Below are 113,303 nucleotides of genomic sequence, written 5' to 3' on the forward strand. Positions count from 1 at the left end.
CCAGCCAACCGGACCAGCAGTCCCAGGTGTGGCTGCGCCTGGACGTCGAGGAGATGACCCCCCGGGTGGTCACCGCGGACGGGCCAGACTCGATCACCATCTCCGGCAAGGTGGTCAACATCGGCGACCGGCCGATCGAGGACATCGAGCTGCGCCTGGAACGCGGCCAGCCGCTGACCAGCGAGGACGATGTCCGCCAGGCGCTGCGCGAACCGACCGACGCGGAGTTCGTCCAGCCGAACTTCACGCCCGTCACCGACCGCCTGGAACGCGGCGAGTCCAAGCCGTTCGCGCTGACCGTGCCCCTGCGCGGCACCGGCCCGACGTCGCTGCGGATCACCGAGCCGGGCATCTACCCGATCCTGGCCAACATCAACGGCGTCCCCGACTTCGGCGGACGCGCCCGGCTGGCCGCGCTGAGCACCCTGCTGCCGGTGCTCGCGATGCCCGGCGGCCAGGCGCCGACCCCGCCCGCGAACCCCGCCAAGCTGACCCTGCTGTGGCCGTTGGCCGACCGGCCGCGCGTCGTCACGGCGAGCCCGCTCGTGCTCACCGACGACGAGCTGGCCGGTTCGCTGACCATGGGTGGGCGCCTGTACGGCCTGCTCATGGCCTACGAGTCGGCGCTGAACGGCCCGCTGGGCACGGGCGTGTGCCTGGCCGTCGAACCCGACCTGCTGCGCACGGTCGAGGCGATGACCGGTGGCTACCAGGTGCGCGGCCAGGGCGAGGGCAAGGGCAAGAGCGCGGCCGACCTGTGGCTCAACCGGTTGCGCCTGCTGGTCGCCGGCCGGTGCGTGATCGCGCTGCCGGACGCGGACGCCGACGTCGTCGCGCTGTCCCGGGCCGAGCTGACCGGCCTGGTCGACCTGTCCCTCGCCGGTGCCGAGGTGGTCCGCCAGGTCCTCTCCGTGCAGCCGACGCAGGGCCTGGCCTGGCCCGAGGACGGCGTGCTCGACCAGCCGACGATGGCGAACCTGACCGCCCGGGGCGTCACGTCCCTGGTGCTGGACCAGTCGGCGGTCGCGGGCACGCCGGGCACGGGGCCGGTCCGGTTCGACGCGCCGGAGGGCAAGCCGGTCACCGCGGTGCGCATCGACGGCATGGTGTCCGACGCGTTGCGCGGCGCGGCGACGACGCGGCCGGTCGCGGGCGTGACCACGCCGAACGAGACCCGTCCCGTGTCGGTGCAGAACGCGCTGGCCGCGCTCGCGTTCCGGACCGGGTTCCAGAACACCGGGCAGCACGTGGTCGTCGCGCCGCCGCGCCGGTGGAACGCGCCGACCGGCGAGGTCGACACGTTGCTGCGCACGACGAACTCGCTGGTCGCGGGCGGATTCGCGACGCCGTTCGGGTTGGAGGCGCTGCTGGCGGCACCGCCGGAGCACACGGCCGCGTTGAGCTACCCGGTCGAGTCGGGCGCCCGCGAGGTGCCGCCGGCCGTCACCGCCGCGGTCTCCGACTCGTGGCTGCGGTTGCACCACCTGTCGGAGTCGATGAGCCAACCGGACGCGGCGTCCGCCGAGCCGGGCGACCTGGTCGACCCCGTGCGGCTGACGCTGCTGCGCGCGGTGTCGGGTGCGTGGCGCGGCGACGAGGACGGGGCGCGCGCCGCGCTGGCGGTGGGCCGTGAGCAGATCGCCGGGTTGCAGGGCCTGGTCACGGTGACCGAGCCGAACAGCCCGATCCTGCTCGGCTCCGGCGACAGCCCCATCCCGCTGTCCATCAAGAACCGGCTCGACGTGCGGATCACGGTGCGGATCGTGATCGAGGACACGCCGGGCATCCTGGCCAAGGACCTGACCGACATCGAGCTGCCCGCGCGTGGCGACCGCCTGGTGCGGGTACCGGTGGAGGTGCAGCGGTCCGGGCGGTTCCCGGTGCACGTCCGCCTGGTCACCACGAGTGGCGTGGAGCTGGGGGAGCGGGCCCGGTTGGAGGTGTCGTCTTCGGCGTACGGGACGATCACCGTCGTCATCACGGCCCTGGCGGGCGCCGCGCTGGTGCTGCTGTCGGCCCGGCGCATCTACCGTCGGGTGCGTGCCGCGCGGGCCGCGAGCGCGCAGGTGCCGAACGACGCGAGTGGGGTCACGCCGCCGGAGAGGTCGAGCACGAGTTGAGCGGAACAACCACGGTGACGCAGGAGCAGCAGCAGGGCCCGTCGCTGGCGCGCGCCAGCGGCTCGATGGCCGTCGCCACGATCGTCAGCCGCGCCTCCGGGCTGCTGTCCAAGCTGCTGCTGCTCGCGATCATCGGCATCGGTGCGGTCAACGACTCCTACCAGGTCGCCACGACGCTGCCGACGATGATCAACGAGCTGCTGCTCGGCGGTGTGCTGACCAGCGTGGCGATCCCGCTGCTGGTGCGCGCCGAGAAGGAGGACGGCGACGGCGGCGAGTCGTACGCCCAGTGGATGATCACCATGTCGGCCGTGCTCCTCGGTGTCGGCACGGTCATCGCGATCGCGTGCGCGCCGCTGCTGACCGCCCTGTTCATCGACTCGTCGGAAGCCGAGCCGGAACTGGTCACCGCGTTCGCGTACCTGGTGCTGCCGGGCATCGTGTTCTACGGGCTGTCCGCGCTGATCAGCGCGATCCTCAACACCCGGCACGTGTTCGGCCTGCCCACGTGGGCGCCGGTGCTGAACAACGTCGTGGTGATCGTCACGCTGGGCGTGTACTGGCTGATGCCGGGCCAGATCTCGATCGACCCGGTCGAGATGGGCCAGCCCAAGCTGCTCGTCCTCGGCCTCGGCACGATGCTCGGCGTGGCGGTGCAGGCGTCCGTGCTGATCCCCGCGCTGCGCCGGACCGGGTTCCGGTTCCGCTGGCGGTGGGGCTGGGACCGGCGGCTGTCGGAGTTCGGCGGCCTGGCGTTCTGGGTGCTGCTGTACGTGGCGCTCGGTTTCGTCAGCATGGTCGTGCTGACCAGGGTCGCGACGCACGACCGCGGCGCGATCACGGTCTACAACATGCAGTGGCTGATCGCGCAGGTGCCTTACGGGGTGCTCGGCGTGTCGCTGCTGACCGCGCTGATGCCGAAGATGAGCCGTGCGGCGGCGGCGCACGACACCGACGCGCTGGTCGGCGACCTGGCGTTCGGCAACCGGATGTCGTCGATCCTGCTGATGCCGTTCAGCGCGCTGATGACGGTCGGCGGGGTGTCGATCGGCCTGGCGGTGTTCTCGCTCGGCGCGTCCGGCGTCGAGGGCGGCGAGGCGATCGGCACGGCGCTGGCGCTGTCCGCGTTCGGGCTGGTGCCGTACGCGATCACGTTGCTGCAGCTGAGGGTCTTCTACGCGTTGAAGGACGCCCGGACGCCGACGCTCATCCAGGCGATCATCGTGGTGGTGCGGATCGGGCTGCTGTACGGGTTCCTGGCCGTCTCGCCGCCGGACAAGCTGGCCGTGGGTGTGTCCATCGCGATGTCGCTGAGCTTCGTGGTCGGCGCCCTGGTGGGGCAGCTGTGGCTGCGGCTGCGGCTCGGCCGGCTGCGCACCGGTTACACAGCGTGGACGATCTGCCTCACGGTCGTGGCGTCCGCGATCGCGTTCGGGGCAGCGACCGGGCTCGCGTGGCTCGCCGTCGAGGTGCTCGGGATCGAGTCCCCCGTGGTGGGTGCCTGGGTCGAAGTGGTGATCCAGACGCTCGTCGGGCTGCCGCTGAGCTTCCTGCTGCTGGCCCTGTTCCGGGTACCCGAAGTAAAGCCCGCGATCGCCAAGATCAGTCGTTTGGTGGGGCGCCGATGACACCTGTGACACGACGCGGTCACGTACCCTCGGCCCCGTGAGCGGCGGTCCGATCCACAACACCTCGCTGGTGCCCGGCGGGGTGATCGGCGACGGCCGGTACCGGCTGCTGGCCCGGTCCGGTGTGGACCGCCGGTGCGACGCGCACCTCTGGCGGGCCAGGGACGGCCAGCTCAACCGGGACGTGGCGCTGACCGTGCTGGTGGGCGACCCGGCCGACCACGCCGCCGCGGCCCGGGCCAAGCGGACCGCCGAACGGGCGATGCACGCCGCGAGCTTCACCCACCCGGGCGTCTCCCGGGTGATCGACGTGTTGACCCCCGGTGCGGGGATCAGGCTCGACGAGGGCATCCTCGGTGTGATCGTGGCCGAGTGGACCCAGGGCACCGACCTGCTGGACCTGGTCGCCGAGGGCCCGCTGCCCGCAGGCGCGGCGACGCGGCTGCTGGAACCGCTGGGCGCGGCGATCGAGGGCGCGCACCACGCCGGGCTGGTGCTCGGCGCGGACCACCCGCAGCGCATCCGGGTGACGGCGGACGGCAGGCTGCGGCTGGCGTTCCCCGGACCGCGGCCGGATGCGATCGCCCGTGACGACGTCAAGGGCCTCGGCGCGATCCTGTACCTGCTGCTGACCGGGAAGTGGGCGCTGCCGAACGGCCCGGACGGCGTGCCCGCCGCGCCGACCGGACCGGACGGCTCGGTGCTCGCGCCGAGCGCGCTGCACCCCTACGTGCCGCACGAGCTGTCGTCGGTCGCCGTGCGCAGCCTGGAGGACACGAGCGTCGGCGGCATCCGCACCAGCGCGGCGATCCTGCAGGTGCTCGACCAGATCGCCCAGTCCGAGGCGCAGACCGCGCTGATCCAGCCGGTCCAGGACGACGCGGCGGACGACGGCGCGGTGTGGACCACGCAGCGCCCGGTCCGCGACAAGGACCACAAGCGGAAGCTGATGATCAGCGTGGCGGTGCTCGCGGTGGCGACGCTGGCCGTGATCGCCTGGCTCGGCGCGCAGATCGTGAGCTTCTTCAGCGACGAGCCGTCCGGCGGCGGCGGGCCGACGGTGGTTATCGGCCAGTCCACCGCGCCGGGGCAGAGCGGCCAGCCCGCGCCGCCCGCGCCCCAGCCCGCCGGTCCCGTGCAGCCCGCGTCCGTGGGCGTGTACGACGTGACCAACCAGCCCGACAACGCCAACCGGGCCAACCGGGCGGTGGACGGCAACCCGACCACGGTGTGGCAGACCGAGAACTACTTCCAGCCGTTCCCGGCGCTCAAGCCGGGGATCGGGTTGATGGCGGGCTTCGCCGAGCCGGTGAAGCTGTCGTCGGTGACGATCACGTCGCCCAGCGAGGGCACGGTGGTGGAGATCCGCGTGGCGGGTGCGCCCGGCGCTCCGCTGCAGGAGACGAAGGTCATCGCGACGGCGACCCTGTCGGCCGGGCAGACCCAGATCCAGCTGACCGACCACGAGCCGACCCAGCACCTGCTGGTGTGGATCACCAAGCTCTCGGGCGGCGGCAAGAACAACCGCTCCGAGGTCGCGGAACTGGTCTACACCCGCGCGCAGTAGCGCTCAGGTGCCGGGCGTGATGTCGTCCGAGTGACGGAACGCACGACACTCGCCCGTGCGGGTGAACGGAGCAGGATCGCCGGTACCCGGGTGCAGTAGCCCAGGTCACCGGAGTGGGGTTGTCGGTGCCCGATAGGCTCCCCGCGTGACCGCCGCAGCCAGCTCGGACGCAGACCTCATCACGGCGCACGCCGCGGGTGACCCGCACGCCTTCTCCGAGCTCGTGCGCAGGCACCGGGATCGCATGTGGGCCGTCGCGCTGCGCACGTTGCGCGACCCCGAAGAGGCCGCGGACGCGCTGCAGGAGGCGTTCATCTCGGCCTTCCGCGCGGCGGCGAGCTTCCGGGCCGAGTCCCAGGTCACGACCTGGTTGCACCGAATAGTCGTCAACGCCTGCCTCGACCGGATGCGCAGGCGACAAACCAGGCCGACCGTGCCGCTCCCCGAGGCGGGCCCCGGTGAACCGGTGGCGCCCAGGGACGCGATGGCCGAGCGCGAGACCCGCCTGGTGGTCCAGGCCGCCCTCAACGAGCTGCCCGAGGAGCAGCGCGCCCCGATCGTGCTGGTGGACGTGGAGGGCTACTCCGTCGCCGAGACGGCCCAACTGCTGGGCATCGCGGAGGGCACCGTGAAGTCGAGGTGCGCCCGCGGGCGGGCCAAGCTCGCCAAAGTTCTGGGACACCTCCGGAACCAGAGTGCAGATGCGAACGTCCCAGTGAACGATGTGCAGGTGCAACAGGGACGTCAGTTGGAGGAACGATGACCGGCAATGCGCGGCGTTCAGGGCCGCCGTGGTCCGTCGACCTGCTGGCTGATCTGCACGCGGGGGCTCTGGACCCGCGGACCGAGGCGGAGCTGAGGCCGCTGGTCGAGAACGACCCCGAGGCCCGCGAGATCCTCGCCGCCCTCGACGCGACGCTCGACGACCTGCACAACCTCCCGCCGATCCCCATGCCGCGCCACGTGGCCGAGCGGATCGACGCGGCCCTCGCCGAAGAGGCGCGGCCCACCGCACCGGTGATCGACTTCGCGCAGGCCAAGGCACGCCGCGCCAAGCGCCTCGGCTGGGGCGCGGGGCTGCTCGCCGCGGCGGCCGTGGCCGTCGGCGTCGCCGTGGTCGCGATCCCGCGGGACAACACCGCGGGTGACGGCGGTATCGCGCAGCAGGACACGACCACGAACACGCCGGTCACCGGCAGCGCCGTGCCGCCGGGCAGCGCCGACCTGCCCGCCGTGCGCGGCGAGAACTTCGGGCCGGTGTTCGGCGACGTGCTCAAGGCGCAGAACTACGGACCGCTGGAGAACCAGGAGCAGCTGGCCGACTGCCTGCGCGGTGCGAACATCACGGCGGGCAAGCCGCTCGGGGTCAGCCCCATCACGCTGGACGACAAGCCGGCCGTGATGGCGATCCTGCCCGCGGGTACCCCCGGCGCGTACCGGATCGTGGTGGTCGACCCCCAGACCTGCGGGCCCGACAACCCCGAGGGCGTCCTGGCGAACAGCACGATCGAGCCGTAGTCGGGCCGGGTAGCCCAACTCACCTCGACCGTGCGGAATTACCGCACCCTACGATCCGTTGTGCGAAGTGCCGGGCCTGGTGTGATCCAGGTCCGTCAAGCGACTAACGGAGGTCGAGGGTGTCGGACGTTCGGAACCTGATCGTCGTGGGATCGGGGCCCGCCGGGTACACCGCGGCGGTCTACGCGGCGCGTGCCCAGCTCGAACCGCTGGTGTTCGAGGGCTCGCAGTACGGCGGCGCCCTGATGACCACGACCGAAGTCGAGAACTACCCGGGTTTCCGCGACGGCATCATGGGCCCCGACCTCATGGAGCAGATGCGGGAGCAGGCCAAGCGGTTCGGCGGCGAGCTTCGCGCCGAGGACGTCGAGGAGCTGGAGCTCGACGGCCCGGTGAAGTACGTCACCGCGAACGGCAAGCGGTACGCCGCCCGCGCGGTCATCCTCGCGATGGGCGCGGCGGCGCGCTACCTGCACGTCCCCGGTGAGCAGGAGCTGCTCGGCCGCGGCGTGTCGTCCTGCGCCACGTGCGACGGCTTCTTCTTCCGCGACCAGGACATCGCGGTGATCGGCGGCGGCGACTCGGCGATGGAGGAGGCGACGTTCCTCACCAAGTTCGCCCGGTCCGTCACGATCATCCACCGCCGCGAGGAGTTCCGCGCCTCCAAGATCATGCTGGAGCGCGCGCGGACCAACGAGAAGATCAAGTGGCTGCTGAACGCCGAGGTCGTCGAGGTGCTGGGCCAGGACGCGGGCACGGTGTCCGGGGTGAAGACCCGCGACACCCGCACGGGTGAGGTCACCGAGCACCCGTTCACCGGCTTCTTCGTCGCCATCGGCCACGACCCGCGCAGCGGGCTGGTCAAGGGCCAGGTCGAGCTGGACGGCGAGGGTTACGTCCAGGTCGTCGGCCGCACGACTCACACGAACGTGGACGGTGTGTTCGCCGCGGGCGACCTCGTCGACCACACCTACCGCCAGGCGATCACCGCCGCCGGGTCCGGCTGCGCCGCCGCGATCGACGCCGAGCGCTGGCTGGCCGAACACGGGACCACGGAGGCCGCCGTCACCGCCGAGCACGTGGGCGGTGGCTACAGCGAGCCCGTCTCCACCAGCTGAACCCACCTTTTTCCGAGGGAGTAAAACGACATGGCAGGCACCCCCGTGGTCACGTCCGCTAAGACGTTCGTCGATGACGTCCTGACCAGCGAGAAGCCCGTACTGGTCGACTTCTGGGCGACCTGGTGCGGCCCGTGCAAGATGGTCTCGCCGGTGCTCGAGGAGATCGCCGCCGAGCACCCCGACAAGATCACCGTCGCGAAGCTCGACATCGACGCCAACCCGTCGATCGCGCGGGACTACCAGATCATGTCGGTGCCGACCATGATCCTGTTCCAGGGCGGCAAGCCGGTCAAGCAGATCGTCGGCGCCAAGCCCAAGGCCGCGCTGCTCAAGGACCTCTCCGACATCCTCTGAGCGCAACCGACCGGGTGACCCGTCCGTCTCTACGGAAGACGGACGGGTCACTCGTTTGTGGCCCGTGACCACTCGCAGTAGCCCCGTCCGTGGCATCGGCGCGAGCAAGGCACAATAGGGCGTCAAGTTCGCGTCGACGGATGTCGGCGCCTTAGTGAGCGAGGGGTGCATGCTGCTACTCCGCCGCGGGGATTTCGGTCCGGACGTCGCCGAGGTCAGGGCAACGCTGACGAAGCTCGGTCTGCTGTCCGATCCGCAGCCGTCCCAGGTGTTCGACCTGCCGGTCGAGCACGCGGTGCGCGCTTTCCAGCAGCAGCGGGGTCTCATCACCGACGGCGTCGTCGGCCCCGCCACCTACCGCGCGCTGCGCGACGCCACGTACCGACTCGGTGACCGGCCGCTGGCGTTCCTCATGGCGCAGCCGGTGACCGGTGACGACGTGTTCGCGTTGCAGGAGCGCCTGCTGGAGCTGGGTTACGACGCCGGACGTGCCAACGGCGAGTTCGGTCAGCAGACCGAGCAGGCGTTGCGGAGCTTCCAGCGCGACTACGGCCTGATCGTCGACGGCATGTGCGGCCCCGACACGGTCCGGGCGCTGCGCCAGCTGCAGCCCAAGGTGCGCGGCGGCCGGCCGGTGTTCCTGCGCGAGCAGGAGCGGGTGCGGCGGGCGGGCCCCAGGCTGTCCGGCAAGCGGATCATCATCGACCCGGGTCACGGCGGCGAGGACCGCGGTGTCGTGGTCGACGGCGTGTCCGAGGCCGACGTCATGCTCGACCTGGCCAGGCTGCTCGAGGGCAAGATGGCCGCCACCGGGATGGAAGCCCTGCTCACCCGCGGGCCCAACCACAACCCGGACGAGGGTGAACGGGCGCGGTTCGCCAACGAGGCGGGCGCCGACCTGATCCTGTCCCTGCACGCCGACCGCAACGCCTCGCCCTTGGCGTCCGGGGTGGCGACGTTCCACTTCGGGACGGGCAACGGCACGTCGTCCACGGTCGGCGAGGCGCTGGCCGGGTTCATCCAGCGCGAGATCGTCGCGCGGACCGGCCTGCTCGACTGCCGCACGCACCCGAAGACGTGGGACATGCTCCGGATGACCCGCTGCACGGCGGTCCGGGTGGAGGTCGGCTACCTGACCAACGCGGGCGACCGGCAGCGGCTGGCGAACCCGTCGTTCCGCGACGTGGTGGCCGAGGGCATCCTGGTCGCGGTGAAGCGCCTGTACCTGCTGGGCAAGGACGACCAGCCGACCGGCACGTTCACCATGGACGACCTGCTGCGGCACGAGGTGGCCACCGGCAAGCTCCGCTGACCCAGCCCGAGGTCACCGCTGGTGGGCGGATCTGGTGCCGCCCCGACCCGGACAAGCGCGTCGTGTGGGTCGTGTCGGCGAGCACGGGTCACCCGAAGGCCACCGAACAGGCCGCCTACCAGCCCGTCAGCACGTCCAGCACCTCGGCGACGGCGTCCTCGTCGTCCGGGCGGTTCTGGGCGCGCAGGTCCAGCATCAGGTCGGTCAGCTCGTCCACCAGCTGCTCGGCCGGAACGCCTTCGGCCTGCCACCCGTCGAGCAGTGTGCGAATCTTCACGAAGTCCCGCGAGCCCTCGATGATCGCGAGTACCTTGCGCTGGATCTCCACCCCCACGTCCACGAGTCGATCTTATTGGCCGGCGCCCGCCGGTGAGGAGCACGATGGAGTTCTACCGCCTCGAACCCGAGGTAGCCGGCGCGCTGGAAGAGGGGACCGTGATCGACGCCGCGGCCCACCCGCCGCGCATCGAAGCGGTGCACTACGAGATCACCGACTGGGCGGGTGACGACCTGATCGAGGCGTTCCCGGTCTACCTGGTCACCGACGACCTGGCGGACACGCTGGTCGACAGCGGCTTGGACGCCTTCCGCATCCGCCGGGCCACGGTGACCCTCTCCGACGACGCCCAGGAGATGCTGGAGGGCAAGGAGCTGCCCACCTTCCACTGGCTCGAGGTGACCGGCCAGGCCGGGGTGGACGACCTCGGCGTCACCGACCAAGGGCAGCTCGTGGTCAGCGAGCAGGCGCTCGACCTGCTGCAGGGCGGCAAGCTGGAGAACTGCGAGATCGACCGCTTCTAGCGGGCGGGCATCGACCACGGGATGCCCGGCAGCACGCGCCCGGTCTCCAGCAGCGACTTCAGGTTCGACAGCACCGCCGCCCAGCCCGACGCCGCGGCCGCGCGGTCCGCCTCGTCGGCCAGCCCGGTGTGCGTCACGGTCAGCCGCACGATCCGGCCGTACTCCTCGATGCGGAACGTCACGGTGGACGTCACCTCGGGCGTCGCCGGGTCGGCCCACGTCGTCACCAGGCGGCGCGGCGGGTCGACCTCGACGACCTCGCCCACCACGTCGTCCACGCCGGACCCGTCCGCGCGCCGGTGCACCCAGCCCGAACCCGCCTGCCAGTCCGAGACGTTGTGGTGGCCCCAGTACCGCGCCGTCACGTCGGCGTCGGTCAAGGCCTGCCACACCCGTTCGGGTGTGCTCTCGATGTACGTCACGTACACGAACTCCGGCTTCACCGGATCCTCCGCTCGTCGTTTCACGTCGCTGAGCAGCCGCAACCGCGGCCTCTCGAACTTGTCGATCCACCGCTCCTGCACCTCGTGCAGCGGCACCGGGTTGAGGTAGTGCAACTTCTCCCGGCCGCGACGCACGGTGCTGACCAGGTTCGCCGCCTCCAGCACGGCCAGGTGCTGGGTGACGGACTGCCTGGCCATGCCCAGCCGGGCGCACAGCTCGCCGAGGGTCTGGCCGTTCTCCTCGTGCAGCCGGTCCAGCAGGTAGCGGCGGGTCTCGTCGGCCAGGGCTTTGAACACCTTGTCCACACGGCACGTTATGCAGCCAATTACCTGCATGTCAACCCAGCCCGATGAAACCCCAGCTCAGGGGCACATCACACAGGCTTGAAACTCGGCTCAGCCGCCGCCGTCGACACCGAAACGGAGCTCAGCAGCCGCTCCAACGCCGCCTCGACGTCTTCCTTCCACGACGACGCGCTGCGCAGCTCCAACCGCAACCGCGGCCAACGGGGGTGGGGGCGGACCGTCTTGAAGCCCACCTGCAGCAGGAAGTCGGCCGGCGTGACGCAACCGGGCCCGTCGACGTCCGGCCGGTTGTCGCCGAACGCCTCGATCGCCTTCACGCCACGACGCGTGAGGTCCTTGGCCACCGTCTGCACCAGCACCCGCCCGAGACCGCCACCGCGAAACTCCGGCAACACCTCGAGCCCGGTCATCAGCACCGCGTCGGGGCTGGCAGGCGAGGTGGGGAACGCCAACGACCTCGGTACGGCCGCGGGAGGCGCATAGAACACCGAACCGGCGGGAATCCCGTCCAGGTAGATGATCCGACCGCAGGAACCCCACTCCAACAGCACGCTGGAGACCCAGGCCTCCTTCTCGAACTCGGTGTCCCCGAACTCCTCGGCCTGCTCCTTCAGGTGCGGCGCGAGCTCCCAGAACACACACGTCCGACTGTGCTTGGAGAGGTGCTCCAGGTTGTCCAAGGTGACGCCCACGACACGACGCGACACCCGGACCTCCAAGCCCCCGAACACATCCCCTCACGAGGATAGGCGGATGTGACCCCCGCCCGGAAGGCAGATGCCCCGAACGGGACGGCCGTTACACTCGGGTGGGAACGAACCCGCCGGTCACGCCCACCTACGGAGTATCCCGTGAACCTACCCGGACAGCCTCCCAAGCAGGGAGCCAGAAGCCTCGATCCCCACCTGCGCCGATACGCGGCACGGACGGCGGGCATGACGGCATCGGAGATCCGGGCGCTCTTCGCGGTGGCGAGCAGGCCTGAGGTGGTGTCCCTGGCGGGCGGGATGCCACACCTGGCAGCACTGCCGCTGGACTCCCTCAGCGCGGAGGTGGCCGACGTCATCGCCACGGAAGGCCTGGTCGCGCTCCAGTACGGCAGCGCGCACGGCGTTCCCGAGCTGCGTGAGCAGATCTGCGACGTGATGGCGCTGGAAGGCATCAACGGCCACCCGGACGACGTCGTGGTGACCGTCGGCTCCCAGATGGGCCTGGACATGGTCACCCGGATCTTCTGCGACCCGGGTGACGTCGTGCTGGCCGAAGGCCCGTCGTACGTCGGCGCCCTCGGTTCCTTCTCCGCTTACCAGGCCCAGGTCGTCCACGTGGGCATGGACGCGGACGGCCTCATGCCGGACGCCCTGCGCGAAGCCATCGCCGCGGTGGAGCGCTCCGGCCGCCGCATCAAGTTCCTCTACACGATCCCGAACTTCCACAACCCGGCCGGCGTCACCCTGGCCGTGCAGCGCCGCGCCGAGATCCTCGAGACCTGCCGCACGCACGGCATCCTCGTGGTGGAGGACAACCCGTACGGCCTCCTGGGCTTCGACGGCGTCACCTACCCGGCGCTGCGGTCGACCGACCCGGACAACGTCGTCTACCTGGGCTCTTTCTCCAAGACCTTCGCCGCCGGCCTCCGCGTCGGCTGGGTCCTGGCCCCGCACGCCGTCCGCGAGAAGCTCGTCCTGGCGGCCGAGTCGGCGACCCTGTGCCCGCCGACCCTGAACCAGCTGATCGTGTCGCGCTACCTGACGACGCACGACTGGAAGGGCCAGATCAAGACCTACCGCGAGGCCTACCGCGAACGCCGTGACGCGGCGATCTCGGCCCTGGAACAGCACATGCCGCTTGGTTCCACGTGGAACAAGCCGAACGGCGGCTTCTACGTCTGGGTGACCGTTCCCGAAGGCATCGACACGAAGGCCATGCTGCCCCGCGCCATCACCCAACGCGTGGCGTACGCGTCGGGTACCGGCTTCTACGCAGACGGCCTGGGCAGCCGCCAGCTCCGCATCTCGTACTGCTACCCCACACCGGAACGCATCCGCGAGGGCGTGCGACGGCTGGCGAACGTCATCAAGGACGAGATCGAGCTGCACGAGACCTTCGGCCCCACCGTGGGCCGTGCCGTCTCCGGCCCGCACAGCCCATCGCCCGACACCGCTTGATCAGGAGTAGACGTTGTCCAACCGCTGGGTCGCAGTCCTGTCCGGGGGCCTTTCGCACGAGCGGGAGGTGTCCTTGCGATCCGGTCGCAGGCTGTCCGCCGCACTGCGGTCGGTCGGCCTGGTCGTGGAGGAGTGGGACGCCGACGGCAACCTGCTCACCCGACTGAAGGAACATCGCCCTGACGCCGTCGTGGTCGCCCTCCACGGCGGCGAGGGCGAGAACGGTTCCGTGCAGACCATCCTGGAACTGATGGACGTCCCGTTCGTGGGCACGGACTCCCAAGCCTGCCGCCGGGCGTGGGACAAGCCGACCGCCAAGGCCGAACTGGCCCGAGCCGGCCTCGCCACCCCCGAGTGGGCAGTACTCCCGCACGCCACGTTCCGCGAACTGGGCGCCCAACCGGTCCTCGACGCCATGGTCGACCGCCTGGGCCTCCCACTGATGCTCAAGCCGGACCAGGGCGGCTCGGCCCTCGGCGCCCACGTGGTCCGGGACGCCGCCGAACTCCCCGCCGCCATGGTCGGCTGCCTCGCCTACGGGAACACGGTCCTGGCGGAACGCTTCGTCGAAGGCGTCGAAGTGGCCGTCGCGGTCGTCGACGGCCCGGACGGCCCCCACGCCCTGCCCCCGGTCGAGATCGTCCCGGAGAACGGCGTCTACGACTACACCGCCCGCTACACCGCCGGCCTGACCGACTTCCACGCCCCGGCCCGCCTCGACGAGAAGGCCGCACAGGCAGTCGGCGAACTAGCCGTCTCCGCCCACCGCCTCCTCGGTCTGCGCGACGTCTCCCGCACCGACGCCATCGTCGCCCCGGACGGCACCGTCAACTTCCTCGAAGTCAACGTCTCACCCGGCCTCACCGAAACCTCGCTCCTCCCGATGGCAGTCGAAGCCGCCGGCGAGTCCCTCGGCAACATCTACGCCAACCTCATCGAGCGCGCCGTAAACCGTTAAACCCTCTCACCAGTCAACCACGGCCCGTGTCCATCAGGACACGGGCCGTATTCATCACCGTGACATAAGGCCCGTGGGTGATCCCTTGCACCCAAAACGAATCCCTTTTGTCCGTTTCAGACCCGACTTCGAACCAACACCCAACGAAGCCAATCTGCACCACACCTGCACCACACCTGCACCACTTCGGACCCACATCGGACCCGGAACCAACCCACCGAGGCCCGATTTGACATGGGTTCGGGTGCTTTAGGCTGGTCGAAGCCGGCAGGCCTGGCGGGACGCTCTTCCCCGCCGGGCCTGCCGGCTTTGGCCTGCCTGGAGTGCCCGTAAGGGCCCCATGTCAAATCGAGCCGGACTTAACCACCGAGCCGAACTCACCACCGAGCCGAACTCACCCCTGGGACCTCGGCACCCCCGCCTCCGGCGACATGAGCTGAATAATCCGCTCAAGATCATCGACGGACCCGAACTCCACCACGATCCGCCCCTTCCGCTGCCCCAACTCGACCTTCACCCGCGTATCGAAGTTGTCCGACAACCGCTCCGCCAACTCCTGCAACCCAGGCGCCTGCATCGGCTTCCGCCGCACCGCCTTCGCCTTCGCCGGCTCCGCCCCCTTGGCCAGCGTCACCGCTTCCTCGGTCGCCCGGACCGACATCCCCTCGGCGACGATCCGGGCCGCCAGCTCCTCCTGCACACCCGGATCCTCGACCCCCAGCAACGCCCGCGCGTGCCCGGCCGACAGCACCCCGGCCGCGACCCGTCGCTGCACCGGCAGCGGCAGCTTCAACAACCGGATCGTGTTCGTCACCACCGGCCGGCTGCGCCCGATCCGGTCGGCCAGCTCCTCGTGCGTCACGCCGAACTCCTCCAGCAGCTGCTGGTAGGCGGACGCTTCTTCCAACGGGTTGAGCTGCACGCGATGGATGTTCTCCAGCAGCGCGTCACGCAGCATGACGTCGTCAGCGGTCTGCCGGACGATCGCCGGGATCGTCTTCAACCCCGCCAGCTGGGTCGCCCGCCACCGCCGCTCGCCCATGACGAGCTCGTAGGTGCCTTCCGCGACCTCGCGCACCACGATCGGCTGCATCAGCCCGAACTCGCGGATCGAGTGCTCCAGCTCCCGCAGCGCCTCTTCGTCGAACACCTGCCGCGGCTGCTTCGGGTTCGTCCGGATCGAGTTGACCGGCAGCTCCTGGTACACCGCGCCGGCCACCTCCCCGGTCGGTGCGGCGGACGAGGGCGCAGGGGCGGACGTCCCGTTGGCCGACCCGTTGGAACCCGCCCGGGCCGACGAGGGTGCCGCCGGTGTGCCGGGCGGAGGGCCGCTCGGGATCAGGGCCGCGAGCCCGCGACCGAGGCCACCCTTGCGCTGTTCCGTCATGCCGACCCCATCTCCGCGCCGAACTCGGCGATCTCCCGTGCCGCGTCGAGGTAGCTCATCGCGCCCCGTGAGCCGGGATCGTAGGTGAGCACCGTCTGACCGAATCCTGGTGCCTCGGAGACCTTCACGCTGCGCGGGATCACCGTTTTGAGGACCGTGTCGCCGAAGTGGCCGCGCACCTCGCTGGTCACCTGGTCGGCCAGCTTCGTGCGGCCGTCGTACATCGTCAGCAGGATGGTGGACACGTTCAGCGTCGGGTTCAGGTGCGCCTGCACCAGCTCGATGTTGCGCAGCAGCTGCCCCAACCCCTCCAGCGCGTAGTACTCGCACTGGATCGGGATGAGCACTTCCTGCGCCGCGACCATCGCGTTGACGGTCAGCAGGCCGAGCGAGGGCGGGCAGTCGATGAACACGTAGTCCGGCTTGATCGAGTCCAGCGCCTCGGGGCTCAGCGCCTCCTTGAGCCTCGACTCACGGGCGACCATCGACACCAACTCGATCTCCGCGCCCGCCAGGTCGATCGTGGCCGGCACGCAGTACAGGTTGGGGGACTGGTTGCTGACCTGAGCCGCTTCCGCCACCGACAGCTCACCGATCAGCACCTCGTACACCGACGGCGTGCCGGAGCGGTGCTCGACGGCCAGCGCCGTGCTCGCGTTGCCCTGCGGGTCGAGGTCGATGACGAGCACCTTGAGCCCGTGGATGGCGAGCGCGGCGGCCAGGTTCACCGTGCTCGTGGTCTTGCCGACGCCGCCCTTCTGGTTGGCGACCACCATGACCCGGCGACGGTCCGGGCGGGGGAGTTGGAGGGAGTCGGGGTGCAGGACGCGGGTGGCGCGTGCCGCTTCTTCCGCGATGGGGGTCCACACGGTGCTGTCTCCTGCCGGTTCCACGTTGTTTGCCAGGGTCGGGTCTGATGCCGGACGCAGCACTTCGCCCGCGCCCACCACACCTTCGGGCTCGGTTTCACGTGAAACACCGGCCGCTTGGAACACCGGTTGCAGGGGGTCGGGGTACACGTTCACCGAACCTTCCTTCTGCGACGCGCGCCTTCACGGCGGCTCGCCTGCTCATCGCGCTCCACGAGCACGACCGTCGTCGGCAGTTCGAGTACTTCGCCACCGCAGGTGATGACGCGCGGTCGGATCCCTCCGGCCCGGCGCACCGCCTCGGCGTCGCGTTCCAGTTCCTCCGCGGCGCTCTCGCCCTTGAGAGCGACCAGACGTCCACCGGGACGGAGCAGCGGCAGGCACCACCGCGTCAGCCGTTCCAACGGGGCCACCGCACGGGCCGTCACGACGTCGCTGTCGGACAACTGCTCCCGCACCGGTGGCTCCTCGGCCCGGCCGCGCAGCACCGTGACCTTCAGCCCGAGCGCGTCGACGCACTCGGTCAGCCACGCCACCCGACGTGCCATCGGCTCCAGGAGCGTCAACTCCAGGTCCGGGCGCGCGATCGCCAGGGGGATCCCCGGCAGTCCCGCGCCCGAACCGACGTCCACGACTCGCGAGCCCTCGGGGAGCAGCTCCGCCACGACCGCCGAGTTGAGGATGTGGCGATCCCAGAGCCGGTCGACCTCTCGCGGACCGATGAGGCCGCGTTCGACGCCGTGCTCGGTGAGCAGTGCCGTGAAGGCGACCGCCTTGTCGTAGTGGTCACCGAAGACCTTCTTCGCGCGGTCTTCCACCTCTGCGGCCATGTCTCCGTCCGGGACGTTTCACGTGAAACCACACCAGACGCCGGCGGCAGCCGGGTGTGGGCGATGGGTTGGGCGTCTCGCAAAGGAGGCGGTGAGCCCCACGAGATGTGCCGGTCCCCACTATGACGGATCACCCCGGCGACACGCCAAATCGGAGTCGCGTTTCACGTGAAACTTTCAATCCGACCGTCCTTCGGGAGCACTCGGAGGAGTTCCAGCGCGTAGTCGACCGACTCGACGTGGTCCAGCGCCGGTACTTCCTCAAGCGGGAACCACGCCGCCTGGTCCGTGCTCCCACCCACCTCGAACGTCAACTCGCCACCGACGACGTGCGCCTCGTACATGATCCGGAGGCGGTGGTAGTCCATCTCGACGCCGTCGCGCACCATCGGCCCGTGGACGTTCTGGATGCCGAGCAGCCGGTCGACCTCCGCCCGGTAGCCGGTCTCCTCGAACACCTCGCGGACCACCGCGTCGTACGGGTCTTCACCGTGGTCGAGCCCACCGCCGGGCAGGATCCACATCGGCCGGTCCGGACCGAGCCAGCGGGAGAGCAGCAACCGGCCGTCTTCGATGATCACGGCGTAGGCGGCGACACGGAGGTTCCGGATGATCCCAGTCATGCCGCGACCGTTTCACGTGAAACACGACAAGGGGAAGGGATTGGGATGTACGCGATCAGACCAGGGGTGCTGAGCACGATGGGGCACCCGTACAGCCTGGAGCACATCGCCGAACTGGGAGCGGCCGGCGTCGACACGATCGTGTGCGCCCTGACCGAAACCGAACTCGCCGAGCTCGACCTGACCGACGCACCGGAGGCGGCCCGTGATGCGGGCATCACGTTCCACTGGGTGCCGATCCCGGACTTCGGCGTCCCCGCCACCATCCCGGAACTGGACGACGCGCTGGCCGAGATGCGGGCGGGCCGCCACGTCCTGGTGCACTGCTGGGGCGGCATCGGCCGCTCGTCCCTCCTCGCCGGCGCACTGCTGGTGCTGGATGGCGCGTCACCGGAAGCCGCGTGGCAGGCCATCGCCGAGGCACGCGGCCGGGACGTCCCGGAAACCGACGAACAACGCGCGTGGCTGACCACCTTCGCCCAGGCCCGGTTCTGGGACGCCCACGCGGCGACGTTCGACGAGGACGCCGACCACGGGCTGCGCGACCCCGCCGTCCGCCGAGCGTGGGCCGACCTGCTCCTCCCGCTGCTCCCACCGACCCCTGCGACCGTGGTCGACCTCGGGTGCGGCACCGGCAGCCTCACCGCGTTGCTGGCCGAGGCCGGCCACCACGCCCGCGGCCTCGACCTCTCGGAACGGATGCTCGCGGCGGCACGGGCCAAAGCACCGGGCATCGACTTCCGCCAAGGCGACGCGTCGAACCCGCCGTACCAACCGGGCTCGTTCGACGTGGTCCTCGTCCGGCACGTGCTGTGGGCGCTGCCCGACCCGGCCACCGCCCTCGCCCGGTGGCGCGCCCTGCTCAAGCCGAACGGGCGCCTGATCCTGATCGAGGGCCGCTGGTCGACCGGCGCCGGGCTCACCGCGGCCGAGTGCCTGGCGGTGCTGGGGGAGGGGCATGTCCACCCGCTCGCCGACCCGGCCCTCTGGGGGCGCGCCACCACCGACGAGCGCTACCTGATCGTGTCGGCCTGACCCGACCCCCGCACGCAGAACGGCCCCGGTCCCACCAGGGGCCGGGGCCGTTCCGGGCAAGTCCGCTCAGGGCTTCGGCAGCACCACCACGCGGCGCTGCGGCTCCTCGCCCTCGCTCTCGCTGTGCACGCCCGCCACGGCGGCGACGGCGTCGTGCACGACCTTCCGCTCGAACGGCGTCATCGGGTGCAGCCGCACCTTCTCGCCCGTCGCCACCACCTTCTCGGCCGTCGTCCGGCCGAGGTCGGCGAGCTCGGCACGCCGTCCGGCGCGCCACCCGGCGATGTCCAGCATGAGGCGGCTCCGCACGCCCGTCTCCTGCTGCACCGCGAGCCGGGTCAGCTCCTGCAACGACTCCAGGACCGTGCCGCGGGGACCGACCAGCTTCTCCAGGTCGTCACCGCCGTCGATGCTCACGATCGCCCGACCCGCCTCGACGTCGAGGTCGATGTCGCCGTCGTAGTCGAGCAGGTCCAACAGTCGCTCGAGGTAGTCCCCGGCGATGTCGCCCTCCTGGACGAGCAGGTCCTCCGAACTCCCCGACCGCGCCGGCGGAACCTCGTCGGCTTCCGGTGCGTCCACGTCGGCCGCCTGCAACGTCTCCGACACGATGTCTCCTCTCCAGGGTCAACGACGCTTCTTGTTGCCCTGCTTCTTGCTTGGGGATCGGTCTGGGCTCAGACCGGGAACCTCGGTGGACGGCTTCGCGGTCTCGGTGGACCCGCTCCCGTCCGGTGCCGCCTCGGCGTCGGTGGCGGGCGTGGTGCCCGCGGGCTTGCGCGGCGGCTGGGGCTTCTGGCCGGGCTTCGGCTTGGTCACCGGTTTGGCACCCGGCTTCGGCGCGAGCGCCGTGCGCTGCGCGGTCGCCTCGACCTTCTTCGCCTCTTCCTCGCGGTCGATGCGGTGGTACACGACGTACTGCTGACCCAGCGTCCACGCGTTGTTGCTCAGCCAGTAGAGCAGGATCGCGATGGGGAAGAACAGGCCACCGACGAGCACGCCGATCGGGAAGATGTAGAGCGTCAGCTTGTTCATGATCGCGGTCTGCGGGTTGTCCGCCGCGGCCTGCGTCTGCCGGGCCACCGAGTGGCGCGCGGTGAAGTGCGTCGCGATCGAGGCGATGATCATCAACGGGATCGAGACCAGCAGCACCGCGTTGCGGCTGGTGGCGAACTGCTCCAGCTCGTTGGCGGGCATCGTGATGAACGTCGACAGGTTCGCGCCGAACAGCTTCGCGTTGACGAACGACTCGACGCCCTGGGCGTCGAAGAAGTAGACCTCGCCCCAGCCGGGCCGGAACGAGCGCAGCACGTGGAACAGGCCGATGAACACCGGGATCTGCACCAGCATCGGCAGGCAGCCGCCCAGCGGGTTGACGCCGTGCTCCGACTGGAGCTTCTGCATCTCCTGCGCCTGGCGCTGCTTGTCGTTCGCGTACTTCTTCTTGATCTTCTGCAGCTCGGGCGCGAACTCCTGCATCTTGCGCATCGAGCGGACCTGGCCGACGAACGGCTTGAACAGGATCGCGCGCAGGGTGAAGACGAGGAACACCACGGCCAGGGCCCACGCGAACCCGCTCGACTCGCCGAAGATGTGGCCGAACACCCAGTGCCAACACCACAGGATGAAGGACACCGGGTAGTAGATGAAGTTGAGCACTAGCTACTCCTCGGCAGGAAGGTCGGGGACCGCGTTTCGCCTCGGCGGAACCGGGTCCAGGCCACCAGGGTGCCAGGGTCCGCAGCGGCCCAGCCGGCGCAGGGTCAGCCAGGAACCGCGCAGCGCACCGTGGACGGTCAACGCTTCCACCGCGTACGCGCTGCAACTCGGGTGGAAACGGCAGGTCGGGGGCAGCGCCGGCGAGATGAACTTCCGGTAGAAGCGCACGGGCAGCAGCAGGACCCGAACGACGGGGTTCACCTGGACGGTCGTCATCGCAGCACCTTGTGCAGCGCCGCGTCGAGGTCTCGGCCGAGCTCGGCGCTGTCCGCATCGGCTGACGGTGCCAACGCGCGCACGACCAGCGAAGTTCCGGACGGCAACATGTCGAGGCGGTCCCGCACCAGGTGCCGGAGCCTGCGGCTGACCCGGTGGCGCACCACGGAGTTGCCCACGGCCTTGCTCACGACGAAGCCCACCTTGGACGGGTCCAAGGTGGGCTGCGCCGAGGTGCGTTCCCCAGCCGAGGCGCCGTGGGATGCCGCCGAGGTGCGTTGCTCCGCCGAGGCGCCATCGGATGCCGCCGACGTCAGGACGTGCACCACCAGCCGGGACCGGCCGGCCCGGCGGCCTCGGCGGACCACCAGGCCGAAGTCCTGGCTGCGGGTCAGCCGGTTGGCCGCGGGTAGCACGGCGCTGCGGCGATCAGGCGGACAGCTGCTTGCGGCCCTTGCCACGGCGCGCGGCCAGGATGGCGCGACCGGCGCGGGTGCGCATGCGCAGCCGGAACCCGTGCGTCTTGGCACGGCGGCGGTTGTTGGGCTGGAAGGTGCGCTTACCCTTGCTCACGGTCGGACTCCCGGTGCTTAACTGCCAAGCAGGTCTGTGGTTGTCCCCAGCGAACAAGCCTTAGGCGCGCGAAAAGCACCCCACGCAAGCGGGAGACGGTTACGAGGGTACGCAGCCCCGGGGGCGCGGTCCAAATCGGGGTCGCACCCGGGCACGGCGGACGGCGTTCGGCGCACGGAAAGTGCTTGCGCGGCCGTACGCCTTGTGGCAGGGCCCGCACCTTGTTAGCGTGCTGCCTTCGCGGGTGGATGCGCGTCGACGCCGGCCGGTCCCACGAGGGACGACAGCCGCCGCCACGCCGGCCGCAGGTGCTCGGGAGCAACGGGGGGATCCGCTGCGCTCCGGGCCGCGTTCGTGCACAGTTGTGGATAACTCTGTGGATGCCTCTATTCTCCGTGTCCACGTCGTGGAAGTTCCCCCGGGGACTGACCGCGGAGCCGTCACCGAGGGGAGGGGAGCGCGGAGGTGTCCGACCACCAGGCCGATCTGGGTCTCGTGTGGGAGCAGGTCGTGCAGGAGCTCGCTGCCAGCACGTTGTCTCCCCAGCAGCGCGCTTGGATGCGCGTGACCCGACCCATCGGGCTGCTCGACGGGACCGCGCTGCTCGCCGCGCCGAGCGACTTCGCCAAGGAAGCCATCGAGCGCGCGCTGCGCGAGCCCATCACCGCCGCGTTGTCCCGTCGACTGGGCCGTGCCGTCTCGCTGGCCGTGAAGGTCGACTCGCCCGATCCCGTGACGGCGCCGATCCCGGTGCCCGTGCCGGGACCGCTCCCCGGACCGCCGCCCGGTGTGGTGTCGGTGAACGGCGGCCTGGCCGTCGAGGCCGAGACCGAGGGCGACACGGAGGGCGAAGGCGAGGAGGTCGACGAGGAGGGCGAAGCGCTCGCCGCCGTCACCGAGATCTGGCCCACGTTCAGCGGTGGTCACGCCGCGCCGAGCGGCACGCCGTACACCCGGCCTGCCAACCCCGCGTCCTCGCAGACCAGGCTGAACGAGAAGTACAACTTCGACACCTTCGTCATCGGCGCCTCCAACCGCTTCGCGCACGCCGCCGCGGTGGCCGTCGCCGAAGCGCCCGCCCGCGCGTACAACCCCCTGTTCATCTGGGGTGAGTCCGGGCTCGGCAAGACGCACCTGCTGCACGCCGTGGGGCACTACGCGCAGCGGCTGTTCCCCGGGATGCGCGTGCGGTACGTGTCGACCGAGGAGTTCACCAACGACTTCATCAACTCCCTGCGTGACGACCGGAAGGTCGCGTTCCAGCGCCGGTACCGGGACATCGACGTGCTGCTGGTCGACGACATCCAGTTCCTGGAGGGCAAGGAAGGCACGCAGGAGGAGTTCTTCCACACGTTCAACACGCTGCACAACGCGAACAAGCAGATCGTGGTGTCCTCCGACCGGCCGCCCAAGCGGCTGGAGACGCTGGAGGACCGGCTGCGGACGCGGTTCGAGTGGGGCCTGATCACCGACATCCAGCCGCCCGAGCTGGAGACCCGGATCGCGATCCTGCGCAAGAAGGCCGCCCAGGACCGGCTCGCCGCGCCCGCCGAGGTGCTGGAGTTCATCGCGGCGCGGATCGAGCGGAACATCCGCGAGCTCGAGGGCGCCCTGATCCGGGTGACGGCGTTCGCCTCGCTGAACCGGCAGCCGGTCGACGTCCAGCTGGCGGAGATAGTGCTGCGGGACCTCATCCCGGACTCGCACGCGCCGGAGATCACCGCGCCGACGATCATGGCCGTGACGGCGGAGTTCTTCAGCGTGTCGATCGACGACCTGTGCGGCCCCGGCAAGACCAAGGTGCTGGCGCAGGCGAGGCAGATCTCGATGTACCTGTGCCGGGAGCTGACGGACCTGTCGCTGCCGAAGATCGGCCAGACCTTCGGCGGCCGTGACCACACGACGGTCATGCACGCGGACAAGAAGATCCGCAAGGAGATGGCCGAACGCCGCCGGGTGTACGAGCAGGTGCAGGAACTGACGTCGCGCATCAAGCAGCGCGCCCGCCACACCCCCTGACCCGCAAACGCTTGCACCCCGGGAACCTGCACACCATCGGGTGATGGTCCACCCGCGACCTTGAACGCGCTCGCACCCACACCGGACCCGCGCGCACCTGACACCTGACATCCACGCAAATCCCATGCCTGTCACCCGCCCAGCTCGCGGGCCTGGCAGGCATGCACCCAACCCCAGCCACGCTCAGCCGGGCCGAGGCTCAACCGGGTCCGCCCCTCCGCCCCACCCGCCCCCGCTGCCGCTGCCGCTGCGGATTCCACCGAGCCCAACGCTCCCCGGCCGAGCCGGGTCCGGCCCACCAACCCAGCCCCCTCGCGATCCGGCCGGACTTCGAGTCGGTCGATCGAGCCCAGCGGTCGACCCGGCTCAGCTCGGCCCGACCCGGCTCAGCTCGGCCCGACCCGGCTCAGCTCGGCCCGATCCCGCTCGGCTCGGCTCGATCCCGGTCGGCACAACCCGACCCGGCACGACCCGGCCTGGCTCGGCCGGCACAGGTTCGCCGGCACAGGTTCGGTCGGGTCGGGGGTCGGGTCGAAGCCAGCCCGTCTGTCCGGTCGGTCCGGTCGGCCAGGTGGGTCCGTCGGGTCCGGTCGGTCGACCGATCATCGGTGGAGTCGGATCGAGCCGAGCCGGTCCGGTGGCGGTCGGGTCGGCCGGGTCGGAACTCGCTGTCCCTCGCACCCGGGTGCCGCCGTCGCACCCGGGTGCGGCCCGCACCGCACCCGGGTGCCGTCCGGATCCACCGCCGGCACCCGGGTGCGCGCCCGCCACCGACCACCGAACGACGCCTCGCAGGGGTGAATCCCCGGGCGTGCGGGCCTGGACCAGCGGTCCACCGGCAAGAGTGACCCACGCCCCACCGGGGAGCGTTCGGAGTGCCTTTCCGGTGCGGTGCAAGGGCTCCGCCGCCGTTCCGCCGCTGGTGAACGCCGGGCTACGAGTTGTCCACAGCCCCAGAAAAGTCGCCCACGTGGGACAGCGACCTCCGACCATCACCCTGTGCAGCACCCGGGTACAACTCGGCCCACACCCGGGGATTAACCCGGGGACAACTCGCCCTGCCTGTGGACCGAACGGACGAGCCCGGTAGTTCTCCCCGGGGGTGGCGAGTTGTCCCCGGGTGACACCCCGTGCCTGTCCACACCTCCAAGCGGGCGACACGCTGCAGGAACCGGGGTTGTCCACACAATCCACAGCCCTTACTGCTGTTGCTGTTGTCTTCCCTTGAAGAGAAGAACAAAAGAAAAACAGGCGGTGGTCGAGCCCCGGGGACGAGCGCTCGGCGGGCGCCTCGCCCCGGGGCGGCCCCGAGGTGACGAAGTCGGCCCCGACGCTCTACGGTGGGGAGCCTCCGCGCCGAGGGTCGGAAGATCCGGCGAGGGCCGCGGCTCCCCAACCCCCACCGCAACGCATGCTGTTGTTGGTCATGCCGACTTGAGGAAGGACGCCTCATGAAGATCCGCGTCGAGCGCGACGGCCTGGCCGACGCCGTCGCCTGGGTCGCCCGCAGCCTGCCGTCCAGGCCGCCTGTCGCGGTGCTCGGCGGAATCCTGCTCGACGCCGGGGCGGAGGACGGCTCCGGCGAGGCGCTGACCGTCTCCGGGTTCGACTACGAGGTGTCCGCCCAGTGCGGCGTCCCGGCCACGATCGCCGACGGCGGCAAGGCGCTCGTCAGCGGACGGTTGCTGGCCGACATCACCAAGGCGCTGCCGAACCACCCGGTCGAGATCGCGGTCGACGGCTCCCGGATGACGATCTCCTGCGGCAGTGCCCGGTTCAGCCTGCCGACCATGCCGGTCGAGGACTACCCGCAGCTGCCGTCCATGCCGCAGCTCGCCGGTGAACTGCCGGGTGAGCTCTTCGCCGAGGCCGTGACCCAGGTCGCCGTCGCGGCGGGCAAGGACGACACGCTCCCGATGCTGACCGGCGTCCGGCTGGAGATCGGCGAGGGCAAGGTGACCCTGGTGGCCACCGACCGCTTCCGGCTCGCCATGCGCGAGTTCCCGTGGGAGCCCAACGAGTCCCTCGGCGAGGTCGCCGTGCTCGTCCCGGCCAAGACCCTCAACGACTCGGCGAAGACGCTCGGCGCGTCCGGCGCGAGGGTCGAGCTGTCCCTCGCCGCGAACGACGGCCTGCTCGGCCTGTCCGGCACGGGCCGCCGCACGACCACCCGCCTGCTCGACGCCGACTTCCCCAAGTACCGCCAGCTGCTGCCCACCGAGCACTCGGCCGCCGCGATCATCGAGGTCGACGCGCTGGTGCAGGCGATCAAGCGCGTGTCCCTGGTCGCCGAACGCGGCACGCAGGTCCGGCTTGAGTTCGTGGACAACGGCCTGCGCCTGTCCGCGGGCGGCGACGACGAGGGCAGCGCCGAGGAAGAGCTGCCGGTCGAGTACACCGGCGACCCGGTGACCATCGCGTTCAACCCGACCTACCTGCTGGAGGGCCTGCAGGCCGTCCGCACGCCGCGGGCGCACTTGTCCTTCACCACACCCAGTCGGCCCGCATTGCTCAAGCCGGTGGACGAGGATGGGAACGTGGCGCCGGGCTACCTCTACCTGCTGATGCCCGTGCGCCTGCCCGGCTGATCGACCACGCCATCCACAGACGCTAGGGAAGAGGGAACGACCGTGCAGCTCGGACTCGTCGGCCTCGGCAAGATGGGCTTCAACATGCGCGAGCGGATCCGCCGCGCGGGGCACGAGGTGGTCGGCTACGACCGCAACCCCGAAGTCTCCGACGCCGACTCGCTCGCCGACATGGTCGGCAAGCTCGCCGCACCGCGCCTGGTGTGGGTGATGGTGCCCGCCGGTGACATCACCCGGCAGACGATCGCCGACCTCGGCGAGCTGCTGGAGCCGGGCGACCTGGTCATCGACGGCGGCAACTCGCGCTTCACCGACGACGAGATCAACGCCAAGGCGTTGGGCGACAAGGGCGTTGGGTACCTGGACGCCGGCGTGTCCGGTGGCGTGTGGGGCCTGGAGAACGGCTACGGGCTCATGGTCGGCGGCGACGCCGAGCACGTCGAGCGCGCCATGCCGATCTTCGACGCGCTGCGCCCGGAGGGTCCGCGCGAGGAGGGCTTCGCGCACGCGGGCTCCATCGGCGCGGGCCACTTCGCCAAGATGGTGCACAACGGCATCGAGTACGGCCTGATGCAGGCCTACGCCGAGGGCTTCGAGCTGCTCGAGGCGTCGAAGCTGGTGCAGGACGTGCCCGGCACGATCAAGGCCTGGCAGCGCGGCACGGTGGTCCGCTCCTGGCTGCTGGACCTGCTGGTCCGCGCGCTGGAGTCGGACCCGGAGCTGGACGACCTGCGCGGTCACGTCGAGGACTCCGGCGAGGGCCGGTGGACCGTCGAGGAGGCGATCAAGCACGCGGTGCCCGCGCCGGTGATCTCCGCCGCGCTGTTCGCCCGGTTCGCGTCCCGGCAGGAGGACTCGCCCGCGATGCGCGCGGTCGCCGCGCTGCGCAACCAGTTCGGCGGGCACGCCGTGCAGGCCGCGGGTCCTTCGTCCGGTTCCGGCTCCACCCAGAGCTGACCCGTTGTACGTCCGGCACCTGCAAGTCACCGACTTCAGGTCGTGGGAGCACGCGGACCTGGCGTTCGAGCCGGGCGTGAGCGTGCTGGTCGGGCGCAACGGCCAGGGCAAGACGAACCTGGTCGAGGCGCTGGGGTACGTGGCCACCCTCGGTTCGCACCGGGTGGCCACGGACGCGCCGCTGATCCGGCACGGCGCGCAGCGCGCGGTGGTCCGCACGGCGGTGGTCAACGAGGGGCGCGAGCTGCTGGTCGAGCTGGAGATCACGGCGGGCAAGGCGAACCGGGCGCGGATCAACCGCGGCCCGGTTCCCCGCCCGCGCGACGTGCTGGGCATCCTGCGCACGGTGCTGTTCGCGCCGGAGGACCTGGCGCTGGTGCGCGGCGACCCCGGTGAGCGCCGTCGGTTCCTGGACGAGCTGCTGACGACGCGCGCTCCCCGTTACGCGGGGGTGCGCAGCGACTACGAACGCGTGCTCAAGCAGCGTGGCGCGTTGCTCAAGAGCGTGCGTGCGACGCGCAACGCCGACATCAGCACGCTGGACGTGTGGGACGGGCACCTGGCCCGGCACGGCGCCGAGCTGCTGGCCGCGCGGCTGGACCTGGTCGCCGACATCGCGCCGCACGTGGCCCAGGCGTACGCGGAGGTGGCACCGGAGTCGCGGCCCGCGCGGATCGCGTACCGGTCGAGCCTGGGTGAGGCGTTCCCCGGTCCGATTGCCGGCGCCGCCGGCGGTGGGTCGCACGACCGCGACATGCTGGAGGACGCGCTGCTCGCCGAGCTGCACCGCGTCCGCCCGCAGGAGGTCGAACGGGGCGTGTGCCTGGTCGGGCCGCACCGCGACGACCTCGACCTGGCGCTCGGCGACCTGCCCGCGAAGGGCTACGCCAGTCACGGAGAGTCATGGTCCTTCGCGTTGGCCCTGCGGCTCGGCGGGTACGAGCTGCTGCGTGTCGAAGGCGCCGAACCGGTGCTCGTGCTGGACGATGTGTTCGCCGAACTGGACCGCGGCAGGCGACGCCAGTTGGCGAAGGTGGCCGCCGGCGCGGAGCAGGTGCTGATCACGGCGGCGGTCGCGGAGGACGTGCCCGAGGAGCTGGACGGGTTGCGGTTCGACGTTCGCCACGGGGAGGTGCGCCGTGTCTGAGGAACTGCCCCGAACGGGTGTGAGCGGACACACATCTGGGGACAACCCTGTGGATGGTGTGGATAACTCACCGCCCGAACCGGACATATCCACAGCCGGCGTCACACCGGAGGGTGGTTTGCGGGGTTCGGACCTCGCCCGTGCCGCTTTGGAGGCCGCCCGTGCGTCGGCCAAGGAACGCGGTGTGCGCGGTGCGCGCAAGGGCGGGACGGCCGCCGCCGGTCGGCGTCGGCGTCGCCGCTGGTCGGGTCCCGGCCCGGACGACCGCGACCCGCAGCCGCTCGGCAGGCTCGCCTCCAGGCTCGCCGCCGACCGCGGTTGGGCCGAGCGGTTGGCCGGTGGCCAGGTGTTCGCCCGGTGGCCGAAACTGGTCGGCGAGGACGTGGCCGAGCACGCGCAGCCGGTAGCGTTGAGTGACGGCGAGCTGACCGTCCAGGCCGACTCGACGGCGTGGGCGACGCAGCTGCGGCTGCTGCAGCGGGACCTGCTCAAGCGGATCGCGGCGGGCGTCGGCCAGGGCGTCGTGCAGAAGTTGAAGGTGCAGGGTCCGGCGGCGCCGAGCTGGCGCTACGGCCCCAGGCACGTTCCCGGTCGCGGACCACGTGACACCTACGGGTGACGTGCGTCAGGGCCGCAGCGGCGATCCTGTGGCGCGGTGAGCGCTCACCAGTCGATTTTGACCCCGTGAACAGCGGTCGGCACCCATCTGCGTTCACTTCGGGCCGCCTGTGAGCAAACCAGGGGTGTCCTAAGTGCGTTTCTGTCGGTCTCCCCCGGTAGAATCGAGGGGTAGCGCAACCCAGCGTCGCCCGGCGACGGTCCCAGTCGCGTGAAGTCCGAGGAGACACCAGGCCCGTGGCAGCCAAGAAGAATGAGTACAACGCGTCCTCGATCACCGTCCTGGAGGGCCTGGAAGCGGTCCGCAAGCGGCCAGGCATGTACATCGGTTCCACCGGCGAGCGCGGTCTGCACCACCTGATCCAGGAGGTCGTGGACAACTCGGTCGACGAGGCCATGGCCGGCTACGCGACGGTGGTGGACGTGACGCTGCTGGCCAACGGCGGCGTGCGGGTCATCGACGACGGCCGCGGCATCCCGGTCGGCATGCACCCGGTCGAGAAGCGGCCCACGCTGGAAGTGGTGCTGACCAAGCTGCACGCGGGCGGCAAGTTCGACAGCGACTCCTACGCGGTGTCCGGCGGCCTGCACGGCGTCGGCATCTCCGTGGTGAACGCGCTGTCGACCGCCGTCGACGTCGAGGTCAAGACCGAGGGTTTCACGTGGAACCAGCGGTTCGAGAACACCAAGCCCGCGCACGACCTGACCAAGGGCGAGCCGACCGACGAGACCGGCACGTCGATCACCTTCTGGGCCGACGCGCAGATCTTCGAGACCACCGAGTACAACATCGAGACCATCTCCCGCCGCCTGCAGGAGATGGCGTTCCTCAACAAGGGCCTCACGATCATCCTGCGCGACGAGCGCGTGCAGGACGCCGACGCGGAGGCCGACGCCTCGGGCCACGTCGCGGCCGTGCGCGAGCGCACGTTCCACTACCCCGGTGGCCTGGAGGACTTCGTCCGCCACATCAACCACACCCGCGAGGCCGTGCACCAGAAGGTCGTCTCGTTCGAGGCCAAGGGCGAGGACCTCGAGGTCGAGGTGGCGATGCAGTGGAACACCGGCTACACGCCGTCGGTGTACACGTTCGCCAACACCATCAACACGCACGAGGGTGGCACGCACGAGGAAGGCTTCCGCGCCGCGCTGACCCGCGTGGTCAACGAGTACGCGCGCGACAAGAAGCTGCTCAAGGAGAAGGACTCCAACCTCACCGGCGACGACATCCGCGAGGGCCTGGCCGCGATCGTCTCGGTCAAGCTCAAGGAGCCCCAGTTCGAGGGCCAGACGAAGACCAAGCTGGGCAACAGCGAGGCCAAGTCGTTCGTGCAGAAGTCCACCAACGAGCACCTGGCCGACTGGTTCGAGCGTCACCCGAACGAGGCCAAGACGATCGTCACCAAGGCGGTGTCGTCGGCGCAGGCCCGCATCGCCGCCCGCAAGGCCCGCGAGCTGGTGCGCCGCAAGGGCGCCCTCGACATCGGCGGCCTGCCCGGCAAGCTCAAGGACTGCCGCTCCACCAACCCGGAGGAGTGCGAGATCTACGTCGTGGAGGGCGACTCCGCGGGCGGCTCGGCCAAGGAAGGCCGCGACTCCATGTTCCAGGCGATCCTGCCGATCCGCGGCAAGATCATCAACGTGGAGAAGGCGCGCATCGACCGCGTGCTGAAGAACAACGAGGTCCAGGCCCTGATCACGGCGTTCGGCACGGGCATCCACGAGGACTTCGACCTCGCGAAGCTGCGCTACCACAAGATCGTGCTGATGGCCGACGCCGACGTGGACGGCCAGCACATCCGCACCCTGCTGCTGACCCTGCTGTTCCGCTTCATGCGGCCGCTGATCGAGCACGGCCACGTGTACCTCGCGAACCCGCCGCTGTACAAGATCAAGTGGCAGCGCGCCGAACCGGAGTACGCCTACTCCGACCGCGAGCGGGACGGCATCATCCAGGCCGGCCTGGCCGCGGGCAAGAAGATCGGCAAGGACGACAACATCCAGCGCTACAAGGGCCTCGGCGAGATGAACTCCGCCGAGCTGTGGGAGACGACGATGGACCCGGCCAACCGGGTCCTGACCCAGGTGACCATGGACGACGCCGCGACGGCCGACGAGCTGTTCAGCGTGCTGATGGGCGAGGACGTGGAAGCCCGCCGCGCGTTCATCACCCGCAACGCCAAGGGCGTGCGGTTCCTCGACGTCTGATCCCGTCCCCGGCCCTGTTCTAAGGAAGTAGAACCTTGAGCGAGACGACGCTGCCCCCGGCCGGTGGAGACCGCACCGAGCCGCGCGACATCCAGCAGGAGATGCAGAACTCGTACATCGACTACGCCATGAGCGTGATCGTGGGACGAGCGCTGCCCGACGTGCGCGACGGCCTGAAGCCCGTGCACGTCCGCGTGCTGTACTCGATGTTCGACTCGGGCTTCCGCCCCGAGCGCAGCTACAACAAGTGCGCCCGCGTGGTCGGCGACGTGATGGGCAACTACCACCCGCACGGCGACTCGGCGATCTACGACGCCCTGGTCCGCCTCGCCCAGCCGTGGGCCATGCGCTACCCGCTGATCGACGGCCAGGGCAACTTCGGCTCCCAGGGCAACGATCCGGCAGCCGCCATGCGTTACTGCGTGTCACCAGACAGTCGCATTCGGTTGGCAGACGGCTCGACGCCGCGCATCGGCGACATCGTGCCGGACGCCAAGCCGAACAGCGACAACCCGATCGACCTCAAGGTGCTCGACCGCAACGGCAACCCGGTGCGCGCCGACATGCTGTTCCACTCCGGCGAGCACCCCACGCTGAAGCTGCGCACCAAGAACGGCTACGAGCTGACCGGCACGCACAACCACCCGGTCCTGTGCCTGGTGAACGTGCTCGGCGTGCCGACCCTGCTGTGGAAGCTGCTGGAGGAGATCCAGCCGGGCGACCGCGTGGTCCTCCAGCGCACGCCGCAGGAGAACGGCGACCTGCCCGAGATCGGGCAGTACTCGGCGGCGATCCTCGCGGGCGCGTTCGTCAGCGAGGGCTTCGTCTCGGAGAACCGAGCCGGGTTCAACAACATCGACGCCGAGTACTTCCAGCGCGTGGTCGAGGCGTACGACGACGCGGTCGGCGGTCCGCGCTACGTCTACTCCCGCACCATCAAGTCCGGGTCCGTGCTGCACGAGCTCGACGTGCAGGACCTGACGCAGCTCCGCGAGACCATGCTCGGCGAGATGGTGGGGCAGCGCAGTGCCGCCAAGCGCGTGCCGGGCTTCGTCTGGGCCTCGGGCGAGGTGGTCAAGCGGGCGTTCCTGTCGTCGCTGTTCACCGGTGACGGCTCGGCCTCGGCGCTGCCGCGCAACTCCGTGCAGGTCTCGTACTCCACCCGCAGCGCGCAACTGGCCCGTGAGGTGCAGCAGCTGCTCCTGGAGTTCGGCGTGGTCAGCACGCTGGTGAACTACGAGAACGGCGAGATCAAGGTCGTCATCTCCAACCGGCGTGACGCCCGCCTGTTCGCCCGCAACGTCGGCTTCCTGGGCACGAAGCAGGACAAGCTGAACGCGATCCTGGACGCCGTCCCGCTGGCGAGCAGGGCGATGAGCAGCGACCACGTGCCGTTCGTCGGCGACTACATCCGGGCGCACGGCGCGACCCGCTGGACCGAGCGCGACTGGCTGCGCAGGCACAACGTCGACCGCGTCGAGCGGTGGGAGCGGGACTACGACGAGATCGCCGCGCGGATCACCGACCGCGAGGTGCTGAACGTGGTCGAGCCGCTGGTCGACGGGCGGTTCTACTACGCGCCGGTCGAGTCGGTCACCGACGCGGGTGTGCGGCCGGTGTTCAGCCTGCGGGTCGACACCGAGGACCACGCGTTCATCACAGACGGCTTCGTCAGCCACAACACGGAGTGCCGGCTCACGCCGTTGGCCATGCAGATGCTGGCCGACATCGAGGAAGACACGGTCGACTTCCGGGACAACTACGACGGCCGGATCCAGGAGCCGACGGTCCTGCCGTCGCGGGTGCCGAACCTGCTCATCAACGGCAGTTCGGGCATCGCGGTCGGCATGGCGACGAACATCCCGCCGCACAACCTGCGCGAGGTCGCCGAGGGCGTGGTGTGGGCGTTGGACAACCCGGACGCGCCCGAGGAAGAGACCCTCGAAGCGATGATCCAGCGCATCAAGGGCCCGGACTTCCCGACGTACGGGCAGATCCTGGGCACCTCGGGCATCGAGGACGCGTACCGCACCGGGCGCGGCTCGGTGAAGATGCGCGCGGTCGTGGAGATCGACGAGGACGCCAAGGGCCGCACGATCCTGGTCGTCACCGAGCTGCCCTACCAGGTGAACCCGGACAACCTGGTGGAGAACATCGCCACCCTGGTCCGCGACCAGAAGCTCACCGGCATCGCGAACATCGCCGACGAGTCCAACCGCCGCTCGGGCATGCGCATCGTGGTCACGCTCAAGCGCGACGCGGTGGCCAAGGTCGTGCTGAACAACCTCTACAAGCACACCCAGCTGCAGTACTCGTTCGGCGTGAACATGCTGTCGCTGGTCGACGGCGTGCCGCGCACGTTGCGCCTGGACCAGATGGTCCGGCACTACGTGAAGCACCAGATCGAGGTCATCGTCCGGCGCACGCGCTACCGGCTGCGCAAGGCCGAGGAACGCGCCCACGTGCTGCGCGGCCTGGTCAAGGCGCTCGACCAGCTCGACGAGGTGATCGCGCTGATCCGCCGGTCGGACACGCCCGAGGTGGCGCGCACCGGCCTGATGGAGCTGCTCGACGTCGACGAGATCCAGGCCAACGCGATCCTGGAGATGCAGCTGCGCCGCTTGGCGGCCCTGGAGCGGCAGAAGATCGTCGACCAGTTGGCCGAGATCGAGCTGGAGATCGCCGACTACAAGGACATCCTCGACAAGCCGGAGCGGCAGCGCGCGATCGTGCGCGAAGAGCTGATGGCGATCGTGGACAAGCACGGTGACGACCGGCGCACCCGGATCGTGCCGTTCGACGGCGACGTGTCGATGGAAGACCTGATCGCGGTCGAGGACGTCGTCGTCACGATCACTCGGACGGGTTACGCGAAGCGCACGAAGACCGACCTGTACCGCTCGCAGAAGCGCGGCGGCAAGGGCGTGCAGGGCGCCCAGCTCAAGCAGGACGACATCGTGCAGCACTTCTTCGTGTGCTCCACGCACGACTGGATCCTGTTCTTCACCAACAAGGGCCGGGTGTACCGGGCGAAGGCCTACGAGCTGCCCGAGGCCAACCGCAACGCGCGCGGCCAGCACGTGGCGAACCTCCTGGCGTTCCAGCCGGAGGAGGAGATCGCCCAGGTCATCCAGATCAAGAACTACGACGTCGCGCCGTACCTGGTGCTGGCCACCAAGAAGGGCCTGGTCAAGAAGTCGAAGCTGTCGGACTTCGACTCGAACCGGGCGGGCGGCCTGATCGGCATCAACCTGCGTGACGACGACGAGCTGGTCGGCGCGGTGATGTGCTCGGCGACCGACGACCTGCTGCTGGTGTCGGCGGACGGCCAGTCCATCCGGTTCCACGCGAGCGACGAGGCGCTGCGGCCGATGGGCCGGGCCACGTCCGGTGTGCTGGGCATGCGCTTCAACACCGGTGACGAGCTGTTGTCGATGGGCGTCGTCCAAGAGGGTCTGTTTGTTTTGGTGGCCACCGACGGTGGGTACGCCAAGCGCACGCCGATCGAGGACTACCCCGTCCAGGGTCGCGGTGGCAAGGGTGTGCTCACCATCCAGCACGACCGCAGGCGTGGGAGGCTGGTCGGCGCGCTCATCGTCGACGTCGACGACGAGCTGTACGCGATCACCTCCTCGGGCGGGGTCATCAGGACCAGCGCCAAGGAGGTGCGCAAGGCAGGGCGGCAGACGAAGGGTGTCCGGTTGATGAACCTGGGCGAAGGGACCACCCTGATCGCGGTGGCACGCAACGCCGATGAGCCGGCGGACGTCACCACTGGTGACGGCGGTCCGATCGTCGACTCCGCCGACGAGAGCCCGTCCGGCACCGCCGAGGGCGGCCCCGTCGTCGGTACCGCCGACGACGACCAGGCCGAGCCTGCCAACTAGCGCGAACGAGAGGTTGAGGGACTGCTCGTGACTCCACCCGAGAAGCCAGAGGACAAGACCGCGGTGATCACCCGGCCCGGTGCCGGGTCGACACCGGCGGCCGGTGCCGCGCCCACCGGCGCCGAGAAGCCGGCGGTCGACGCCTCGGGGGCGTCCGAGCAGCCCGAGACGCCCGCGGCCGGTGCGACGTCGGCCACCGCGGCGTCGACCGGTGCCGCGCCGACCGACGCCAAGACCGAGAAGGTCGACCGGTCGGCCTTGGAGCACGACGAGGCCGCGGGGCCTCCGCCGTGGCAGCGGGTGACGACCGAAACGCAGTACGCCGAGGCGCAGCAGGTCGGTCCCGCCGACCTGATCGCCGTGCAGGAGCACCAGGCGGTCGAGGCGTCGCAGCCCGCGTACCCGGCCAGCGACCCGGACACGGTGGCGGTGGCCAGGCCCGTGGTGTCGGGCTCGGCCGCGCCGGGTTCGGCGCGCACGCAGGTGAACCTGGGCGGCCCGAACGGTCGTCCGGCCGCGTCGGCGCCCTCGGCCCGTCGTCCGGGGCGCGGTCCGCGGCGGGCGAGCCTGCAGGTGAAGCGGGTCGACCCGTGGTCGGTGCTCAAGCTGGCCCTGGTGCTGAGCGTGGCGCTGTTCTTCGTGTGGCTGGTGGCGGTCGGCGTGCTGTACGGCGTGCTGAACGGCATGGGCGTCTGGGACAAGATCAACAACACCGCGAGCGACCTGCTCCAGGGCAACGAGCCCAACGGCGACCCGCTGATCAGCGCCGGTCGCGTGTTCGGCGTGGCGGCGATCGTGGGCGCGGTGAACATCGTGCTGTTCACCGCTCTGGCGACCGTGGGCTCGTTCGTCTACAACGTCTCCGCTGATCTTGCCGGGGGTCTGGAAGTGACCTTGTCCGAGCGGGAGTGATCTACGACCACCCGATTTGGGGCCACGACGGACGGTGCTGTAGTCTTGCCGTCGTTGCCCCAAGGGCCTATAGCTCAGACGGTTAGAGCGCTTCGCTGATAACGAAGAGGTCGGAGGTTCGAGTCCTCCTAGGCCCACCGGAAGTTCACAGGTGTTGCAGAGGGGAATCGCCGTGAAGAAGATCATCGCACTTGTCGCAGTCGCCGGTGCGGTTCTGTTCTTCGTCAAGCGCAGCCGCTCGGCCAAGGCCGACGCGGACCTGTGGCGCGAGGCCACTGCTCCCACCGACTGACCCGCGAGGGCGGTTCGTCTGCCGCCCCCGTACGGGGACGTAGCTCAATTGGCAGAGCACCGCCTTTGCAAGGCGGGGGTTAGGGGTTCGATTCCCCTCGTCTCCACTCGCTTCTGGGCGAGGTGTGCCGACGGATAGCGTCGGCCACCTCGCTCTTTGTGTTTATGTGGGAGTGCAACCCCCCACGCCCCGTCCGGCGGGCTTCGCCCCCGGACCCCCCATCAGAGCCGCCGGCCGCGCGTGGTGTCCGGTTCGTCTGGATCGTGGGAGGGGCGCGAAAGTTTCGGGTTTGGTGTTTACTGGGTGTGGCCGCTGGGTCATCCCATGAGTGGTTTGTCCCCGTGGTGCTTTCGCGGATAGGCGATAAGTGAGGGCCCGCACCCAATGCCGCTGGGTGCGGGCCCTCGTCTTGCCCGCTGCTATGCGCTGACGAGCGCCTGTTCCTGCTTGCGTGCGGCGATCACCTTGTCCACGGCCCAAGCGCCGGGGCCGGTGAACGCCAACAGCAGGAACACCCACGCGTACACCGCGGCCAGCTCGCCCTTGTTCTGGATGGGCAGGAGCCCGGCGTGCTGGTGGACGACGAAGTACGCGTAGGCCATCGCACCGGATGAGATCAGCGCGGCGATCCGGGTGCCGAGGCCGATGACGATCATCGCGCCACCGACGAACTCGATCAGTCCGGCCGGGCCGGACGGCCAGTCGGTGATCGACACGGCACCCTTGGAGCCCAGCACGCCGAACAGCTTCTGCGCGCCGTGGCACATGAACAACACGCCGACGACGACCCGGAACACAGCGATGGCGTGGTCTCGACCGCGGTCAAAGATGTTCATCTTGACTCTGTCCTCACATTGCAGGGGCGGCCGGCAGGGTAAGGACACCGTAATGTGGTTTACGTTGTGTGCCTAGGTGGTCACCATGTCGATTGGCTGTCCGCCATCTGATTGACTGGCGGCCCTATGAACCGTGTGCTGCTCACCGCCCTGCCCTCCCTGCTGGTCATCGGTGCGCTGGCGTCCTGTGCCACCGCCGAACCCACCTCGGCGCCCAACGCCGCGACCACCACCAGCGCAGTGGCGAAGACGACGACGACCACGCCCGCCGGGCCGCCGCCCCCGCCGGAGCCCTCGGCCGAAGGCCAGTGCCCCTACCTGGCCTCTTCGGTCGTGCAGGAGGCGAACGGGCAGCTGGTGAGGAAGGTGCGGCTTTCCGCAGACCAGCCCAACCCGGCTTGTTTCTTCTACGCCAACGGCACGGACGTGCAGCTGTCCGTGTGGGTGTTCCAGGGCGAGCAGGCGACCGCGAAGGCGGTGGTGGACCGGGCCGCGCCGGTCGCCGACTCCAGTCCCGCGTCGGCGCCCGCCGGGTGGAACGGCGGCTCGCTCACCACGGACACGGGTGCGGTCTACGCGGTGGCCAAGGACGGCAACGCGGTGGTCGTGACCAGCAACCAGAAGCAGACGATCAAGGCCCGCCGGGTCGCCGAGACCGTGGTCGGCAACCTGGGGCTGTGAGCGGGCACGACTTCGCGCCCGTCCCGTGGCGGGGCGGGCGCGAAGCGCTCTTGCCGGTCAGCTGCGGCTGTGCTGGTCGGAGACCTGGCCGTTGCGGGCCGCGTGCGGGCGCACGGACTCGGGGGTGGCGCCGGTGGTGGTGTCGGACGTGACCTCGACGTCCTCTTCCTCCAGGCGCACCTCCTGCGGCCGCTTGGTCAGCGCGAGGTAGCCCGCCACCGCGGCGGCGGCGAACACGCCCAGCACCCACGGCCAGCGGCGGCGTTTCGGGTGCTTGGCCGCGGCCATCTCCTTGCGCGCCTGCTCAGCGGCCTTGCGCACGTCCTTCGCGCGCACCTTGGCCTCCTTGCGCGCCCGCTCGGCGGCCTTGACCATGTCCTTGCGGACGACCTTGGCCTTCTTCGCGAGCTGCTTGCGACCGCGCCGGGTGGACTTCTCGTAGGCCTCGGCCTTCTCCACCAGCGCACCCGCCTTGTCGGCGACGACACCGCGGACGTAGTCCTTGGTCACACCGCGCTCGGCGAGCTTGCCCTCGGCGCGCTGCGCGAGCTGAACAGCCGCGTCCGCGCCCACGTGACCTGCGCGGACAGCGTTGCGGCGAACAGTCCGCACCGCCTTGCCGACCGACTCCCCGGCCCGGGTCATGGCGTCTACCTCATCCATATCGCGCTCCAGAAGCTGTCGGTCAGTCACGTTCCAGGCAATACCCATCGTGCCCCTTCCCCAACCACCCCGCCCGGTGATGGCACGATGGGTGCGTGGCAGACAGCAACGAATCGTTCGTCGGGACCAAGGTGACGGCGACCCTGCACACCTCGCAGGGCGACATCCGCATCAACCTCTTCCCCGACCACGCCCCCAAGACGGTGGCCAACTTCGTCGGCCTGGCCGAAGGCACGAAGAGCTACACCGAGCCGAACGCGAAGGGCGAGTCGTCCGGTCCGTTCTACGACGGCGCGATCTTCCACCGGGTGATCTCCGGTTTCATGCTCCAGGGCGGTGACCCCACGGGCACCGGCCGCGGTGGCCCGGGCTACAAGTTCGCCGACGAGTTCCACCCGGAGCTGCAGTTCAACAAGCCCTACCTGCTGGCGATGGCGAACGCCGGGCCCAACAGCAACGGCTCGCAGTTCTTCATCACGGTCGCGCCGACCACGTGGCTGAACTTCAAGCACACCATCTTCGGCGAGGTCGCGGACCAGGACTCGCGCAACGTGGTGGACGCGATCGGCGCCACGGCGACCGGCGCCGGCGACCGCCCGGTCACCGACGTGGTGATCGAGAAGGTTTCGGTGGAGCGCGGCTGAGTGGCCGACTCGCCGATCTCCCCGCCGCCCGGTGAGCCGGTCGGGGCGCGACCAGACCTGCCGGTCTGCGTCCGCCACCCCGATCGGGCCACCGGGCTGCGGTGCGTCCGCTGCGACCGGCCGGCGTGCCCGGAGTGCCTGCGCGAGGCCTCCGTCGGCTACCAGTGCGTCGACTGCGTGAACGAGGGCCGGGCCACGGTGCGCCGGCCGCGCACGTTCGTCGGCGCGGAGTTCTCGCAGCGCATGGTGGTCACGCCGGTGCTGATCGTGGTGAACGTGGTGCTGTTCGCGATCACCGCGGCCCTCGCGGGCAGCGTGGCGGCCAACCAGCGGTCGGCGCTGTTCCTCGACCTCGTCATGTACACGCCGGCGGTCGCCTGGGACGGCGAGTGGTGGCGGCTGGTGACGTCGGGGTTCCTGCACTTCGGGCCCCTGCACCTGGCGTTGAACATGATCGCGCTGTACGTGCTGGGCCGTGACCTCGAACCGGTGTTCGGCAAGCTGCGGTTCTCCGCGGTGTACGGGGTGTCGTTGCTCGGCGGCGGTGTCGCGGTGTACCTGTTCGGCGGCATCGACACGATCGTCGCCGGCGCTTCGGGCGCGGTGTACGGGCTGATGGGCGCGATGCTGGTGGCCGTGCTGCGGCTCAAGCTCAACCCGGGTCCGGCGCTGGGCGTGATCGGGTTGAACGTCGTGCTCAGCTTCACCTTGCCGGGCATCTCGCTGCTCGGGCACATCGGCGGGCTGGTGATCGGCGCGCTGCTGACGGCCGGGCTGGTCTACGCGCCGGCCGCGAAGCGGAACAACTGGCAGGCCGTGGCCGTGGTGGGCGCGGTCGCGGTGCTGGTGGTGCTGGCGATCGTGCGGACTGGGCAGCTGGTCTGACCGCCGGTGGCCGGGTGATCGCCTACCCGGGTGACACCGGGCCGAGTCGCCGGTCGTCGACTTCTGCTCAGGGCCGCAGGGCGTGCAGCACGTCCGCCACGTCGCGCGGGTCCGTGCCCAGGTCGAGCGGGGTGAAGACGAACAGCTGCTCGTCTTCGCCGCGCTGCCAGTCGAGTTCCAGCGTGGCGGTTTCCCGGCCGAGCCTGCGGGTGCGGGCCAGGCGCACCTTCACCTCGTGCCACGGCAGCAGGCGGGCGCCGCTCAAGGTGCGCACGGTGAGCCCTGAGTCGTCCACCAGCAGCCTAGGGCGGACGAAGGTGCCGTAGGCGCCCAGCGCGAGCTGGATCAGCGTGGCGAGGCCGAGGAAGACCCGGCTGACCGGGTCCGAACTGAGGAACGTGACCAGCAGGAACACGGCGGCCAAGCCCCAGGCGAGACCGACGAGGCCGGGCTGGGGCGACCAGGTGCGCGGTGGGTTCACGCCTTCGAGTCTGCCGCACTTGTGGACAACTGGGGCCTCCGACCGGGGCTTGTGCAATTTGGCGCAAAGTTGTCCACAGGAGTTGTCCCCATTGGGGATGACTTACATCTGTGTGCTTCGGTGACCGTCCGGTGAACCAGGTGAACTACCGGGTAACGCGGAACGGCCCGGACGTGGAGCACGTCCGGGCCGTCGGCCACTTGGCGTAGCGCGTGGTCAGCGCCATTTCATGGTCATCAGCAAGCCGACGATCATCAGGGCGAATCCGATGCCGAAGTTCCAGGACCCGAGGTCCATCATGACCGGGACCTTCTCGCCCGCGATGTAGTTGACCACCAGCCACGCCAGCCCCAACAGCATCATGCCGAGCATCACGGCGACGTAGACGGGGTGCGACGGCCCCGCTGCCTTGACCTTCACCGGGGTGCGGCGATCGGCAGGCGCCGTGTAGACGGCCTTCTTGCGGACCTTGGACTTGGGCATGCTGTCCTCGCCTGACGGGTGGATAGGCCTCCAGTGGCGCGAGTTCACGTCCACTGCTGGATGAACACGTTAACGTAACCGAGCAGGTCCCTGAAGCACCGTGTAGTCCTGGAACGTTCGGCTTGGGAGGTTTTCCGGTGAGCTACGACCCGCCCCCGCCGCAAGGCGGCCCGCCGGGCCGACCGCCACGACCCAGGCCACAGCCGCCCCACGTCACCGGCGAACCACCGCTCCCCGGCCACCGCCCACCCACGCCACCGGGTGGTTTTACCAGGCCACCGACCCCGCCGGGCGGTGTCGACCGCCCGGTCGCACCGTACCGGCCGCCCACGCCCCCCGGTGGTTTCGACCGCCCGCCGACGCCTCCGGGCGGCTTCGACCAGCCAGTCGGCCGTCCCGGCGACCTCGACCGGCCCGCGACACCCGCCGGAGGTTTCAGCCGTCCGGGCGAGTCCCGCCCGATCCCCGCCGAGCCGCCCGCGACCGGCCGCCGTGCCCGCCGCGACGACCTGGCGCCACCGGTCGAGCCGCCGCCCACCGGCCGCCGTGCCCGCAGGGACGAGGCCGAGCCGGCGGCACCCGTCGAGGCCCCGCCTTCAGGCCGTCGTGCGCGCCGTGACGACCTGCCTGTCGCGCCCGTGCACGGCGAGTTGCCCCAGGACGAGCCGGTTGCGGGGCGTCGTGCGCGTCGCGATGACGTCCCGGTCGAGCCGGTGTTCGGCGAGCTGCCCGGGGTCGAGCCGCCCGTGGGGCGTCGGGCGCGCCGTGGCGACGTGCCTGTCGAGCCCGTGTACGGCGAGCTGCCCCGGGAGGATCCGCCCGCCGGCCGCCGCGCCCGTCGCGACGACGTGCCGGTCGAACCGGTGTACGGCGAGCTGCCGCCGGCGGAACCACCGGCCGCCGGGCGTCGTGCCCGCAGGGACGAGGTGGGACCGCCCGCAGGCCGCCGTGCGCGTCGTGACGACGTGCCCCCGCCCGTGCCCCCGCCCGTGCCGCCGCCCGTGCCGCCGCACGTCGAGCAGACCACGTACGTCGAACCGGTCCGGGCCGAGCCACCGCCCACCGGCCGTCGCGCGGTGCGGGACGAACCAGGCCTGCCCGCGTCGTCCGAAGTGGCCGCACGCCTGGGCGGAGCCGCGCCACCGACCGGCCCGCCGCGTCCCCGCCCCGCCCCGCCCGAAGCGGACGCCACCCGCTTCACCAACGCGTTCTCCGGCAGCCTCCCGCCGCCGCCCGGTGCCCGTCCGCCCGCGCCGCCGCGCCGCCCTCGCCCCGTCGACCCGCCCACCGAGGTCATCGCACCCGTGGACGACTACGACGACGAGTACGAGGACTACGACGACGAGTACTACGAGGACGACGACTACTACGACGAAGACGACCAGCCCGGCCCGCCGCCGGACAGCACGGCCCGCAAGACCGTCCGCACGATCGGCGAGCTGCTGATCACGGCAGGCCTGGTCATCCTGCTGTTCGTGGTCTACGAGGTGTACGTCACCGACCTCATCTCGGCGGGCAAGCAGGACGACGCCACCCAGGCGCTGGACGAGCAGTGGAACGCGAACACGGTCGAGGCCGACCAGCAGCGCCAGGCGCAGTACGAGCTGCTGGACGGCCAGGCGTTCGCCAAGATGTACATCCCGGTGTTCGGCCCGGACTACAAGTTCTCCATCGTCGAGGGCACCACCGACAAGGACCTGGAGATCGGCCCCGGCCACTACAAGGGCACCGCGCTGCCGGGCGACCCGGGCAACTTCGCGGTGGCGGGCCACCGGGTCGGCAAGGGCGCGCCCTTCAACGACCTGGACCTGCTCAACTCGTGTGACGCGATCGTGGTCGAGACGCAGACCCACTGGTTCGTCTACCGGGTGCTGCCGAAGTCCGGCGAGGCGGCGGACTGGGCGCAGCGGCAGGCCGAGGCCAAGTGCGAGAAGGTCTCGCCGCTTGGTGCGCCGTACGACAAGGCGGTCGGCCAGTCGATCGTGCTGCCCACCCAGGGCGAGGTGATCAACCCCGTGCCGTACTTCGAGGGCGAGGTGCCCGCGGCGCAGCAGGCGGCGCTGATGACGCTGACCACCTGCCACCCGCGGTTCTCCGACAAGCAGCGGCTGATCGTGCACTCGGTGCTGACGATGAGCTACCCGAAGGCCCCCGGCTTCGTGCCCGAAGAGATGAAGGAGCAGTGATGTACGGGTGGATCTGGCGGCACCTCCCCGGCCCGCTGCCCGTGCGCGTCCTGGAAGCGCTGGTGCTGGTGGCCGGGGTGGTGGCGCTGCTGATGTTCGTGGTGTTCCCGTGGGCGGAGCCGAAGCTGCCGTTCAACAACGTGACGACGCCGCAGTAGGGGCTACGACCGGCTGATGTCGGTCATCTCCGCCCGGTCCACGACCTTCACCCGGTCACGGCCGCGGGCGGCGCCGAGGGCGATCTCGTGTGCGTCCAGCCTGCGCCACCCGGCCACGGTGGTGAACGGCACGGCCCGCTGCTCCAGGAACCGCACCACGGCGTCGGGCTCGCGGCCCGGCGCGGCGGGCAGCACCGGCGCGTCGGCGAGCAGGCTGGTCACGGTCTCCAGCGCATCGCCCTTGGTGTGGCCGATGAGCCCCACCGGGCCGCGCTTGATCCAGCCGGTGACGTACACGCCGGGCATCGCCTGCTCGTCCAGGTCGAGCACGCGGCCCGCCTGGTGCGGCACGGTGCCGGAGGTGTGGTCGAACGGCAGGTCGACCAGGTGCGTGGACAGGTAGCCGACCGCCCGGTACACCGCCTGCACGGGCCAGTCGGTGAACTCGCCCGTGCCGCGCACGCCGCCGTCGCCGTCCAGCTCCATCCGCTCGGTGCGCAGCCCGGTGACCGACGTCGACCCCAGCACCTCGACCGGCGCTTCGAGGAAGTGCAGGTGCAGCCGGCGCGGTCGTGAGCCGACGTCGCGGATCGCCCACTCCTGCAGGGTCTTGACGACCATCTCGACCTGCTTGTTCGACCGGATCGCCGCCATGCTCGCCGCGTCGAAGTCGATGCCCTCGGGGTGCACGATCACCTCGACGTGGGGTGAGTGGTCGAGTTCGCGCAGTTCCAGCGGGGTGAACTTGGCCTGCGCCGGCCCGCGGCGCCCGAACACGTGCACGTCGGTGACCGGGCTCGACTTGAGGCCTTCGTAGACGTTGTCCGGGATGTCGGTGCTCAGCAGCTCGTCGGCGGTCTTGGCCAGCACGCGGGCCACGTCGAGCGCGACGTTGCCCACGCCGAGCACAGCGACCTCGCGGGCGCGCAGCGGCCACGTGCGCGGCACGTCGGGGTGGCCGTCGTACCAGGAGACGAACTCGGCGGCGCCGTACGAGCCGTCCAGGTCGATGCCGGGGATGTCCAGCGGCCGGTCCTTCTCGGCGCCGGTGGAGAAGATGACCGCGTCGTAGAAGTGCCGCAGGTCGTCGAGCTTGAGGTCGACGCCGTACTCGACGTTGCCGAAGAACCTGATGCCGGGACGGTCCAGCACGCGCTGCAGGGCGTTGACGATGCCCTTGATGCGCGGGTGGTCCGGCGCGACGCCGTACCTGATCAAGCCGTACGGGGCGGGCATCCGCTCGAAGAGGTCGATGCCCACCTCGGTGCCCGACTCGGCCGCGGACTTGGTCAGGATGTCGGCGGCGTAGATGCCGGCGGGGCCGGCGCCGACGACGGCGACGCGGAGGGATCGGGTCATAGGACTAGGTTAGGTTAGCCTAAGATCACTTCTGGCGAGAGGTTCGTCACGGCTACGCTGGTCCCATGCGCGTGCTCGTGGTCGACAACTACGACAGCTTCGTCTACAACCTCGTCCAGTACCTGGCCCAGCTCGGGGTCGAGTGCGTGGTGCGGCGCAACGACGCCGTCGAGCTGGACGAGATCGCCGAGGTCGGTGGCGTCCTCGTCAGCCCGGGCCCCAGCACGCCGGACAAGGCGGGCAGGAGCATGGACGTCATCCGCCACTGCGCCGACTCGGGCGTCCCGGTGTTCGGGGTGTGCCTGGGCCACCAGGCCATCGGCGCGGTGTGGGGCGGCACGGTCGACCTCGCGCCGGAGCTCCTGCACGGCAAGACGAGTGTCGTGCACCACAACGGCGGCGGCGTGCTCCAGGGCGTGCCCAGCCCGTTCACCGCGACCCGCTACCACTCCCTGACCGTGCTGCCCGACACCATCCCGGCCGAGTTCGAGGTGACCGGGCGAACCGAGTCCGGCGTGGTGATGGCCATGCGCCACCGCGAGCTGCCGGTCGAGGGCGTCCAGTTCCACCCCGAGTCCGTGCTGACCGAGGGCGGGCACCGGATGCTGGCGAACTGGCTCGCGGTGTGCGGGTTCGAGGTGCCCGAGGCCACCGTCTCGCAGCTGGAGAACGGCATGCGCGAACTCGCCGCCGCAGCCGACCGCCGGGGCTGACCGGCGCAGCCGACCAGACGGAAAAGGCCCCTCCGCGACGCACGTCGGAGGGGCCTTTCCGGTGTTCCGCGCTACCTGGTCGAGGTAGGCCCGCCGATCTTGAACTCGGCCATGGTCACGTTGATCCGCGCGTTCTTGCCCACCGGCTGGTTCGGCTGGATCTCCTGCTCGAGGATCTCCTTGTCCTGGCTGATGTCCGACACCGGTTGCTTGGTGACGGTCAGCTCGTTGCCGGTCCACCCGGCCTGGTTGAGCTTGGTGCGCGCCTGGTTCTCGGTCATCCCGCGCAGGTCGGGCATGATGAACTGGTTGTTCTTGGACACGCTCAACGTCACCAGCGTGTCCTTCTCCGCCCGTCCGGGCGCCGGGTTCTGGGCCACGACCTTGTTCAGCGGCTCGGCGCTGTCGACGTCCTTGGTCTGCACCTTGAACCCGTTGCCCTCGAGGGTGGCGCGCGCGTTCTCCAACGTCTGGCCGGTCACGTCCGGCAACTGCACGGTGTCCGGGGCCTTGCCGAGCGTCACCGTGATCGGGCTGCCCATCGGCGCGCTCGTGCCCGGCGACGGCGACTGCTGGACGACCTTGCCGACCAGGTTCGGGTCCTCGGTCTCGGCGGTCTCGGTGGCCTGCTGGTAGACCCAGCCCTCGGCTTCCAGCTTCTTCTGCGCCTCGGTCGGGGTCAGCCCGGTGACCGCGGGCACCGGCGCGGGCTTCGGGGCGTCGCCGATCACCAGCTTGACGATGCTGCGCTTCTCCACCTCGCGGTTGGCCGGCGGGTCGGTCGAGATCACCTTGCCGACCTGGTCGACGGTGCAGGTGGGCTCCGGTCCCGGCTGGCACGGCATCGTGGCGACCTCGACGCTGAGGCCCCTGGCCTCCAGGTCGGCCCGCGCCGCCGACTGCTCCTTGCCCACCAGCGACGGCACCGTGACCTTCTCCGTGGCCGCGGTCTTGTCGCCGTCGCTGAGCAGCGTCGTGGTGATCCACGCGGCGAGCGCGAGCACGGCGATGCACAGCAGGACGACCAGGGCGACCATGATCGCCTTCTTGCGCCGGGCGCGCCGCTCCTCCTCTTCCTCGGCCAGCGGGTCGTACTCGGCCGGTTCCTCGCGCTGCGCCGAGGGCCGGTGCCGCCCGCCCGTGGACGGCGCGACCTCGGTGCGCGGCGACGACGACTGGTTGAGCACCGCGGTGCGGTCCTCCGCCGTCATCACGGCGGGCGCCGAGGGGCGCTGCCCGGACAGCACGCGCACCAGGTCCGCACGCATCTCCGCGGCCGACTGGTAGCGGTTGGCCGGTCCCTTGGCCATCGCCTTCAGCACGATCGCGTCCAGCGCGGGCGTCACCTTCGGGTTCAGCGCCGACGGCGGCTTCGGGTCCTCCCGCACGTGCTGGTAGGCCACCGCCACGGGGGAGTCGCCGGTGAACGGCGGCTCGCCGGTCAGCAGCTCGAACAGCACGCAGCCCGACGCGTACACGTCCGACCGACCGTCGACGGCCTCGCCGCGGGCCTGCTCCGGCGACAGGTACTGGGCGGTCCCTATCACGGCGGCCGTCTGGGTCACCGCGGCCTGACCGTCGTGCACCGCGCGGGCGATGCCGAAGTCCATCACCTTCACCGCGCCCGACCGGGTGATCATCACGTTGGCGGGCTTCACGTCCCGGTGCACGATGCCGTGCCGGTGGCTGAAGTCCAACGCGGCCGACACGTCGGCCATGACCTCCATCGCCCGCTTGCCCGACAGCGGCCCCTGCGTCTTGACGATGTCGCGCAGCGTGCGGCCGTCGACGAACTCCATCACGATGTAGGGCAGCGGGCCGTACTCGGTCTGGGTCTCACCGGTGTCGTAGACCGCGACGATGGCGGGGTGGTTCAGCGCCGCCGAGTTCTGGGCCTCGCGACGGAACCGCTCCTGGAACTGGGTGTCACGGGCGAGGTCGGCGCGCAGGACCTTGATGGCCACGTCCCGGCCGAGCCGGACGTCCCGGCCCTTGTGCACCTCCGACATGCCGCCGTAGCCGAGGGTCTCACCCAGTTCGTAGCGGTTGGAGAGCAGTCGCGGAGTGCTCATCAGTGCTTCGTCCCGCTCCTCGTCAACGGTCTCACCATCAAGCCTTGCGTTCGCTTTCGTACCGTTTCAGCGTCAAGTCGGTACACACGTCACCTTGACCCGTGAGCCGATCGCAACCTCACCGGTCGGCGCCAGGTCCGACACCAGGCACTGCTCGGGGTCCCGGGGCGCGCCCCCGTCCTCGGAGTGCGCCTCGGGTTCCAAGCCGAGCCCGGAGAGCTCCTGCACGACTTCGTCCACCGGGAGGTTGACGTAGTCGGACTTCGTGACCGTCACCTTCGGCTTGCCGGGGAGACGGTCGGTCGAGTCGTCCAACGGGCGGGCGCTCGTGGTGCCCTGCTGGTTCGCTCCGCCGGGCACCTGGTCGTCCTTGAGCGCCCAGCGCAGGATGACCACGCCGAGCACCAGCAGCGCGACCACCAGCACAGCGACCATAACCCACAGCACGGCGCGATTGCGCCCCGGTGGCCGTGCGCCCGGTGGCAACGGACGGAAAGCGCCCGTGTGCGGAGTGTTCATCCCTGGTGGGACCGGCTGCATGCCCGGGCGGGACCCCGGATGGGTCACCGGGATGCCCGGGTGGGTGCGCTGCGCGGGTGGTGGCGTCAACGGGGCGGCCATCGGCGCGCCGACCGCCATCGCCAGCCCGGACGGCGTGGGCAGCGGCTGGCCCGACCGCACCGCGCTCACCGCGGACGCGAACTCGCCGCCGTTGCGGTAGCGCTGGCGGGGGTCCTTCACCAGGGTCGCCTCGATCAGGGCCCGCGGCCCCGGCGGCACGTCCGGCGGCAGCGGCGGCGCGATGTCCCGGATGTGCATCATCGCGACCGTCACCGCGTTCTCCGACCGGAACGGCCGGTGCCCGGTCAGGCACTCGTAGCCGCACACCGCCAGCGCGTACACGTCCGACGCGGGTTCGGCGGCGTGGCCGAGGGCCTGTTCCGGCGCGATGTAGTGGGCCGTGCCCATGACCATGCCGCTGTGCGTGACGGGCGCCGCGTCGGCGGCCTTCGCGATGCCGAAGTCGGTGATCTTCACCGTGCCGGTCGGCGTCACCAGGATGTTGCCCGGCTTCACGTCCCGGTGCACCAGCCCTCGCTCGTGCGCGGCCTGCAACGCGTTGCCCGCCTGCTCCAGCACGTCGAGCGTGCGGTCGGCGTTCAGCCTGCCGCGGGCGATGATCGCGGCCAGCGGCTCGCCCTCGACCAGCTCCATCACCAGGTAGGCGGTGTCCTCCGGCCCGTCCGGGATCGACGCGGTCTCGCCGTAGTCGTGCACCGCGGCGATGCCGGGGTGGTTGAGCGACGCGGTGGTGCGCGCCTCGATGCGGAACCGGTTGAGGAACTCGGCGTCGCCGCTGAGCTCCGCCTTCAGCACCTTGACCGCGACCTTGCGGTCCAGCCTGGTGTCGTCGGCCTCCCAGACCTCGCCCATGCCGCCGACCGCGATCCGCTTGGACAGGCGGTACCGCTCGGCGAGCAACTGGCCGGAGGTCAGCATCAGCGTCCCCCGAGGTAGGCGCCGATGACCGCGCGGCCGATCGGGGCGGCGACCCGGCCGCCGGTGGCCGCCAAGCCCTGCTGGCCGCCGTTCTCCACGATCACCGCGATCGCGATCTCCGGCTTCTCGGCCGGCGCGAACGCCACGTACCAGGCGTGCGGGTTGGTCGAGCGGACGTTCTCGCCGTGCTCGGCGGTACCGGTCTTGGACGCGATGGTCACGCCGCTGAGCTTGCCGCCGCCACCGGTGTTGTTCTCCGAGGCGATCATCATGTCGCGCAGCGCCTGGGCGTGCTCGGGGTCCATCGCCTCGTCGACCTCGTCCGGCTTGGTCTCGCTGATCACCTGGAGGTCGGGCGCCAGGATCTTGCCGACCAGGTGCGGCTGCATCCGCACGCCGCCGTTCGCGACGGTCGCCGCCATCACCGCGTTGACCAGCGGTGTCACCCGGACGTCCTTCTGGCCGATGCCGGTCTGGTAGATCGACGGCTTGTCCGACATCGGGCCCAGCGTCGAGGGCACCACCGACAGCGGGATCGACAGGTCCTGCTCGCCGATGCCGAACTTGGCCGCCTGGTCGCGCAGCTTGTCCGCGCCCAGCTCGGCGGCCAGCACCGCGAACGCCGTGTTGCACGACTTGGCCAGCGCCTCCTGCAGCGAGGCGGTGACGCCGTTGCCGCAGTTGGTGTCGTTGAAGTTCGGCAGCGGCGTGTTCGTGCCCGGCAGCGTGATCACCGGGCGCCCGTCGACCTCGCTGTCCTTGGTCTTGCCCTCGGCCAGCGCCGCCGCCGTCACCACCAGCTTGAACGTCGAACCGGGCGGGTAGTTCTCGTGCACCGCGCGGTTGAGCATCGGCTTGGACTTGTCGGCGTCGTAGCCGGCCCACGCCTCTTCCTGCACGTCCACGTCGTGGCTGGCAAGCACGTTCGGGTCGTAGGACGGGGTGCTGGCCATCGCCAGGATCTCCCCGGTCTGCGGCCGGATCGCGACGACCGTGCCGGTCACGCCCTGGAGCCGCTCGAACGCGGCCTGCTGGAGCTTCGCGTCGATCGTGAGCTGGAGGCTGCCGCCCTTGGGGTCGCGGCCGGTGATCAGGTCGGACACCCGGCGCGCGAACAGCCGGTCGTCCGAGCCGTTGAGCAGGTCGTCCTCGGCGCGTTCCATGCCGCCCGCGCCGTACAGCGTGGAGAAGTAGCCGGTCACGGGCGCGAACGCGGGCCCGTTGGCGTAGGTGCGCAGGTACTTCAGCCGGTCGTCGACCCGCTGCACGCTGGCCAGCGGCGTGCCGTCTGCGGCGATGATCTGGCCGCGCTCACGCGAGTACTGGTCCAGGATGACCCGCCGGTTCAGCGGGTCCTTGCGGTAGTCGTCGGCCTTGATGACCTGCACGTACGTGGCGTTGCCCAACAGCAGGAGCATCATCGCCATCATGGCGAGGCCGATCCGGCGGAGCGGTGTGTTCATTTCGGACGCTCCACCATGACAGTGAACTGGTCGGCGATGGCCGGCTGCTGCGGCCGGGGCTTCGGCGTGGTCTTCGGCGCGCGGGCCGCGTCGGAGATGCGCAGCAGCAGCGCCACCAGGATGTAGTTCGCCAGCAGCGACGAACCGCCCTTGGACAGGAACGGCGCGGTGATGCCGGTCATCGGGATCAGCTTGGTCACGCCGCCGACGACGATGAAGATCTGGAACGCCACCGCGAACGCGAGGCCGCCGCCGAGCAGCTTGCCGAACGTGTCGCGCACCGCGAGCGCGTTGCGCAGGCCGCGCATCGCCAGCACGGTGTAGATCAGCAGCACCGCGGCCAGCCCGACGAAGCCCAGCTCCTCGCCGATCACCGCGGTGATGAAGTCGGTGTTGGCCTCCGGGATCTGGTCCGGCCGGCCGCCGCCCAGCCCCGCGCCGAACAGCGCGCCGGTGCCGAGCCCGAACAGCGACTGCACGATCTGGTAGCCCGCGCCGGACGGGTCCGCGAACGGGTCCAGCCAGTTCTGCACCCGGATCTGCACGTGCCCGAACAGCTTCCACGCCACGAACGCGCCGACGCAGAACATCAGCACGCCCAGCACGACCCACGCGGCCCGTTCGGTCGCCACGTACAGCAGCACCAGCACGATGCCGAAGAACAGCAGCGAGCTGCCCAGGTCCTTCTGCAGCACCATGATGCTCACGCCGACCGCCCACGCGGCGATCAGCGGGCCCAGGTCGCGGGCCCGCGGCAGGTCCAGGCCGAGCACCCGGCGGCCCGCGATGGTGAACAGGTCGCGCTTGGACACCAGGAACGCGGCGAAGAACACCATCAGCAGGATCTTCGCGAACTCGCCCGGCTGGATGGAGAACGCGCCGAAGCTCAGCCAGATCTTCGCGCCGTTGATCTCCGGCGCGATGAAGCTCGGCAGCACGCCCGGCAGCACCAGGGCGACCAGGCCGAGCAGGCCCGCGGTGTAGCCGTAGCGGGCCAGCGTGCGGTGGTCGGACAGCACCTTCAGCACGGTGCAGAACAGCACCAGCGCCATCGCCGTCCACAACACCTGTTTGGGCGCGGCGGGCGACCACACCTGGTTGCCGGGCAGCTTCACGTCCGCCATGGCCAGGTCGATCCGGTGGATCATCACCAGGCCCAGGCCGTTCAGCAGCGCCACGCACGGCAGGATCACGGGGTCGGCGTAGGGCGCCCACGTGCGCACCGCGAGGTGCGCCACGGTCAGCAGGCCCAGGTAGGCCAGGCCCAGCCACAGGATGCTGAGGCTCAGCTCCTGCTCCTGGTTGGCCTCCACCAGGATCAGCGCGCCCGTCACCAGGACGGCGGCGAACGCGAGCATGAACAGTTCCGTGGTGCGTCGCGTGGGCGGCCTCAACCCGGGCGACGTGCTGCTCGCCGCCGCGAGCGGTGTGCCCTCAGCGCCGGGGACCGGCGAACCCATGCGACTACTGACCCTTTCGGCAATCCGTGCCCGGCTTCTGCACGGGCGTGGTGAGGGGTGTTCCCTCCACGGTGGTGGACGTCGGCGCCTCGGTCGAGGTTGCCGTCGGGTCCACCGGTGGGGTGGACGTGGTGGCCTCGGCGCTGTCCTTCGGGCAGAACGGCAACGTCTGCTCGGTGCGCAGCCTGCGGATCGCCTCCCGGGCGCCCTCCAGGCCGTCCACGTCGGTGATGCCGTTGCGCACCACGTCCCGGGTGGCGACCTTCAGGTCGTCCACCGTGATCGGCTCGCACGCCTGCGCGCCGGGCGGGCACGAGCCCTCCACCTTGCGGTGCAGGTCGAAGCCGAACACGCTGCCGGTCACGCCGCGGAACACCGACACCTCGCCGTTGTCCGCCGTGCCGACGTAGTACTGCCGCAGCACGTACCAGCGGGTACCCAGGCCCGCCGCGACCAGCAGCAGGAGCAGGAAGATCACCAGGGCCAGCGCCTTGAGCCGGTTGTTGCGCGCCCGCCGGGGGTCCGGCATCGGCATCGGCTCGACCCGCTGGGGGATCGGCCGCGGCCCGGTGATGGAACTCGCCCGCGAGGCGGGCGAGTCGGGGGGTGGTGGGTCTTCGCTGCCGTCTCCGGCCGCGCCGCCCACTATGGGCGCGTCCTCCCCGAAGTCGACGTCGACCACGTCGGCGACGACGACCGTCACGTTGTCGGGGCCGCCGCCCTTGAGCGCCAGCTCGATCATCCGGTCCGCGCACGCCTGCGGGTCCGGGATCCGGATCGCCTCTTCCAGCGTCTCCATGCTGACCACGCCGGACAGGCCGTCCGAGCACAGCAGGTAGCGGTCGCCCGGACGGGCTTCCCGCACCATCAGCCTCGGCTCCACCTCGTGGCCGGTCAACGCGCGCAGCAGCAGCGAGCGCTGCGGGTGCGTGGCCGCTTCCTCCTCGGTGATCCGTCCCTCGTCGATCAACGACTGCACGAACGTGTCGTCGTGCGTGATCTGCGTGAACGTGCCGTTGCGGAGCATGTAGGCGCGGGAGTCGCCGATGTGCACCATGCCCAGTCGCGAACCCGCGAACAGCACGGCGGTGAGCGTGGTGCCCATGCCGTCCAGGTCGGGGTCGCTCTGCACGAGCTCGGAGATGGCGCCGTTGCCGGCGATCACCGCGTCGCGCAGCTGGCCGAGCAGGTCGTCGCCCGGCTCGTCGTCGTCGAGCGGGGCCAGGGCGGCGATGACGACCTTGCTGGCGACCTCGCCCGCGGCGTGGCCACCCATGCCGTCGGCGAGCGCGAGCAGGCGTGGGCCCGCGTACACGGAGTCCTGGTTGTTCGAACGGACCAGGCCCCGGTCGCTGCGGGCCGCGTATCGGAGGACGAGGGTCATGAGCGCAGCTCGATCACCGTTTTGCCAATTCGGATCGGGGAGCCGAGCGGGACCCGGAGTGGGGCCGTGACCTTCGCCCGGTCGAGATAGGTGCCGTTCGTGGAGCCCAGGTCCTCCACGTACCAGTCGGTACCGCGCATGGACAGCCGCGCGTGCCTGGTCGACGCGAAGTCGTCGTCCAGCACGAGCGTGGAGTCGTCGGCGCGGCCGATCATGATCGGCCTGCCGTCCAGGGAGATGCGCGTGCCCGCCAGCGCGCCGTGCGTCACGACGAGCTGCCGGGCCGCCTTGTTGCCCCGGGCGGCCTTGCTAGCGCCTCTGCCGAACTTGGGCGTCGGGACGCGCAGCCCCGACGCCGCGTACAGGTCGGAGCGGACCACTCGAAGCGCAGCCAACACGAACAACCAGAGCAGGACGAGGAAACCCGCTCTGGTCAGCTGCATCACCAGCTCTGGCACCGGTTGTAACCGCTCCTGACTTGAGTGCCGTCACGCCTACGCCCGAATCGACCGCTCAGCCCTGGGTGCGGTAGACCAGCGAGGAGTGGCCGATGCGGACGACGTCGCCTTCCGCGAGCTGCCAAGTCTGCACTGGAGTGCCGTTCACCGTGGTGCCGTTTGTCGAACCGAGATCAGCGAGCATGGCACTGTGCCCGTCCCAGGTGATCTCCAGGTGCCTCCTGGAGACCCCGGTGTCGGGAAGTCGGAAGTCCGCTTCCTGGCCGCGGCCGACCACGTTGCCGCCCTGCTTGAGGTTGTAGGTGCGGTTGGAGCCGTCGTCCAGGTGCAGCGTCGCGTTCAGCTGGCGGGGACCGGACTGGACCGCCGGCGGCGCGTAACCCGCGGCCGGGTCGCCGTAGCCCTGCTGCCCGTAGCCCTGGTCGTAGCCGGGCTGCTGGCCGTAACCGGGCTGCTGGCCGTAGCCCTGGTCGTACCCGGGCTGGGCGTAACCCTGGTCGTAGCCCTGCTGGCCGTAGCCGGGCTGCTGCTGCCCGTAACCCTGGTCGTAACCGGGCTGCTGGCCGTAACCCTGGTCGTAGCCGGGCTGCTGCTGCCCGTAGCCCTGGTCGTAGCCGGGCTGCTGGCCGTACCCCTGGTCGTAGCCGGGCTGCTGTTGACCGTAGCCCTGCTCGTAGCCGGGCTGCTGCTGGCCGTAGCCCTGCTGGTCGTAGCCCTGCTGCTGCTGGCCGTAGCCGCCCTGTGCATAGGGGTCGTAGGCGGGCTGGCCCTGTCCTTGTCCGTAGCCGGGAGGCTGGCTCATGGATCCGTCTCCTGCAGTGCGAGGTGGTGCTGACCGTCGGCTGGCAACTTTCACGTCGGGGTCGACGGACGAGCTGGTTCGGAACTGTCCCGTGTGCAGCGCGTCGGAGCGCTCCAGGGAGACTACGACGTCACCATAGGTATCCCATCCGCTCTCTTCGAGGTGCTCCCGGATGGAGTCCCCCAGAAGCTGGGTGATGCGTAGTTCATCCTGACCGTCCCCGGCAAGCCGATCGTGGTCCTGCGGACCCAGCAGGACCTTGAAGTGGTTCGGAGCGAGCAACCTGCCACCCGCCAACTCGCGGATGCTGCTCTCCGCCTCCCGCTGCAGTGCCTGGGCCACTTCCTGCGGTACGACGTTGCCACCGAACACCCGCGCGAAGGTGTTGCCGACGATGCCTTCGAGACGGCGCTCGAAGCGCTGTACGAGGCCCACGGCAACCCTCCGACCCGGTCGACTTCTTGGACCGATCGTATCCGGGCTGACGTGGCGGTACACGGGGCAATTGGTAACCCGGACGGGGACCATGCTAGTGTTCTCCACGTCGCTCCGGGCGAGTGGCGGAATGGCAGACGCGCACGGTTCAGGTCCGTGTGTCCGAAAGGACGTGGGGGTTCAACTCCCCCCTCGCCCACCAAAATCATGAAGTCCCATCCACAGCCGTGGGTGGGACTTCTGGTTTTCCCGGACTTTTCGCGCCCTGCAGATGCGTGATGTCTGTCACCCGCACAGCCGCGGCCGAACGTGGTGGCGCCGGGGCGGTCGGTCGGTTTCACGCGGCGAGCGGTCGGTGGTGGAGCGGGCGGCGGGACCACCGGTCCCGGTTCGGCGGTCGTTCCAGGCGAGCGACGCACACGCTGAGCAGTCCCCGGGGTCTCGCGGACCACCCGGGTCACCCAGACGGCAGCACCGCCGGACCGAAGTCGCCCCACCGGTCGCCGACCGGTTACCGACCGCTCGACGCCGTCGATCGCAGGACGCCTTTTGCCCCGGTGGTGCGGCCGGTCCCACCTGGTACGCCTTACCCAGAGCACGAGTCGAAACGCGGCGGACAGCCCGTCGTGGTTGCCGAGGAGGCCCTGGCGTGAGCAGCACACCAGCACGGATCGCGGACACCGATGACACCAGGGCGCTGTCGGCGACCGCGGTTCCGGTTCCCGAACTGCCCGGTTCCGTCGAGGAGCTGGCCGCCTCCGCGGCGGTGCGCCTCGGCTGGCACGGCGTGGTGCTGCCCGAGATGGTTCTCATGGGTCGCAAGGTGATCGTGGTCGCCGAGCTGATGGCCGACGCGCACGCCGAGCGGCTGTGCCTGGGCGCGGGCCCGGAGACGGACCGCACGACGGTGTCGACGTGGGTGTGGCCGGAGATGGACGGCCGCGTGCCGCCCGCCGCGGTGCGGATCATCGGCGTGCTGGCGGTCGCCCGCCACTGGCGGACCGCGCTGGCCTCGGCGGTGCCGTTCGCCCGCTTCGGCAACGCCGCCGCCGTGCTGCCGACGTCGGTCGTGTTCACGCACGACTACCTGGCCAACTGCCTGCCGCGGGTGCGCCGCTACGGCGTCTCGGTGCTGCTGGCCGACGAGGAGCTGCAGCTGAGCACGGACGTCGCGGGCCGCAACGAGACCGTGCCGGTCGAGGACACCGCGACCACGCGCTGGGTGAACGAACTCGTGTACGAGCGGGTGCTGGCGACCGCGTCCTGACCTACGGTCGGACCATGCGGGTAGTGATCGCGGGCGGACACGGCAAGATCGCGTTGCGGGTGGAGCGGCTGTTGGCCGCGCGGGGTGACAGCGCCACGGCGCTGGTGCGCAACCCGGACCACCACGCCGACGTGCTGGACGCGGGCGGTGTCCCGGTCCACTGCGACCTGGAGGCGACGGACGTCGCTTCGGTCGCGGAACTGATGACCGGCGCGGGCGCGGCCGTCTTCGCCGCGGGCGCCGGGCCGGGTAGCGGGGTGGCGCGCAAGGACACCGTGGACCGGGCCGCGGCGGCGCTGTTCGCGGCGGCGGCGGAAGAGGCGGGCGTGCGCCGGTTCATCCAGATCAGCACCACCGGCATCGGCCGCACCACCGGTGACGAGGTGTTCGACGCTTACCTGGCGGCCAAGGGCGCCGCCGAGGACGACCTGCGGGAACGGGACCTGGACTGGACGATCCTGCGGCCGGGGCGGCTGACCGACGACGAGCCGACCGGCCGGGTGGAGCTGTCGGAGAAGCCGCTACGGGGTTCCGTACCGCGCGGTGACGTGGCGGCGGTCGTGGTGGCCCTCCTGGACCGTCCCGGGACGGTCCGGCGGACCTACGAGTTGATCTCCGGCGACACCCCGATCGCGGACGCGTTCTAGGCCTTTCGCGAGTTGTCCACAGGCGCGGGCGGACGGCCCCGCGGTGTCGGTGCGATCTGGCAGGATCAAGAACAGGGATCCCCTGGGCGGGGACCCTTGCGGGAGCGTTGGTGGCGACCGGCCGTCGTGGCGGGTCACCTGGCGTCGTGGGGCGGCCGGTCGTGGCGAGGTCAGCCGAGCACGCGGTCCAGGTAGGGGTTGCTGAACTTGCCGGTCGGGTCGGCGGTGGCGCGGACGCGGCGGAAGTCGTCGAAGTGCGGGTAGAGGCCGCGCAGGGTGTCGGCGGTGAGGTTGTGCATCTTGCCCCAGTGGGGGCGTCCGCCGACCGCGCCCGCGATCCGCTCGAACGCGTCGAAGTAGCGCCGGTACGGCATCCCGAGGTACTGGTGGACGGCGATGTAAGCCGTGTCACGGCCGTGCGCGGTGGAGAGCCAGATGTCGTCGCCCTGGGCGACCCGCACCTCGACCGGCACGATGACGCCGTGGTCGAGGCGGGCGACGGCGGCGCGCAGTTCCCGCAGCACGTCGTGCAGTGACGAGCGCGGCACGGCGTACTCCGCCTCCACGAACCGCACCCGCCGGGGCGTGACGAAAACGCGGTGCGAGACGTCGCGGTAGTCGCGCTCCGAGACGAGCGAACCGCACACCCGGTTGAGCGTCCTGGTGGTCGCGGGCACGGCCTTGGCCAGCTTGCAGACCAGCCCGAACGCCCCGTTCTCCATCACCTCGTACTCGTAGAACCGCCGCACGGCCGACAGCGGCGCGGCGGGTCGGTCGACCCGGTTGTTCCGCTTCAAGATCACCCGGTCGGAGTGCGGGAACCAGTGGAACTCCACGTGGTCCTCGACGGCGGTGAGGTGGTCGAACTCCTCCAGCACGGCGTCCAGCCGGCCGGGGAACTCGCGGGCGTGCAGCACGAACGCGGGCACGCACCGCAGCGTGACCGTGCTGATCACGCCGAGCGCGCCGAGCCCGACCCGGCCCGCGTGGAACAGCTCGGGGCGTTCGTCGGCCGAGCACCGCACCAGCGAACCGTCGGCGAGCACGAGTTCCAGCGCGACGACCTGGGTGGCCAGGCCGCCGAGCTTCGCGCCGGTGCCGTGCGTGCCGGTGGAGATGGCGCCCGCCACGGTCTGCGCGTCGATGTCGCCGAGGTTCGCCATGGCCAGCCCGAGCACGTCGAGCAGGGCGTTGAGCTGCCGCAACGTGGTGCCGGACCGGACCGTGACGAGGGTGCCGGACACGTCGACCACGCCGGTCCACGCGTCGAGGTCGACCGCGACGCCGGGCGCGGCGGCGATGTCGGTGAACGAGTGCCCGCTCCCGCGCGGGCGGACACTGGAGGCGCCGGCGACCACGGCGGCGAGCTCGTCGACGCTCGCCGGGTGCTCCACCCGGTGTGGGTTCGCGGACGCGGTGCGCGCCCAGTTCGTCCACGGGGTACCCATGCCCACCTCCGGGTGTGACGCGTTCCACGAACCGTAGGTGAAAGCTATTCACCTTTCAAGTACGGTGAGGCCCATGCAGCACCGCACGCGCCTGGACGTCGCGACGGAGGAGCACGACCCGCCGTTCGCGATCGTCGACCTGGACGCCTTCGACAGCAACGCGGCCGACCTCGTGCGGCGCGCGGGCGGGCGGCCGATCCGGGTGGCGAGCAAGTCCGTCCGGGTCAGGGCGCTGCTGGAACGGGTGCTCGCCCAGCCCGGGTTCGCGGGCGTCATGTGCTACTCGCTGGCCGAGGCGCTCTGGCTGTCGTCGGTCGACCTGTGCGAAGACCTGCTGGTCGCGTACCCGACGGTCGACCAGGCGGCGCTGCACGAGCTCGCCAAGGACGACAAGGCGCGGGCGCGGATCACGATCGTGGTCGACTCGACCGCGCACCTCGACCTGGTCGCGGCCGTGCTCGGCGCCGACCACCCGGAGCTGCGGGTGTGCCTGGAGCTGGACGTGTCGTGGCGACCGGTGCCCGGCCTGCACGTCGGCCCACGACGCTCACCCGTGCACACGGCACGCGAAGCGCGCGCTCTGGCCGAGGCGATCGTGCGTCGGCCGGGGTTCCGGCTGGTCGGCGTGATGGCGTACGAGGGTCAGATCGCGGGCCTGGGCGACCAGCCGCCGGGCCGGCCGGTGCGCGGCGCCGCGCTGCGCTGGATGCAACGCCGTTCCGCCGCCGAACTGGTCGAACGGCGCTCGGCCGCGGTGTCCGCCGTGCGCCGGGTCGCCGAGCTGGAGTTCGTCAACGGCGGCGGCACGGGCAGCCTGGAGGTCACCGCCGCCGACCCCTCGGTCACCGAGCTCGCCGCCGGTTCCGGGCTCATCGGCCCGACCCTGTTCGACGGCTACCGAGGCTTCCGGCCCAGGCCCGCCGTGCTGTTCGCCCTGCCAGTGGTGCGCAGGCCGAAGCGGCACGTGGCCACGCTGTTCTCCGGTGGTTACATCGCCTCCGGCACCGCGACCTCCGACCGCCAACCGACCCCGTACCTGCCGGTCGGGCTGAAGCTGCTGCCGCTGGAGGGCGCGGGCGAGGTGCAGACCCCGGTGGTGGGCCGGGCGGCCGACGCGCTGCGCCTCGGCGACCGCGTGTGGCTGCGGCACGCCAAGGCGGGCGAGCTGGCCGAGCGGTTCACCCACTACCACGTCGTGCGGGGCGACGTGGTGCAGCGGACCGTGCCCACCTACCGGGGCGAAGGCCACTCGTTCGGCTGAAAGCTATCGCCGCACTAGTCCGGCAGCCGGGTCGACAGGTAGCCGCGGACCAGCGCCTTGGCCTCGTCCAGGATCCGCTGGTCGCCCGCCGGGTCGCGGCGGAACGCCAGGTTCAGCACGCCGTCCGCCGCCTCGACCGCGATCGAGATCGGCAGTTGCAGCTCGGCGAACGGGATGTCGAACTTGACCGAGATCATCTCCGCGATGCGGTCGGAGATGACCGTGTTGTTGTCGCGCCGGTCGTCGAGCAGCCGCAGGTCGACCACGTCGCCGAAGTGCAGCTTCGAGAACGCGGGCACCTCGCGGTGCATCGACACGTACACGTCGAAGATCGAGTCGACGGCGTCCCACCAGTGCTCGAGGGTGGTCGAGGTGAACCGGCCGTCCACCGTCTGGATGAACTTCTCCAGGTTGCGCAGGGTCAGCGCCTGCACGACCGCCCGCTTGTCCGGGAAGAACTGGTAGAGCGAGCCGACCGCGACACCCGCGCGCTCGGCGATCAATGTCGTGGTGACTCCGTCGTAGCCGACCTCCTCGATGAGCTGTGCGCAGGCCTCGAGCATCCGCTCGACGCGCTTGGCGCTGCGCTGCTGCACCGGCTGGCGGCGCAGTGGGGTCGTACTGGTCACGGCGACTCCTGCTGAATGGATGGCGGGACTCCATAGTGCCCGGTCCTGGACCTTTCCACTTCACTTCACGGTGCAACACGCCTACGATCCGAATCACTTTCATGTTCGGGGAGGCTCACGTGACGTCAACCGGCGACTTCCTCTGGGGTGTGTCGACCTCGGCCTTCCAGATCGAAGGCTCCTTCACCGCCGCAGGCAGGCAGCCGTCCGTGTGGGACGCGTTCCCGGCGTTCGAGGGCCACGACGCCTCGGTGGCGTGCGACCACTACCGCCGCTACCGCGAGGACGTCGGCCTCATGCGGTCCCTCGGCGTCAACGCCTACCGGTTCTCCGTGTCGTGGCCGCGGGTGCTCGCGGGCGACCTGGTGTTCTACGACCGGCTGGTGGACGAGCTGCTGGAGTCCGACATCGCGCCCGTCGTCACGCTGTACCACTGGGACACGCCGCTGACCGTGGAAGAGGCGGGCGGCTGGCTCGAACGCGACACCGCGCACCGGTTCGCCGAGTACGCCGCCCGGGTCGCCGAACGCCTGGCCGACCGGGTCGGGATGTGGATCCCGATCAACGAACCCGCGATGGTGACGCTGCTCGGGTACGCCACCGGGCAGCACGCGCCGGGCAAGGCGCTGCTGTACGACGCGCTGCCGACCGCGCACCACCTCAACCTGGCGCACGGGCTCGCCGTGCAGGCGCTGCGCGCCGCCGGAGCGCGCGCTGTGGGCACGGCCAACAACCACACACCCGCGTGGGCCGCGACCCCGGACGATGCCCCGGCCGCCGAGGCCTACTCCGAGCTGCACAACTGGCTCTACGCCGACGCCCAGCTGGCGGGCCGCTACCCGGACTCGCTGGCCGACCGCTTGCCGATCGTGGACGGCGACCTGGCGATCGTTTCCGCGCCGCTCGACTTCTACGGCGTGAACTACTACAACCCGACCCGGCTGCGGCTGCCGTCCGAGGGCAACCCGCTGCCGTTCGAGCTGGTGGACATCGACGAGTACCCGAAGACCGGCTTCGGCTGGCCGGTCGTGCCGTCCGGGCTGTCGGAGATGATCACGCTGTTGCGGGATCGATTCGTCGACTTGCCGCCGGTGTACGTGACCGAGAGCGGGTGCAGCTACCCGCACTCGCTGGAGGACACCGAGCGGATCGAGTACCTGGACGGGCACCTCGAAGAGGCCCTGAAGTCCGACGTGCGCGGGTACTTCGTGTGGTCCCTGATGGACAACTTCGAGTGGGACTCGGGGTACTCGCAGCGGTTCGGCCTGGTCCACGTCGACTACGCGACGCAGCAACGCACACCGCGCGCCTCCTACGAGTGGTACCGCGATCGGATCAGGGGGTGAGCGCGGAGGCGTTGGCGGAACCGGTCGTCCCGGTCCGCCGGTCGTGGATGACGTGGCTGTTCCTGGCCAACCTCGGCCTGTGGCTGGCCATCTACGCGCCCATCCAGGTGCTGCTCCCGCAACAGGCCGAGCTGCTCGACGCGGCCGGCAAGGAAGCGGTGTTCGGACTGGTCACGGGCGTCGGCGCGCTCGTGGCGCTGATCGCGAACCCGCTGATCGGGCTGTCGTCGGACCGGACCACGTCCCGGTTCGGCAGGCGGCACCCGTGGACGCTGGCGGGCGCGCTGGTCGGCGCGGTCGGCCTGGCGGTGCTGTCCTCGGCGTCCTCCGTCGCGGTGGTGGTGATCGGGTGGTGCCTGGTGCAGGCCGGGCTGAACGGGATGCTCGCGTCGCTGACCTCCGCCGTGCCCGACCGGGTGCCCGTGCGGCAGCGGGCCAAGGTGGGCGGGCTGGTCGGCGTGTCCCAGATGCTCGGCACCGTGCTGGGCGCGGTCGTGGTGACGGTGCTGGTCAGCGGTCTGGCGAACGGCTACCTGGCGTGCGCGGCGCTGGTCGTGGCCGGTGCGGTCGCGTTCGTGCTGATCACCCCGGACGTCCGGCTGCCGGCCGCCGACCGCCCGCCGCTGCGGTGGCGCGAGCTGTGGGTGTCGCCGAGGCGGCACCCGGACTTCGCCTGGGCCTGGTGCGCGCACTTCATGATCAACCTGGGCAACGCGTTCGGCACGCTCTACCTGCTGTACTTCCTCGGCGACGTGGTCCGGCACCCGGCACCCGAGGACGGCCTGCTGGTGCTGATGCTGCTCTACGGCGTGGCGCTGGCGACCGGCGCGTTCGCCGTGGGCGCCCGGTCGGACCGGACCGGCCGCCGCAAGCCCTACGTCCTGATGTCCGCGGGCGTGATGGCGGTGGCCGCCCTGCTGCTCGTCGCCTGGCCCACGTGGACGGCCGCGCTGGTCGCCGCGCCGCTGCTCGGCGTCGGCTTCGGCGGGTACTGGGCGGTGGCGCTGGCGCTGCTGACGCAGGTGCTGCCCGCCGCGTCGGACCGCGCCAAGGACCTCGGCGTGCTCAACATCGCCAACTCGCTGCCCCAGGTGGTCGCGCCGCTGCTGACGACGTTCGTGCTGGCGTCGCTCGGCGGGTACCGGGGCTTGTTCGCCGTCTCGGCCGTCGCCACGCTGTGCGCGGCGGTGCTCGTGACCAGGGTCCGTTCGGTGGTGTAGGAGGAGATCAGTGCGGTTGGCCGGCAAGACGGTCGTGGTGACCGGCGCGTCGCAGGGCATCGGCGCGGCGACCGCCCGGACGCTCGCGGGGCGCGGTTCGGTTGTCGTGCTCGTGGCACGCAGCGGTGAAGCGCTCGACGAGCAGGTCGAACGGATCACGGCGACCGGCGGGCGTGCGGTCGCGCTACCCGCGGACCTCGCGGACGTCGACCGGATCCACGCGCTCGCCGAACGGGTGATCGCCGAGGTCGGCGTGCCGGACGTGCTGGTCAACAACGCGGGCGTGGGCCGCTGGCTGTTCCTGGACGATACGCCGACGCCCGAGCTGGCCGGGATGATCGCCCTGCCGTTCACCGCGGCACTGCACCTGACCAGGGAGTTCCTGCCCGGTATGCGGGCGCGTGGCTCCGGTCGGGTGGTCAACGTCAACTCGCCGGTGTCCCGCCTGCCGATCCCCGGCGCCACCGGGTACGCGGCGGCCCGCTACGCGTTGCGCGGCATGACCGCGGCGCTGCGGATGGACCTGCGCGGCACCGGCGTCGGGGTGAGCGAGGTCGTGCCGGGCAAGGTGAGCAGCCGGTACTTCGTCAACAACCCCGGTGCGGAGGAGCGGATCCCGGCGCTGGCCAGGGTGATCCCGACCGTCACGCCGCGGGACGTGGCCGAGCGGATCGCCGACGCGGTGGAGCGGGAACGGGACGAGGTCGTGTTCCCGTGGCAGCTCAAGGCCTTCGACCTGGCCGGTCGGCTGTTCCCGGGGCTGACCGGCTACCTCACCTGGCGGACCGGCACCCACCGCTGAGCACGCGAAACGACCCCATGTCCGCGCGGGAGGGGCGGACATGGGGCCGAAGTGGTGCCCGCGGACCGGTGTCGGTCGGGGAGGGAAGGTGTGCACAACACCGGCCCGCGGCTGTCTGTGTAGTTGTCCTGCTGTCCTGCTGGTGGAGCTTGAGCTGGCCGGCGGTCCGTTCGTCGCGGTCGGGGGTTCGCACGTCCCGGACCGCCGGCCAGTAGGCGGGAGCTCGACCTGGTCGCGTCGGGGGAACGACAGGTCGGGGCCGCCCGTTAGTGGGCTCGAACCACCATTCCGCGGCGCGACCGGGTGACAGGAGGCGTCACCGGCGCCGAGCGGAGGTGCCGAGCCGGGCGCGGGGCCAAACCGCCCGCGACCAGGTGTTCGTACGCGGCGCGCCACACCGAGCAGGGGCTCTTCTGCTGCCGCCACCGTCCGGAGCACTCGGGGCAGTTGCCCTTCTCGTCCGGTTCGTGCGCGGCGAGCAGCGCCCGCCACCCCTCGGTCAGCCGAGGGAGCTCGGAACGTGCCACCGACAGGAGGGACGGGGCGTCGGCCTCGTTGGCCAGCTCTGTGAGCAGGTCCAACCGCTCCCACACCGCGTTGCGAAGAACTTGTCCGAGGATCTCGTCCACCGAAACGTCACCGTCACCTTTCCGCCTGCTCGGCGGCCTCACGTAGCGCGGCCCTGAGTTGTACGAGTTGGTCGGCCGAGAGGACCGCCGTCTCACCCGGAGGACCGACCAGGACCACGCGGCCCCGGTCGACCATCACGGTGAGGCAGCGTTCCCGGTCGACCACGTCGCTGCAGCGGATGCGCCACCAGCGACGGTGCCCGGTCGTGCCGCGCCATCCGGAGTCGAGGTCGGTCGACTCCTGGACAGACATGGTTGCCGGAGAGGTGGCCGCGGCGACGGCAGGCGCTGCCGACCCACCAGGGGTGGTCACCGCCCGCTCGATCAGGTCCACAACCATGTTCCTCTCCGTGCTCGCTCGCTTACCGGAACTCAGATTGCGATGATTCAACCCGGATCGGGACGTCATAGCGCTGGCCGGTGGCCGTTCCACGGTAAGCGGTCAGCGGAGTTCGGCAGGGCCGATCAGCCTCGCCGATCGGTACTTCTCGCAGTCGGGGGAGTGCCCCTACTCTGCCGTTGACGCCCAAAGGACTGTGAGGGGGCGCAATTGAACACCATCGGTTCGCCAAGCTCTCCTGTTACACCAGACGTCTGGGACCAGCAGGAGATGCGTGACGCCTTGGCCAGACGAGAGATCAGCGCGGTCTACCGGCTGCTCCGACGGCACGGTGTCTCGCAACGCCAGATCGCGGCGTTGACGGGCCAGTCGCAGTCCGAAGTCTCGGAGATCCTCAAGGGACGCCAGGTCATGGCCTACGACGTCCTCGCCCGGATCGCCGCCGGCTTGGGTGTCCCAAGGGGGTACATGGGCCTCGCTTACGACGAGGCCACGGCAGTGAGGGTGGCCGCCACGGCGGAGTCACCCCATTCTGAGGAGGACGAGTCGGTGAAGCGAAGGAAGTTCCTCGCGCACGCCGCCGCCATCACCGTCGGCGCGGCCGTGTTCGGTACGGACTCCGGGTCTTGGGCTTCATCGCCCGCGCAGACTCCGGCCCCTGGCCGCATCGGCATGACCGACGTCCGACAGGTCGAGGCGGCCACCAGGGCGTTGCGCACGCTCGACTACCAGTACGGCGGCGGCTCGTGCCGCGACGCCGTCGTCGCACAGCTGTCGTGGGGACAGCAGATGCTCGGCGCGAACGCGACCGACCTGGTCAAGGAACGCCTCTACGTCGCGCTCGCCGACCTGCACAACCTGGCCGGGTGGACCTCGTTCGACACCGGCCTGTACGACTCGGCCCGCAACCACTTCGGCCAGGCGCTCGGCCTGGCCAAGCAGGGGCGCAAGGAAGAGCTCGTGGCCAACATCCTGTACCGGATGGGCCGCGTCTACCTGCACCAGAACGCGCCGGACGACGCGTTGAAGGTGTTCCAGCTCGGCCAGCTGGCCGCGCAGAACTCCGGTTCGGAGCTCGCCGTGGGCATCCTGTGCGCCAACGAGGCGTGGGCCTACGCGAAGATGGGCTCCGACGACCAGGCGTTGAAGCTGCTCAGCCGGGCCCGCGACGAGTTCGCCCGGGCCAACATCGAGGACTCGCCCGCGTGGGCGAAGTTCTTCGACGCCAACGACCTGTCCGCGATGATCGGCACGGTGCACACGGAGCTGGCGCAGACCGTGGACAAGAAGTACACGCGCACCGCCGTGCCGGCGCTGACCAAGGCCATCGGCGGCTACGGCGAGGACATGACCCGCAGCCGGTCGTTCAACCTCACGTCCCTGTCGATCAACCACCTGCTCGACGGCGACATCGACCACGCGTCGCGCATGGGCCGGCAGGCGATCGAGCTGTCCGAGGGCCTGAAGTCGGTCCGCACCAAGGACCGGATGAAGCCGTTGCAGCACGAAGCCGAGAAGCGCCGCAACAACCCCGACGCCCGTGAGCTGGCCGAACGCCTGGCGAAGTTCACCGGCAACGACAGCGCGGCCTGAGCTGCGGGGAGTCGGGGCCCTGGACGGCAGGTTCACCTCCGCCGCGCTGACGGCGGTGCTGGAACGGCTGTGCGCCGAACTGGGGTTGGCGCACCGCGACGCGCGGCTCGTGAAGTTCACCAGCAACGCCGTGTTCGACCTGCCCGGTGACCGGGTGGTGGTGCGGATCGTCGGTTCGATGAACCTGCGCCACCGGGCCCGGAAGGTGGTCGAGGTCGCGCGGTGGCTGGCCGCGCACGACGTGCCCGCCGTCCGGCTGGTCGAGGACGTGCCGCAGCCGTTGGCGGTGGGGGAGCACCTGGCCACCCTGTGGCACACCGTGCCGTCCGGTGGCAGGCCCGTCGACGGCCGTGACCTGGGCCGGGTGCTGCGGCAGGTGCACGCGCTGCCCGCGCCGGACTTCGCGCTGCCGCGCTGGACGCCGCTGGACGACGTGCGGCGGCGCATCGCCGACGCCGAGGAGCTGTCCGGGCCGGACCGCCGGTTCCTGGAGGACCGGTGCGCCGAGGCCGACCACCGGCTGGCCGAGCTGCGGACCGTGCTGCCGCAGGGCGTGGTGCACGGCGACGCGCACCTGGGCAACCTGATCCCGAGCCCGGACGGGCCGGTGATCTGTGATTTCGACTCCACCAGCGTCGGGCCGCGCGAGTGGGACCTGAGCACCCTGCCGGTCGGCGTGGCCCGCTTCGGTCACCCGGCCGAGTGGTACCGGCAGCTGACCGACGAGTACGGCTTCGACGTCACCAGGTGGGCCGGGTTCCCGGTGTTGCGCGAGGTCAGGGAGCTGAAGCTGACCACGAGCGTGCTGCCGATCATGCGCAGCCACCCCGGTGTGCGCGAGGAGCTGCACAGCCGGCTCAAAGCGTTGCGCGCGGGCGACACCACGACCCACTGGACCCCCTACCGCTGACGGCGGGGTCGTGGGGCATCGAACCGGTAACGCCCGGCGCGCGTTTCACGACTGAGGCATCGACGGGTTGCGTGACGGGGTTCTGGCGAGGTGTGCGTGGTCGGGAATCTGCCGGTGGTGCGGCGCAGGCGGGCGCGGCGGGCCGCCCGGATGTTGGACGAGGTGGTGGACACCCAGCTGCCGTTCCTGGCGTCGTTCGACGAGCAGCGCCGCCGCCGTTCGGCGAACTACCTGGCGGAGCTGGTGAAGCTCGCGCACGACTACCGGTGCTTCGCCAACGGCTGGATCGACGCCAAGGAGCTCGAACGGCGCGGCCAGGACGCGATGGCGGCGCTGGACCGGCTCCGCGCCGAGGACGCTTCCGCCCGACTGATCACCGACTAGGGCGTTCGGCGCAGTTCGTCGCACCGAACGGACCACTCGCCGACGCTCAGTCGCGCCAGGCTCCGGCTTCCCACGCTGCCACCGCGTAGTCGTGGAAGCTCTTGGGCTCACGTCCGGTGACCTGGGCGACGGTGTCGGTCGGTTCGCCGTCACCCAACGCGTCCCACGCGCGGATCTGCTCCTCGGCGAGGTCGGCGGGCATGACGGCCCGGTAGTCGTCCGGCGTGCCGCGGAACCGGATCGGCCGGCCGGTGACCCGCGTGAGCACGGCCAGCGCCTGCGGGAACGACAACGCCCCGGGCCCGGTGACCTCGTAGACCTCGCCCTCGTGCCCGTCCTCGGTCAGCGCCGCGACGGCCACCGCCGCGATGTCGTCCGCGTCCACGAACGCCTGCGTCTTGTCACCGAGGGGCAGCACCAGCTCGCCGCCGAGCACCGAGGGCCGGAAGAACCCCTCGTCGAAGTTCTGGTCGAACCAGTCCGGCCGCAGCACGGTCCAGTCGACGCCGCAGGTTCGCACCAGCCGTTCGGCGGCGAGCAGCCGTTCGTCCCGCATCTCCGCCACACCCCGGGTGGACAGCAGCACGAGCCGCCGCACGCCGGACGCCACGGCCTCGTGCACGAACTCCGGTTCGACCGGCAGCTCGTGCGGTGCCATCAGGTACACCCGCTCGACGCCTGCCAGCGCGCCCGCCCACGTGTCGCGGTCGGACCAGTCGAACCTCACCTCGCCCCGGCGTGACGCGCGGCGCACGGCGTGGCCCGCTCCGGAGAGCCGTGCGGCGACCCGCCTGCCCGTCGAGCCGGTGGCACCCAGTACCAGGATCGATGGATCAGCCATGGATCGACCCAATCACAGGGGTCCGACAATTCGCGCGGGTGCGACGCCCGGGGTGCCTCCGGACGTCGCACCCGCGGCTCAAGCGGCCATCTTGCGGCGGCGATGACGACGAAGCGGGCGGCTTTTTCGGGCAACGCCAGCCCGAACGCGGCGAGCACGAGCACCGTCCTCGTCGGTTCCTCGCGTGCGGGCGCGGTGCGGCCGGTGATCTGTCGGCGTGGCATTCCAGGCCCCTTCTCGTCGGGATCGGTCGTGACCGAGGCAATCCGTTCGAGAGGGTGCAGACAAGGAATCGGGGTGTCCGGGACAGTCCCGGACACCCCGACCGAAGACGATCTACCAGGTCAGGCGACCGGTGCGCGCGAGAGCACGACCGCCAAACCGAAAGCGATGCCCATGATGGCCAGCTCCACCGCGGCCCAGCCGACGATCGCCGTCGTCTTGTGCTGGGCGATGTGCGGCAGGAATCGCCACCGGATGTTCGCGCCGAGCACCGCCAGCACGGCGGCGCACACGATCTTCCCGATCAGGATCAACCCGTACGACGTGGTGAACAACGAACCGGGCAGGCCGATGGCGGGGTTCAGCGCGAGTTCCAGCAGCCCGTTGAACAACCCGGTCACCGACACCAGGATCAACGCGATCGTGGCCAGTTTCGAGAACTTCGGCAGCGCCTCGGCCAACAGCCCGCGGCGGTGGGCGACCAGCACCACCAACGCGGCCAGGCCACCGGTCCACGCCGCGGCGCCGAGCACGTGCAGTTCCATCGAGATCATCGAGTAGTCGTGGTACTTCCAGTTCGACGCGTGACCGGTCACCGGCAGCGGCAGCAGGCCGAACATGGAGATCAGGATGCGCAGTTCCGCCGGCACCGATTCGCCCCGGCGCACGGCCATCACGCCGATCCACAGGTACACCAGCGCGCACACCGCGCTGAACAACAATCCCTGCCCGGCGCCGACGCGTTGCACGTAATCGACGACCATCGGCATGGTCAGTTCCGCGTCGGGGCGCGTTTCGTACGCCCGGATCACGATCGACAGCAACGCGGTGAACGCCCACACGGCCGCGGCGATCACGGCGGCGGGTCGGGCGACGCGCAGCACCGGTTCGGTGATGGCGGGTCGGCTGAACCCGAGCAGCTTCGGCAGCAGCGAGAGGCCGACGACGGTCGTCGCGGCCAGGTCCAGCAGCGTGCGCACCAACGGGTGCGCGAACCGGACCACCACTCCCGGCTCGGCCACGCCCACCGCTTCCGGTGTGGTGGACAGGCCGAGTCCCAGGAAGACGCCGACAGCACCGCCGGCGAGCAGGCCGCCGACGACCCAGTACCTGTTCGCGGTGGTGGTGGTCCGGTTCACGGTCATCGCCTGCTGCTCTCCTCGGCGCGGTCCGCACCACCGCGCAGCGCGAGGAACGCGCCACCGGCCAGCAGCACGGCCGCGCCGGCGATCCACACCCAGATGGGCACGCCGCCCGCACCGGACGACGGCGAGGCCGCGTCCTGGGCGGCCGACGAGGAGGCGGGCGCGGGCGTGCCGTCGCCCGCCTTCGTCAGGGTGAACTTGAGCGAACCGGTCACCGGGTGCCCGTCCGCGGACAGGATCCGGTAGCCCACCGCGTACTCGGCGGCCGGGCCGAGCGGGCGGACCGGGAAGACGACGCTGCTGTTCTTGACCGTCGGCTCGCCGTCAGCTTCCCAGCGCGTGCCCTCCGGCCCGGTGACGGTGATCGTGTTGAACTTCTCCCCGGCCTGCACGGGCTGGTCGAAGGTCAGCGTGATCGTCGTCGGTCCGGATTCCAGCCGCGCCCCGTCTTTGGGGTCGCTGCTGACCAGCACGTTGTGCGCGAACGCCGGTGTGGCCGTGCCGAGCACGACCGCGCCCGCGACCAGGCCGGTCAGCAGCAGCGAGACGACGCGCCTCATGCCGTCTGCTTGCCCGCGCGACGGGACCGCAGCACGGCTCCCGCACCCAACCCGAGGCCCAGCGCGCCGACGACGAGCCCGGCGCCGCCCAGCCAGCGGGCCGTGTCGTCGGTCGAGCCGGCCGCCGCCGTGTCGTGGCCGTCGTCGGCGACGGCCGTCGCGGTGGCCGTGCCGTGCGCGTCGCCGGCGGTCTTGGCGACCAGCTTCAGCACCGGCGCGGGACGCTCCGGCTCGTCGGCGCCCTCGGCGGGCGGCGGCGTGTTCCAGTCCACGACCTCACCGCTGTCGTAGGTCTGCTTGGCGGGCAGGACCAGCTTGTCGGTGTTGTCCGGCAGCGGCCCGATGGACAGGTCGAACTCGTTGAACTGGCCGGGCTCGATGCGAATGCCCGGGTCTGCGGTCCAGGTGACCGTGCGGACGGCCTCGGTGACCTCGCGGCCGTGGCTCTTGACCGGCGTGGCCAGCTTCTCCTTGACCGCCTCGACCTTCCAGCCCGGCGTCGGCTTGGTGCTGACCGACGCCAGCGGGTACTCGGCGGGCAGGGTCACCTCCAGCTTGACCGTGCCCGCGTCGGGGCGTTCGTTCGGCACGCGGAACGTGACCTTGGTGTACCCGCCCTGGACGGCGTCCTTCGGCGTGGACGCGGTGACGTGCGCGGACGCGAGGCCCGCGGTGGTCAGCGCGAGGATCGTGGCGGCGCCGAGCACGGCACCGCCCTTGACGAGCGCGCGCACGCCAAATCGCTTTGTCGACATGAAGTTGTGGCTCCTGAGCCTGAGTGTGTGTGTTCGGGGACTCGGGTGATCAGGAGCGAGGGGGACCGCGGCGGCCGTGCACCCGCCGCAACAGCACGTCGACCAGCGCGTTCGCCGTCGACGACGGGGTGGCCGACCACAGCGCCCCGGCCGGCACGACCGGCACGAGCGGTGGCGGCAGCAGCCGGGTGACGGCCCCGGCCAGCGCCTGCAGCACCGCGTCGGCACGGGCCAGCAGCAGGCCGGTGAGCAGGGCGGCGACCACGTGCGCGGCGGTCATGGCGGTCGGGCTGAACCCGAGGCCGGGACCGTCGGCGGCGTGGTGGACCAGGTTGAGCAGCGCGTGCTGCCCGAGCTGCGCGACGCCCAGCGTGGCCAGGATCGTCCACGGTCGGCGCCCGCGTTCGGCCATGGCGGTGCCCGCGAACGCGACGAGCAACGTCAGCGGCAGCGCGGGCGCGAACTCGGTGACCGAGCCTCCCGCCGCACCGTGCGCGGTGATGCTCAGCGCGGCGGAGGTCACGGCCAGCAGCGCGATCCGCGCGAGGCGGGACGGTGCGGGCCGGCTGGTCACACCACAGAGAGTAGGAGGTCGCCCGGCCCGAGCGTCAGTCCCCACCTCCGACGACGGGTTTGTACTAGTCCGAACGGGGGTACGGGTTACCCGTGACGACCGAGAGTAAACCCATCGAAGAGCCCTTGCCCGGTGATCCGACAGCGGATCGGCCAGGGCGCACGGACCGCGTGGTCTTCGGTGTCGCCGCCGTCGTCACCCTCGCGTTCGTGGCCTGGGGCATCCTCGGCACGGCGTCCCTGGCCACCGCGTCGAAAACCGCGCTGACCTGGGTCATCGCCAATCTCGGCTGGGCGTTCGTGCTCACCGCGTCGGGCTTCGTGGTGTTCGCGCTGTGGCTCGCGGTGAGCCGCTACGGCCGCATCCCGCTCGGTCGCGACGACGAGCCTCCGGAGTTCCGCACGATCTCCTGGGTCGCGATGATGTTCAGCGCGGGCATGGGCATCGGCCTGATGTTCTACGGGGTCAACGAGCCGCTGTCGCACTTCGTGTCGCCACCGCCGGGCACCGTCGAGGGCGGCTCGGCCGAGGCGTTGCAGACCGCGATGGCCACCACCCTGTTCCACTGGACGCTGCACCCGTGGGCCATCTACGCCGTCGTCGGCCTGGCCATCGCCTACGGCAGCTTCCGCCGGGGCCGCAGCCAGCTGATCAGCGCGGCGTTCGCCCCCCTGCTCGGACGCCGCCGCACCGAGGGCCCGGCCGGTCGGGCGATCGACGTGCTGGCGATCTTCGCCACCCTGTTCGGCTCGGCCACCTCGCTCGGCCTCGGCGCGCTGCAGATCGGCAGCGGGTTGCAGGTCGCGGGCTGGCTGGGCGAGGTCGGCAACGGCATCGTGGTCGGCGTCATCGCCGTCCTGACCATGGCGTTCGTCGCGTCGGCCGTGTCCGGCGTGGCCAAGGGCATCCAGTGGCTGTCCAACATCAACATGGTGCTGGCCGTGGTGCTGGCCGCGTTCGTGTTCGTGGTCGGGCCCACGGTGTTCGTGCTCAACCTCGTGCCCACCGCCATCGGCGACTACTTCCGCGAACTGGCCGACATGGCGGGCCGCACCGCCGCGTCCGGCGGTGACGCGACCGAGACGTGGCTGTCCGGCTGGACGATCTTCTACTGGGCGTGGTGGATCTCGTGGACGCCGTTCGTCGGCATGTTCATCGCCCGCATCAGCCGCGGCCGCACGATCCGCCAGTTCGTGGCGGGCGTCATCCTCGTGCCCAGCCTGGTCAGCCTGGCCTGGTTCTGCGTGTTCGGCGGCACGGCGATCTCCGTGCAGCGGTCCGGCACGGACCTCGCGGGCACCGCGTCGCCGGAGGGGCAGCTGTTCGGGCTGCTCGACCAGTTCCCGCTGGCCTCCGTCGCCGGCGTGGTGGTGATGGTGCTGGTGGCGATCTTCTTCGTGTCCGGCGCGGACGCCGCGTCCGTGGTGATGGGCACGCTGTCGCAGCGCGGCTCGATCCGACCGTCGAAGGGCGTGGTCGTGTTCTGGGGCGTGCTCACCGGCCTCGTCGCGGCGGTGATGCTGCTGGTCGGCGGGTCGAGCGGGCTGACCGGCCTGCAGAACCTGACGATCATCGCCGCGCTGCCGTTCATGCTCGTCATGGTCGGCCTGTGCGTGTCGCTGGCCCGCGACCTGCGCAGCGACCCGCTGATCCGGCGGGAGGAACGGGTCGCCGAGGTGATGGAAGAGGTCACCGCGCAGTTCGACCCGGCCGAACCCAACCCCGAGGAGACCGCCTACAAGACCGTGCAGGAACTCACACGCCGAGGCGTTTGAGCAGGTCGGCTTCCATCGCTTCCAGGTCTACCGAGACCGCGCGGTGCGCCGCCTTGCGCCGCGGTGCGGGCATCCGCTCCGACGCCCGCACCGCGGCCAGCAGCTGCGCCAGGCGCGTCTCGGTGTCCTGGACGTAGGTCGGCTCGGTGTCGCGGAGCTGGCCCAGCGCCTCACTGAACCCGGCGATCCGGGCGTGCAGGCGCGCACCCCTGCCCGAGTACCTGGTCAGCTGGTCGACCGGCACCCCGAGCCGGGACGCCCGGTAGTGGTCGTAGCGGTCGCTCAGGAGCGCGGCGGCACGGGCCGCGACCGGTGCCACCACCGGGATCAACGCGGGCGCCAGCACCTTGGCCAAGCCCACGAGGTTCCTCGCCCTGCCCGGGGTGAACCCCTTGCCCTTCTCACGCGCCATGGCCGCACCTCCTCAACCGCAAACCCTAGAGCCGTTCCGGTAAAAGATCGACTCGACTCGGCGAGGTTGCCGGTACAACAGCTCACCCGGCGTCATACGCTGCACCGGTGACTTCCCAGGTGCAGCTCGACGCCGGTGTGGTCACTCGTTGCCGGCGGCGGGTGCACCTCGAACACGATCCGACCATGCGCGACGCGCCCACGCTGCCGCCGGACCCCACCGGTCAGCAGCGCCGGGCCGACGCGAACGAACACCGGCGCGCGGTCGCCACCGCCCTGGGCCGGGTCGTCGGATCCGACCTGATGGAGATACCGCAGGACGTGCCATCGGCCGACCGCGAGCGCGTCACCGCCGCCGCGATGCAGGCAGGCGTCCCGTACATCTGGGGTGCGGCGCTGCCCCGCGACCCGCTGGGCGGCCGGCGCGGCGGCATCGACCTGCTGGTGAAGGAGACCACCGGGTACGTGCCCGTGCTCGTGGTCCGGCACAAGGTCAGCGACCCCGGCCAGGGCGCCCGCACGTCACCCCTGTCGCACCCGCTGCCCGGCGGCGCGCGGGTCGACCCGCTGCGCAAGGTCCGGCCCCAGCCGCGCGACCAGCTCCGGCTCGCGCACGCGCAACGCCAGCTCCAGGCGTCCGGGTTCGCCGCGAGCGGCCGGGCGACCGGCGGCGTCATCGGCATGGACGCCGACGTCGTCGTGTGGCACGACCTGGAAGCACCCACGTGGCCGGGCGGCAAGAACGCGCTCGCCGAGTACGACACCCGGTTCGCCGACCGGCTGGCCGTGGCGGCCGCCGCCGCCACCGGCGCCGACCCGCTGGCCCGTCCGTCCCGGATCGTGGAGTGCCGCAGCTGCCCGTGGTGGCCGGTGTGCGAGACCGACCTGAAGGCGGCGCGGGACGTCAGCCTCGTCGTGCGCGGCGAGGACGCCGTGGCGCTGCGCAAGGTCGGCGTCAGCACGGTCGACGAGCTGGCCGCGCTCGACCCGGACGAGCAGGTCATCCCCCTGGTCGGGATGCTGCACTCGGACGCCGTCATCCTGGCCCGCGCCTGGCTGCGCGACCTGACCGTGGTGCGCCGCGTGTCCCGCATGGACGTGCCGCGCGCCGACGTCGAGGTCGACGTGGACATGGAGAGCTTCGGCGACCTGGGCGCCTACATGTGGGGCTGCTGGCTGTCCGGGCAGGACGTCGGCGAGGAGCACGGCTACCGCGCGTTCGCCACCTGGGACCCGCTGCCGTGCGACGACGAGGCCCGGTCGTTCGCCGAGTTCTGGGGCTGGCTGACCGGCGTGCGGCTGCGCGCCCGTGCGCGCGGGCTGTCGTTCAAGGCGTACTGCTACAACGAGCTCGCCGAGAACCGCTGGCTGCTCGGGTCGGCCGAGCGGTTCAAGGGCAGGCCCGGCATCCCCACCGTGGCGCAGGTGCGCGAGTTCATCACGTCCGACTCGTGGGTCGACCTGTTCGGCATCGTGCAGGACCAGTTCCTGTGCGCCCACGGCAAGGGCCTGAAGACCATCGCCCCGGTCGCCGGGTTCCGCTGGCGCGACCCCGAGGCGGGCGGCGAGAACTCGATGCGCTGGTACCGCGACGCCGTGGGCATGGACGGCCGGCCGCCCGACCCCGCCCAGCGCCGCCGGCTGCTGGAGTACAACGAGGACGACGTCCGCGCCACCCACACCCTGCGGCTGTGGATGACGTCGGACGCCATGGACGACCTGCCGTTCGCCGGAGATCTGTGACGACGCGGCCTCGCGGTTAGCGCGGCGCCATTCGCAAGGCACCGTCCATCCGGATGACCTCGCCGTTCAGGTAGTCGTGCTCCACGATCGAGACGGCCAGCCGCGCGTACTCCTCCGGCTGCGCCAGCCGCTTCGGGAACGGCACGCCCGCCGCCAGGCCCGCGCGGAACTCGTCCGACACGGTCGCGAGCATCGGCGTGTCCACGATGCCCGGCGCGATCGTCATCACCCGCACGCCCACCGACGACAGGTCACGCGCCGCGGGCAGCGTCATCCCCACCACCGCGGCCTTCGACGCCGCGTACGCCACCTGCCCGATCTGCCCGTCGAACGCCGCGATCGACGCCGTGTTGATCACCACGCCCCGCTGCCCGTGCTCCAGCGGCTCGGTCCTGCCCATCGCCGCCGCCGCCAGCCGCAGCACGTTGAACGTGCCCACCAGGTTGACGTCGATGACCTTCCGGTACAGGTCCAGCGGATGCGGGCCCGACTTGCCCACCGTCCGCGTCGACGGGCCGATGCCCGCGCAGTTCACCACGACCCGCAGCGGCGAGCCCGAACCGGCGGCCGTGTCGACGGCGGCTTGGACGTCTTCCTCGGAGGTGACGTCCGCCGCCAAGTAGGTGACGCCCTCGACCTCGGGCGCGTTGTCGGTAGAGAGGTCCAGCGCGAACACCGCCGCACCACGTGCCGCCAGCGCACGCGCGGTCGCGAGGCCAAGCCCGGACGCGCCGCCGGTGACGATCGCCGCGGTACCCGAGATCTCCATACATCCTCCTGTCCGTGGGACCAGGAGGTTAACGGTCGTTCAGCCCCCGGCGCTCGGAGAAGTGGAGCAATGCGACCAACGGCACGGCCGCGAGCAGCGCCAGGCCCACGAAGAGCAGGGAGAACAGGACGAGTTCCATACCCACGACCTTGCCTTGCGCCCAGGCGAAACCGCGTCCGCCGCGAGGGGTGTTTCCCCGTACCCCCGGAGGACTACCCACCTCACTCTCCGCATACGCCTGGTGTTTGACCCGTGGCCAACTTCGGGTGTCACCGTCACCTCATGTTCGTTCGACGGATCGCGGTCGTGGGAACGGGTTACGTGGGCCTGACGACGGGGGCGTGCCTGGCCTCCCTCGGACATCGGGTCGTGTGCGCCGACGTCGACGCGCTGAAGATCGCGCGGCTGCGTGCCGGACAGGTCGACATCCTCGAACCCGGCCTCGCCGACCTGGTCGTGGAAGGCCAGTCCGCCGGACGGCTGGCGTTCGTGGAAGGCGCCCGGCACGCCGTCGCCGACGCCGAAGTGGTGTTCCTGTGCCTGCCGACGCCCATGGGCGCGGGCGGCGCGGCGGACCTCGGCGCGGTCGAGGCGGTGGCCCAGGAGATCCGTGACGTCCTGCCTTACGGCGCCGTCGTGGTGTGCAAGTCGACCGTCCCGGTCGGCACGTCCACCAGGGTCGCGGCCCTGCTCGGCCGGGAGGACGTCGCCGTCGTCTCCAACCCCGAGTTCCTGCGCGAGGGCAGCGCCGTGCGCGACTTCCTGCACCCCGACCGGATCGTGGTCGGCTCCGACTCGCCGCAGGCCGCCGAACGCGTCGGCGCCCTGTTCACCAAGCTCGGCGCGCCCACCGTGCTCATGGACGCGGCCAGCGCCGAAATGGTCAAGTACGCGGCCAACTGCTTCCTGGCGATGAAGCTGTCCTACGTCAACGCGGTCGCCGAGCTGTGCGAACTCGTCGGCGCGGACGTCACCTCCGTCACCGAGGGCATGGGCTACGACAAGCGCATCGGCCAGTCGTTCCTGCGGCCCGGACCCGGCTGGGGCGGGTCGTGCCTGCCCAAGGACACGCACGCCATGGTGCGCATCGCCGATGCGGTCGGCGTGGACTTCTCGCTGGTCAAGGCCACCATCGAGACGAACGGCCGGCAGCAGCGGCGGGTGGTGGAGAAGCTGCGGCGCGCAGTCGGGCCGCTGGCGGGCGCCCGCATCGGCGTGCTCGGGCTCGCGTTCAAGGCGGGCACGAACGACCTGCGCGACTCGCCCGCGTTGGCGGTGGCGGAGCTGCTCGCGTTCGAGGGCGCCGAGCTGGTCGCGTACGACCCGGAGATCAGCAGGCCGCTGGTGGGGATGACCGTGGTCGACTCGCCGTACGCGGCGGTACGCGACGCGGACGCGGTCGTGCTGCTGACCGAGTGGCCGGAGTTCCGCGCGCTGGACTGGGCGCTGGTGGCGTCGGTGATGTCCGGTTCGACGGTGCTGGACACCCGCAACCACCTCGACGCGGACGCGTTGGCGCGGGCCGGGCTGGTGCTGCACGGACTGGGGCGTGAGCTGCGGATTCCCGACCAGGCGAGGTGAGTGGAGCTCGCGTTCAGCGGATCTTCAGGACACTGTGTCGTTAGCGGGGGTAACAAAGCGCGCGATGCCGACGTAAGTTGTTGAAATGTTCACCACCCGTCCTGAACTCGTCGGCACGCACGGAATGGTCGCGTCCACGCACTGGCTCGCCTCCAGCGCGGGCATGGCCGTCCTGGAGGACGGCGGCAACGCCTTCGACGCTGCGGTCGCGGTCGGCTTCGTGCTGCAAGTGGTGGAACCGCACCTCAACGGACCCGGCGGCGAGGTGCCCGCGGTGTTCGCCGCCGCCGGCGAGACCTCACCGCGCGTGCTGTGCGGCCAGGGCGTGGCGCCCGCCGGTGCGACGATCGCGCACTACCGGGGCCTCGGCCTTGACCTCGTGCCGGGCAGCGGGCTGCTGGCCGCCACCGTGCCGGGCGCGTGGGACGGCTGGCTGACGCTGCTGCGCGACTACGGCACCAAGTCGCTGCGCGAGGTGCTCGGCTACGCGATCGGGTACGCGCGGGACGGGTTCCCGCTGCTGGAACGGGCGGCGTTCACCATCTCGACGGTGGCCGAGCTGTTCCGCGAGCACTGGACGTCGTCGGCGGCGCTGTGGCTGCCGGGCGGGAAGCCACCGGAGGCCGGGGCGCGGTTCCGCAACCCCAAGCTCGCCGACACGTGGGAGTGGTTGCTGGCCGCCGGGGAGGCCGCCGGGTCGGACCGGGAGGCGCAGATCGAGGCGGCGCGGCGGGCGTGGTCGCAGGGGTTCGTGGCGGCCCAGGTGGACGAGTTCTTCCGGATCGCGCACCGCGACGACTCCGGAGCCGACCACGCCGGTGTGCTGACCGGTGAGGACATGGCGTCGTGGGAGGCGTCGTACGAGGACGCGGTGTCGGTGGACTTCGGGCCGTGGAGCGTGGTGAAGCCCGGGGCGTGGACGCAGGGGCCCGTGCTGTTGCAGCAGTTGTTGCTGCTGGAGGGCTTCGCCGACCGGTTGTCCTATTCGGACGGCGTGCCCACGGCGGAGACCGTGCACCTGGCGGTGGAGTGCGCCAAGCTGGCGTTCGCCGACCGGGAGGCCTGGTACGGGGATAACGGCGACGTGCCCTTGGACCTACTTCTTTCGAGGGACTACGCGCGGCAGCGCCGGCAACTCGTCGCCGATCATGCTTCACTCGATCTGCGACCCGGTTCACCTGGTCCGGTCGAAGCGCGCCTTCCGGGGCACGTTCTGCGGGGCCCGAGCGTTGCGAGCCAAAAAGACAGCGGCGGCGCGCTCGGCGAACCCACCGTCTCCCGCGCCGGCACGGTCAAGGGAGACACCGTCCACGTGGACGTGGTCGACCGCTGGGGGAACATCGTGTCGGCCACCCCGTCCGGCGGCTGGCTGCAGTCCTCGCCGACCATCCCGTCGCTGGGCTTCTGCCTCGGCAGCCGCGCGCAGATGTTCTGGCTGGACGAAGACCTGCCGAACTCCCTGGCCCCCGGCAAGCGCCCCCGGATCACCCTGTCCCCGACCCTGGCCCTGCGCGAAGGCCTGCCCGCCCTGGCCTTCGGCACCCCCGGCGGCGACCAGCAGGACCAGTGGCAGCTGGGGTTCTGGCTCGCGCACACCCTCGGCGGGATGAACCTCCAGGAGGCCATCGACTCGCCGATGTGGCACACCAACGCGTTCCCGAGCTCGTTCTACCCGCGGTCGTGGACGCCCGGTGAGCTCGTGATCGAGTCGCGCGTCGGCGAGGGCGCGTTGGCGGAGCTGCGCGAACGCGGTCACGCGGTGGTCGACGCGGGCGCGTGGACGCTGGGCCGGATGTCCGCCGTGGCCAGGGATTCGCGCGACGGCCTGCTGCGTGGCGCCGCCAACCCGCGCGGCGCCCAGGGGTACGCGGTCGGCCGTTGAGGTCCGGAACTGCGCCATCGAGGCCCTTGAGCCCGAGGCCCGCGAGCCGCGGGACCGCTGGTGAGAGTGGGTGATTCGTCCGCTTTGCCTGATTTTGTGGACGAGGCCCTGATCGGCCGGACTGGGCCGGACTGGGCCGGGCAGTGCGGAGGTGGGGCGGTTCGAGGGCGGGTGGTGCGGGGTGCGGGGTGGTGCTTGGTTGGAACGGCCCCGGCCCGAGGGGGAGGGGGCCGGGACCGTTCCGGCTTGAGGCAGGTCGCACGCCTGGGAGGGTGGGTGCGTCAGCGGCTGAGGTCGAGCTGCAGGTGCAGTGGGGCGTCGGTGGTGCCGTTGCCCAGGAACAGCGGGCGGGCGGTGACCGGGCCGGTCGGGTTCGCGGTGTCGACGCGGACGGCGTCGCCGATGTTCGCGACCTTGCCCAGCTCGGCGTCGACGTCGGGCCTGGTGTGCGCGCCGAGGTCGACGGCCTGCGCGGTGCCGCCCAGGCCGAGCATGACGGCGGTGCTGCCGATGGTGACCGCGGCCCCGGCGATGGTCTTCCTGAGGTTCATGGGCGGGAAAGTTTCGTAGTTCCGGGGTCCGGTTCAAGCTCGCTAACCCGGCGGAGTGGATTACTTCACCCGGTGCGGTGGACTTCCGGCCGCCACCACTCCCGGCCACCGGAGCCTGACCGTGCAGACCCGCGTCCCGCCCCGCCACACCGTCACGGAGTAGACGCCCCCGGCGCCCCGGCCCGCGCCAGGAAGTCCTCCGCACACCCCCGCGTGTACCGGTCCCTCCACTCCACCCCGCGCGCGATGCACCAACCGTGGTCGTCCACGGATGATCACGCGCTGACAGGGGAGGTGGTGCGGTTGACCAGGAACGAACCGACTCACCGGAGGCGCAGGCTGGGCGAGGTCCTGCGGGAGTTGCGCCTGCGGGCCGGGCTCTCGCAGCAGGAAGCCGCCGACCGGCTCAACCACGACCACCGCAAGATCAGCCGGATCGAGAAGGGCCAGAAGCCCGACTACCACGGCATGCGCGCCATGCTCGACACCTACGGCGTCCCGTTGATGAGTCCGCCGAGTGGATCGGGAGGCTCGCCGCTGAGCGTTAGAGATCGAGGTGTCGCCGTGTGGCGCAAGAGCAGCCGTAGCAACACCGGCGGGAACGGCAACTGCGTCGAGGTGGCGCTGGTAGGTGGGTCGGCGCGGGTCCGTGACTCGAAGAACCCCGCCGGTCCGACTGTGGCCCTGCCCGACTGGCAGGCGTTCTTGGCTGCGGCCAAGCGTGGGCGGTTCGAGGCCTGAGCAGGCCTGTGGTGTCGTAGAACAATTTGTTCTACTCTTGTGTCCATGGGCGAGCCGTCAACCATCGGGGTTCGTGAGTTGAACCAACGCACCAGCGCGGTCCTCAAACGAGTGCGTGGTGGCGAGCGCATCACGGTCACCGAGCACGGTGAGCCCGTCGCTTATCTCGTCCCGGTGCAGTCGGACGCCGATGTGCTTGACCGGCTCGTGGCGGCCGGGCAGGCGATCGCGCCTAGCCGAACCGGTGCGCTTGTCATGCCGCCTGACCGGGGAGACGCGGACGTGGACGTGGCGGCTGAACTCGTCGCCGCGCGCGACGAGGAGCGCTGGTGATCTACCTGGACACGTCCGCTCTGGTGAAGCTCACGCGCAGGGAGCCAGGTACGACAGAGCTGTTCGAATGGCTCAACGCGGATCACCGACTCGGTGTCCGACGCGTCTCCTCCGTGCTGGCCGAGGTCGAATTGACCCGGGCCTTGCGGCGATCTTCGCCAAAGGCTTTGGTGAACGTGCCAGTCGTCCTGTCCGACCTGTACCTCGTGGAGATCACGGCGGTGGTGCGCCAGACGGCCGCCTCCTACGACGACCCGCTGCTGCGGTCGCTGGACGCAATCCACCTTGCCACCGCCCAAATGCTGACCGGTGGCCTCGACGCGTTCGTCACCTACGACAAGCGGCTGCTGGAGGCCGCGGCCGGGGTGGGGTTGACCGTCGCGGCACCGGGTTTGTACGACGGCTGACGTACGGGCGTGAGTCGCTTCTGAGGGGACGCTGACCTGCGGCACCCTCCCGTACCGTCATCGGCATGGCGTGGTTGGCGTGGGTCTGGTTCGCGGCGACGTTCGTGCCGCTGATCTGGCGCAAGCGCTTTCCCGTGGCCGTCATCGCGGTCACCGGGGGGTCCACGTGGCTCTACTACGTGACCGGGCACTGGGGTCCGCTGATCGCCGCACCCGCCATCGCCGTGCTCTCCCTGCGCCGCACCCGTGTCCTCGAACAGCGGAGCCGCCAGGTGGAAGAAGAACGGTTGCGGATCGCGCGGGAGGTGCACGACGTGGTCGCGCACAGCCTCGCCATGATCAACGTGCAGGCGGGGGTCGCCGCGCACGTCGCCGACCGCCGGCCGGACGAAGCCGTGAAGGCACTCAAGGCGATCAAAGAAGCCAGCGGTCACGCGTTGGACGACCTGCGGGCGACGCTCGGCGTGCTGCGCACCGGCGAGGGCACCACCCCGGTGCCGAGCCTGGACCGGCTGGACGAGCTGGTCAAACCCGTCCCGGTCGCCAAGGTCGTCGGCACGCCGGGCACCCTGCCCGCGCCCGTCGACGCCGCCGCGTACCGGGTGGTGCAGGAAGCGCTGACCAACGCGATGCGGTACGCGCCGGACGCGTCCGAGATCGTCATCTCGTTCGAGCACACCGAGGACGCCCTGGTCCTGACCGTCACCGACGACGGCACGACCCGGGGCGACCAGGTGCCGCAGGGCGCGGGCTCCGGCATCCGCGGCATGCGGGAACGGGTCGAAGCGCTCGGTGGCACGCTGGACGCCGGTCGGTCGACCGAGGGCTTCACCGTCAGGGCGGTCCTACCGTGGGAGGTTCGTGGTGATCAGGGTGGTGCTGGCCGACGACCAGGCGTTGGTGCGCGCGGGTTTCCGCCTGCTGCTCGACACCGAGGACGGCTTCGAGGTCGTCGGCGAGGCCGGTGACGGCGCGGAGGCCGTGCGGCAGGCGCACGAGCACCGGCCGGACGTCGTGGTGATGGACATCCGGATGCCCGGCACCGATGGCCTGGCCGCGACCCGGCAGATCTGCGCCGAGCTGCCGGAGGTGAAGGTGCTGGTCCTGACGACGTTCAACGTCGACGAGTACGTGTTCGAGGCGTTGCGCGGCGGCGCGTCGGGCTTCCTGCTCAAGGACACCGACCCGGTCGAGCTGCTGCACGCCCTCAAGGTCGTCGCCGAGGGTGAGGCACTCCTCGCACCGAGTGTCACCCGGAAGTTGATCGAGGAGTTCGCGAACCGGCCGGAGCACCGCCGTCCGGACCCGAAGGCGCTGCGCGAGCTGACCGCGCGGGAGCGGGAGATCCTGGCGCTCGTCGCCGCCGGCATGTCGAACGACGAGATCGCCGAGCACCTCGTGATCAGCCCCGCCACATCACGCACGCACGTGAGCCGGGTGATGACCAAACTGGGTGCGCGGGACCGCGCGCAACTCGTCGTGCTCGCCTACGAATCAGGTTTGGTGTCCCCGCGCCGAGGGTGAATATTCATTGTTAGGAACAGCGGGGGTGCACATAGACCGCCCGCGAAACTCCTGCGTAAAACGACCAAAAATCACGCACAGTAACCGAAACGCCGATACCCGCCGCATTGTGTGTGCGGCGGGTGACGTTAACGGAGGATGTCTAGGCGATAGCGCCGGGCGGCAGCTTCAGCTTGAACGGCAGCGTGGTCACGACCGCGAGGTCCGACGCCGTCTTCTTCATCAGCGTCGGCGCGTTGCGCGTACCGGGCTCCGGCAGGTCCAGCAGCCGGTCCACGGCCTCGACCAGCGGCCCCTCGTAAATCCACACGGCCTGGGCGGCGCGCTGGCTGTCCCGCACGGCGGGCAGCCTGCCGGCGCGGGCCTCGGTCTCCGACCAGAACAGGATGGAGTCGATGAACCCTCTGCGCTGCTTGAACGCCATGATGCGGTCGAGCTGTCCGTCCTCGTCCCGGAGGTGGAGGAACTGGAACCCGCTTTCGCGCAGCTCGATGACCTTACTCAGTGCGAGATCCATGACGCACCTACCTCTGTTCTGAGGTCCCCTAGCAGGCACAGGTCGTACGACCCGAAATGATCGTACGGCAAGTGGACAAGCCGCCATAGGGACTAGACCGGTGGGGCGGTCTCAATACGGGATCGCCCACCATCGGATTTCGATACGGATCGCAGGACGCGAACGGTTCGCACTAAAAACGCCAGCGCTCCCGAAGTGACCAGGATCACAGTGGGCCACATACCGTTCCTCCGCCGCATCGCCCGTCCTGTCACTCGAAGAGACGTCCGCCATGGGCGCTGGGTTGCACCGCCGGCCGTTAGTGAATCCCCTCCTTGAGGTGAACCACGAACAGGTGATCTACCCGCCGGCTACGCTGTTCGGCGTGAGCGTCGACCAGCCCAAGAGCCTCCCGGCGCTGCCCGAGTCGTTGCTCCCCCGCGAGCACGCCCTCTACCGGCCCCGCCACAGCAGCCGCCAGCGCACCGCGCTCACCCTCGCCGTCATCTTCTTCTGCGCGCCGGCCTTCCTGCTGCTCGTCGGCGTCCGCCCGGCCGAGTTCGAGAACCGCGAGCTCGCCGCGTTCCCGTCGATCACCGCCGGCTGGGGCTTCTTCACCGGTCTCAACGCCTGGGCCAACGACCACATCCCGCTGCGCGACCACGCGGTGGCCGCCGCGGACGGCATCAGCCGCGGCCTGTTCAACGAGGCGCCACCGGTCGCCCGGCAGCCGCAGGAGCCGAACGGCCCGATCCCGCTGCCGCCCAAGGACCCGTCGCTGGACCGGCCCGACCCCACCGCGTACGTCCGCGCCATCGAGGGCAAGGACGGCTGGCTGTACCTCGGCGAGGACATCGAGCGCGCGTGCGAGCCGAAGCTGCCGGTCGCCGAGGTGTTCGACCGGCTCCGCGCGCTGCGGACCGCGGTCGAGTCGTCCGGCCGCAGGCTCGTGCTCGTCGTCGCGCCGGACAAGGTGACGACGGTGCCGGAGTTCCTGCCCGCCAAGTACTTCGGCGCGGACTGCGCGGCGAAGGCGCGGCAGGAGTTCTGGGGGTCGGTCGTCCGCGAGACCGGCGCGATCGACCTGCGACCCGCCCTGCGCAAGGCCGCCGAGGAGCGCAAGGAGCCCGTCTACCAGAAGCTCGACTCGCACTGGACGACCGAGGGCGGCCTGGTGATGGTGCGGGCCATCGCCGAACGCGTCCAGCAGGGCGTGACCCGCACCTGGGACTTCCGCGCGGCGGGCTCGTCGGACACCAAGGCGGGCCTGCCGCCGATGCTCGGCCAGTCCGGCGCCATGAAGATCAACCACTACGACCTGGCGCCGGACGGCAAGACCGTGCGCGACAAGAAGATGTCCGAGCCGTTCCCCGAACCGCGGCGCTCCACCCAGAGCGCGGGCACGGGCGTGGTGAAGGCCAGGACCATCGTGATCGGCGACTCGTTCGCCACCCCGATGGCCGCCTACCTGTCCGCCGGGTTCGCCGACCTGACCTTCCAGCACCTCAACACCGTCGCCTCCGACCCGGCGGGCTCGGCCAGGCGGATGGCCGAGGCGAACGTCGTGGTGATCGAGGTGGTGGAGCGCAACGTGCTGTCCGGCAACAGCGCGGTGCTCGCCACCCAGAACATCGATCTCATCCGAGCCGAACTCGCCAAGCGGCCCCGCTGAGTAGAGTCCTCACGTGCGTGCACAACATCCTCACCAGCCAGGCGGAACCCTCGGGCTGTGGTGCGGCGGCGACCTGCCCGGTCTCGGTGACCAGCTCCTGGCCCGCGTGCTCGAACGCGAGCTGACGCAGCGGCTGGGCGACTGGCGGGTGCGCGCGCTGGCGCCGTTCGGCTGGACCAGGCCCGTGCGCGCCGATGGCGGCCACGTCGCCGAGCCGCTGGGCGAGCGCACCCCCGGCCGGGTTCGTGAGCTGGCCGAGTCGCACCACCTGCACCTGGTCGCGCCGTCGTTCCCGCTCGGCTCGGACCTGGCCGGTCGGTACGGCGAGGACGTGCCCGCCCGGGCGTTCTTCACCGGTGGGCTCGGCGTCGAGCCCGACGCGCTGTGGATCTCCGCCAAGGTCGCCGAGGAGGTGCCCGCCGAGCTGGTGGAGTGGGCGGCGCGGCAGCCGCTGGCCTCGGTGCGGGACGAGGTGTCGCGGGAACGCCTGCGCGCGGCCGGCCTGCGGCACGACGTGACCGTGGTGCCCAACCCGGCGCTGCTGGCGGACCGGCTGCTCAGCGCGTCGGACCTGCGGACCAGGGTGGCGCAGCTGCGGCAGCTCGGCCAGCTGCCGCCGGAGGGGCAGAGCTACCTGGTGGTGCAGGTGCCGCGCACCTCGTTCACCGCCCTGCGGCCCGCGGTCGCCAAGACGGCGGAGCTGCTGGCCATCGGCGAGGTCGTGCTGCTGCCGACCGGCGGTCCCGTGCCCGACACCGGGTGGCGCGCGCTGCCGTCCGACACGGTGCTGGAGGACCGGCTGGCGATGCTGTCCGGAGCCGCCGCCGTGCTGGCCGCCGACGAGTACGTCGCCGCCGCGGCCCACGCGTTCCGGCGCCGCTGGGTGCTGTTCGACCCGAAGGGCACCGACCGCGCCGGTGTCGAGCAGTTCGCGTCCGCCGACCGGGTGGTGACCCGGCCCAGCGGCCTGGCCGCCGCCTTCCGCCGCGCGCTGCGGGACGACGACGACAACCTGGCGCCCAAGGCGGTGCACCGGCTGGACGAGCACCTCGACGCGGTCGCCGCCGAGGCCGAACGGGCGTTCGCCGCACGGGGCGGGTCGCTCGAACCCCGCCTCGCCGCGCTGGTCGAGGAGAACCGGGCGCTGCGCTCGGCGCAGCAGCGGCTGCGGGAGCGGATCGTCGCCGACCGCCACGTGCTGATCGAGCGGTTGATCGCGCAGCGGGAGCAGGACCGGGAGCGGGACGACGACGGCCCGGAGTTGGCGGAAGAGCGCCGGTTGCACCGCGAGCTCGCCGAACGGCACCGCGAGGTGCTGGCGCAACTGGACGCCGAACGGCGGGAGCTGGCCGCGATGCGCGCCACCCGGCTGTTCCGCTGGACGCGGTTGCTGCGCGCGGCCTACGGGAAGCTGCGGTGACCCCGCGCGTCACGTTCGTCCTGGTCACCTACGGCGGCGGCGAGCTGGCCAGGCACTGCCTCGACGTGCTGGCCGAGCACACGGACGCGCCGTACGAGGTGGTCGTGGTCGACAGCGCCTCGCCCGATGGCACCGGCCAGTGGCTGGAGGACAACCTCGCCGGCGCGACCGTCGTGCGGATGGCCGAGAACCTGGGGTTCGGCGCGGGCTGCAACCTGGGCGTGCAGCACGCCCGCACCGAGTTCGTGTGCTTCCTCAACGCCGACGTCGAGGTCACGGCGGGGTGGCTCGACCCGCTGCTCGACCTGCTCGACCGCACGCCCGCCGCGGCGGCGGCGGCACCGCTGATGGTGTTCCCGGACGGCCGGTTGCAGGAAGCGGGCAGCCTGCTCGGCGGTGACGCGTACAGCCGGGGCTGGGGTGACGGCACGACTGACGAGACGGTTTTGTACCCGCGGGTGGTGGACTACGCGTCGGCCGCGTGCCTGGTGCTGCGCCGGCGGGCGTTCCACGAGGTCGGCGGGTTCTCCCCGGAGTACCACATCGCCTACTACGAGGACACCGACCTGCAGTTCGGGCTGCGGGCCCGCGGGTGGCAGGTGTGGGTGCAGCCCTCGTCTCGCGTGCTGCACGTGCGGCACGGCACGTCCTCGACCTCGCGGGCCGAGGAGCTGTCCGACATCAACCGCGAGGTGTTCCGCCGGCGGTGGGCCGACGAGCTCGCGACCAGGCCGCCGTCCCTCGGCGTGCACGAGCACCCGCACCGGCTGTGGTGGCTGCGCGACCACCCGGCCTCGGCGCGCGTGCTGCTGGTGGCGTCACGGGTGCCCGCCTTCGGTTCCGGGCGGGAGGCCGCGGTGCCGGCCGAGTGGCGCCGGTCCGACCCGACCCTCGCGGTCACCCTGCTCGCCGGCGGGGGTGCGGTGAACGCCGAGCCGTGGCGCGCGGCCGGTGTCGAGGTCGAGGTCGCCGACGACTTCGGCGCGTGGAGCCGGGAGCGGGTCGGGCACTACGACGTGGTCGTGGCGCTCGGCACGGACGTCCCGGCGACCGAGGTCACCGAGTGGCAGCCGACCGCGGTGCGTGCCCTGGACCTCGCGTCGCTGGCGCACCCCGGGTGGGAGCGGCGGTTCGCCGAGACCGGTGCCCGCGCGGACGCCGTGCGCGCCGGCGTGGAGCGGGCCGCGACCCTGGCGGCGCTGGAGTGGGCCGAGGTCGTGTCCTGCGGTGCGCCCGACGTCGTGGAGTGGGCGCGTGCCGCGGGTCGGTCGCCGCACCTCGTGCCGGACGCGCCGGAGGAGTTCCGGGCGGCGATGGCGGAGGTGCTCCTGGCGTGCACGGTGGTGCCCGGGAGCTGACGCGCGGTTCAGCGCTGGGCGCGGCGCAGCAGCGCGGCGGCCAGCAGCCGGCGTTCCGCGCCTGCCGTCTGCGGCCGTTCCTCACCCTCCAGCGCGAGCCGGACCAGCGGCCACAGCCGGTGCTCGGCCTCGGCCAGGCGGGTCAACCGCAGCTCGTCGTCCGGTGCGAGGCGGTCCTGGTTGCGCATCAGCAGCACGGTCGCGAACTGCGCGATCCGGCGCAGTTCGTGCTCGGTGATGTGGTCCAGTTCCGCCTGCCGGGCGGCCAGCCGCCGCACGCCCACGCCGACACCCGCCGCGGCCAGGCCGCGCAGCCCCGGCAGGCCATCGGCCAGGCGCGGTGTCTGCCAGCCGGTGACGTTCGCGCCGTGCTGCCGGTAGGAGTGCAACGCGCGGTCGACGAAGGAGATCTTGCCGACGGACAACGCGCACGCGGCGATCCACTGGTCGTGGTAGGCGCTCAGCGTGCCCGGCGGCAGCGGCAGCACCCGTTCCCGGACCAGGTCGGCGCGCACCATGCTGGCCGCCCCGGTCACCGTGTTGAGCAGCAGCAACTGCTCCAGGTCGGTGGACTGGTTCGCGCGGTCGGACCACACGCTGCGCGCGACGACCTCGCCCGCGTCGTCCACCAGCCGCATGTCGCAGTACGCCAGCTGCACGGCCGGGTCGGCGAACCGGGAGACCAGCACGGCGAGCTTGTCCGCGTCCCACAGGTCGTCCTGGTCCGACAGCGCGACCAGGTCCGCGTCCACGGGCACGAGCGAGAGCGCGCGCTCGAAGTTCCGGTAGAAGCCCACGTTCTCGTCGTGCTCCACCACGACGAACCTCGGGTCGTCGCCGACCACGTCCCGCAGCACCGCCAAGCCCTCGGCGTCGGAGCCGTCGTCGCTGATCAGGCACACCCAGTTCGCGTGGGTCTGCGCCCGGATCGACTCGACCTGCTCGGCGAAGTGGCGTCGCGGCGCGCGGTAGGTCGCCAGGCAGATCGCCACCCGCGGGCCGTCCGCCGGCCAGCTCACGTCGACCGGTTCCACGGCACGGCGGAGGCCGCGCACCGCGGGCAGCTCGCGCCGCAACGCGGTGCCGTCGACCAGGGTCACGACCAGCTCCAGCGGCACCGTGCCCTCGCGCACGGGCACCCGCGCCCGGAAGCCGCTGTTCGGCTCACCGCCGATGGCCGCCGCGACATCGGGTCGGGGGTGGCCGGTGGTCGCGCGGAAAGTCCGCCCGTCCGCGACCACCTCGACGTGGCGCACCGGCAGGTCGGCGTGCGTCGCCCAGCCTTCGAGGTCGACCACCTGGCCCCGGCCCACGGTCACCTCCGCGGGCACGTCCACCGCGAACCACAGGCGGTCGTCGCGCTCGCTGACCTGCCGCACCCGGCTGCCCAGCAGCGGCGCCACCGCGGGCACGCGGTTGCCGATCCGGCGCAGCACGTCGTCGGGCTCCTCGCCGCCCCGGCCGAGCAGCAGGTCGCGCGTGCCGCGGGCGAGCCGGGCCGCGGGCCACAGGTAGTCCCGGCCCGCGCGCACCAGCGCCGAGGACTTCAACCGGTCCAGCTCCGCGCGCAGCCGGGCGTTCTCCTCCGACAGCCGCTCGACCAGCTCCGCGCTCGTCGCGCGCTGCTCGTCCAGCTCCCGCACCGCGTCGGCGCGCTCGGTCTCGGCGGACGCCAGCTCCACCAGCGCCTTGCCGAACTCGCCGTCCAGCCGGGAGAACTCGGCCCGCAGCCGCTGCTCGCGCTCGGCCGCGTCCTCGCGCCGCCGGCGCACCTCGGCGGTCAACGACCCGGTCGGCACCCCGAGCTCGGCGCTCAGCTGGGCCAGTTCGGCGGCGAGCCGCTCGTGGTCGGCCAGCGTCGCGCGGACCTCGTCCAGCCTGCCCCGCTCCCACAGCCGCGTGCGGCCCGGCGCGTCCAGCTCGACGGCCAGCACCTCGCGCACGTCCCGCGCGCGGGCACCGGTCACCAGTTCCTGGAGCTCGGACTCGGCGGCCACCAGCTCGGCCCAGCGGTCGCGGGCGGCCTCGGCGAGGCCGATCAGGTCCGCCAGGTGGAGCACCAGCTGCTTGATGGAGGTCTCGGCGGGCCACGGGTGCGCCGCGCCGCAGCGCATCACCTCGCGGGCGAACTCGACCAGGGCGCGCACCAGCACCAGCTCGGCGTCCACGCCGACGCCCGCCTGCCACTCCAGGTCGATGCGTTGGGGCGTGCCGTCCGGCAGCACGATCACGTTGCCGGGGTGCACGTCCAGGTGGTCCGGCGGCAGCACCGGCACGTCCGGGCGACCCGGCAGGTACGGGTGGGTCCCGTCGTCGGCGAACGGCCGGGCGTCGACGGTGCAGCAGGACCGCCACAGCTCCAGCAGGTCGCGCACGGCGTCGAGGTCGTGCTCGGCCAGCGCGTCGAGCAGCAGCCGGTCCAACGGCGCGCCCGGCAGCAGCGGCTCGTCCACCGCCGGTGCCTGCCGCAGCCACCCGGCGGTGCCGCCCTCGCCCCGGACCGCGGACAGCCTCAGGTCTTCGGTCAGCCGCCGCGACCGCCGCCACTTCGGCTGCCGTCCCGCGTTGACCAGCCACCCCAGACCGGGGCGGGTGGCCTTCTCGACCGCTTCCGGCGTGCGGCCGGCGACCACCAGGAACGACGGCGCGACCGCGGGCCCGAAGCCGTCGGCCACCGCCCGCCGGTGCGGCGACCGCACCGCGACCGCCGTCGACGCGCCGCCGAACACGCCCAGCAGCGGGTCGCGCACCAGCTTGTCCACGGTGTCCGACGCGTCGGCCAGCTCGTGCACGCGCTCGTCGAGGATCACCCTCGGCAGCTTGTAGTCCGGGTACGGCAGCAGCCAGCGCTGCGCGGTCAGCCCCGCACCCGCCAGCAGCTCGCGCAACCGCGCCCGGCTCCACGTCTTCGCGCCCGGCGCGGGGTAGTCGGCCAGGCCGACCCACGGGTGGCCGTGGTGGTCCTCGGGCTGGCCGAGCAGGTAGCCGAGGCCGAGCTGGTTCTCGATCGCGATCACCACGACGCCGTCGTCGGCGACCGCGCCCGCCACGTCGGCGAGCATCGCGGCCGGGCCGTCGCCGTAGACCGGCGAGTACTCCAGCACCCCGCACAGCAGCGCCAGGTCGAACTCGCCGTGCCCGCTCAGCCCCGATGCGTCGGCGGTGACGATCCGCACGTCCGGCAGGTCGCGGCAGCGCTCGGCCGCCGCGGCGGCCCGGGACGGCGTGCCCTCGACCCCGACGACCCGCGCCCCGGCCTCGCCGAGGGCGCGGGTGAGCACGCCGCTGCCGCAGCCGACGTCCAGCACCCGCAGGCCCTCGTGCACGTTCAGCGGTGCGAGCAACGCCGTGCGCTGGGGCGAGAAGTGGTAGGTGAGCACCCAGTCCGTGAGGTCGGCCGCCAGTTCCACCGACTCGGAACCGACGTCCCGCGCCGCGCGGAGCCGGGCGAGGACCGCGTCCTCGGCGCCATCGGCGTACTCGGGGGTGGTTCTCATCAGCTGATCGGGAACTGCTTGACCACCGAGACGCCGTACTCCTGGAACTCCTTGATCAGTTCCTTGTCGTCCACGCCGATGGGCGTCTGCGTGGTACCGATGCGCACGACCTTGGAGCCGGTGACGTAGACGCAGCGGTAGAAGCCGGGCTCACCCTTGCGGATCATCTGCTGGACCGAGGACTTCTGCGGCAGGCGGCCCTTCGCGCCATCGGCCATGCCCGCGGTCTCCTGCAGCCCGGCGAGCGCCGTGGCCAGCTCCTCGGCCTTCGCCGCGTCACCGGTCTCGAACACCATGGCGTCGTAGGTGAACGCCTTCTCGGTGCTGCCCTTGAAGTTCACCTCGGTGACACCGGCGGCCTCGGCCGCGGCGACCTCCTCGGCGGTGAGCAGCTTCGCGCCGACTGCCTCCGACAGCACCACGACGCCGTTGGCCGGGTTCGGGGTGCCGGGACCGGCGGGCAGCAGGTCGATCGGCGGCTTGGTGGTGGTCGTGGTCGGCGCCGCGCTGGAGGTCTGCTGGGTCGTGGTGTCGCCGCCCGCGCTCGACGAGGAGTCGCGGAACCCGAAGAACCAGACGGCACCGCCGATCAGCGCCACCACGAGGATCACGCCGACGATCGCGAAGACCTTCTTGCCACCGCCGCCGGAGGTGTCGTCGAACACCTCGGGGCCCTGCCGCAGCCAGTTGTCGCTCGACGCCGCGGCCCACGGCGCCGACGTGTCCGCGCTGGCCCACGGGGTGGACTGCGGTGGCTGCTGCGGGAACCCGCCGGGCGGCGAGTTGAACTGCTGGTGCGGGGGCATCGACCCACCCGGCACGAACTGGGTGCGGTCCGCGTCCGGGTTCGCCGGCCTGGCGCCACCGGGCACGACCTGCGTCTTGTCCACGTTGTCGGGCGTGGCGTCCTGACCCACCGGCCGGATGAACTGCGTCGCGCTCGCGCCTGCCGCGTCCGGGGTGCCGGGCTGCTGCGCCGACGGTGGGTGGGACTGCCACTGCTGGACGGGCGGGACGGACTGGGCCGCGGACAGCACCTGGTCGCGGCGCGTCCGGTACTCGTCGGCGGATACCCGACCCGCGGCAAGCTCCTCGTCCAGCTTGCGCAGCTCCTCCTGCCAGTTCACGCCGGCAGCCCCTTTCTGCGGTTCATGCGATCGTGGCCATTGTGCACGGGTAGCGCACCGGTCCAACTGGCCAGTCCCAAGTCGTGATCCGACATCGGCTGTGTCGTGTCGGGTGGTGCTGGTGTTATCGCTGTGGCCGACGTCCGCGCAGGCGGACACCGTCGTACTTGTCGATCGCGACCACCGCGGCCTTGCGGAGCAGCGGGACCACCCGCTGGGTCTTGGCCGGTGGTGCGGGCGGCGGCTGCGGTGCCCGGCGCTCCCGCCAGGTGGCGTGCGCCTCGGCGAGCCGGTCGCGGACCCAGGCCGCGGTGGTGTCGAACGTGCGTTCGGCGAGCAGGCGTTCACGGGCGGCCAGACCCCGTGCCACGGCGCGCTCCGGGTCGTCCGCCACCTCCCGCATCGCCGCCGCCGCCGCGTCCAGGTCCGGTTCGGCCCACCGGTAGTCCGGCGGGTAGGGCGGCGAGCCCGGTCCGACCTCGGTCATCCGGTACGGCACCGGCCAGGCGTGCTCCCGGACGACGAACTCGGCGGTGCCGGAGTAGTCCGTGGTGATCACGGGCAGGCCCAGCGCCATCGCCTCGGCCACGGTGAACCCGAAGCCCTCCGAGCGGTGCAGCGAGACGTAGCAGTGGCTGCCCGCGTACAGCTCGCGCAGCTCTTGCACCGTCAGGTACCGCTCCAGCACGGTGACCCGGTCGTCCTCGGCCGCCGCGGCACGCAGCCGTTCGCGGGCGGGCACGTGCTGGTCGCCGTTGATCGCCTTGATCACCAGCTCGACGTCGCGGCGGTCCGGGAACGCGCGCCGGAACGCCTCGATCGCGCCGAACGGGTTCTTCCGGGCCACCACGCTGTTGAAGTCCATGGCGAACAGGAAGCGGATCGGCCCCTCGGGGCGTTGCGGGGAGATCGCGGGCGCGGGGCGCACCGGCAGCGGGATCACCCGGACCGGCTTGTCGGTGTGCGCGGCGATCGACGCCCGGGCGAACTCGCTGATCGTCCAGACCTCGTCCACGCAGTCGAACTCGTGCATCGCGGCCGGGAACTCGTCCAGCTCCCACGACCACACGCCGATCCGGTACCGCTCGTGCGCCACCTCGGGGTGCTGCTCGACCACGGCGCGGACCAGGTCGGCGTTCACGCACAGCAGGCTGACCGGGAACTCGGGGCGGCCCACGTCGTCCGGCTGGTCGAGGTCGGTGCGGTTGGCCACGAACCGGTCCTCGACCACCGAGGCCACCGGTACCGCCGCCAGGTGCAGCGCCTCGTGCAGCACGCGGGCCAGCTCGCCGACGCCGAGCACGGCGGTCAGGTGGCCGACCAGGTTCACCCCGAAGCGGTCGCGCGGCGGCTGGGGTGACGTGTCCGGTCCGGGCACGGCCCAGTCCGGCAGCAGCCCCTCGGTGACCGCGGACGTGCGGCACCACTGGGCGAACCCGGGCGACCACGGCCGGCCGAACACCGCGCGCAGGTCGGGGCGGCCGTGCCAGATCGCGGTGGCGATCCGGCTCACCCCGTGCTCGGAGCGCTCGGTCAGCCAGTCGCGGAACGGCTTGCCGGTGAACGCGTGCGGCGGCACGGGCGCCGGCTTGCGCGGTGCCCGCGACGCCTGGACACCGGCCCGGTAGGCCTCGCGCAGCAGCGGGGTGAGCGGCGTGCCGTCCGGCAGCTCGTCCAGCCAGGACGGCAGGACGTCTTCGGCGGCCGGCCACCCCGCTTCGACGAGCCGTTCGGCGTAGTCGGCGGTCAGCTCGCGCAGCTCCGGCCGTTCGGACAGCAAGGTCGCCGGGCGGTGGGTGAACTCGGTGCTGAGCAGCCACGGCTGCTCCGGGTCGAAGCCGAGCAGGTCGACCAGCGTGAGCCGCGCGCCCGCCCGCTCGAAGGCGTTCCAGGTGCCGAAGCCGACACCGGGATCGGTCACGGTGGTGTGCGGGAAGTGGCTCACCGCCTGGTCGAACCACTCCTGGTCGCAGAAGGCGTCGCGGTCGAACCGGATCACCCGGTCACCCAGGACCGCGTCGATCCACAGCTCCGGCAGGTCCGGTTCGGTGACCACCAGGTAGCCGGGGTTGTGCACGCCTGAACCGATCAGCCTCGCCTCGTCCGACTCGGCGTCGCGGCCCGTCACCGGGTGCGCGAAGTGCGGCGCCACGGACAGCCCGGTCACCGCGGGCAGCGGTCCGAGCACCAGGCTGGTCGGGCTCAGGTACGTGACCGACGGCGCGTCGGCCAGCAGCGTGCGCAGCAACCACGGCTTCACCGCGGCGGCGAGCTGCGGCAGCGGGTGCCCGCCGGCCAGGGCCAGGAACTCGTCCTCGGTCAACCCGAACCGGTCCGGCCCCAGGTAGGTCACGCCGTTCCTGGTCTCGACACCGTGGGGACCGTCCAGCACGGCGACGGCGAACCGGTGGCCCGGGTGGTGCCGCAGGTAGGACTCGGCCAACACGGTCGCCGCGGCCAGCCCCCGTTCCGCGGTCACCGTGCAGGCGGTCGGGACGCTCATGCTCTCTGCCTCGCCTCCGAACGCGCTTCGCGGCGTTCAAGTCTGGCCTTCTCGCGTTTGCGGTACCAGTTCGCGGCCGGCAGCTCCACCAGCCGGTACAGCAGTTCTGCGGCGATCGCCACGCCGACCAGCGCCACCGCGACCGAGCCCCAGTAGCCGGTGACCGGGGTCAGCCAACCCAGCACCGGGAAGCCGACCGGGATGTGCACCAGGTAGATCGCGTAGGTGCGCTTCGCCACCGCCGCGACCCACGGCGAGCGCACCAGCCGCCCGTTCGCCTTGGTGGCGATCAGCAGCACCAGGGTCAGCACCAGCAGTTGGCGCGTGAACGCCTCGCCCGGCGGCCACCGCTCACTGGTCAGGTCGGCGCGCAGGAACATCAGGTAGTGCAGGACGCCGAACGCGAGCCCGGCGGGCGCGGACAGCCGACCCGACCGCACCAACGAGATGAGCTGGCCGATGAACAGCACCGGGAGGAACGTCGCGATCATGCGCACCGAGCTCCACGGCGGACCGCCTTCCGGCGGCGTCACCGACAGCAGCACCGACACGAACGCGACCGAGATCGCGGGCGGCAGCCACGGCCAGCGCTTGAGGAGCGGGATGGTCGCCGCGACGAACAGGTAGAACGCCATCTGGATGCACAGCGTCCAGGTGATCGCCAGGACCGAGGACGTGGCCGGCACGGTGAAGTTGACCAGCAGCAGGTTGAAGACGAGGTCGTCGGCGTCGGGCAGCCGGTTCGCGCTCAGCCACTTGTTGGACACCATGACCCAGGCGATGACGACCATCACCCACATCGCGGGCAGCAGCCGTGCCGCCCTGCGCCCGAGGAACTGCGGTGACGACTCGCGGAACGCCACGTGGGTCACGACCATGCCGCTGATCAGCAGGAACACGCACACGCCGACGAAGCTCAGCCGCTCGTTGAGGTGCAGCGGGTCGGTCAGCAGCCCGTCGACCACGTGCGCGGGCAGGAAGTCGTGCCCGTTGAGGCGCAGCCAGTTCGAGTAGTGGTTGTAGATGACCGCGAGCGCGGCCAGGATGCGCAGCAGGTCCAGGCCGTGCATGTACTTGTTGGCCTTGACGGCCGGGGCGGCCGTCCGCGGGCCGGCGTAGGTCACCACCGGCGGGCCGCCCATCCGAACGCGCCGGCGGCGCAGACCGTGGCGGCGACACCCGCGGGGACGCCGGCGACGGCCGCGACCGGGAAGCCGACCACGCCTTGCAGCAGCGCCAGCCACACCGCGTGGCGGGCGAGCCAGGTCACGACCCGGTGCCCGGCCACCTTCTCGGCCGTCTGGCCGGCGAACAGCACGGACGTCGTCAGCAGCAGCGCGGCGTACGCGGCGGTCAGCGGGTACCACCACTTCGCCAGCTCCGGCGTCGTCCGCTCGGCGAGCAGCAGCACGCCCCAAGCGGCGACCGCCAGGGCGGGCGCGAACCGGGTCCGCGGCGTGAGCGCCACCGCCTGACCGATCGCGACGACCGCGGAGAACGCCGCGACGGTGACCGCGCGCGCGTCCGGCACGAGCGCCACAGCGGTGGCCGCGAGCACGACGTGGGCGGCGGGCACCACCCAGCCGGCGCGCCGGGCGAGCGCGCCCGTGCCGATGGCGAGCAGTTCCAGCAGCACGATCCACGCCAGCGGCACGATCAGCGGCTTCTCCGCGATGAGCTGGCTGAGCAGGCTCAGGTTGCCGACCACGGCGAACGGCGAGGTGTGCGAGGCGGCCGGGGTGTTCCAGATCTCCGCGCCGAGGGTGACCGCGGCGGCGGCCAGCAGCACGGCGACGGCGGCGGGCAGGTAGGCGGACAGCAGCCGCCGGGCGACGGGCCGGTCGGTGACGCTGTCGTAGCCGGCCGCCGCCAGCAGCAGCATCGCGCCGAGCACGCCGAAGTCCTCGCCGATGCCGAGCGGGCGGTTGAGCAGGGCGCGGACCGGTGCGAGGTCGACGTTGAGCCCGACGAGGTAGCCGTACACCAGCAGCACCGCGCCGGCCGCGCGCAACAGCACGGGACCGGGTGATGCCCGGTGCGCGGACGGCTCGGTCGCGGTGGTGGCCTCCGGTGTGGCGAGGGCGGTCATCGTTCCTCCCCCGGCGACCTGGTCAGCTGCTGGTCCACCAGCGCGGTGACGGCGGGCGTGGCATCGGGGCCGTAGCCCTCGACCCGCAACACGTCCCGACCGTGCACGTAGTGGCCGTGGAAGACGGCCGAAGTGGCGTTGCGCGACTTGCGCAGCAGCAGGCCGCGGTGGTTCGTCGGCTCCAGCTCGTGCCCGCCCGCCTCGTAGTGCCGGTCCAGCGCCGCCAGCGCGTCCCACGGGTCCGCGGTGTCGCGCACGGTGAACCGCCACACACCCAAGGTGGTGCCGGTTTCGTTGCGGGTGACCGTGCCGGTGACCCGGACCACACCGGTGCGGGTGAGCAGGCTCACCTCGGCGTCGGTGAGCACACCGGACTTGAGGAACGAGCCGGGCTTGTCCCGCCGGCTGAACACCACCGGGTACGGCGGCGTGACCAGCGGGTCCGGCTCTGGCTCGACGTAGGGCAGGCGGGGTGTCGGATCGGGCGTGGACACCTGGTTCGCGGCGCTCGCCGGGTTCGAACCGTCACCCCAGACGACCCAGGCGGACGCGGCGACCGCGGTCAGCAGCACCAGCACAGCGAGGACGGACGCCGGCTTCACACTCACTCCCCCAAGGTCGTTGCCGGGTCATTGTCGCTGATCAACACGGGTACGTGGATAGCGTGCCGACGTCATGGCTCGGTTGCGGTCCGATGGTCGCACACGTCGACGTGCTCCCGTGACGAAACCGGGGCTTGCGACCTCCTGGCACGGATTTTCGCCGGCGAACCGGGTGGGGTCGGCACCTAGGATGTGAGAGCGCTCCCCCGCACGGCGCGGTGTGGGTGTTCCGTGACCCCGCCGTCCGCAGGAGCCCCAGCACCATGCCCCACGGTCCGCTAGACCACCGCTACCGCGGCGAGCACCCCGTCCGCACCCTCCTCTACCTCTTCCACGAGGACCGCGCGAAGCTCGCGCTCGGCGCGGGGGCGTTCTTCGTCAAGCACAGCCCCACCTGGTTGACGCCGGTCATCACCGCACACGTGATCGACGTCGTCGTGGAGCGCAAGCCTCCCCTCGGGATCTGGCTCGGCGCGGGACTGCTGCTGGTCATGCTGGTGCTCAACTACCCGTTCGCCGTCCTCTACACGCGCTGGTGGTACGGCAGCGCGCGCCGCATGGGGCTGCGGATGCGGTCCGCGCTCGGCAGGCGCATGCAGCAGCTGTCCATCGGCTACCACGCGCGGGTCAGCGCGGGGGTGCTGCAGACGAAGGTCATCCGGGACGTCGAGAGCATCGAGACGTCCACGCAGCAGGTCGGCGACCAGGGGTTGTCGGCGCTGGCGACGTTGAGCGGCGCGCTGGTCGTGATCGGGTTGAGCGCGCCCGCGTTCCTGCCGGTGTTCCTGCTCGTCGTGCCGGCGGCGGCGGTGCTGGTGATGTGGCTGCGCGGCAGGCTGCGCGCGTACAACGAGTCGTTCCGGCAGGAGGTCGAGCAGCTGTCGTCCCGGGTCGGCGAGATGACCACGCTGATCCCGATCACCCGCGCGCACGGCCTGGAGCGCACCGCCCTCAACCGGATGGACGGCACGCTGCGCCAGGTCTTCGCCGCCGGCATGAGGCTGGACGGCCTCAACGTCCGCTTCGGTGCGCTGGCGTGGATCCTGCTCAACGCCCTGGGCGTCGGCTGCCTGGCGGGCTCGGCGCTGGCCGCCTACCACGGCTGGCTGTCCGTCACGCCCGGCGACGTGGTCATGCTCAGCGCCTACTTCGCCTCGCTGACCGGCGCGGTGACCACGTTGATGAGCCTGACGCCGCTGATCAGCAAGGGGCTGGAGTCGGTGCGCTCGCTCGGCGAGGTGCTGGAAGCGCCGGACCTGGAGCACAACGCGGGCAAGGCGCAGGTCGACGTCGTGCACGGCGGCGTGCGGTTCGAGGGCGTCGGGTTCGCCTACCCCGACTCCGGGCGGAAGTCGGTCGACGACTTCAGCCTCGACGTGCGGCCGGGGGAGACGATCGCGCTGGTCGGCGCGTCCGGCGCGGGCAAGTCGACGGTGGTGAACCTGGTGATCGGGTTCCTGCGGCCGACCGAGGGGCGCATCCTGCTCGACGGTGTCGACATGGAGACCTTGGACCTGCGCAGCTACCGCCGGTTCGTCTCGGTGGTGCCGCAGGAGTCGATCCTGTTCGAGGGCACGATCCGGGACAACGTCACCTACGGCCTGGACGACGTGTCCGAGGACGTGGTGCGGCGGGCGCTGGCCGACGCCAACGCGCTGGAGTTCATCGACCGGCTGCCGACCGGGCTGGACACCGTGGTCGGCGAGCGCGGCGCGCGGCTGTCGGGCGGGCAGAAGCAGCGGCTGGCGATCGCCCGGGCGCTGATCCGCGACCCGCGCGTGCTGGTGCTGGACGAGGCGACTTCCGCGCTGGACACCAAGTCCGAGGCGTTGGTGCAGCAGGCGCTGGCCCGCCTGGTGCACGGCCGCACGGTGTTCGTGGTGGCGCACCGGCTGTCCACGATCCGCAACGCCGACCGCATCGTGGTGATGGACGACGGGCGGATCGCGGAGCTCGGCTCGCACGACGAACTGCTCCGGTCCGGTGGCCTCTACGCGCGGGCGCAGAGCGCGTAGCCGGGGTGGCGCGAAGGGGGCCGGCCTCAGCCCTTCTTGGTGAGCAGGGTGGGTCCGACGATGCGGCGCGCGATGCGGCGCAACCGGCTGCGCGGGGTGGCCGGCGGCGTCTGCTTGGCGGCGGGCGCCCGGGCAGGCTCCACCCCGGACTCGGCCGCTGCGGGACCGGGTGCGGCAGCTGCGGGCACTACCGAGGCGGGCGCGAAGGCGGATGGTGCGGGCGCGGAGTCGGCCGCCGGGGAGAACGCCGGAGGTGTGGCGGGGGAGCCGTTGGCGGTCCCGTTCGACGTGCCGTTGAGCACGCCGTTGATGGACCCGTTGGCAGTCCCGTTCGGCGTGCCGTTGGCGGACCCGTTCGTGGTGCCGTTGGCCGTGCCGTTCGACTTGCCGTCGGCGTAGCCGTTCAGCGTGCCGTTCGAGGCGCCGGTCACCGGCTCGAACTTCGTGGTGGCCGCCGCGACCGGCGAGAGGTTGGTCGCGGTCATCGGTTCGGCGGTGGGCCACGCGGGTTCCCGCGCGGCGGCGACGGGCTGCATGCGGATCGTGGGCGTGTCGTTGGTTCGCTGGGGCTGGGTGGGCACCTGGCTGGACGTCACGCCTCGATCTTGCCAAAACACGTTCGGTGATCCGGTGCCGGGCGATCAGCAGAAGATGAGCCCGCACGGTCTGCGGGTCGTCGTCGTGGTCCTGGTCGTCGTCGTGGTGGGCCGCCGGGTGGTCGTCGTAGTCGGCCGCGTGGTGGTGGTGGTCGTCACGTTCGACGTGGTGGTGACGGTGGAGGTGGTGGTCGTCGTCGTGCTCGTGCCGGACGTGGTCGTCGTGGTGGTGGTCGTGCTGGACGAACGGCTGTTCGACGAGGTCGTGGCGGTCGCGGTGATCGTCCGGTCCGGCTGCTCGCTGCGCTTGACGACCACGATCTCGCCGCCGCCGGTCGGCTCCAGGCCGCGCGGCGCCTTGGTGATGCTCCCGTGCGCCGCCAACAAGGCGGCCACGGCCGCGCCGAGCAAGGCGCCGAAGGCGAGCCGGCCGGAACCACCCAACGCCGTGAGCATCCTCAACGACTACCGGCCTCACCCGTCCGGGTCAAATCTTTCGGGACAACTGGTACCGGCCCGACACTTCGGGTATCGGACCGGTACCACGGGTGCTCCGGTCAGACGAGGTTCGCGGTCAGCGTGATCTCGGTGCCGGTCAGCGCCTTGCTCACCGGGCAGTTCTGCTTGGCGTTCTCGGCCGCCGCGGCGAAGCCCTCGGCGTCGAGCCCGGGCACGACCGCGGTGACGGTCAGGTGGATGCCGGTGATGCCGGTGCCGGGCTGGAACGTCACCTCGGCCGAGGTGTCGACCTGCTGCGGCGGGGTGCCCGCCTGCGCGAGGCCGTGCGACAGCGCCATCGAGTAGCAGGACGAGTGCGCCGCCGCGATCAGCTCCTCCGGGCTGGTCTTGCCGTTCGCCGCTTCCGCGCGGGACGGCCAGCTCACGTCGTACGTGCCGATGCCCGACGACTCCAGCGCGACGCTGCCCTTGCCCTCCAGCAGGTTGCCTTCCCAGTGCGTGGTCGCCTTGCGGGTGGTGGCCATGTCTGCAACTCCGTCTTCGACGAGGAAACCTTCGACGCCAACCTAATGGTGATCGCGAGCGCGTGCCGGAACCGCATGCGAAAGGCCCCCGGTGGGATACCGGGGGCCTTCGAAGAGCGGATGACGAGACTCGAACTCGCGACCCTCACCTTGGCAAGGTGATGCGCTACCAACTGCGCTACATCCGCCTGTTGGTGACCACTATAGACCACCCTCAAACCGCGTTTCGACCGGGGGGTCCCGACTGCGCCAACAGCCGGTCGACCTCGGTCAACCGCTCCTTCGGCCAGCGCCACTCCCACAGCGGTCTGACCCGGTCGACGACCTCGGCGGGCAGCCACGGCGCCACCTCGTCGCGCAGTTCCCACTCGTCGAACACGTGCTCGTAGAAGCTCACCACGGACGCGTCGGACAGGAACCGCTCGGGCTGCCGGAAGCACCAGTGCGCGAAGCCGTACACGCGGCCGAGCACCTCGCGGTCGCCGTCGCGGTGCGCCTCCAGCGCCAGTTGCCACAACTCGGACAGGAACACGTGGCAGGACCACGACTCGCGCTCGACAACGGCGCTCAGCTCGGGGAGGAGGGCGGAAGCCCTTGTGCGCCAATCGACCACGCGGCGGGAGCCTACTCGTCGCGAACGGGCCCGCAGCGCGATCGGCCACCACCCGACGCCGACCCGTGACCGGCCCGTCACCGACCGCAAGCGCCCTTGTTGCGGTGCACAGGTGCTGTGATTAGGCCGAACGGCCGACGCGGTCCGGCGGTGTTCGGTATCGGGTCGCTATCACTTCGGCTCGGAACCAGCCGACTGTGGCATCTTGGCCAATGGACCACAGGCGGGGCGGGAGGTGCCGGGCGGGATGGCCGGAGATGCCGATTTCGACCGGGAACTGCTCGCCAGGGTCAGGGCGGGTGACGATGCCGCGTTCGGCGAGCTGTTCACCCGGCACGCCGACGCCGTCCGCCGGTTCGCCCTCCGGCACGTGCGTGAACACGCCGAGGCCGACGACCTGACCGCGGAGGCGTTCTTCCGCGTGCTCCAGGCGATCCGCCGGGGCAACGGCCCGACCGACCACGTCCGCACCTACCTGCTGACCGTCGCGCGCCGGGTGGCGTGGGAGTGGAGCGGGCGGCGGCGTGACGTGCCGGTGGAGGACGAGGAGCTGAGCCAGCGGGTCGAGCCGTTCCCGGACGTCACCGCGAACCGGCCGGAGCACACGCTGATCTCCCGTGCGTTCACCAGCCTGCCCGAGCGGTGGCGCACGGTGCTGTGGCAGGTCGAGGTGGAGGGCGAGCGGCCGGCAGCGGTCGCGCCGAGCTTCGGCCTGAGCCCGAACGCGATGGCGGCGCTGGCCCGCCGTGCCCGCGAAGGGCTGCGGGCGGCCTACCTCCAGGCGCACCTGGCCGCGGACACCGGGCCGCGGGCGTGCAGCTCGGTGGTCGCGAAGCTGGGCACCTACACGGCGGGCGGCGCGCAGGGCGCCGAGCACAAGCGCATCCGCAAGCACCTGCAGACCTGCTCCTCCTGCAACGCGCTGCACGCCGAGCTGGTCGAGGTGTGCTCGACGTTGCGGGCGCACGCGGCGAGCATCGCCGTGCCGGTGGCCGCGACCGCGCTGCTGGGTCCCGCGGTGCTCGGCCCGGCGGTGCTGGGCAAGGCCGCGTGGCTCACCGGGCGGGTGAAGCTGGCGCTGGCGGCCACCGCGTCAGCCGCGGCCGTGGGGCTGTTCGGGGTGGTGGCGGGCACGTTCACCGGCGCGCCCGGTCCGGCGCTGGTCCAGTCCGGCCCGGACGGCGCGCCCGGCGAGAACGTGCTGGCGCTGTGCTCGACCGACGCGACCACGACCGTGACCGGCACGGCGACCAGCGAGACGTCCCCGACACCGGTCGACGCGCGGCACGTCGCGCACCAGGCGAAGACCACGCAGCCGGCCCGGTCGGCGCCGACGACGGTGTCCGCGTCCGTCCCGCCGCGGGTGGAGCCGACGACCACGACCCCGCCCGCCGTGGCGCGCGTCCTGGACGTGACCACGACGACGACGTCGGTCACCACGTCGGACACGGGCACGGCGCTCCTGGTCACGACGACCACGCCCGCTGTCACCACCACCGAGCCGCCCAAGACGGCCGCGACGTCGACCACGTCGTCCAAGCCCACCACCACGCCGACGACCGTGACGCCGCACCCGACACCGGGCCGCCTCCAACCGGCGTGACGGGCGGGTTTCACCCACGAGGTGCAAGACTTTGCCGGTAGCGTGGAAAGCGCTGAGTGATCGCTCGACGTCTTGAGGAGACGGTGATGACGCGGCTGGTGCGCGGAGCTGACGGCCGGATGTGGACGGTGCGCAGCCAGATCGAGTGGCGCAACCCGTCGACGGACGCCGACTTCGAGCACGACGTGAGCGGCGGCCACGGCCCGGGCGTGCTGATGCTCGCCATCGTCATCGGGATGGGCGTGATCCTGGTGGCGTGGACGCCGCCGGAGGTCGTCGTGCCCGCGTGGCTGATCGTGGCGCTGGTCCTGGTGTTCCTGTTCTTCCCGGTGCGCTGGGCGGTGCGGCGGCCGTGGCTGGTGGCGGCGGAGTCGAAGAAGACCGAGGAGCTGCCGCCGGAGCGGTGGGTCGGCTCGGTGCGCGGCTTCCTGACCGTGCGCAACGAGGTCGCCAACGTGGCCCGCAAGATCGAGATGTACTCGCTGCCCGACCTGGACGGCCCGCTGCAACCGGTCGACTGATCGCCGTTCACGGGTGACACTGGTCGGGTGCCGGAACTGCCCGAGGTCGAGGCGCTCGCCCACCACCTGCGCGAGCACGCCGTTGGACGGCGCGTGCACCGGGTGGACGTCGCGTCGTTGCAGGTGTTGAAGACGTTCACGCCGCCGTGGACCGATCTCCAGGGGCGCGAGGTGACCGGCGCGGGCCGGTTCGGCAAGCACCTGGACCTCGACTGCGACGGCGTGCACCTGGTGGTGCACCTGGCGCGGGCGGGGTGGCTGCGCTGGTCGGAGCACCTGTCGGCGGCACCGCCCAAGCCCGGTCGCGGCCCGTTGGCGCTGCGCGTGCACCTCGGCCCGCCGGGGGAGGGTCCCGGGTTCGACCTGACCGAGGCGGGCACGAAGAAGGGCCTGGCCGCGTGGGTCGTGCACGACCCGGCGGACGTGCCGGGCATCGCGCGGCTGGGGCCGGACGCGCTGTCGGTGACGCGCACCCAGCTGGAGGACCTGTTCGCCGGTCGCACCGAGCGGCTGAAGACGGCGCTGACCGACCAGGCGGTGCTGGCGGGCGTCGGCAACGCGTACTCCGACGAGATCATGCACACGGCGCGGCTGTCGCCGTACGCGACGGCGGGGAAGCTGCCGGAGGAGGCGTTGGACCGGCTGCACGAGGCGTTGACCAGCGTGCTGAACGACGCCGTGGCCCGTTCCGTGGGCCAGTCCGCGGCGACACTGAAGGGTGAGAAGCGGTCGGGGCTGAGGGTGCACGCGCGGACCGGTCTGCCGTGCCCGGTGTGCGGTGACACGGTGCGCGAGGTCTCGTTCGCGGACAAGGCTTTCCAGTACTGCCCGACGTGCCAGACGGGTGGCAAGCCGCTGGCCGACCGGCGGATGTCGCGGTTGCTCAAGTAGGTCACACGGACGAGTGGCTTGGTCCGTTCGCGGGCTGAGCGCGGCCGAGAGGGGGAACTTCTCCGGGTGTCGGAACGACTCACCTGGAGGAGCAATGAACCAGCGCCTCGCCGCCGCGCTGATCGGTACCACCATGGGACTGGCCACGTTCGCCGGTTCGACCATCGCCGTCTCGGCCGCCGCGCCGGAACCCGCGCCGCCGCAGTTGCAGCAGGACGAGGTCTCGAAGGTGATCTGCCAGGTCCTGGAGCAGCTGAAGCTCGTCGACCACCCGTCGCTGGCGGACCTGGTGGAGAAGCTGGGGTGCAAGAAGTCCGAGGACCCCACCGAGACCTCGACGTCGGCCCCCACCGGCCGGTGAGGGTGTTCTTGGCGAACGGCGTCGGCGCCGCGGTCGAGGGGCGCGGCCCGAGTGATCGGGTCGCCCCCACTCTCCGTGATCGTGAGGTGCGTTGATCACCCGATCGGGTAAGCGCTCTGCCACGGTTGCCCCCAATTCATCGGATGTGCACGTCTCGCATCACCGATCCCCTTGCCTATACCGCCCCCACGGCACAGCATGGACGCCGTGCGGGACCTCCTGACCGAGCGCGCTGTGCTCGGACTCATCGCGACCCTGGCCGTTCTCGGCCTCTTCGTGATGCTGTGCCGTGCCCGCCGCGTCAGCACTTCGGTCGAGGACGCGGTGATGGACATGCTGCACCGCATGTCGAAGGCGTCGGCCGACCTGCGCGAGGGCCTGACCGAGGACGCGGCGAACAAGGCGACACCGCACCTGCGGGAGATGCTGAGGTGCGTCGCGGTCGGCATCACCGACCACGAGGGCACGCTGCTGTCCTGGGACGGCGGCGCCAACGACCACTACGAGTTCCTCCGCGCCTACATCGAGCGCGCCATCGGCGAGGGCCACAAGGAGCACGTCGAGCACCGAAAGCTGGACTGCGAGCTGCCCGGGCCGTGCTCGCTGCACAGCGCCGTGATCGTGCCGCTGGTGGTGGAGGGCGACGTCGCCGGCACGCTGATCGTGGTCAGCGGGGTGGCGGGCAAGCGGCAGATCCGGATGGCCGAGGAGACCGCGCGGTTCGTCTCCACGCAGCTGGAGCTGGAAGTGCTGCAGAAGTCGCGGCAGGCGCTGGCGCAGGCCGAGGTCAGGGCGCTGCGGGCGCAGATCTCGCCGCACTTCGTCTACAACGCGCTGAACACGATCTCGTCGCTGATCCGCACCGACCCGTCGCACGCGCGGGAGCTGCTGCAGGAGTTCGCCGAGTTCACCCGCTACTCCTTCCGCACCGACGGCTTCTTCACCACGCTGGCCGACGAGCTGACCAACATCCACCGCTACCTGACCATCGAGCAGGCGCGGTACGGGTCGCGGCTGAACGTGCGGCTGAAGATCGCGCCCGAGGTGCTGCAGGTCGTGCTGCCGTTCCTGGTGCTGCAGCCGTTGGTGGAGAACGCCGTCCGGCACGGCCTGGCGAAGAAGCCCGGCGGCGGCGAGCTGACGATCATCGCCGAGGACAACGGCGCGGAGGCGCTGATCTCGGTCGAGGACGACGGCGTCGGCATGGACCCGGACCGCCTCTTCGACGACCTCAAGGACGCCCACCAGACCGGCGCGCACGTCGGCCTGGGCAACATCAACCACCGGATGCGCGCGGTGTTCGGCGACGACTACGCGCTGGTCGTGGAGACCGCGCCGGACGCCGGCATGAAGATCATCCTCAAGATCCCGAAGTACCGGCCCGGCGTGCAGACGAACCTGCCGCTGGTGCCGCCGCGGCTGGAGGACACCGCCGAGCAGCCCGCCGTGAACGCCTGATCAGCTCACGCGGCGGCGATCGCCAGGACCGTCACCATCATGACCGCGCACACGCTCCACGAGATCCACATCCAGTAGACGTGCATGGTGGTGGGACCGTCCGCATTCTTGCGGCCCCGGTCGTCCCACCACTCGACGTAGCGTTCGAGCCACCGGAACGGGTTGAACGTCACCGCTCGATGTTAGCCGTGTCACTCGACCCCCGTTGACACGTAAGGTCGAAGCCATGAGCGTGACGGACAAGATCGCGGCCCGGCTGCCGAAGATCGTCAGCGAGCGGACCGAGCGCGGACCCGTGGTGGCCGCCGTCCGCCTGCACGGCGTGATCACGCCGACGCCGACGCCGATGGCCCGCAACACCATCAGCATGCAGACCGTGGAGAGCGCGCTGACCCGCGCGTTCGAGCACGACCGGCTGGTCGCGGTCGCCCTGCTGATCAACTCGCCCGGCGGCGCGCCGACGCAGTCCGCGCTGATCTCCGAGCGCATCCGCGAGCTGGCCGCCAAGAAGAAGGTGCCCGTCCTGGCGTTCTGCGAGGACCTGGCGGCCTCCGGCGGCTACTGGCTGGCGTGCGCGGGCGACGAGGTCTACGCGCACGGCACGTCCCTGGTCGGCTCGATCGGCGTGGTCAGCGCGGGTTTCGGCCTCAACGGCCTGATCGAGCGCTACGGCGTCGAGCGGCGCGTGCACACGGCGGGCGAGAACAAGGTGCGGCTGGACCCGTTCAGCCCGGAGAAGCCCGAGGACGTGGAGTGGCTCAAGGGCTTGCAGGCGCAGCTGCACGACCAGTTCGCCGACTGGGTCAAGGAACGCCGCGGCGCGAAGCTGAAGGCGACCGACGACGAGTTGTTCAACGGCGAGGTGTGGACCGGCGCGAAGGCGGTCGAGCTGGGTCTGGTCGACGGCCTCGGCACGCTGCGCGGCGTCGTCGCCAAGCGCTACCCGGACGCCGAGATCGCGGTCGCGGAGCCCCGCCGCCCCCTGCTGGCCCGTCTCGGACTCGCCGGTGCGACCACCCGATCGGGCGACTTCCTGGTGGAGGGGTTGGCGGCGTTGGAAGAGCGGGCGCGCTGGTCGCGATTCGGGTTGTGACCCCACGCCCCGGTGGCCATCCGGCAACCGGCGTAGACAGCGACCCCACCGGGTCGGCAAGATGCGCGGCACAGTGAGTACCCAGGACAACACCGGCCTCCTCGTTCTGGCGGTGGACGACGAGGCACCCGGTCTGAGCGAGATCAAGTACCTGCTCGAGAGCAGCCCGCACATTCGACGCGTGCTCACGGCCTTCGACGCGGCCGAGGCGCTGCGCATCCTCCGGGGTGACTACGACGTCGAGGTGATGGACCGCACCCGGGCGGGGCTGCCGCCGGTCGACGCCGTGTTCGCCGACATCAACATGCCCGGGTTGAGCGGCACGGACCTCGCGCGCGTGCTCGGCGCGTTCCGCCAGCCGCCGGCGTTGGTGTTCGTCACGGGTGTCGAGCACTCGGAGGCCGTGGTGGCGTTCGAGGTCGGCGCGCTGGACTTCGTGACCAAGCCGATCAACTCCGACCGGGTCAACAAGGCGATCTCGCGGGTCGTCGACCGGGTCGCCGCGACACCGGCGGCCACCCCGGAGCCCGCCGCGGCGGAACCGCAGGACGACGAGGTGATCCCGGTCGAGCTGGGTGGCACCATCAAGCTCGTGCCGCGCGCGACCGTCCGCTACGTCGAGGCGCAGGGCGACTACGCTCGCCTGCACACCAACGACGGCGCGAGCCACCTGGTGCGCATCCCGTTGGCGCAGCTGGAAGAGCGCTGGGAGAACGCCGGGTTCGTCCGCATCCACCGGTCCTACCTGGTGGCGCTGCCGCTGGTGACCGAGCTGAGGATGACGTCGAACGGGTACGCGGTGGTGATCGGCTCCGGCGAGGGCGCCAAGGAGCTGCCGGTGAGCCGCCGGCACACGCGTGAGCTGAAGGAGAGGATCGTGCGGCCCCCCAAGAGCAGTTGGGGATGACCAAGCACTCCGGCCCCCCCGGGCAACCGGACCAGCCGCAGCCGGCCGAGCGCGACGCCTGGCTGTCGGTGTCGGCGCGCAAGAACCGCCGCCGGCGCGTCGTGCTGGCCGATCCGCGCGGGCGCGGGCGGGTGCTGCGCACGATCATCGAGCTGGAGGAGCAGACCAGCGTCGGCGAGAAGCTGATCCGCGACCTGATCCGCACCCAGCTGCGCACGGGACTGGCGCTGGGCGGCGGCACGTTGCTGCTGCTGGCGTCGCTGCCGCTGGTGTTCTACCTGCTGCCGTGGGTGGCGGAGGTCGAGCTCGTCGGCGTGCGGCTGCCGTGGCTGCTGCTGGGGCTGCTGCCGTTCCCGCTCTGCTACGGGGTCGGGTACGCGTACCGAAGACTCGCCGAGCGGCACGAGCACGACTTCGTGAGTTCGGTGGACCGGTGATCGACAACCCGTGGAGCCTGGTGCTCGTCGGCGTGATGGCGGTGCTGACGTTCTCGTTGGGCTACGTGGGTTCCCGCCGCGCGAACACGACGCCGGACTTCCTGGTGGCCCGCCGCGGCGTGCCGGCGACCCGCAACGCCGCCGCGATCTCCGGCGAGTACCTGTCCGCCGCGTCGTTCCTGGGTGTCGCGGGGCTGGTGCTCAAGGACGGCGTCGACGCACTGTGGTACCCGATCGGCTTCACCGCGGGGTACCTGGCGATGATGCTGTTCGTGGCCGCGCCGCTGCGGCGGTCCGGCGCCTACACGCTGCCGGACTTCGCCGAGGCCCGGCTCGGCCCGTCGAACCTGCGGAAGTTCTGCACGTTCTTCGTGATCTGCATCGGCGTGCTGTACCTGGTGCCGCAGCTGCAGTCGGCCGGGTTGACGCTGCACACGATCACCGGCCTGCCCGCGTGGCTCGGCGGCGCGGCGGTGACCGTGATCGTGGTGGTGAACGTGCTCGGCGGTGGGATGCGCGCGATCACGCTGGTGCAGGCGTTCCAGTACTGGGGCAAGCTGTTCGCGATCGCCGCGCCGACGTTCGTGCTGTTCACGTTGTTCCTGGCCGGGCCGGGCAACGGGGCGCAGCCGGTGGACGCCTCGGGTGTGCTGCGGTTCCCCGAGGACGTCGAGGTGACCACGGTCGACCCGGTGCGGGTGCGCGTCGACGTGGCGCTGCGGCTGTCCGCGACCGGCGTGGTGAACGGCGCGCCCGCGGACGGCCCGGTGTACTGGACGCCCGGCCTGCACGAGGTGGGCGCGGACACCAAGCTGCGGTTCCCCGCCGGTGCGCCGGTGCCGGTGGTCGAGGGTTCGCCGACGTCGAACCACGACTGGCTGCGCCCGCAGACCGAGGGGCTGTCGGGGCTGTTCGAGACGTACTCGCTGATCTTCGCGACGTTCCTGGGCACGATGGGGCTGCCGCACGTGCTGGTGCGGTTCTACACCAACCCGGACGGGCGGGCGGCGCGGCGCACGGCGTTGCACGTGCTGTACCTGCTGGGGTTGTTCTACGTCTTCCCGACCGTGCTGGGCGTCATCTCGCGCCAGTACCTGCCGCAGCTGCTGGTGACGGGGAAGACGGACGCGGCGGTGCTGCTGCTGCCGGCCACGATGCAGCCGAACCTGCTGGGGCAGGTGCTGGGCGCGGTGGTGGCGGCGGGCGCGTTCGCGGCGTTCCTGTCCACGTCGTCGGGCCTGCTGGTGTCGGTGGCCGGGGTGGTGTCCACGGACATCCTGCCGGGCAAGGTGCGCGACTTCCGGTGGGCGACGGTGCTGACGGGCGCGGTGGCGATCGGGTTGGCGATGCTGCTGCCGCGGGCGGACGCGTCGTTGACGGTGGCGATGTCGTTCGCGTTGGCGGCGTCCACGTTCTGCCCGTTGTTGTTGTTGGGCATCTGGTGGCGTGGGCTGACGTGGGTCGGCGCGATGGCCGGTCTCGTCGTCGGCGGCGGGCTGGTGATCGGCGCGCAGGTGATCACGGTGGTGAGCTCGTACACCGGGAAGTGGGCGCCGTCTGTGCTGTCGCAGCCGGCACTGGTGACCGTGCCGGTGGCGTTCCTGACCATGGTGATGATCAGCAGGCTGACCGCGCGCCGCAAGCCCGACGACGTGAACCAGATCCTGCTGCGGCTGCACGCGCCGGACCCGCTCGGCTTCATGCGCGACCGGGACGTGCAGCGGTTCGGCACGGCCGAGGAGAAGGCCGGTGCGGCGGACCGCGGCCGGGGCGACGGCGGACCCCCGCCCACCGGGAAGCTGTGAAGTGCGTCACAGCCGGGTTTGAGCTTCGAGGCGTGGGCTAGGCCTGGGTACGAGCTCGCGTCACGTGCTGTCCCCGCGATGACCTGCGCGGTACCCGTTCGGCCTCATGGCCTGTGGCTGAGAGTGCGCATAGGTCTCAATCAGGTGAAGATAACCACACCGATCCGGTTATCGGTGACTTCGATCACCCGAGTGGCACTTCGTCTCAGCATTACTACCGCTCATCGCATCACTCGACTGTTGAGCGCAAGGTCACACGAAAGGTCTTTCAGGCGTGAGCCAGGTCTCCCTACGGTGCACCGCGTATCAGGAACGCACCAGGAGGCCTTACGTGCCGTTCACACCGTCGTCAAGTACGCGAGGAGGGGACCGTGAGCACCTCTGAGCAGCACTCCCCAGCCGACGCCCAGGGCAACCACAACTGGGTGGATGTGCAGAACACCCCCGACTTCCGCGAGTTGCGGCGTCGTCTGCGCACGTTCGTCTTCCCCATGGCCGGGCTCTTCCTGGCGTGGTACCTGCTGTACGTCCTGCTCGCCGACTACGCCCACGGGTTCATGTCGACGAAGGTCTTCGGCAACATCAACGTCGGCCTGATCCTCGGGCTGCTGCAGTTCGTGTCCACGTTCGTCATCACGACGCTGTACGTGCGCCACGCGAACAAGAAACTCGACCCCCTGGCGGAGAAGCTCCGCAACGAGCTCGAAGGGGGGCAGGCGTGAACGGCAACGCACTGCTCAACATCGGCATCTTCGGCATCTTCGTCGCCGCCACCCTGGTCGTCGTCATCCGGGCCAGCCGCAACACCAAGACGGCCGCCGACTACCTCGCCGCGGGCCGGTCGTTCACCGGTCCCCAGAACGGCGTCGCGATCGCGGGCGACTACCTGTCCGCCGCGTCGTTCCTCGGCATCGCGGGCGCGATCGCGCTCAACGGCTACGACGGCTTCCTGTACTCGATCGGCTTCCTGGTCGCGTGGCTGATCGCGTTGCTGCTGGTCGCCGAGCTGCTGCGGAACACCGGCAAGTACACGATGGGCGACGTGCTGAGCTTCCGCATGCGCCAGCGCCCGGTGCGCGCGGCGGCGGCGACGTCGACCATGGCCGTGTCGTTCTTCTACCTGCTGGCGCAGATGGCGGGCGCGGGCGGCCTGGTCGCCCTGCTGCTCAACATCACCGGCAAGTTCGGCCAGGCGATCGTGATCGCGGTGGTCGGCGCGCTGATGATCGCCTACGTGCTCATCGGCGGCATGAAGGGCACCACCTGGGTGCAGATCATCAAGGCCGTGCTGCTGATCGTCGGCGCCGGCGTGATGACGCTGTGGGTGCTGGCCAAGTTCGGCCTGAACCTGTCCAGCCTGCTCGGCTCGGCCGTGGAGAACGCGCCGAAGGCCGGCGAGAAGCTGCTCGGCCCGGGCCTGCAGTACGGCGCCACCGGCACGTCGAAGCTGGACTTCCTGTCGCTGGCCCTCGCGCTGGTGCTCGGCACGGCCGGTCTGCCGCACATCCTGATGCGCTTCTACACCGTGCCGACCGCGAAGGAAGCCCGCCGCTCGGTGGTCTGGGCGATCTGGCTGATCGGCCTGTTCTACCTGTTCACGCTGGTCCTGGGCTACGGCGCGGCGGCGTTGGTGGGTCCGGACAAGATCAGGGCGGCTCCGGGTGGGGCCAACTCGGCGGCTCCGCTGCTCGCCGAGGCGCTCGGTGGTCCGCTGCTGCTGGGCCTGATCGCGGCGGTCGCGTTCGCCACGATCCTCGCCGTGGTGGCGGGTCTGACGATCACCGCGTCGGCGTCGTTCGCGCACGACATCTACGCCAACATCATCAAGAAGGGTGAGGCGGAGGACAAGGACGCCGAGGTGAAGGTGGCGCGGCGCACGGCCATCGTGATCGGCATCGTGTCGATCCTCGGCGGTATCGCGGCCAACGGCCAGAACATCGCGTTCCTGGTGGCGCTGGCGTTCGCGGTGGCGGCGTCGGCGAACCTGCCGACCATCCTGTACTCGCTGTTCTGGAAGCGGTTCAACACCTCCGGCGCGCTGTGGAGCATCTACGGCGGTCTGGTGGTGACGATCACGCTGATCGTGCTGTCGCCGGCGGTGTCGGGCAAGCCGACCTCGATGTTCAA

Annotated in this window: 107 protein-coding genes, 4 tRNA genes and 1 pseudogene (2 of these 112 cut by a window edge); 64 read left to right on the top strand and 48 right to left on the bottom strand. The window is 71.1% G+C overall.

Annotation, left to right across the window (positions count from 1 at the left end; genetic code table 11):
* From B0I31_RS16120 to B0I31_RS16155, 8 genes are all read left to right on the top strand, one after another.
* Nucleotides 1-2,120: the 3' portion of a DUF6049 family protein gene (locus B0I31_RS16120; RefSeq protein WP_106616207.1), read on the top strand. The gene continues 145 nt to the left of window position 1, outside the view; the window shows 2,120 of its 2,265 coding nt (coding positions 146-2,265); its start codon lies off the left edge, out of view; its stop codon occupies nt 2,118-2,120.
* The gene (gene murJ, locus B0I31_RS16125; protein WP_245949967.1) at nt 2,117-3,748 is read left to right on the top strand and encodes a murein biosynthesis integral membrane protein MurJ; all 1,632 of its coding nucleotides are present in this window, start codon (nt 2,117-2,119) and stop codon (nt 3,746-3,748) included. The genes B0I31_RS16120 and murJ overlap by 4 nt, the downstream gene beginning before the upstream one ends.
* Nucleotides 3,749-3,785: 37 nt before the next feature.
* Nucleotides 3,786-5,315, top strand: coding sequence for a protein kinase family protein (locus tag B0I31_RS16130; RefSeq protein WP_106616208.1), 1,530 nt, complete (start codon nt 3,786-3,788; stop codon nt 5,313-5,315).
* Between the two features lie 145 nt (nt 5,316-5,460).
* Nucleotides 5,461-6,078 (top strand): RNA polymerase sigma factor SigM, encoded by a 618-nt coding sequence (gene sigM, locus B0I31_RS16135; RefSeq protein ID WP_073897823.1) that lies wholly within the window; start codon nt 5,461-5,463, stop codon nt 6,076-6,078.
* Complete coding sequence (locus B0I31_RS16140) at nt 6,075-6,833, top strand: hypothetical protein (RefSeq protein WP_106616209.1); 759 nt, start codon at nt 6,075-6,077, stop codon at nt 6,831-6,833. Before sigM ends, B0I31_RS16140 begins: the two co-directional genes overlap by 4 nt.
* Before the next feature lie 119 nt (nt 6,834-6,952).
* Complete coding sequence (trxB, locus tag B0I31_RS16145; protein ID WP_106616210.1) at nt 6,953-7,951, top strand: thioredoxin-disulfide reductase; 999 nt, start codon at nt 6,953-6,955, stop codon at nt 7,949-7,951.
* A 30-nt stretch (nt 7,952-7,981) separates the two neighbouring features.
* Nucleotides 7,982-8,308, top strand: coding sequence for a thioredoxin (gene trxA / locus B0I31_RS16150; RefSeq protein ID WP_106616211.1), 327 nt, complete (start codon nt 7,982-7,984; stop codon nt 8,306-8,308).
* A 169-nt stretch (nt 8,309-8,477) separates the two neighbouring features.
* Entirely contained in the window at nt 8,478-9,620 is a 1,143-nt protein-coding gene (locus tag B0I31_RS16155) for an N-acetylmuramoyl-L-alanine amidase (RefSeq protein WP_106616212.1), read from the top strand.
* A gap of 115 nt (nt 9,621-9,735) precedes the next feature.
* Here B0I31_RS16155 and B0I31_RS16160 read toward each other — a convergent pair whose 3' ends face one another.
* Entirely contained in the window at nt 9,736-9,960 is a 225-nt protein-coding gene (locus B0I31_RS16160) for a hypothetical protein (protein ID WP_106616213.1), read from the bottom strand.
* Between the two features lie 41 nt (nt 9,961-10,001).
* Here B0I31_RS16160 and B0I31_RS16165 point away from each other — a divergent pair, with 41 nt between their 5' ends.
* Nucleotides 10,002-10,421 carry a hypothetical protein gene (locus B0I31_RS16165; protein WP_106616214.1) on the top strand — a complete coding sequence of 140 codons (420 nt, stop codon included), beginning with the start codon at nt 10,002-10,004 and terminating at the stop codon, nt 10,419-10,421.
* On the opposite strand, the gene B0I31_RS16170 is transcribed toward B0I31_RS16165, so the two are convergent.
* Both B0I31_RS16170 and B0I31_RS16175 read right to left on the bottom strand, forming a co-directional pair.
* Entirely contained in the window at nt 10,418-11,170 is a 753-nt protein-coding gene (locus B0I31_RS16170; RefSeq protein WP_106616215.1) for an ArsR/SmtB family transcription factor, read from the bottom strand. The genes B0I31_RS16165 and B0I31_RS16170 overlap by 4 nt on opposite strands.
* A gap of 68 nt (nt 11,171-11,238) precedes the next feature.
* A complete protein-coding gene (locus B0I31_RS16175) occupies nt 11,239-11,877 on the bottom strand; it encodes a GNAT family N-acetyltransferase (RefSeq protein WP_106616562.1) in 639 nt (212 codons plus the stop codon).
* Between the two features lie 144 nt (nt 11,878-12,021).
* Here B0I31_RS16175 and B0I31_RS16180 point away from each other — a divergent pair, with 144 nt between their 5' ends.
* Both B0I31_RS16180 and B0I31_RS16185 read left to right on the top strand, forming a co-directional pair.
* Nucleotides 12,022-13,338 (top strand): aminotransferase-like domain-containing protein, encoded by a 1,317-nt coding sequence (locus B0I31_RS16180; protein ID WP_106616216.1) that lies wholly within the window; start codon nt 12,022-12,024, stop codon nt 13,336-13,338.
* Nucleotides 13,339-13,351: 13 nt separating this feature from the next.
* Complete coding sequence (locus B0I31_RS16185; RefSeq protein ID WP_106616217.1) at nt 13,352-14,296, top strand: D-alanine--D-alanine ligase family protein; 945 nt, start codon at nt 13,352-13,354, stop codon at nt 14,294-14,296.
* A gap of 394 nt (nt 14,297-14,690) precedes the next feature.
* Here the strand turns inward: B0I31_RS16185 and B0I31_RS16190 are convergent, their stop codons facing one another.
* The 4 genes from B0I31_RS16190 to B0I31_RS16205 all read right to left on the bottom strand — a co-directional run bounded on the left by B0I31_RS16190 (nt 14,691) and on the right by B0I31_RS16205 (nt 18,005).
* Nucleotides 14,691-15,683 carry a ParB/RepB/Spo0J family partition protein gene (locus B0I31_RS16190; RefSeq protein ID WP_106616218.1) on the bottom strand — a complete coding sequence of 331 codons (993 nt, stop codon included), beginning with the start codon at nt 15,681-15,683 and terminating at the stop codon, nt 14,691-14,693.
* On the bottom strand, nt 15,680-16,588 hold the full coding sequence (locus B0I31_RS16195; protein ID WP_053714692.1) for a ParA family protein: 909 nt from the start codon (nt 16,586-16,588) through the stop codon (nt 15,680-15,682). Before B0I31_RS16195 ends, B0I31_RS16190 begins: the two co-directional genes overlap by 4 nt.
* 116 nt (nt 16,589-16,704) lie before the next feature.
* Nucleotides 16,705-17,382: a 16S rRNA (guanine(527)-N(7))-methyltransferase RsmG gene (gene rsmG, locus B0I31_RS16200; protein WP_106616219.1), complete on the bottom strand. Its 678-nt coding sequence runs from the start codon at nt 17,380-17,382 to the stop codon at nt 16,705-16,707.
* A 164-nt stretch (nt 17,383-17,546) separates the two neighbouring features.
* Nucleotides 17,547-18,005 carry an NUDIX hydrolase gene (locus B0I31_RS16205; RefSeq protein ID WP_106616220.1) on the bottom strand — a complete coding sequence of 153 codons (459 nt, stop codon included), beginning with the start codon at nt 18,003-18,005 and terminating at the stop codon, nt 17,547-17,549.
* Nucleotides 18,006-18,050: 45 nt separating this feature from the next.
* Here B0I31_RS16205 and B0I31_RS16210 point away from each other — a divergent pair, with 45 nt between their 5' ends.
* On the top strand, nt 18,051-19,040 hold the full coding sequence (locus B0I31_RS16210) for a methyltransferase domain-containing protein (protein WP_106616221.1): 990 nt from the start codon (nt 18,051-18,053) through the stop codon (nt 19,038-19,040).
* Between the two features lie 66 nt (nt 19,041-19,106).
* On the opposite strand, the gene B0I31_RS16215 is transcribed toward B0I31_RS16210, so the two are convergent.
* Genes B0I31_RS16215 through rpmH form a run of 5 tightly spaced genes read right to left on the bottom strand, consistent with a single transcriptional unit; the run spans nt 19,107 to nt 21,548 of the window.
* A complete protein-coding gene (locus tag B0I31_RS16215) occupies nt 19,107-19,649 on the bottom strand; it encodes a Jag family protein (protein WP_073897791.1) in 543 nt (180 codons plus the stop codon).
* An 18-nt stretch (nt 19,650-19,667) separates the two neighbouring features.
* The gene (gene yidC / locus B0I31_RS16220; RefSeq protein ID WP_106616222.1) at nt 19,668-20,699 is read right to left on the bottom strand and encodes a membrane protein insertase YidC; all 1,032 of its coding nucleotides are present in this window, start codon (nt 20,697-20,699) and stop codon (nt 19,668-19,670) included.
* Between the two features lie 3 nt (nt 20,700-20,702).
* Entirely contained in the window at nt 20,703-20,975 is a 273-nt protein-coding gene (gene yidD / locus B0I31_RS16225; protein ID WP_073897786.1) for a membrane protein insertion efficiency factor YidD, read from the bottom strand.
* Complete coding sequence (rnpA, locus tag B0I31_RS16230) at nt 20,972-21,391, bottom strand: ribonuclease P protein component (RefSeq protein ID WP_106616223.1); 420 nt, start codon at nt 21,389-21,391, stop codon at nt 20,972-20,974. Before rnpA ends, yidD begins: the two co-directional genes overlap by 4 nt.
* Nucleotides 21,392-21,404: 13 nt before the next feature.
* A complete protein-coding gene (rpmH, locus tag B0I31_RS16235; RefSeq protein ID WP_073897783.1) occupies nt 21,405-21,548 on the bottom strand; it encodes a 50S ribosomal protein L34 in 144 nt (47 codons plus the stop codon).
* A 465-nt stretch (nt 21,549-22,013) separates the two neighbouring features.
* Between rpmH and dnaA the strand changes: the two genes are divergently transcribed.
* The 11 genes and pseudogenes from dnaA (at nt 22,014) to B0I31_RS16285 (ending at nt 36,282) form a co-directional block, all read left to right on the top strand.
* Nucleotides 22,014-23,567 (top strand): chromosomal replication initiator protein DnaA, encoded by a 1,554-nt coding sequence (gene dnaA, locus B0I31_RS16240; protein WP_106616224.1) that lies wholly within the window; start codon nt 22,014-22,016, stop codon nt 23,565-23,567.
* Between the two features lie 1,451 nt (nt 23,568-25,018).
* A complete protein-coding gene (gene dnaN, locus B0I31_RS16245) occupies nt 25,019-26,155 on the top strand; it encodes a DNA polymerase III subunit beta (protein WP_106616225.1) in 1,137 nt (378 codons plus the stop codon).
* Nucleotides 26,156-26,197: 42 nt separating this feature from the next.
* Nucleotides 26,198-27,112 carry a phosphogluconate dehydrogenase (NAD(+)-dependent, decarboxylating) gene (gene gnd / locus B0I31_RS16250; protein ID WP_106616226.1) on the top strand — a complete coding sequence of 305 codons (915 nt, stop codon included), beginning with the start codon at nt 26,198-26,200 and terminating at the stop codon, nt 27,110-27,112.
* Between the two features lie 4 nt (nt 27,113-27,116).
* Entirely contained in the window at nt 27,117-28,259 is a 1,143-nt protein-coding gene (recF, locus tag B0I31_RS16255; protein ID WP_106616227.1) for a DNA replication/repair protein RecF, read from the top strand.
* Between the two features lie 118 nt (nt 28,260-28,377).
* Nucleotides 28,378-28,878, top strand: a complete 501-nt coding sequence (locus B0I31_RS16260) for a DciA family protein (RefSeq protein WP_106616228.1) — start codon at nt 28,378-28,380, stop codon at nt 28,876-28,878.
* Nucleotides 28,879-29,114: 236 nt separating this feature from the next.
* Complete coding sequence (gene gyrB / locus B0I31_RS16265; protein ID WP_106616229.1) at nt 29,115-31,085, top strand: DNA topoisomerase (ATP-hydrolyzing) subunit B; 1,971 nt, start codon at nt 29,115-29,117, stop codon at nt 31,083-31,085.
* Between the two features lie 35 nt (nt 31,086-31,120).
* Nucleotides 31,121-34,972: an intein-containing DNA gyrase subunit A gene (gene gyrA, locus B0I31_RS16270; RefSeq protein WP_106616230.1), complete on the top strand. Its 3,852-nt coding sequence runs from the start codon at nt 31,121-31,123 to the stop codon at nt 34,970-34,972.
* A 27-nt stretch (nt 34,973-34,999) separates the two neighbouring features.
* Nucleotides 35,000-35,884: a DUF3566 domain-containing protein gene (locus B0I31_RS16275; RefSeq protein WP_106616231.1), complete on the top strand. Its 885-nt coding sequence runs from the start codon at nt 35,000-35,002 to the stop codon at nt 35,882-35,884.
* A 63-nt stretch (nt 35,885-35,947) separates the two neighbouring features.
* A tRNA-Ile gene (locus B0I31_RS16280) sits at nt 35,948-36,021 on the top strand.
* 35 nt (nt 36,022-36,056) lie between these two features.
* Nucleotides 36,057-36,173: pseudogene (locus B0I31_RS41205) on the top strand (DLW-39 family protein); the annotation flags it as partial.
* A 36-nt stretch (nt 36,174-36,209) separates the two neighbouring features.
* Nucleotides 36,210-36,282, top strand: a tRNA-Ala gene (locus tag B0I31_RS16285).
* Nucleotides 36,283-36,595: 313 nt separating this feature from the next.
* Here the strand turns inward: B0I31_RS16285 and B0I31_RS16290 are convergent.
* Nucleotides 36,596-37,012 (bottom strand): DoxX family protein, encoded by a 417-nt coding sequence (locus B0I31_RS16290; RefSeq protein ID WP_106616232.1) that lies wholly within the window; start codon nt 37,010-37,012, stop codon nt 36,596-36,598.
* Between the two features lie 126 nt (nt 37,013-37,138).
* On the opposite strand from B0I31_RS16290, the gene B0I31_RS16295 reads away from it, so the two are divergent.
* The gene (locus tag B0I31_RS16295) at nt 37,139-37,693 is read left to right on the top strand and encodes a DUF2020 domain-containing protein (RefSeq protein ID WP_106616233.1); all 555 of its coding nucleotides are present in this window, start codon (nt 37,139-37,141) and stop codon (nt 37,691-37,693) included.
* 57 nt (nt 37,694-37,750) lie between these two features.
* On the opposite strand, the gene B0I31_RS16300 is transcribed toward B0I31_RS16295, so the two are convergent.
* A complete protein-coding gene (locus B0I31_RS16300) occupies nt 37,751-38,356 on the bottom strand; it encodes a hypothetical protein (RefSeq protein ID WP_146173864.1) in 606 nt (201 codons plus the stop codon).
* Nucleotides 38,357-38,451: 95 nt separating this feature from the next.
* Between B0I31_RS16300 and B0I31_RS16305 the strand changes: the two genes are divergently transcribed.
* Nucleotides 38,452-39,000: a peptidylprolyl isomerase gene (locus B0I31_RS16305; RefSeq protein ID WP_106616235.1), complete on the top strand. Its 549-nt coding sequence runs from the start codon at nt 38,452-38,454 to the stop codon at nt 38,998-39,000.
* Nucleotides 39,001-39,885 carry a rhomboid family intramembrane serine protease gene (locus B0I31_RS16310; RefSeq protein WP_106616236.1) on the top strand — a complete coding sequence of 295 codons (885 nt, stop codon included), beginning with the start codon at nt 39,001-39,003 and terminating at the stop codon, nt 39,883-39,885.
* 67 nt (nt 39,886-39,952) lie between these two features.
* On the opposite strand, the gene B0I31_RS16315 is transcribed toward B0I31_RS16310, so the two are convergent.
* Both B0I31_RS16315 and crgA read right to left on the bottom strand, forming a co-directional pair.
* Nucleotides 39,953-40,366 carry a PH domain-containing protein gene (locus tag B0I31_RS16315; RefSeq protein ID WP_106616237.1) on the bottom strand — a complete coding sequence of 138 codons (414 nt, stop codon included), beginning with the start codon at nt 40,364-40,366 and terminating at the stop codon, nt 39,953-39,955.
* 216 nt (nt 40,367-40,582) lie between these two features.
* Complete coding sequence (gene crgA / locus B0I31_RS16320) at nt 40,583-40,849, bottom strand: cell division protein CrgA (RefSeq protein ID WP_053714567.1); 267 nt, start codon at nt 40,847-40,849, stop codon at nt 40,583-40,585.
* A gap of 773 nt (nt 40,850-41,622) precedes the next feature.
* Between crgA and B0I31_RS42930 the strand changes: the two genes are divergently transcribed.
* Both B0I31_RS42930 and B0I31_RS40640 read left to right on the top strand, forming a co-directional pair.
* Nucleotides 41,623-43,035 carry a class E sortase gene (locus B0I31_RS42930; protein ID WP_342751486.1) on the top strand — a complete coding sequence of 471 codons (1,413 nt, stop codon included), beginning with the start codon at nt 41,623-41,625 and terminating at the stop codon, nt 43,033-43,035.
* Nucleotides 43,035-43,193 carry a hypothetical protein gene (locus B0I31_RS40640; protein ID WP_170185175.1) on the top strand — a complete coding sequence of 53 codons (159 nt, stop codon included), beginning with the start codon at nt 43,035-43,037 and terminating at the stop codon, nt 43,191-43,193. The genes B0I31_RS42930 and B0I31_RS40640 overlap by 1 nt, the downstream gene beginning before the upstream one ends.
* Before the next feature lie 3 nt (nt 43,194-43,196).
* On the opposite strand, the gene B0I31_RS16335 is transcribed toward B0I31_RS40640, so the two are convergent.
* Nucleotides 43,197-44,552, bottom strand: coding sequence for an FAD-dependent oxidoreductase (locus B0I31_RS16335; RefSeq protein WP_106616239.1), 1,356 nt, complete (start codon nt 44,550-44,552; stop codon nt 43,197-43,199).
* 65 nt (nt 44,553-44,617) lie between these two features.
* Between B0I31_RS16335 and B0I31_RS16340 the strand changes: the two genes are divergently transcribed.
* Nucleotides 44,618-45,265 carry an aminodeoxychorismate/anthranilate synthase component II gene (locus B0I31_RS16340; protein WP_106616240.1) on the top strand — a complete coding sequence of 216 codons (648 nt, stop codon included), beginning with the start codon at nt 44,618-44,620 and terminating at the stop codon, nt 45,263-45,265.
* A 71-nt stretch (nt 45,266-45,336) separates the two neighbouring features.
* Here B0I31_RS16340 and pknB read toward each other — a convergent pair whose 3' ends face one another.
* The 7 genes from pknB to B0I31_RS16375 form a co-directional block, all read right to left on the bottom strand.
* On the bottom strand, nt 45,337-47,337 hold the full coding sequence (pknB, locus tag B0I31_RS16345) for a Stk1 family PASTA domain-containing Ser/Thr kinase (protein ID WP_106616241.1): 2,001 nt from the start codon (nt 47,335-47,337) through the stop codon (nt 45,337-45,339).
* Nucleotides 47,338-47,409: 72 nt separating this feature from the next.
* Nucleotides 47,410-48,837, bottom strand: coding sequence for a serine/threonine-protein kinase (locus tag B0I31_RS16350; protein ID WP_106616242.1), 1,428 nt, complete (start codon nt 48,835-48,837; stop codon nt 47,410-47,412).
* Nucleotides 48,837-50,300: a peptidoglycan D,D-transpeptidase FtsI family protein gene (locus B0I31_RS16355; protein WP_106616243.1), complete on the bottom strand. Its 1,464-nt coding sequence runs from the start codon at nt 50,298-50,300 to the stop codon at nt 48,837-48,839. The genes B0I31_RS16350 and B0I31_RS16355 overlap by 1 nt, the downstream gene beginning before the upstream one ends.
* Complete coding sequence (locus B0I31_RS16360; protein ID WP_106616244.1) at nt 50,297-51,760, bottom strand: FtsW/RodA/SpoVE family cell cycle protein; 1,464 nt, start codon at nt 51,758-51,760, stop codon at nt 50,297-50,299. The genes B0I31_RS16355 and B0I31_RS16360 overlap by 4 nt, the downstream gene beginning before the upstream one ends.
* A gap of 4 nt (nt 51,761-51,764) precedes the next feature.
* Nucleotides 51,765-53,144, bottom strand: a complete 1,380-nt coding sequence (locus tag B0I31_RS16365; protein WP_106616245.1) for a PP2C family protein-serine/threonine phosphatase — start codon at nt 53,142-53,144, stop codon at nt 51,765-51,767.
* Nucleotides 53,141-53,602, bottom strand: coding sequence for an FHA domain-containing protein FhaB/FipA (locus tag B0I31_RS16370; RefSeq protein ID WP_073897742.1), 462 nt, complete (start codon nt 53,600-53,602; stop codon nt 53,141-53,143). The genes B0I31_RS16365 and B0I31_RS16370 overlap by 4 nt, the downstream gene beginning before the upstream one ends.
* Before the next feature lie 55 nt (nt 53,603-53,657).
* A complete protein-coding gene (locus B0I31_RS16375; RefSeq protein ID WP_106616246.1) occupies nt 53,658-54,839 on the bottom strand; it encodes an FhaA domain-containing protein in 1,182 nt (393 codons plus the stop codon).
* A 116-nt stretch (nt 54,840-54,955) separates the two neighbouring features.
* On the opposite strand from B0I31_RS16375, the gene B0I31_RS16380 reads away from it, so the two are divergent.
* The 3 genes from B0I31_RS16380 (at nt 54,956) to B0I31_RS16390 (ending at nt 56,753) form a co-directional block, all read left to right on the top strand.
* Nucleotides 54,956-55,041, top strand: a tRNA-Leu gene (locus tag B0I31_RS16380).
* Nucleotides 55,042-55,488: 447 nt separating this feature from the next.
* Nucleotides 55,489-56,106 (top strand): hypothetical protein, encoded by a 618-nt coding sequence (locus B0I31_RS16385; RefSeq protein WP_106616247.1) that lies wholly within the window; start codon nt 55,489-55,491, stop codon nt 56,104-56,106.
* Nucleotides 56,107-56,120: 14 nt separating this feature from the next.
* The gene (locus B0I31_RS16390) at nt 56,121-56,753 is read left to right on the top strand and encodes an SDR family oxidoreductase (RefSeq protein WP_106616248.1); all 633 of its coding nucleotides are present in this window, start codon (nt 56,121-56,123) and stop codon (nt 56,751-56,753) included.
* Between the two features lie 170 nt (nt 56,754-56,923).
* On the opposite strand, the gene B0I31_RS16395 is transcribed toward B0I31_RS16390, so the two are convergent.
* The gene (locus B0I31_RS16395; RefSeq protein ID WP_106616249.1) at nt 56,924-58,201 is read right to left on the bottom strand and encodes a D-arabinono-1,4-lactone oxidase; all 1,278 of its coding nucleotides are present in this window, start codon (nt 58,199-58,201) and stop codon (nt 56,924-56,926) included.
* Nucleotides 58,202-58,274: 73 nt separating this feature from the next.
* On the opposite strand from B0I31_RS16395, the gene B0I31_RS16400 reads away from it, so the two are divergent.
* Nucleotides 58,275-59,462: an amino acid deaminase/aldolase gene (locus B0I31_RS16400; protein ID WP_106616250.1), complete on the top strand. Its 1,188-nt coding sequence runs from the start codon at nt 58,275-58,277 to the stop codon at nt 59,460-59,462.
* A 14-nt stretch (nt 59,463-59,476) separates the two neighbouring features.
* Here the strand turns inward: B0I31_RS16400 and B0I31_RS16405 are convergent, their stop codons facing one another.
* Complete coding sequence (locus B0I31_RS16405; protein WP_106616251.1) at nt 59,477-60,091, bottom strand: TetR/AcrR family transcriptional regulator; 615 nt, start codon at nt 60,089-60,091, stop codon at nt 59,477-59,479.
* 101 nt (nt 60,092-60,192) lie between these two features.
* Between B0I31_RS16405 and B0I31_RS16410 the strand changes: the two genes are divergently transcribed.
* The 3 genes from B0I31_RS16410 to B0I31_RS16420 are packed head-to-tail and all read left to right on the top strand — an operon-like array spanning nt 60,193 to nt 63,459.
* Complete coding sequence (locus B0I31_RS16410; RefSeq protein ID WP_106616252.1) at nt 60,193-61,437, top strand: glycoside hydrolase family 1 protein; 1,245 nt, start codon at nt 60,193-60,195, stop codon at nt 61,435-61,437.
* A gap of 47 nt (nt 61,438-61,484) precedes the next feature.
* Nucleotides 61,485-62,657, top strand: coding sequence for an MFS transporter (locus B0I31_RS16415; RefSeq protein WP_106616564.1), 1,173 nt, complete (start codon nt 61,485-61,487; stop codon nt 62,655-62,657).
* 16 nt (nt 62,658-62,673) lie between these two features.
* The gene (locus B0I31_RS16420; protein ID WP_425444366.1) at nt 62,674-63,459 is read left to right on the top strand and encodes an SDR family NAD(P)-dependent oxidoreductase; all 786 of its coding nucleotides are present in this window, start codon (nt 62,674-62,676) and stop codon (nt 63,457-63,459) included.
* A 266-nt stretch (nt 63,460-63,725) separates the two neighbouring features.
* On the opposite strand, the gene B0I31_RS16425 is transcribed toward B0I31_RS16420, so the two are convergent.
* Nucleotides 63,726-64,088, bottom strand: coding sequence for a hypothetical protein (locus B0I31_RS16425; RefSeq protein WP_053714584.1), 363 nt, complete (start codon nt 64,086-64,088; stop codon nt 63,726-63,728).
* A gap of 13 nt (nt 64,089-64,101) precedes the next feature.
* Nucleotides 64,102-64,428, bottom strand: coding sequence for a hypothetical protein (locus B0I31_RS16430; RefSeq protein WP_106616254.1), 327 nt, complete (start codon nt 64,426-64,428; stop codon nt 64,102-64,104).
* 270 nt (nt 64,429-64,698) lie between these two features.
* On the opposite strand from B0I31_RS16430, the gene B0I31_RS16435 reads away from it, so the two are divergent.
* The 3 genes from B0I31_RS16435 to B0I31_RS16445 all read left to right on the top strand — a co-directional run bounded on the left by B0I31_RS16435 (nt 64,699) and on the right by B0I31_RS16445 (nt 67,315).
* Nucleotides 64,699-66,021 carry a helix-turn-helix domain-containing protein gene (locus B0I31_RS16435; RefSeq protein WP_181320192.1) on the top strand — a complete coding sequence of 441 codons (1,323 nt, stop codon included), beginning with the start codon at nt 64,699-64,701 and terminating at the stop codon, nt 66,019-66,021.
* 19 nt (nt 66,022-66,040) lie between these two features.
* Nucleotides 66,041-66,931 (top strand): aminoglycoside phosphotransferase family protein, encoded by an 891-nt coding sequence (locus tag B0I31_RS16440; RefSeq protein ID WP_106616565.1) that lies wholly within the window; start codon nt 66,041-66,043, stop codon nt 66,929-66,931.
* A 96-nt stretch (nt 66,932-67,027) separates the two neighbouring features.
* Nucleotides 67,028-67,315: a hypothetical protein gene (locus B0I31_RS16445; protein WP_245949974.1), complete on the top strand. Its 288-nt coding sequence runs from the start codon at nt 67,028-67,030 to the stop codon at nt 67,313-67,315.
* 46 nt (nt 67,316-67,361) lie between these two features.
* Here B0I31_RS16445 and B0I31_RS16450 read toward each other — a convergent pair whose 3' ends face one another.
* From B0I31_RS16450 to B0I31_RS16470, 5 genes are all read right to left on the bottom strand, one after another.
* Nucleotides 67,362-68,156, bottom strand: a complete 795-nt coding sequence (locus tag B0I31_RS16450; protein WP_106616256.1) for an NAD(P)H-binding protein — start codon at nt 68,154-68,156, stop codon at nt 67,362-67,364.
* Nucleotides 68,157-68,500: 344 nt separating this feature from the next.
* Nucleotides 68,501-69,523, bottom strand: a complete 1,023-nt coding sequence (locus tag B0I31_RS16455; RefSeq protein ID WP_106616257.1) for a copper resistance D family protein — start codon at nt 69,521-69,523, stop codon at nt 68,501-68,503.
* Entirely contained in the window at nt 69,520-70,083 is a 564-nt protein-coding gene (locus B0I31_RS16460; RefSeq protein ID WP_106616258.1) for a copper resistance CopC family protein, read from the bottom strand. The genes B0I31_RS16455 and B0I31_RS16460 overlap by 4 nt, the downstream gene beginning before the upstream one ends.
* On the bottom strand, nt 70,080-70,838 hold the full coding sequence (locus tag B0I31_RS16465) for a YcnI family copper-binding membrane protein (protein WP_106616259.1): 759 nt from the start codon (nt 70,836-70,838) through the stop codon (nt 70,080-70,082). Before B0I31_RS16465 ends, B0I31_RS16460 begins: the two co-directional genes overlap by 4 nt.
* A 49-nt stretch (nt 70,839-70,887) precedes the next feature.
* Nucleotides 70,888-71,412: a hypothetical protein gene (locus tag B0I31_RS16470; protein ID WP_106616260.1), complete on the bottom strand. Its 525-nt coding sequence runs from the start codon at nt 71,410-71,412 to the stop codon at nt 70,888-70,890.
* Between the two features lie 113 nt (nt 71,413-71,525).
* Here B0I31_RS16470 and B0I31_RS16475 point away from each other — a divergent pair, with 113 nt between their 5' ends.
* A complete protein-coding gene (locus B0I31_RS16475) occupies nt 71,526-73,187 on the top strand; it encodes a BCCT family transporter (RefSeq protein ID WP_425444368.1) in 1,662 nt (553 codons plus the stop codon).
* Here B0I31_RS16475 and B0I31_RS16480 read toward each other — a convergent pair.
* A complete protein-coding gene (locus B0I31_RS16480) occupies nt 73,168-73,599 on the bottom strand; it encodes a DUF6474 family protein (RefSeq protein WP_106616262.1) in 432 nt (143 codons plus the stop codon). The genes B0I31_RS16475 and B0I31_RS16480 overlap by 20 nt on opposite strands.
* Nucleotides 73,600-73,706: 107 nt before the next feature.
* On the opposite strand from B0I31_RS16480, the gene B0I31_RS16485 reads away from it, so the two are divergent.
* Nucleotides 73,707-75,341, top strand: a complete 1,635-nt coding sequence (locus B0I31_RS16485; protein ID WP_106616263.1) for a TM0106 family RecB-like putative nuclease — start codon at nt 73,707-73,709, stop codon at nt 75,339-75,341.
* Nucleotides 75,342-75,357: 16 nt separating this feature from the next.
* Here the strand turns inward: B0I31_RS16485 and B0I31_RS16490 are convergent, their stop codons facing one another.
* The gene (locus B0I31_RS16490; protein ID WP_106616264.1) at nt 75,358-76,110 is read right to left on the bottom strand and encodes an SDR family NAD(P)-dependent oxidoreductase; all 753 of its coding nucleotides are present in this window, start codon (nt 76,108-76,110) and stop codon (nt 75,358-75,360) included.
* Nucleotides 76,111-76,392: 282 nt separating this feature from the next.
* Here B0I31_RS16490 and B0I31_RS16495 point away from each other — a divergent pair, with 282 nt between their 5' ends.
* Both B0I31_RS16495 and B0I31_RS16500 read left to right on the top strand, forming a co-directional pair.
* A complete protein-coding gene (locus B0I31_RS16495) occupies nt 76,393-77,691 on the top strand; it encodes a UDP-glucose dehydrogenase family protein (RefSeq protein ID WP_106616265.1) in 1,299 nt (432 codons plus the stop codon).
* An 85-nt stretch (nt 77,692-77,776) separates the two neighbouring features.
* Entirely contained in the window at nt 77,777-79,573 is a 1,797-nt protein-coding gene (locus B0I31_RS16500; protein ID WP_106616266.1) for a gamma-glutamyltransferase family protein, read from the top strand.
* A 281-nt stretch (nt 79,574-79,854) separates the two neighbouring features.
* On the opposite strand, the gene B0I31_RS16505 is transcribed toward B0I31_RS16500, so the two are convergent.
* The gene (locus B0I31_RS16505) at nt 79,855-80,124 is read right to left on the bottom strand and encodes a hypothetical protein (protein WP_106616267.1); all 270 of its coding nucleotides are present in this window, start codon (nt 80,122-80,124) and stop codon (nt 79,855-79,857) included.
* Nucleotides 80,125-80,427: 303 nt separating this feature from the next.
* On the opposite strand from B0I31_RS16505, the gene B0I31_RS42935 reads away from it, so the two are divergent.
* The 5 genes from B0I31_RS42935 to B0I31_RS16535 all read left to right on the top strand — a co-directional run bounded on the left by B0I31_RS42935 (nt 80,428) and on the right by B0I31_RS16535 (nt 83,129).
* Nucleotides 80,428-80,865 (top strand): DUF397 domain-containing protein, encoded by a 438-nt coding sequence (locus B0I31_RS42935; protein WP_342751487.1) that lies wholly within the window; start codon nt 80,428-80,430, stop codon nt 80,863-80,865.
* Between the two features lie 45 nt (nt 80,866-80,910).
* Nucleotides 80,911-81,198 carry a type II toxin-antitoxin system Phd/YefM family antitoxin gene (locus B0I31_RS16520; RefSeq protein ID WP_106616568.1) on the top strand — a complete coding sequence of 96 codons (288 nt, stop codon included), beginning with the start codon at nt 80,911-80,913 and terminating at the stop codon, nt 81,196-81,198.
* Nucleotides 81,195-81,605: a type II toxin-antitoxin system VapC family toxin gene (locus tag B0I31_RS16525; RefSeq protein WP_106616268.1), complete on the top strand. Its 411-nt coding sequence runs from the start codon at nt 81,195-81,197 to the stop codon at nt 81,603-81,605. The genes B0I31_RS16520 and B0I31_RS16525 overlap by 4 nt, the downstream gene beginning before the upstream one ends.
* Nucleotides 81,606-81,670: 65 nt before the next feature.
* Entirely contained in the window at nt 81,671-82,573 is a 903-nt protein-coding gene (locus tag B0I31_RS16530) for a sensor histidine kinase (RefSeq protein ID WP_106616269.1), read from the top strand.
* Entirely contained in the window at nt 82,470-83,129 is a 660-nt protein-coding gene (locus B0I31_RS16535; RefSeq protein WP_106616270.1) for a response regulator transcription factor, read from the top strand. Before B0I31_RS16530 ends, B0I31_RS16535 begins: the two co-directional genes overlap by 104 nt.
* A gap of 142 nt (nt 83,130-83,271) precedes the next feature.
* Here the strand turns inward: B0I31_RS16535 and B0I31_RS16540 are convergent, their stop codons facing one another.
* On the bottom strand, nt 83,272-83,646 hold the full coding sequence (locus B0I31_RS16540) for a hypothetical protein (protein ID WP_106616271.1): 375 nt from the start codon (nt 83,644-83,646) through the stop codon (nt 83,272-83,274).
* Between the two features lie 364 nt (nt 83,647-84,010).
* On the opposite strand from B0I31_RS16540, the gene B0I31_RS16545 reads away from it, so the two are divergent.
* From B0I31_RS16545 to B0I31_RS40025, 3 genes are read left to right on the top strand one after another with little or no spacing between them, the layout of a single operon-like run.
* Nucleotides 84,011-85,297, top strand: a complete 1,287-nt coding sequence (locus B0I31_RS16545; protein WP_219910731.1) for an alginate O-acetyltransferase AlgX-related protein — start codon at nt 84,011-84,013, stop codon at nt 85,295-85,297.
* 13 nt (nt 85,298-85,310) lie between these two features.
* Nucleotides 85,311-86,717, top strand: coding sequence for a glycosyltransferase family protein (locus tag B0I31_RS40645; RefSeq protein WP_181320194.1), 1,407 nt, complete (start codon nt 85,311-85,313; stop codon nt 86,715-86,717).
* On the top strand, nt 86,714-88,075 hold the full coding sequence (locus B0I31_RS40025; RefSeq protein WP_181320195.1) for a glycosyltransferase family 2 protein: 1,362 nt from the start codon (nt 86,714-86,716) through the stop codon (nt 88,073-88,075). The genes B0I31_RS40645 and B0I31_RS40025 overlap by 4 nt, the downstream gene beginning before the upstream one ends.
* 8 nt (nt 88,076-88,083) lie before the next feature.
* On the opposite strand, the gene B0I31_RS16570 is transcribed toward B0I31_RS40025, so the two are convergent.
* From B0I31_RS16570 to B0I31_RS40650, 6 genes are all read right to left on the bottom strand, one after another.
* On the bottom strand, nt 88,084-91,572 hold the full coding sequence (locus tag B0I31_RS16570) for a glycosyltransferase (RefSeq protein WP_106616276.1): 3,489 nt from the start codon (nt 91,570-91,572) through the stop codon (nt 88,084-88,086).
* Nucleotides 91,572-92,699 (bottom strand): hypothetical protein, encoded by a 1,128-nt coding sequence (locus B0I31_RS16575; RefSeq protein ID WP_106616277.1) that lies wholly within the window; start codon nt 92,697-92,699, stop codon nt 91,572-91,574. Before B0I31_RS16575 ends, B0I31_RS16570 begins: the two co-directional genes overlap by 1 nt.
* 124 nt (nt 92,700-92,823) lie before the next feature.
* Nucleotides 92,824-95,202, bottom strand: coding sequence for a glycosyltransferase family 4 protein (locus B0I31_RS16580; RefSeq protein WP_106616278.1), 2,379 nt, complete (start codon nt 95,200-95,202; stop codon nt 92,824-92,826).
* On the bottom strand, nt 95,199-96,344 hold the full coding sequence (locus tag B0I31_RS16585) for an acyltransferase family protein (protein WP_106616279.1): 1,146 nt from the start codon (nt 96,342-96,344) through the stop codon (nt 95,199-95,201). Before B0I31_RS16585 ends, B0I31_RS16580 begins: the two co-directional genes overlap by 4 nt.
* The gene (locus B0I31_RS16590) at nt 96,323-97,291 is read right to left on the bottom strand and encodes a hypothetical protein (RefSeq protein ID WP_106616280.1); all 969 of its coding nucleotides are present in this window, start codon (nt 97,289-97,291) and stop codon (nt 96,323-96,325) included. The genes B0I31_RS16585 and B0I31_RS16590 overlap by 22 nt, the downstream gene beginning before the upstream one ends.
* Nucleotides 97,288-97,893, bottom strand: coding sequence for a hypothetical protein (locus tag B0I31_RS40650; RefSeq protein ID WP_181320196.1), 606 nt, complete (start codon nt 97,891-97,893; stop codon nt 97,288-97,290). The genes B0I31_RS16590 and B0I31_RS40650 overlap by 4 nt, the downstream gene beginning before the upstream one ends.
* Before the next feature lie 263 nt (nt 97,894-98,156).
* Here B0I31_RS40650 and B0I31_RS16600 point away from each other — a divergent pair, with 263 nt between their 5' ends.
* Nucleotides 98,157-99,908 (top strand): ABC transporter ATP-binding protein, encoded by a 1,752-nt coding sequence (locus B0I31_RS16600; RefSeq protein ID WP_106616569.1) that lies wholly within the window; start codon nt 98,157-98,159, stop codon nt 99,906-99,908.
* A 26-nt stretch (nt 99,909-99,934) separates the two neighbouring features.
* Here the strand turns inward: B0I31_RS16600 and B0I31_RS40655 are convergent, their stop codons facing one another.
* Complete coding sequence (locus B0I31_RS40655; protein ID WP_181320197.1) at nt 99,935-100,504, bottom strand: hypothetical protein; 570 nt, start codon at nt 100,502-100,504, stop codon at nt 99,935-99,937.
* Nucleotides 100,505-100,538: 34 nt separating this feature from the next.
* Between B0I31_RS40655 and B0I31_RS40660 the strand changes: the two genes are divergently transcribed.
* A complete protein-coding gene (locus B0I31_RS40660) occupies nt 100,539-101,087 on the top strand; it encodes a hypothetical protein (RefSeq protein WP_181320198.1) in 549 nt (182 codons plus the stop codon).
* Here B0I31_RS40660 and B0I31_RS16615 read toward each other — a convergent pair.
* From B0I31_RS16615 to B0I31_RS16625, 3 genes are all read right to left on the bottom strand, one after another.
* Nucleotides 101,062-101,487 carry an OsmC family protein gene (locus tag B0I31_RS16615; protein ID WP_106616282.1) on the bottom strand — a complete coding sequence of 142 codons (426 nt, stop codon included), beginning with the start codon at nt 101,485-101,487 and terminating at the stop codon, nt 101,062-101,064. The genes B0I31_RS40660 and B0I31_RS16615 overlap by 26 nt on opposite strands.
* A 115-nt stretch (nt 101,488-101,602) precedes the next feature.
* Nucleotides 101,603-101,675 (bottom strand) — tRNA-Gly (locus tag B0I31_RS16620).
* Between the two features lie 26 nt (nt 101,676-101,701).
* On the bottom strand, nt 101,702-102,100 hold the full coding sequence (locus B0I31_RS16625) for a DUF7674 family protein (protein WP_073897661.1): 399 nt from the start codon (nt 102,098-102,100) through the stop codon (nt 101,702-101,704).
* Between the two features lie 247 nt (nt 102,101-102,347).
* Here B0I31_RS16625 and B0I31_RS16630 point away from each other — a divergent pair, with 247 nt between their 5' ends.
* The 5 genes from B0I31_RS16630 to B0I31_RS16650 all read left to right on the top strand — a co-directional run bounded on the left by B0I31_RS16630 (nt 102,348) and on the right by B0I31_RS16650 (nt 106,934).
* A complete protein-coding gene (locus B0I31_RS16630) occupies nt 102,348-103,703 on the top strand; it encodes a sigma-70 family RNA polymerase sigma factor (protein ID WP_106616283.1) in 1,356 nt (451 codons plus the stop codon).
* An 86-nt stretch (nt 103,704-103,789) separates the two neighbouring features.
* Complete coding sequence (locus B0I31_RS16635; protein WP_106616284.1) at nt 103,790-104,224, top strand: DUF983 domain-containing protein; 435 nt, start codon at nt 103,790-103,792, stop codon at nt 104,222-104,224.
* Nucleotides 104,225-104,251: 27 nt separating this feature from the next.
* Complete coding sequence (locus B0I31_RS16640) at nt 104,252-105,115, top strand: Fpg/Nei family DNA glycosylase (protein WP_106616285.1); 864 nt, start codon at nt 104,252-104,254, stop codon at nt 105,113-105,115.
* A gap of 94 nt (nt 105,116-105,209) precedes the next feature.
* The gene (locus B0I31_RS16645; RefSeq protein ID WP_106616286.1) at nt 105,210-105,476 is read left to right on the top strand and encodes a hypothetical protein; all 267 of its coding nucleotides are present in this window, start codon (nt 105,210-105,212) and stop codon (nt 105,474-105,476) included.
* 198 nt (nt 105,477-105,674) lie between these two features.
* Nucleotides 105,675-106,934, top strand: a complete 1,260-nt coding sequence (locus tag B0I31_RS16650) for a histidine kinase (RefSeq protein WP_106616287.1) — start codon at nt 105,675-105,677, stop codon at nt 106,932-106,934.
* Nucleotides 106,935-106,939: 5 nt separating this feature from the next.
* Here B0I31_RS16650 and B0I31_RS40665 read toward each other — a convergent pair whose 3' ends face one another.
* Nucleotides 106,940-107,107: a hypothetical protein gene (locus B0I31_RS40665; protein WP_181320199.1), complete on the bottom strand. Its 168-nt coding sequence runs from the start codon at nt 107,105-107,107 to the stop codon at nt 106,940-106,942.
* A 53-nt stretch (nt 107,108-107,160) separates the two neighbouring features.
* Between B0I31_RS40665 and B0I31_RS16655 the strand changes: the two genes are divergently transcribed.
* From B0I31_RS16655 to B0I31_RS16680, 6 genes are all read left to right on the top strand, one after another.
* Nucleotides 107,161-108,027, top strand: a complete 867-nt coding sequence (locus B0I31_RS16655; RefSeq protein ID WP_106616288.1) for a S49 family peptidase — start codon at nt 107,161-107,163, stop codon at nt 108,025-108,027.
* A gap of 61 nt (nt 108,028-108,088) precedes the next feature.
* A complete protein-coding gene (locus B0I31_RS16660) occupies nt 108,089-108,934 on the top strand; it encodes a LytR/AlgR family response regulator transcription factor (RefSeq protein ID WP_106616289.1) in 846 nt (281 codons plus the stop codon).
* A complete protein-coding gene (locus B0I31_RS16665; RefSeq protein ID WP_106616290.1) occupies nt 108,931-109,371 on the top strand; it encodes a hypothetical protein in 441 nt (146 codons plus the stop codon). Before B0I31_RS16660 ends, B0I31_RS16665 begins: the two co-directional genes overlap by 4 nt.
* Before the next feature lie 35 nt (nt 109,372-109,406).
* Entirely contained in the window at nt 109,407-111,176 is a 1,770-nt protein-coding gene (locus B0I31_RS16670; protein WP_425444369.1) for a sodium/solute symporter, read from the top strand.
* A 425-nt stretch (nt 111,177-111,601) separates the two neighbouring features.
* Nucleotides 111,602-111,898, top strand: coding sequence for a DUF485 domain-containing protein (locus B0I31_RS16675; RefSeq protein ID WP_425444370.1), 297 nt, complete (start codon nt 111,602-111,604; stop codon nt 111,896-111,898).
* Nucleotides 111,895-113,303: the 5' portion of a solute symporter family protein gene (locus B0I31_RS16680; protein ID WP_106616293.1), read on the top strand. Its footprint extends 178 nt past the window's final position; the window shows 1,409 of its 1,587 coding nt (coding positions 1-1,409); its start codon is at nt 111,895-111,897; its stop codon lies beyond the right edge, outside the window. Before B0I31_RS16675 ends, B0I31_RS16680 begins: the two co-directional genes overlap by 4 nt.

The organism is Saccharothrix carnea (assembly GCF_003014735.1).
GTDB lineage: Bacteria > Actinomycetota > Actinomycetes > Mycobacteriales > Pseudonocardiaceae > Actinosynnema > Actinosynnema carneum.

Bases quoted from the DNA above. Each gene is read 5' to 3' on its own strand.
- B0I31_RS16505 (WP_106616267.1), bottom strand. From the start codon at position 80,124: ATGAACCTCAGGAAGACCATCGCCGGGGCCGCGGTCACCATCGGCAGC.
- B0I31_RS16400 (WP_106616250.1), top strand. From the start codon at position 58,275: ATGCAGCACCGCACGCGCCTGGACGTCGCGACGGAGGAGCACGACCCG.
- B0I31_RS16295 (WP_106616233.1), top strand. From the start codon at position 37,139: ATGAACCGTGTGCTGCTCACCGCCCTGCCCTCCCTGCTGGTCATCGGT.
- B0I31_RS16155 (WP_106616212.1), top strand. From the start codon at position 8,478: ATGCTGCTACTCCGCCGCGGGGATTTCGGTCCGGACGTCGCCGAGGTC.
- B0I31_RS16455 (WP_106616257.1), bottom strand. From the start codon at position 69,523: ATGACCGTGAACCGGACCACCACCACCGCGAACAGGTACTGGGTCGTC.
- B0I31_RS16165 (WP_106616214.1), top strand. From the start codon at position 10,002: ATGGAGTTCTACCGCCTCGAACCCGAGGTAGCCGGCGCGCTGGAAGAG.
- B0I31_RS16390 (WP_106616248.1), top strand. From the start codon at position 56,121: ATGCGGGTAGTGATCGCGGGCGGACACGGCAAGATCGCGTTGCGGGTG.
- B0I31_RS16300 (WP_146173864.1), bottom strand. From the start codon at position 38,356: ATGGATGAGGTAGACGCCATGACCCGGGCCGGGGAGTCGGTCGGCAAG.
- B0I31_RS16360 (WP_106616244.1), bottom strand. From the start codon at position 51,760: ATGGGTTCGCCGGTCCCCGGCGCTGAGGGCACACCGCTCGCGGCGGCG.
- B0I31_RS16630 (WP_106616283.1), top strand. From the start codon at position 102,348: ATGGCCGGAGATGCCGATTTCGACCGGGAACTGCTCGCCAGGGTCAGG.
- B0I31_RS16645 (WP_106616286.1), top strand. From the start codon at position 105,210: ATGAACCAGCGCCTCGCCGCCGCGCTGATCGGTACCACCATGGGACTG.
- B0I31_RS16660 (WP_106616289.1), top strand. From the start codon at position 108,089: ATGCGCGGCACAGTGAGTACCCAGGACAACACCGGCCTCCTCGTTCTG.
- B0I31_RS16600 (WP_106616569.1), top strand. From the start codon at position 98,157: ATGCCCCACGGTCCGCTAGACCACCGCTACCGCGGCGAGCACCCCGTC.
- B0I31_RS16410 (WP_106616252.1), top strand. From the start codon at position 60,193: ATGTTCGGGGAGGCTCACGTGACGTCAACCGGCGACTTCCTCTGGGGT.
- B0I31_RS16655 (WP_106616288.1), top strand. From the start codon at position 107,161: ATGAGCGTGACGGACAAGATCGCGGCCCGGCTGCCGAAGATCGTCAGC.
- pknB (WP_106616241.1), bottom strand. From the start codon at position 47,337: ATGAGCACTCCGCGACTGCTCTCCAACCGCTACGAACTGGGTGAGACC.
- rsmG (WP_106616219.1), bottom strand. From the start codon at position 17,382: ATGGCCGCAGAGGTGGAAGACCGCGCGAAGAAGGTCTTCGGTGACCAC.
- B0I31_RS16450 (WP_106616256.1), bottom strand. From the start codon at position 68,156: ATGGCTGATCCATCGATCCTGGTACTGGGTGCCACCGGCTCGACGGGC.
- B0I31_RS16430 (WP_106616254.1), bottom strand. From the start codon at position 64,428: ATGGTTGTGGACCTGATCGAGCGGGCGGTGACCACCCCTGGTGGGTCG.
- B0I31_RS16590 (WP_106616280.1), bottom strand. From the start codon at position 97,291: ATGACCGCCCTCGCCACACCGGAGGCCACCACCGCGACCGAGCCGTCC.
- yidD (WP_073897786.1), bottom strand. From the start codon at position 20,975: ATGACGACCGTCCAGGTGAACCCCGTCGTTCGGGTCCTGCTGCTGCCC.
- B0I31_RS16350 (WP_106616242.1), bottom strand. From the start codon at position 48,837: ATGCTGACCTCCGGCCAGTTGCTCGCCGAGCGGTACCGCCTGTCCAAG.
- trxA (WP_106616211.1), top strand. From the start codon at position 7,982: ATGGCAGGCACCCCCGTGGTCACGTCCGCTAAGACGTTCGTCGATGAC.
- B0I31_RS16530 (WP_106616269.1), top strand. From the start codon at position 81,671: ATGGCGTGGTTGGCGTGGGTCTGGTTCGCGGCGACGTTCGTGCCGCTG.
- B0I31_RS16415 (WP_106616564.1), top strand. From the start codon at position 61,485: ATGACGTGGCTGTTCCTGGCCAACCTCGGCCTGTGGCTGGCCATCTAC.
- B0I31_RS16190 (WP_106616218.1), bottom strand. From the start codon at position 15,683: ATGACGGAACAGCGCAAGGGTGGCCTCGGTCGCGGGCTCGCGGCCCTG.
- B0I31_RS16520 (WP_106616568.1), top strand. From the start codon at position 80,911: ATGGGCGAGCCGTCAACCATCGGGGTTCGTGAGTTGAACCAACGCACC.
- B0I31_RS16210 (WP_106616221.1), top strand. From the start codon at position 18,051: ATGTACGCGATCAGACCAGGGGTGCTGAGCACGATGGGGCACCCGTAC.
- dnaN (WP_106616225.1), top strand. From the start codon at position 25,019: ATGAAGATCCGCGTCGAGCGCGACGGCCTGGCCGACGCCGTCGCCTGG.
- B0I31_RS40640 (WP_170185175.1), top strand. From the start codon at position 43,035: ATGTACGGGTGGATCTGGCGGCACCTCCCCGGCCCGCTGCCCGTGCGC.
- B0I31_RS16365 (WP_106616245.1), bottom strand. From the start codon at position 53,144: ATGACCCTCGTCCTCCGATACGCGGCCCGCAGCGACCGGGGCCTGGTC.
- crgA (WP_053714567.1), bottom strand. From the start codon at position 40,849: ATGCCCAAGTCCAAGGTCCGCAAGAAGGCCGTCTACACGGCGCCTGCC.
- B0I31_RS16580 (WP_106616278.1), bottom strand. From the start codon at position 95,202: ATGAGCGTCCCGACCGCCTGCACGGTGACCGCGGAACGGGGGCTGGCC.
- B0I31_RS16635 (WP_106616284.1), top strand. From the start codon at position 103,790: ATGACGCGGCTGGTGCGCGGAGCTGACGGCCGGATGTGGACGGTGCGC.
- B0I31_RS16140 (WP_106616209.1), top strand. From the start codon at position 6,075: ATGACCGGCAATGCGCGGCGTTCAGGGCCGCCGTGGTCCGTCGACCTG.
- B0I31_RS16205 (WP_106616220.1), bottom strand. From the start codon at position 18,005: ATGACTGGGATCATCCGGAACCTCCGTGTCGCCGCCTACGCCGTGATC.
- B0I31_RS16340 (WP_106616240.1), top strand. From the start codon at position 44,618: ATGCGCGTGCTCGTGGTCGACAACTACGACAGCTTCGTCTACAACCTC.
- B0I31_RS16540 (WP_106616271.1), bottom strand. From the start codon at position 83,646: ATGGATCTCGCACTGAGTAAGGTCATCGAGCTGCGCGAAAGCGGGTTC.
- B0I31_RS16585 (WP_106616279.1), bottom strand. From the start codon at position 96,344: ATGGGCGGCCCGCCGGTGGTGACCTACGCCGGCCCGCGGACGGCCGCC.
- B0I31_RS16465 (WP_106616259.1), bottom strand. From the start codon at position 70,838: ATGTCGACAAAGCGATTTGGCGTGCGCGCGCTCGTCAAGGGCGGTGCC.
- B0I31_RS16480 (WP_106616262.1), bottom strand. From the start codon at position 73,599: ATGGCGCGTGAGAAGGGCAAGGGGTTCACCCCGGGCAGGGCGAGGAAC.
- B0I31_RS16500 (WP_106616266.1), top strand. From the start codon at position 77,777: ATGTTCACCACCCGTCCTGAACTCGTCGGCACGCACGGAATGGTCGCG.
- B0I31_RS16460 (WP_106616258.1), bottom strand. From the start codon at position 70,083: ATGAGGCGCGTCGTCTCGCTGCTGCTGACCGGCCTGGTCGCGGGCGCG.
- B0I31_RS16435 (WP_181320192.1), top strand. From the start codon at position 64,699: ATGCGTGACGCCTTGGCCAGACGAGAGATCAGCGCGGTCTACCGGCTG.
- B0I31_RS16355 (WP_106616243.1), bottom strand. From the start codon at position 50,300: ATGAACACACCGCTCCGCCGGATCGGCCTCGCCATGATGGCGATGATG.
- B0I31_RS16290 (WP_106616232.1), bottom strand. From the start codon at position 37,012: ATGAACATCTTTGACCGCGGTCGAGACCACGCCATCGCTGTGTTCCGG.
- B0I31_RS16395 (WP_106616249.1), bottom strand. From the start codon at position 58,201: ATGGGTACCCCGTGGACGAACTGGGCGCGCACCGCGTCCGCGAACCCA.
- B0I31_RS16335 (WP_106616239.1), bottom strand. From the start codon at position 44,552: ATGACCCGATCCCTCCGCGTCGCCGTCGTCGGCGCCGGCCCCGCCGGC.
- B0I31_RS16665 (WP_106616290.1), top strand. From the start codon at position 108,931: ATGACCAAGCACTCCGGCCCCCCCGGGCAACCGGACCAGCCGCAGCCG.
- B0I31_RS16495 (WP_106616265.1), top strand. From the start codon at position 76,393: ATGTTCGTTCGACGGATCGCGGTCGTGGGAACGGGTTACGTGGGCCTG.
- B0I31_RS16670 (WP_425444369.1), top strand. From the start codon at position 109,407: ATGGCGGTGCTGACGTTCTCGTTGGGCTACGTGGGTTCCCGCCGCGCG.
- B0I31_RS16570 (WP_106616276.1), bottom strand. From the start codon at position 91,572: ATGAGAACCACCCCCGAGTACGCCGATGGCGCCGAGGACGCGGTCCTC.
- B0I31_RS16490 (WP_106616264.1), bottom strand. From the start codon at position 76,110: ATGGAGATCTCGGGTACCGCGGCGATCGTCACCGGCGGCGCGTCCGGG.
- B0I31_RS16650 (WP_106616287.1), top strand. From the start codon at position 105,675: ATGGACGCCGTGCGGGACCTCCTGACCGAGCGCGCTGTGCTCGGACTC.
- B0I31_RS16615 (WP_106616282.1), bottom strand. From the start codon at position 101,487: ATGGCCACCACCCGCAAGGCGACCACGCACTGGGAAGGCAACCTGCTG.